Annotated in this window: 89 protein-coding genes, 1 pseudogene and 1 riboswitch (1 of these 91 running past the window's edge); of the genes and pseudogenes, 64 read left to right on the plus strand and 26 right to left on the minus strand. The window is 72.2% G+C overall.

From position 1 onward, the window contains the following. From dapF to hflX, 4 genes are all read left to right on the plus strand, one after another. Nucleotides 1-31, plus strand: partial view of a diaminopimelate epimerase gene (dapF, locus tag ACIPPS_RS30535; protein WP_401438740.1) — the final stretch only. Its footprint begins 845 nt before the window's first position; 31 of the gene's 876 nt are visible here — the last part of the coding sequence; its start codon lies off the left edge, out of view; its stop codon occupies nucleotides 29-31. A 375-nt stretch (nucleotides 32-406) separates the two neighbouring features. After that, nucleotides 407-2,545: a RelA/SpoT family protein gene (locus ACIPPS_RS30540; protein WP_401438743.1), complete on the plus strand. Its 2,139-nt coding sequence runs from the start codon at nucleotides 407-409 to the stop codon at nucleotides 2,543-2,545. A 259-nt stretch (nucleotides 2,546-2,804) separates the two neighbouring features. Further along, on the plus strand, nucleotides 2,805-4,313 hold the full coding sequence (locus ACIPPS_RS30545; RefSeq protein ID WP_401438746.1) for a M1 family metallopeptidase: 1,509 nt from the start codon (nucleotides 2,805-2,807) through the stop codon (nucleotides 4,311-4,313). A 118-nt stretch (nucleotides 4,314-4,431) separates the two neighbouring features. Continuing rightward, the gene (gene hflX, locus ACIPPS_RS30550) at nucleotides 4,432-5,925 is read left to right on the plus strand and encodes a GTPase HflX (protein ID WP_401438749.1); all 1,494 of its coding nucleotides are present in this window, start codon (nucleotides 4,432-4,434) and stop codon (nucleotides 5,923-5,925) included. Nucleotides 5,926-6,107: 182 nt separating this feature from the next. On the opposite strand, the gene ACIPPS_RS30555 is transcribed toward hflX, so the two are convergent. Next, nucleotides 6,108-7,277 carry a trypsin-like serine peptidase gene (locus ACIPPS_RS30555; RefSeq protein ID WP_401438752.1) on the minus strand — a complete coding sequence of 390 codons (1,170 nt, stop codon included), beginning with the start codon at nucleotides 7,275-7,277 and terminating at the stop codon, nucleotides 6,108-6,110. Nucleotides 7,278-7,467: 190 nt separating this feature from the next. Beyond that, nucleotides 7,468-8,643, minus strand: a complete 1,176-nt coding sequence (locus ACIPPS_RS30560; RefSeq protein ID WP_401438755.1) for a trypsin-like serine peptidase — start codon at nucleotides 8,641-8,643, stop codon at nucleotides 7,468-7,470. A 321-nt stretch (nucleotides 8,644-8,964) separates the two neighbouring features. Here ACIPPS_RS30560 and ACIPPS_RS30565 point away from each other — a divergent pair, with 321 nt between their 5' ends. The 5 genes from ACIPPS_RS30565 to ACIPPS_RS30585 all read left to right on the plus strand — a co-directional run bounded on the left by ACIPPS_RS30565 (nucleotide 8,965) and on the right by ACIPPS_RS30585 (nucleotide 17,057). Beyond that, entirely contained in the window at nucleotides 8,965-10,452 is a 1,488-nt protein-coding gene (locus tag ACIPPS_RS30565) for a diaminobutyrate--2-oxoglutarate transaminase family protein (RefSeq protein WP_401438758.1), read from the plus strand. A gap of 37 nt (nucleotides 10,453-10,489) precedes the next feature. Further along, nucleotides 10,490-12,364 carry an IucA/IucC family protein gene (locus ACIPPS_RS30570; RefSeq protein ID WP_401438761.1) on the plus strand — a complete coding sequence of 625 codons (1,875 nt, stop codon included), beginning with the start codon at nucleotides 10,490-10,492 and terminating at the stop codon, nucleotides 12,362-12,364. Nucleotides 12,365-12,435: 71 nt separating this feature from the next. Continuing rightward, on the plus strand, nucleotides 12,436-13,152 hold the full coding sequence (locus ACIPPS_RS30575; protein ID WP_401438763.1) for a GNAT family N-acetyltransferase: 717 nt from the start codon (nucleotides 12,436-12,438) through the stop codon (nucleotides 13,150-13,152). A 61-nt stretch (nucleotides 13,153-13,213) separates the two neighbouring features. Beyond that, nucleotides 13,214-15,046, plus strand: a complete 1,833-nt coding sequence (locus ACIPPS_RS30580; RefSeq protein ID WP_401438766.1) for an IucA/IucC family protein — start codon at nucleotides 13,214-13,216, stop codon at nucleotides 15,044-15,046. A 37-nt stretch (nucleotides 15,047-15,083) separates the two neighbouring features. Continuing rightward, entirely contained in the window at nucleotides 15,084-17,057 is a 1,974-nt protein-coding gene (locus ACIPPS_RS30585) for an ATP-dependent DNA helicase (RefSeq protein WP_401438769.1), read from the plus strand. 156 nt (nucleotides 17,058-17,213) lie between these two features. On the opposite strand, the gene lexA is transcribed toward ACIPPS_RS30585, so the two are convergent. After that, nucleotides 17,214-18,005: a transcriptional repressor LexA gene (gene lexA / locus ACIPPS_RS30590; RefSeq protein WP_329115078.1), complete on the minus strand. Its 792-nt coding sequence runs from the start codon at nucleotides 18,003-18,005 to the stop codon at nucleotides 17,214-17,216. A 479-nt stretch (nucleotides 18,006-18,484) separates the two neighbouring features. Here lexA and nrdR point away from each other — a divergent pair, with 479 nt between their 5' ends. Both nrdR and ACIPPS_RS30600 read left to right on the plus strand, forming a co-directional pair. After that, nucleotides 18,485-18,997 carry a transcriptional regulator NrdR gene (gene nrdR / locus ACIPPS_RS30595; protein ID WP_401438772.1) on the plus strand — a complete coding sequence of 171 codons (513 nt, stop codon included), beginning with the start codon at nucleotides 18,485-18,487 and terminating at the stop codon, nucleotides 18,995-18,997. Nucleotides 18,998-19,159: 162 nt separating this feature from the next. Beyond that, entirely contained in the window at nucleotides 19,160-22,048 is a 2,889-nt protein-coding gene (locus ACIPPS_RS30600) for a vitamin B12-dependent ribonucleotide reductase (RefSeq protein ID WP_401438775.1), read from the plus strand. 76 nt (nucleotides 22,049-22,124) lie between these two features. Here ACIPPS_RS30600 and ACIPPS_RS30605 read toward each other — a convergent pair whose 3' ends face one another. Next, nucleotides 22,125-22,655, minus strand: a complete 531-nt coding sequence (locus ACIPPS_RS30605; RefSeq protein WP_401438778.1) for a TerD family protein — start codon at nucleotides 22,653-22,655, stop codon at nucleotides 22,125-22,127. Between the two features lie 140 nt (nucleotides 22,656-22,795). Here ACIPPS_RS30605 and ACIPPS_RS30610 point away from each other — a divergent pair, with 140 nt between their 5' ends. From ACIPPS_RS30610 to ACIPPS_RS30635, 6 genes are all read left to right on the plus strand, one after another. Further along, the gene (locus ACIPPS_RS30610; RefSeq protein ID WP_401438781.1) at nucleotides 22,796-23,404 is read left to right on the plus strand and encodes a YdbC family protein; all 609 of its coding nucleotides are present in this window, start codon (nucleotides 22,796-22,798) and stop codon (nucleotides 23,402-23,404) included. 232 nt (nucleotides 23,405-23,636) lie between these two features. Further along, nucleotides 23,637-24,296: a histidine phosphatase family protein gene (locus ACIPPS_RS30615; protein ID WP_401438784.1), complete on the plus strand. Its 660-nt coding sequence runs from the start codon at nucleotides 23,637-23,639 to the stop codon at nucleotides 24,294-24,296. A gap of 12 nt (nucleotides 24,297-24,308) precedes the next feature. After that, nucleotides 24,309-25,220, plus strand: coding sequence for an ADP-ribosylglycohydrolase family protein (locus ACIPPS_RS30620; RefSeq protein WP_401438787.1), 912 nt, complete (start codon nucleotides 24,309-24,311; stop codon nucleotides 25,218-25,220). 291 nt (nucleotides 25,221-25,511) lie between these two features. Continuing rightward, nucleotides 25,512-27,341 carry a DUF4153 domain-containing protein gene (locus ACIPPS_RS30625; protein WP_401438789.1) on the plus strand — a complete coding sequence of 610 codons (1,830 nt, stop codon included), beginning with the start codon at nucleotides 25,512-25,514 and terminating at the stop codon, nucleotides 27,339-27,341. A 224-nt stretch (nucleotides 27,342-27,565) separates the two neighbouring features. Next, nucleotides 27,566-28,276: a ribonuclease HII gene (locus tag ACIPPS_RS30630; RefSeq protein ID WP_401438792.1), complete on the plus strand. Its 711-nt coding sequence runs from the start codon at nucleotides 27,566-27,568 to the stop codon at nucleotides 28,274-28,276. Nucleotides 28,277-28,367: 91 nt separating this feature from the next. Continuing rightward, nucleotides 28,368-28,997 (plus strand): hypothetical protein, encoded by a 630-nt coding sequence (locus tag ACIPPS_RS30635; protein ID WP_401438795.1) that lies wholly within the window; start codon nucleotides 28,368-28,370, stop codon nucleotides 28,995-28,997. A 189-nt stretch (nucleotides 28,998-29,186) separates the two neighbouring features. On the opposite strand, the gene ACIPPS_RS30640 is transcribed toward ACIPPS_RS30635, so the two are convergent. Next, entirely contained in the window at nucleotides 29,187-29,816 is a 630-nt protein-coding gene (locus ACIPPS_RS30640) for a hypothetical protein (RefSeq protein ID WP_401438798.1), read from the minus strand. 342 nt (nucleotides 29,817-30,158) lie between these two features. Between ACIPPS_RS30640 and ACIPPS_RS30645 the strand changes: the two genes are divergently transcribed. Then, on the plus strand, nucleotides 30,159-32,318 hold the full coding sequence (locus tag ACIPPS_RS30645) for a RecQ family ATP-dependent DNA helicase (protein WP_401438801.1): 2,160 nt from the start codon (nucleotides 30,159-30,161) through the stop codon (nucleotides 32,316-32,318). Between the two features lie 27 nt (nucleotides 32,319-32,345). Here ACIPPS_RS30645 and ACIPPS_RS30650 read toward each other — a convergent pair whose 3' ends face one another. Then, a complete protein-coding gene (locus ACIPPS_RS30650; RefSeq protein WP_401438804.1) occupies nucleotides 32,346-32,501 on the minus strand; it encodes a DUF6131 family protein in 156 nt (51 codons plus the stop codon). A gap of 463 nt (nucleotides 32,502-32,964) precedes the next feature. Between ACIPPS_RS30650 and ACIPPS_RS30655 the strand changes: the two genes are divergently transcribed. The 4 genes from ACIPPS_RS30655 to ACIPPS_RS30670 all read left to right on the plus strand — a co-directional run bounded on the left by ACIPPS_RS30655 (nucleotide 32,965) and on the right by ACIPPS_RS30670 (nucleotide 35,575). Continuing rightward, nucleotides 32,965-33,288: a plasmid stabilization protein gene (locus ACIPPS_RS30655; protein ID WP_401438807.1), complete on the plus strand. Its 324-nt coding sequence runs from the start codon at nucleotides 32,965-32,967 to the stop codon at nucleotides 33,286-33,288. A gap of 44 nt (nucleotides 33,289-33,332) precedes the next feature. Continuing rightward, the gene (locus ACIPPS_RS30660; protein ID WP_401438810.1) at nucleotides 33,333-34,289 is read left to right on the plus strand and encodes a TIGR03557 family F420-dependent LLM class oxidoreductase; all 957 of its coding nucleotides are present in this window, start codon (nucleotides 33,333-33,335) and stop codon (nucleotides 34,287-34,289) included. Between the two features lie 107 nt (nucleotides 34,290-34,396). Then, nucleotides 34,397-34,810 carry a hypothetical protein gene (locus ACIPPS_RS30665; RefSeq protein ID WP_401438813.1) on the plus strand — a complete coding sequence of 138 codons (414 nt, stop codon included), beginning with the start codon at nucleotides 34,397-34,399 and terminating at the stop codon, nucleotides 34,808-34,810. A gap of 81 nt (nucleotides 34,811-34,891) precedes the next feature. After that, nucleotides 34,892-35,575 (plus strand): DUF6766 family protein, encoded by a 684-nt coding sequence (locus ACIPPS_RS30670; RefSeq protein ID WP_401438816.1) that lies wholly within the window; start codon nucleotides 34,892-34,894, stop codon nucleotides 35,573-35,575. Nucleotides 35,576-35,702: 127 nt separating this feature from the next. Here ACIPPS_RS30670 and ACIPPS_RS30675 read toward each other — a convergent pair whose 3' ends face one another. The 3 genes and pseudogenes from ACIPPS_RS30675 to ACIPPS_RS30685 all read right to left on the minus strand — a co-directional run bounded on the left by ACIPPS_RS30675 (nucleotide 35,703) and on the right by ACIPPS_RS30685 (nucleotide 38,847). Further along, the gene (locus ACIPPS_RS30675) at nucleotides 35,703-37,427 is read right to left on the minus strand and encodes a PP2C family protein-serine/threonine phosphatase (protein WP_401438819.1); all 1,725 of its coding nucleotides are present in this window, start codon (nucleotides 37,425-37,427) and stop codon (nucleotides 35,703-35,705) included. Nucleotides 37,428-37,881: 454 nt separating this feature from the next. Next, nucleotides 37,882-38,534, minus strand: a pseudogene (locus ACIPPS_RS30680) (zinc-binding dehydrogenase); the annotation flags it as partial. Between the two features lie 139 nt (nucleotides 38,535-38,673). Continuing rightward, nucleotides 38,674-38,847: a CsbD family protein gene (locus tag ACIPPS_RS30685; RefSeq protein ID WP_401438821.1), complete on the minus strand. Its 174-nt coding sequence runs from the start codon at nucleotides 38,845-38,847 to the stop codon at nucleotides 38,674-38,676. A gap of 164 nt (nucleotides 38,848-39,011) precedes the next feature. Between ACIPPS_RS30685 and ACIPPS_RS30690 the strand changes: the two genes are divergently transcribed. The 6 genes from ACIPPS_RS30690 to ACIPPS_RS30715 all read left to right on the plus strand — a co-directional run bounded on the left by ACIPPS_RS30690 (nucleotide 39,012) and on the right by ACIPPS_RS30715 (nucleotide 47,645). Further along, nucleotides 39,012-40,094 carry a Ku protein gene (locus ACIPPS_RS30690; protein WP_401438824.1) on the plus strand — a complete coding sequence of 361 codons (1,083 nt, stop codon included), beginning with the start codon at nucleotides 39,012-39,014 and terminating at the stop codon, nucleotides 40,092-40,094. 202 nt (nucleotides 40,095-40,296) lie between these two features. Then, nucleotides 40,297-41,682 (plus strand): DUF4192 domain-containing protein, encoded by a 1,386-nt coding sequence (locus ACIPPS_RS30695; protein ID WP_401438827.1) that lies wholly within the window; start codon nucleotides 40,297-40,299, stop codon nucleotides 41,680-41,682. Nucleotides 41,683-41,797: 115 nt separating this feature from the next. After that, the gene (locus tag ACIPPS_RS30700) at nucleotides 41,798-43,861 is read left to right on the plus strand and encodes a glycogen debranching N-terminal domain-containing protein (protein ID WP_401438830.1); all 2,064 of its coding nucleotides are present in this window, start codon (nucleotides 41,798-41,800) and stop codon (nucleotides 43,859-43,861) included. A gap of 109 nt (nucleotides 43,862-43,970) precedes the next feature. Beyond that, complete coding sequence (locus tag ACIPPS_RS30705) at nucleotides 43,971-44,735, plus strand: NUDIX domain-containing protein (protein ID WP_401438833.1); 765 nt, start codon at nucleotides 43,971-43,973, stop codon at nucleotides 44,733-44,735. Nucleotides 44,736-44,854: 119 nt separating this feature from the next. After that, entirely contained in the window at nucleotides 44,855-46,597 is a 1,743-nt protein-coding gene (locus tag ACIPPS_RS30710; protein ID WP_401438836.1) for an ATP-binding cassette domain-containing protein, read from the plus strand. A gap of 160 nt (nucleotides 46,598-46,757) precedes the next feature. Continuing rightward, nucleotides 46,758-47,645 carry a FadR/GntR family transcriptional regulator gene (locus tag ACIPPS_RS30715; RefSeq protein WP_401438839.1) on the plus strand — a complete coding sequence of 296 codons (888 nt, stop codon included), beginning with the start codon at nucleotides 46,758-46,760 and terminating at the stop codon, nucleotides 47,643-47,645. 247 nt (nucleotides 47,646-47,892) lie between these two features. On the opposite strand, the gene ACIPPS_RS30720 is transcribed toward ACIPPS_RS30715, so the two are convergent. Next, nucleotides 47,893-48,084 (minus strand): hypothetical protein, encoded by a 192-nt coding sequence (locus tag ACIPPS_RS30720; RefSeq protein ID WP_401438979.1) that lies wholly within the window; start codon nucleotides 48,082-48,084, stop codon nucleotides 47,893-47,895. Here ACIPPS_RS30720 and ACIPPS_RS30725 point away from each other — a divergent pair. Further along, entirely contained in the window at nucleotides 48,017-49,564 is a 1,548-nt protein-coding gene (locus tag ACIPPS_RS30725; protein ID WP_401438842.1) for an RNA polymerase sigma factor, read from the plus strand. The two genes, ACIPPS_RS30720 and ACIPPS_RS30725, sit on opposite strands and share 68 nt — an antisense overlap. Nucleotides 49,565-49,695: 131 nt before the next feature. Next, nucleotides 49,696-50,514 (plus strand): serine protease, encoded by an 819-nt coding sequence (locus tag ACIPPS_RS30730; protein WP_401438845.1) that lies wholly within the window; start codon nucleotides 49,696-49,698, stop codon nucleotides 50,512-50,514. Between the two features lie 254 nt (nucleotides 50,515-50,768). Here the strand turns inward: ACIPPS_RS30730 and ACIPPS_RS30735 are convergent, their stop codons facing one another. Next, entirely contained in the window at nucleotides 50,769-50,999 is a 231-nt protein-coding gene (locus ACIPPS_RS30735; protein ID WP_137992866.1) for a hypothetical protein, read from the minus strand. Between the two features lie 433 nt (nucleotides 51,000-51,432). On the opposite strand from ACIPPS_RS30735, the gene ACIPPS_RS30740 reads away from it, so the two are divergent. The 3 genes from ACIPPS_RS30740 (at nucleotide 51,433) to ACIPPS_RS30750 (ending at nucleotide 56,014) form a co-directional block, all read left to right on the plus strand. After that, nucleotides 51,433-53,550, plus strand: a complete 2,118-nt coding sequence (locus ACIPPS_RS30740; protein ID WP_401438848.1) for a type IIA DNA topoisomerase subunit B — start codon at nucleotides 51,433-51,435, stop codon at nucleotides 53,548-53,550. Nucleotides 53,551-53,981: 431 nt separating this feature from the next. Continuing rightward, nucleotides 53,982-54,419 (plus strand): DUF485 domain-containing protein, encoded by a 438-nt coding sequence (locus tag ACIPPS_RS30745; RefSeq protein WP_401438973.1) that lies wholly within the window; start codon nucleotides 53,982-53,984, stop codon nucleotides 54,417-54,419. Beyond that, entirely contained in the window at nucleotides 54,416-56,014 is a 1,599-nt protein-coding gene (locus tag ACIPPS_RS30750) for a cation acetate symporter (protein WP_401438851.1), read from the plus strand. The genes ACIPPS_RS30745 and ACIPPS_RS30750 overlap by 4 nt, the downstream gene beginning before the upstream one ends. Nucleotides 56,015-56,237: 223 nt before the next feature. Here ACIPPS_RS30750 and ACIPPS_RS30755 read toward each other — a convergent pair whose 3' ends face one another. Then, on the minus strand, nucleotides 56,238-56,921 hold the full coding sequence (locus ACIPPS_RS30755) for a response regulator (RefSeq protein WP_401438853.1): 684 nt from the start codon (nucleotides 56,919-56,921) through the stop codon (nucleotides 56,238-56,240). Further along, nucleotides 56,918-58,588, minus strand: a complete 1,671-nt coding sequence (locus tag ACIPPS_RS30760; RefSeq protein ID WP_401438856.1) for an ATP-binding protein — start codon at nucleotides 58,586-58,588, stop codon at nucleotides 56,918-56,920. Before ACIPPS_RS30760 ends, ACIPPS_RS30755 begins: the two co-directional genes overlap by 4 nt. Nucleotides 58,589-58,766: 178 nt before the next feature. Here ACIPPS_RS30760 and ACIPPS_RS30765 point away from each other — a divergent pair, with 178 nt between their 5' ends. Further along, nucleotides 58,767-59,840: a CobW family GTP-binding protein gene (locus ACIPPS_RS30765; RefSeq protein WP_401438859.1), complete on the plus strand. Its 1,074-nt coding sequence runs from the start codon at nucleotides 58,767-58,769 to the stop codon at nucleotides 59,838-59,840. Here ACIPPS_RS30765 and ACIPPS_RS30770 read toward each other — a convergent pair. After that, on the minus strand, nucleotides 59,837-62,296 hold the full coding sequence (locus tag ACIPPS_RS30770; RefSeq protein ID WP_401438861.1) for a DNA topoisomerase (ATP-hydrolyzing) subunit A: 2,460 nt from the start codon (nucleotides 62,294-62,296) through the stop codon (nucleotides 59,837-59,839). The two genes, ACIPPS_RS30765 and ACIPPS_RS30770, sit on opposite strands and share 4 nt — an antisense overlap. Nucleotides 62,297-62,531: 235 nt before the next feature. Between ACIPPS_RS30770 and ACIPPS_RS30775 the strand changes: the two genes are divergently transcribed. From ACIPPS_RS30775 to ACIPPS_RS30790, 4 genes are all read left to right on the plus strand, one after another. Next, nucleotides 62,532-63,878 carry a M16 family metallopeptidase gene (locus tag ACIPPS_RS30775; protein ID WP_401438864.1) on the plus strand — a complete coding sequence of 449 codons (1,347 nt, stop codon included), beginning with the start codon at nucleotides 62,532-62,534 and terminating at the stop codon, nucleotides 63,876-63,878. Continuing rightward, nucleotides 63,875-65,272 carry a M16 family metallopeptidase gene (locus tag ACIPPS_RS30780; protein WP_401438867.1) on the plus strand — a complete coding sequence of 466 codons (1,398 nt, stop codon included), beginning with the start codon at nucleotides 63,875-63,877 and terminating at the stop codon, nucleotides 65,270-65,272. The genes ACIPPS_RS30775 and ACIPPS_RS30780 overlap by 4 nt, the downstream gene beginning before the upstream one ends. Before the next feature lie 225 nt (nucleotides 65,273-65,497). After that, a riboswitch (cyclic di-AMP (ydaO/yuaA leader) is annotated at nucleotides 65,498-65,664 on the plus strand. A gap of 12 nt (nucleotides 65,665-65,676) precedes the next feature. Continuing rightward, nucleotides 65,677-66,462 (plus strand): M23 family metallopeptidase, encoded by a 786-nt coding sequence (locus ACIPPS_RS30785; RefSeq protein ID WP_401438869.1) that lies wholly within the window; start codon nucleotides 65,677-65,679, stop codon nucleotides 66,460-66,462. A 191-nt stretch (nucleotides 66,463-66,653) separates the two neighbouring features. Further along, nucleotides 66,654-67,358 (plus strand): GntR family transcriptional regulator, encoded by a 705-nt coding sequence (locus ACIPPS_RS30790; protein ID WP_401438872.1) that lies wholly within the window; start codon nucleotides 66,654-66,656, stop codon nucleotides 67,356-67,358. Between the two features lie 204 nt (nucleotides 67,359-67,562). On the opposite strand, the gene ACIPPS_RS30795 is transcribed toward ACIPPS_RS30790, so the two are convergent. Beyond that, nucleotides 67,563-67,844: an HPr family phosphocarrier protein gene (locus ACIPPS_RS30795; RefSeq protein ID WP_362109135.1), complete on the minus strand. Its 282-nt coding sequence runs from the start codon at nucleotides 67,842-67,844 to the stop codon at nucleotides 67,563-67,565. 176 nt (nucleotides 67,845-68,020) lie between these two features. On the opposite strand from ACIPPS_RS30795, the gene ACIPPS_RS30800 reads away from it, so the two are divergent. The 4 genes from ACIPPS_RS30800 to ACIPPS_RS30815 all read left to right on the plus strand — a co-directional run bounded on the left by ACIPPS_RS30800 (nucleotide 68,021) and on the right by ACIPPS_RS30815 (nucleotide 73,603). Then, nucleotides 68,021-71,005 (plus strand): GNAT family N-acetyltransferase, encoded by a 2,985-nt coding sequence (locus ACIPPS_RS30800; RefSeq protein WP_401438875.1) that lies wholly within the window; start codon nucleotides 68,021-68,023, stop codon nucleotides 71,003-71,005. 55 nt (nucleotides 71,006-71,060) lie between these two features. Further along, nucleotides 71,061-71,645 carry a DUF5998 family protein gene (locus ACIPPS_RS30805; RefSeq protein ID WP_355106181.1) on the plus strand — a complete coding sequence of 195 codons (585 nt, stop codon included), beginning with the start codon at nucleotides 71,061-71,063 and terminating at the stop codon, nucleotides 71,643-71,645. Further along, nucleotides 71,645-72,850 (plus strand): alkaline phosphatase family protein, encoded by a 1,206-nt coding sequence (locus tag ACIPPS_RS30810; protein WP_401438879.1) that lies wholly within the window; start codon nucleotides 71,645-71,647, stop codon nucleotides 72,848-72,850. Before ACIPPS_RS30805 ends, ACIPPS_RS30810 begins: the two co-directional genes overlap by 1 nt. A gap of 102 nt (nucleotides 72,851-72,952) precedes the next feature. Continuing rightward, a complete protein-coding gene (locus ACIPPS_RS30815) occupies nucleotides 72,953-73,603 on the plus strand; it encodes a thymidine kinase (RefSeq protein ID WP_401438882.1) in 651 nt (216 codons plus the stop codon). Between the two features lie 28 nt (nucleotides 73,604-73,631). On the opposite strand, the gene ACIPPS_RS30820 is transcribed toward ACIPPS_RS30815, so the two are convergent. Beyond that, nucleotides 73,632-74,252, minus strand: a complete 621-nt coding sequence (locus ACIPPS_RS30820) for a TetR/AcrR family transcriptional regulator (protein ID WP_401438885.1) — start codon at nucleotides 74,250-74,252, stop codon at nucleotides 73,632-73,634. An 87-nt stretch (nucleotides 74,253-74,339) separates the two neighbouring features. On the opposite strand from ACIPPS_RS30820, the gene ACIPPS_RS30825 reads away from it, so the two are divergent. Next, nucleotides 74,340-74,777, plus strand: coding sequence for a DUF4345 domain-containing protein (locus ACIPPS_RS30825; protein ID WP_401438888.1), 438 nt, complete (start codon nucleotides 74,340-74,342; stop codon nucleotides 74,775-74,777). A 102-nt stretch (nucleotides 74,778-74,879) separates the two neighbouring features. On the opposite strand, the gene ACIPPS_RS30830 is transcribed toward ACIPPS_RS30825, so the two are convergent. Next, entirely contained in the window at nucleotides 74,880-75,377 is a 498-nt protein-coding gene (locus tag ACIPPS_RS30830) for a heme-binding protein (RefSeq protein ID WP_401438890.1), read from the minus strand. A 133-nt stretch (nucleotides 75,378-75,510) separates the two neighbouring features. Further along, the gene (locus ACIPPS_RS30835) at nucleotides 75,511-76,776 is read right to left on the minus strand and encodes an MFS transporter (protein WP_401438893.1); all 1,266 of its coding nucleotides are present in this window, start codon (nucleotides 76,774-76,776) and stop codon (nucleotides 75,511-75,513) included. Nucleotides 76,777-77,100: 324 nt separating this feature from the next. Here ACIPPS_RS30835 and ACIPPS_RS30840 point away from each other — a divergent pair, with 324 nt between their 5' ends. From ACIPPS_RS30840 to ACIPPS_RS30855, 4 genes are read left to right on the plus strand one after another with little or no spacing between them, the layout of a single operon-like run. Then, on the plus strand, nucleotides 77,101-79,797 hold the full coding sequence (locus tag ACIPPS_RS30840; RefSeq protein WP_401438896.1) for a YfhO family protein: 2,697 nt from the start codon (nucleotides 77,101-77,103) through the stop codon (nucleotides 79,795-79,797). Then, nucleotides 79,794-79,946: a hypothetical protein gene (locus tag ACIPPS_RS30845; RefSeq protein WP_401438899.1), complete on the plus strand. Its 153-nt coding sequence runs from the start codon at nucleotides 79,794-79,796 to the stop codon at nucleotides 79,944-79,946. Before ACIPPS_RS30840 ends, ACIPPS_RS30845 begins: the two co-directional genes overlap by 4 nt. Before the next feature lie 16 nt (nucleotides 79,947-79,962). Next, a complete protein-coding gene (locus tag ACIPPS_RS30850) occupies nucleotides 79,963-80,928 on the plus strand; it encodes a glycosyltransferase family 2 protein (protein ID WP_401438901.1) in 966 nt (321 codons plus the stop codon). 2 nt (nucleotides 80,929-80,930) lie between these two features. Next, complete coding sequence (locus ACIPPS_RS30855) at nucleotides 80,931-82,301, plus strand: polysialyltransferase family glycosyltransferase (protein ID WP_401438904.1); 1,371 nt, start codon at nucleotides 80,931-80,933, stop codon at nucleotides 82,299-82,301. Between the two features lie 53 nt (nucleotides 82,302-82,354). On the opposite strand, the gene ACIPPS_RS30860 is transcribed toward ACIPPS_RS30855, so the two are convergent. Next, complete coding sequence (locus ACIPPS_RS30860) at nucleotides 82,355-83,128, minus strand: VOC family protein (RefSeq protein WP_401438907.1); 774 nt, start codon at nucleotides 83,126-83,128, stop codon at nucleotides 82,355-82,357. A gap of 256 nt (nucleotides 83,129-83,384) precedes the next feature. Here ACIPPS_RS30860 and ACIPPS_RS30865 point away from each other — a divergent pair, with 256 nt between their 5' ends. Next, nucleotides 83,385-84,221: a sulfurtransferase gene (locus ACIPPS_RS30865; RefSeq protein ID WP_401438910.1), complete on the plus strand. Its 837-nt coding sequence runs from the start codon at nucleotides 83,385-83,387 to the stop codon at nucleotides 84,219-84,221. Between the two features lie 252 nt (nucleotides 84,222-84,473). On the opposite strand, the gene sepH is transcribed toward ACIPPS_RS30865, so the two are convergent. Continuing rightward, entirely contained in the window at nucleotides 84,474-85,538 is a 1,065-nt protein-coding gene (gene sepH / locus ACIPPS_RS30870; RefSeq protein WP_401438913.1) for a septation protein SepH, read from the minus strand. 417 nt (nucleotides 85,539-85,955) lie between these two features. Here sepH and ACIPPS_RS30875 point away from each other — a divergent pair, with 417 nt between their 5' ends. Next, nucleotides 85,956-86,804, plus strand: a complete 849-nt coding sequence (locus ACIPPS_RS30875) for a hypothetical protein (protein ID WP_401438916.1) — start codon at nucleotides 85,956-85,958, stop codon at nucleotides 86,802-86,804. A 111-nt stretch (nucleotides 86,805-86,915) separates the two neighbouring features. Here the strand turns inward: ACIPPS_RS30875 and ACIPPS_RS30880 are convergent, their stop codons facing one another. Together ACIPPS_RS30880 and ACIPPS_RS30885 are read right to left on the minus strand one after the other, a co-directional pair. Next, nucleotides 86,916-88,256: a D-arabinono-1,4-lactone oxidase gene (locus ACIPPS_RS30880; RefSeq protein WP_401438919.1), complete on the minus strand. Its 1,341-nt coding sequence runs from the start codon at nucleotides 88,254-88,256 to the stop codon at nucleotides 86,916-86,918. Then, a complete protein-coding gene (locus ACIPPS_RS30885) occupies nucleotides 88,195-89,457 on the minus strand; it encodes an MFS transporter (protein ID WP_401438921.1) in 1,263 nt (420 codons plus the stop codon). The genes ACIPPS_RS30880 and ACIPPS_RS30885 overlap by 62 nt, the downstream gene beginning before the upstream one ends. Before the next feature lie 244 nt (nucleotides 89,458-89,701). Here ACIPPS_RS30885 and ACIPPS_RS30890 point away from each other — a divergent pair, with 244 nt between their 5' ends. Both ACIPPS_RS30890 and ACIPPS_RS30895 read left to right on the plus strand, forming a co-directional pair. Further along, complete coding sequence (locus ACIPPS_RS30890; protein WP_401438924.1) at nucleotides 89,702-90,829, plus strand: ferrochelatase; 1,128 nt, start codon at nucleotides 89,702-89,704, stop codon at nucleotides 90,827-90,829. Between the two features lie 105 nt (nucleotides 90,830-90,934). Next, nucleotides 90,935-91,735: an inositol monophosphatase family protein gene (locus ACIPPS_RS30895; RefSeq protein ID WP_401438976.1), complete on the plus strand. Its 801-nt coding sequence runs from the start codon at nucleotides 90,935-90,937 to the stop codon at nucleotides 91,733-91,735. 100 nt (nucleotides 91,736-91,835) lie between these two features. On the opposite strand, the gene ACIPPS_RS30900 is transcribed toward ACIPPS_RS30895, so the two are convergent. Next, nucleotides 91,836-92,009 carry a hypothetical protein gene (locus ACIPPS_RS30900; RefSeq protein WP_401438927.1) on the minus strand — a complete coding sequence of 58 codons (174 nt, stop codon included), beginning with the start codon at nucleotides 92,007-92,009 and terminating at the stop codon, nucleotides 91,836-91,838. Nucleotides 92,010-92,403: 394 nt separating this feature from the next. On the opposite strand from ACIPPS_RS30900, the gene ACIPPS_RS30905 reads away from it, so the two are divergent. The 4 genes from ACIPPS_RS30905 to ACIPPS_RS30920 all read left to right on the plus strand — a co-directional run bounded on the left by ACIPPS_RS30905 (nucleotide 92,404) and on the right by ACIPPS_RS30920 (nucleotide 95,986). Then, on the plus strand, nucleotides 92,404-93,057 hold the full coding sequence (locus ACIPPS_RS30905) for a response regulator transcription factor (RefSeq protein ID WP_158991339.1): 654 nt from the start codon (nucleotides 92,404-92,406) through the stop codon (nucleotides 93,055-93,057). 4 nt (nucleotides 93,058-93,061) lie between these two features. Further along, a complete protein-coding gene (locus tag ACIPPS_RS30910) occupies nucleotides 93,062-94,297 on the plus strand; it encodes a sensor histidine kinase (protein WP_401438931.1) in 1,236 nt (411 codons plus the stop codon). Between the two features lie 393 nt (nucleotides 94,298-94,690). After that, nucleotides 94,691-94,987 (plus strand): DUF4193 domain-containing protein, encoded by a 297-nt coding sequence (locus ACIPPS_RS30915; RefSeq protein WP_003955561.1) that lies wholly within the window; start codon nucleotides 94,691-94,693, stop codon nucleotides 94,985-94,987. Nucleotides 94,988-94,999: 12 nt separating this feature from the next. Continuing rightward, nucleotides 95,000-95,986, plus strand: coding sequence for a hypothetical protein (locus ACIPPS_RS30920; RefSeq protein WP_401438933.1), 987 nt, complete (start codon nucleotides 95,000-95,002; stop codon nucleotides 95,984-95,986). Here ACIPPS_RS30920 and ACIPPS_RS30925 read toward each other — a convergent pair. Further along, nucleotides 95,983-96,480, minus strand: coding sequence for a DUF3093 domain-containing protein (locus ACIPPS_RS30925; RefSeq protein WP_401438936.1), 498 nt, complete (start codon nucleotides 96,478-96,480; stop codon nucleotides 95,983-95,985). The two genes, ACIPPS_RS30920 and ACIPPS_RS30925, sit on opposite strands and share 4 nt — an antisense overlap. 58 nt (nucleotides 96,481-96,538) lie before the next feature. Between ACIPPS_RS30925 and ACIPPS_RS30930 the strand changes: the two genes are divergently transcribed. The 8 genes from ACIPPS_RS30930 to ACIPPS_RS30965 all read left to right on the plus strand — a co-directional run bounded on the left by ACIPPS_RS30930 (nucleotide 96,539) and on the right by ACIPPS_RS30965 (nucleotide 104,507). Further along, nucleotides 96,539-97,123, plus strand: coding sequence for a PaaI family thioesterase (locus ACIPPS_RS30930; RefSeq protein ID WP_401438939.1), 585 nt, complete (start codon nucleotides 96,539-96,541; stop codon nucleotides 97,121-97,123). Continuing rightward, complete coding sequence (gene dut / locus ACIPPS_RS30935; protein WP_401438941.1) at nucleotides 97,123-97,638, plus strand: dUTP diphosphatase; 516 nt, start codon at nucleotides 97,123-97,125, stop codon at nucleotides 97,636-97,638. Before ACIPPS_RS30930 ends, dut begins: the two co-directional genes overlap by 1 nt. Before the next feature lies 1 nt (nucleotide 97,639). After that, nucleotides 97,640-98,401, plus strand: coding sequence for a DUF3710 domain-containing protein (locus ACIPPS_RS30940; protein ID WP_401438944.1), 762 nt, complete (start codon nucleotides 97,640-97,642; stop codon nucleotides 98,399-98,401). Between the two features lie 154 nt (nucleotides 98,402-98,555). Beyond that, entirely contained in the window at nucleotides 98,556-99,284 is a 729-nt protein-coding gene (locus ACIPPS_RS30945; protein ID WP_401438947.1) for an ABC transporter ATP-binding protein, read from the plus strand. A gap of 219 nt (nucleotides 99,285-99,503) precedes the next feature. Beyond that, complete coding sequence (locus ACIPPS_RS30950) at nucleotides 99,504-102,071, plus strand: ATP-binding protein (protein ID WP_401438950.1); 2,568 nt, start codon at nucleotides 99,504-99,506, stop codon at nucleotides 102,069-102,071. 259 nt (nucleotides 102,072-102,330) lie between these two features. Further along, complete coding sequence (locus tag ACIPPS_RS30955; protein WP_401438953.1) at nucleotides 102,331-103,017, plus strand: response regulator; 687 nt, start codon at nucleotides 102,331-102,333, stop codon at nucleotides 103,015-103,017. A gap of 284 nt (nucleotides 103,018-103,301) precedes the next feature. Continuing rightward, the gene (locus ACIPPS_RS30960; protein ID WP_401438956.1) at nucleotides 103,302-103,700 is read left to right on the plus strand and encodes an OB-fold nucleic acid binding domain-containing protein; all 399 of its coding nucleotides are present in this window, start codon (nucleotides 103,302-103,304) and stop codon (nucleotides 103,698-103,700) included. A 3-nt stretch (nucleotides 103,701-103,703) separates the two neighbouring features. Beyond that, nucleotides 103,704-104,507 carry a DUF3159 domain-containing protein gene (locus ACIPPS_RS30965; RefSeq protein ID WP_401438959.1) on the plus strand — a complete coding sequence of 268 codons (804 nt, stop codon included), beginning with the start codon at nucleotides 103,704-103,706 and terminating at the stop codon, nucleotides 104,505-104,507. 114 nt (nucleotides 104,508-104,621) lie between these two features. Here ACIPPS_RS30965 and ACIPPS_RS30970 read toward each other — a convergent pair whose 3' ends face one another. Next, nucleotides 104,622-105,305 (minus strand): potassium channel family protein, encoded by a 684-nt coding sequence (locus tag ACIPPS_RS30970; RefSeq protein ID WP_401438961.1) that lies wholly within the window; start codon nucleotides 105,303-105,305, stop codon nucleotides 104,622-104,624. Then, nucleotides 105,305-105,973 (minus strand): TrkA family potassium uptake protein, encoded by a 669-nt coding sequence (locus ACIPPS_RS30975; protein ID WP_315893327.1) that lies wholly within the window; start codon nucleotides 105,971-105,973, stop codon nucleotides 105,305-105,307. The genes ACIPPS_RS30970 and ACIPPS_RS30975 overlap by 1 nt, the downstream gene beginning before the upstream one ends. A gap of 233 nt (nucleotides 105,974-106,206) precedes the next feature. On the opposite strand from ACIPPS_RS30975, the gene ACIPPS_RS30980 reads away from it, so the two are divergent. Beyond that, entirely contained in the window at nucleotides 106,207-108,258 is a 2,052-nt protein-coding gene (locus ACIPPS_RS30980; RefSeq protein ID WP_401438964.1) for an APC family permease, read from the plus strand. Nucleotides 108,259-108,375 lie beyond the last annotated feature (117 nt).

The following is a 108,375-nucleotide window of genomic DNA, read 5'->3' on the forward strand; positions in this document are numbered from 1 at the left end:
GATCGACCCGTCCTGGCTCGCGGACGCCTGAGCCCGCCTGCCGAGCGGCCTGCTGCCGGACCGCCTTCTGCCCGACCGCCTGCTGCCCCGACGGCCTGCCGCCCGGCCCCGTGTCGACGACCCGTGTCGACGACCCGCGTCGACGACCCGCGTCGACCACCCGCGTCGACCACCCGCGTCGACCACCCGCGTCGACAAGGCCGGACGAACGCAGTGGTGAGCACCGAAAGCGCGTGACGGACACAATCGAAACTGTCAACGACTGACCGTTCGCTCGAATGGGTGATCCGCTTCACGCTGGGCGAGAGCGGGACTGCGCCGCGTGGTGGGGTCGGTAGCATCAAGCACCGGCCCCGCGGGCACGCCTTGCCCGTCCACCGCCGGTCGACGCCGCCGGAGGTGCCCCATGAGTGCAGAGGCCACCAACCCCCTGAGCGCAGCGGAGGCCACCGGCCCCGACGCTCCCAGCCGCAGGCGCGCCCGTCCGAGGATCGACCTCCGCAGGCTGGGCCGTGCCGCACTGCTCGGTCCCACCACCAGAGGCAGGCTGCCGGACGCCATCGGGCACGTCGCGGAGGCCCACCGCGCGCACCACCCCGACGCCGACCTGGCCGTGCTGCGCCGCGCGTACGTGCTGGCCGAGTCCTCGCACCGGGGGCAGTTCCGCAAGAGCGGTGAGCCGTACATCACCCACCCCCTCGCGGTCACCCTCATCCTCGCCGAACTCGGCGCCGAGACCACGACGTTGACCGCCGCCCTCCTCCACGACACCGTCGAGGACACCGAGGTGACGCTCGATCAGGTACGGCGGGAGTTCGGCGCGGAGGTCGCCTACCTGGTCGACGGCGTGACCAAGCTGGAGAAGGTCGACTACGGCGCCGCCGCCGAACCCGAGACCTTCCGCAAGATGCTCGTCGCCACCGGCGACGACGTGCGCGTCATGTCGATCAAACTCGCCGACCGGCTCCACAACATGCGCACCCTCGGCGTGATGCGGCTGGAGAAACAGGTCCGGATCGCCAAGGTCACCCGGGACGTCCTGATCCCGCTGGCCGAACGGCTCGGCGTCCAGGCCCTCAAGACCGAGCTGGAAGACCTCGTCTTCGCGATCCTCCACCCCGAGGAGTACGAGCGGACCCGCGCCCTCATCGCCGACAACACCGGCGCGGGCGACGCGCTGGCCGCCATCGCCGAGAGCGTCTCCGCCGTCCTGCGCGAGGCCGGTATCGCCGCCGAGGTCCTCGTCCGGCCGCGGCACTTCGTCTCCGTCCACCGCGTCCACCTCAAACGCGGCGACCTGCGCGGCAGCGACTTCGGACGGCTCCTCGTCCTGGTCGCCGAGGACGCCGACTGTTACGCCGTCCTGGGTGAACTCCACACCTGTTTCACCCCGGTGATCTCCGAGTTCAAGGACTTCATCGCGGCGCCCAAGTTCAATCTGTACCAGTCGCTGCACACCGCCGTCGCCGCCCCCGACGGCGCCGTCGCCGAAGTCCTCATCCGTACGCACCAGATGCACAAGGTCGCCGAGGCTGGCGTCGTCGCGCTGGGCAATCCCTACACGCCGCCTGCGAGCGGCGACGGCGTCGACACCCTCGAGGAGGGCGAGCGCGCCGACCCCACCCGGCCCGGCTGGCTCTCCCGGCTCCTCGACTGGCAGCAGTCGACCCCCGACCCCGACACCTTCTGGACCTCGCTGCGCGCCGACCTCGCCGAGGACCAGGAGATCACCGTCTTCCGCGCCGACGGCGGGGCCCCCGGCCAGCTCAGCCTGCCCGCCGGGGCGAGCTGCGTGGACGCCGCCTACGCCCAGCACGGCGCCGCGGCCCACAGATGTCTCGGCGCCCGCGTCAACGGCCGTCTGGCGACGCTCAGTACGGTCCTGAACGACGGCGACACCGTCCAACTGCTCCTCGCCCAGGACACCACCTCCGGCCCGTCCCCCGAGTGGCTGGAGCACGCCCGTACGCCCGCCGCGCGGATCGCGATCACCGCCTGGCTCGAGGCGCACCCGGAGACCGCGGGGGCGCCGGAGGCCGACCCCAGGCCCCCCGTCTCCGTCCTGGCCGACCGGCGCTCGGGAACCAAGCTCCACGCCGACCTGCCCGGCGCCCGCGCCACGGCCGTACGCCCGGCCGGCTGCTGCACACCCGTACCCCCCGACGAGATCACCGGCTTCCAGGTGCGGGGCGGCGCCGTCACCGTCCACCGCAGCGGTTGCGCGTCCGTCGAGACGATGCGGAGCCTCGGGCGTGCGCCTGTCACGGTCCACTGGGGCGAGACCGCCGAGTGCCGCGTCACGCTCGTCGCCGAGGCCTTCGGCAGGCCCCGCCTCCTCGCCGACCTCACCGAGGCCATCGCCGCCGCCGGCGTCGCCGTCGTCTCGGCGACCGTCGAGCCCCCGAACGAGCAGCGGGTCCGTCACACGTACACCCTGCAACTCCCGGACGCGACCGGACTGCCCGCCCTCATGCGCGCCATGCGCGACGTGGCCGGGGTGTACGACGTCGGCCGCGCCCAGCACCCCGCCACCCCGGAAGGCTGACGCCCCAGCCCCCCCGCAAGCCCCGCGCGCCCGCCCGCCCCGTACACCTCGTCCGGCGTCGCGGACGTTCCGCCCGTCCGACCCGCTCTCCCTGCCCGCCGTCAGACGCACGCCCGCCCCGCCGCCCTGCCCGCCGTCAGACGCCCGCCCCGCCCACCCGCCTACGGGACCGAGCCGCGTCAGCACCTGCGTGACCCCTTCGGGTGGCCGGTGCGCGCGCCGCTCGGGGGAGTGACCGCGGCACTGGTAGCCGTAGCGCATGCCGCTCACACCACCCCGGAACCCCTCCCCACGCGCGCGGTGGCTGCGCTCCGCCGTCCTGGTCGCCGCGTCGGCCGGTCTCGTCGCCGCAGCCCTTCCCGCGCCCGCGCCGCTGGGCATCGGAGACCCCCTCTTCCCGCACCTCGGCAACCCCGGCTACGACGTCGTCTCGTACGACATCGACCTCACCTACCCGGGCCGCAACACCGAACCGCTCGCCGCCGTGACCCGCATCGAGGCGCTGGTCACCGCGGACCTGGAGCGGATCAACCTGGACTTCACGCACGGGACGGTCTCCTCCGTCACCGTCGACGGAGAGCCGGCGGCCTTCGAGACCAGCGGCGAGGACCTGGTGATCACGCCCGCCGGGGCGACCGAGCGCGGCGACGCGCTGTCCATCGCGGTCACCCACACCAGCGACCCCCGCGGCCCCGCCGACGCGGGCGGCTGGGTCCGCACCGGCGACGGTCTCGCCCTGGCCAACCAGGCCGACGCCGCCCACCGGGTCTTCCCCTCCAACGACCACCCCGCCGACAAGGCGTACTTCACCTTCCGGATCACCGCGCCCAGCTCGCTGACGGCCGTGGCCAACGGCCTCCCCGCGGGCCGCACCACCGAAGGCTCCACCACCACCTGGACCTACCGCACGACCCACCCCATGGCCACCGAGCTGGCCCAGGTCTCCATCGGCCGTACCACCGTCGTCCACCGGACCGGGCCGCACGACCTGCCGCTGCGGGACGTGGTCCGCACCGCCGACCGTGACCTCCTGGAGCCCTGGCTCAAGCGCACCCCTGCCCACGTGGAGTGGATGGAGCGCCAGGTCGGCCCGTACCCCTTCGAGACCTACGGGCTGCTGATCGCCGACGTCGAAACCGGCTTCGAGCTGGAGACGCAGACCCTCTCTCTCTTCGAGAGAAGACTGTTCACCGAGCCCGGCTTCCCCGAGTGGTACGTCGACTCGGTCATGGTCCACGAGCTCGCGCACCACTGGTTCGGCAACAGCGTCTCTCCCCGTACCTGGTCCGACCTGTGGCTCAACGAGGGACACGCGAGCTGGTACGAGGCCCTGTACGCGGAGGAGACCGCCGGGCAGTCCCTGGAGCGCCGGATGAAGGCCGCGTACGCCGCCTCCGACGCCTGGCGCGCGGACGGCGGGCCGCCCGCCGCTCCCGAGCCGCCCACGCCCGGCCAGAAGATCAGCCTCTTCCGGCCCGTCGTCTACGACGGCAGCGCCCTGGTCCTCTACGCGCTGCGGAAGGAGATCGGCAAGGAGGCCTTCCAGCAGCTGCAGCGCCGGTGGGTGAGCGAGCACCGGGACGGCACGGCCTCCACCGCCGACTTCACCGCCCTCGCCGCCGAGATCGCGGGCCGTGACCTCACGTCCTTCTTCGCCGGCTGGCTCCACGCCGCGAAGACCCCGCCGATGCCCGGGCACCCGGACTGGCGCTCCCGGCCCGCGGGCCCGCCGCGGGGGGCCGTGAAGGGCGCGGTGAAACCGGGATGACGCGCCCGGGTCGCCCGTGTCACCATCGTCAGGTCGACGACACGGCCGGCCCGGGAATCTTTCCCCGCGGTCACGCGTTGTGATCGACGTAACGACTTTCCATCGACGTAAGGATCAAATGACCTCCTCTTCATCCCCTTCCCAGGACGAGCAGAGCTTCGCGGATTCGCGCCGCACCGAGAGCCTTCGGGCCGATGCCCTGATGGAAGAGGACGTCGCCTGGAGCCACGAGATCGACGGAGAGCGGGACGGCGATCAGTTCGACCGCTCCGAGCGCGCGGCTTTGCGGCGCGTGGCGGGCCTCTCCACCGAACTCGAGGACGTCACCGAGGTCGAGTACCGGCAGCTGCGCCTGGAGCGCGTCGTGCTGGTCGGCGTATGGACCTCGGGGACCGTTCAGGACGCGGAGAACTCCCTCGCGGAGCTCGCGGCCCTCGCCGAGACGGCGGGAGCCCTGGTGCTCGACGGCGTGATCCAGCGCCGTGACAAGCCGGACCCGGCCACGTTCATCGGCTCGGGCAAGGCACGCGAGCTGCGGGACATCGTGCTCGAGACCGGTGCCGACACCGTCGTCTGCGACGGCGAGCTCAGCCCCGGCCAGCTCATCGCCCTCGAAGACGTCGTCAAGGTCAAGGTGGTCGACCGGACCGCCCTGATCCTCGACATCTTCGCCCAGCACGCCAAGTCCAGAGAGGGCAAGGCGCAGGTCGCACTCGCGCAGATGCAGTACATGCTGCCGCGGCTGCGAGGCTGGGGTCAGTCGCTCTCCCGTCAGATGGGTGGCGGCGGCGGTGGCGGCATGGCCACCCGTGGTCCCGGTGAGACCAAGATCGAGACCGACCGGCGTCGGATCCGCGAGAAGATGGCGAAGATGCGCCGGGAGATCGCGGAGATGAAGACCGGCCGCGACATCAAGCGGCAGGAGCGGCGCCGTCACAAGGTGCCGTCGGTCGCCATCGCCGGATACACCAACGCCGGCAAGTCCTCCCTGCTCAACCGGCTGACCGGCGCGGGCGTGCTGGTGGAGAACGCACTGTTCGCCACCCTCGACCCGACCGTCCGCCGGGCCGAGACGCCGGGCGGCCGGGTGTACACCCTGGCCGACACCGTCGGGTTCGTACGGCACCTGCCGCACCACCTGGTCGAGGCGTTCCGCTCCACCATGGAGGAGGTCGGCGACTCCGACCTCATCCTGCACGTGGTGGACGGCTCGCACCCGGCACCGGAGGAGCAGCTGGCCGCCGTGCGCGAGGTGTTCCGCGACGTCGGCGCGGTGAACGTGCCGGAGGTCGTGGTCGTCAACAAGGCGGACGCGGCCGACCCGCTCGTCCTCCAGCGACTGATGCGCGCCGAGCGGCACGCCATCGCGGTCTCCGCCCGCACGGGCGAGGGCATCGCGGAGCTGCTCGCGCTCATCGACGCCGAGCTGCCGCGCCCGAAGGTCGAGATCGAGGCCCTCGTGCCGTACACGGAAGGCGGTCTCGTCTCCCGGGTGCACGCCGAGGGTGAGCTGCTCTCCGAGGAGCACACGCCGGAGGGCACGCTGCTCAAGGCACTCGTGCACGAAGAGCTCGCGGCGTTCCTCACGCCGTTCGTCCCGGCCGCGCACTGACCGGACCGTACGATCCGCCGGCCGCCCCACGGGGCGGCCGGCGACCGGCGAACAGCGGAAGGCCCCGCCCCTTCATCGGGGGCGGGGCCTTCCGCGTTGTCCGCGTCTCACATCCGGTCGGTGATCAGCGAGTCCGTACGGTGATCAGGAGGTCCGCACAGTCATCACCGGGCGCACGGTCATCACCGGGCGAACTTCTTGCTCACCATCTCGTGCGCGTCCTTCGCGCCCTTGCCCAGCTGCGGTCCCGCCAGCCAGCCGTTCCCGCCGGCCGGGCCGATCGAGGTGTTCGACACCAGCGCCGGCTTGCCGTTCGGCATGGTCCGGATCCAGCCGCCGCCCGAGGAGCCACCGGTCATGGTGCAGCCGATGCGGTACATGGTGGGCGTCGCGGGCGCTGTGGTCAGCCGGGTCGGCCGGTCGACGCACTTGTGCATGATCAGACCGTTGTACGGCGCCGCCGCCGGGTAGCCCCAGGCGCCCATGTAGCCCGCCCGGGAGTGGGCCGGGGCCGAGAAGTCGATCGGCAGCGCGACGCCGACGGTCTCCTCCAGGGACTTCTTGCCCTGCTGCGGCTTCACGTGCAGCACGGCGTAGTCGTACGGCCAGGCCGCGTTCGTACCGCCGCGGTTGATCCAGTCGCCCGAGGTCACGGCCCAGTCCGCCCAGTACTGACCGTACGGCGCGACCTCGTGCGGCTTCGCGTTGCGCAGCGCCGACGGCGACTTGCCGAGGTCGTTGTAGGCCGGCACGAAGGTGATGTTGCGGTACCAGCCGCCCCGCTGACCGGCGTGGACGCAGTGGCCGGCGGTCCACACCATGTTGGACTTCCCGGGACGGCGCGGGTCCTTCACGACCGTGCCGGAGCAGACCATGCTGCCCTGGGGCGAGTCGAAGAAGATCTTGCCGACCGGCGCCGCGTTGCGGTGGTACGGGGTCTTCTCCCGCTGCGCCTGGACGGGACGCGGCACGGGGTCGCTGCCCCCGGAGCCCGCCGCGGTCGTCATCGTCTGGTCCGGGCTCTTCGCGGTCTGCATGCGCTCGGCGTCCCAGAGGCCGTCGATCACGGGGTTGACGAAGTCCTCGGCCTCACGGAGCCAGGTGTCCTTGTCCCAGTTCCTCCACTCGCCCTCCTTCCACTTGTCCACGTCGACGCCGCGCTTCTTCAGCTTGTCGGCGAGGTCCTGGGGAAGGGCGGTGTCCGCGCCGCCGCCCGTGGCGGAAGCGCCGGCGCTGGGCGCCGCGGCGGGCTTGTCGGCCGCCGGAGTCTCGGTCGGACCGCAGGCCGTGGCCGTCAGCGCGAGCGCCGAGACCAGGCCGACGGTGGCCGACAGCAGTCGTATGGAACGCATGGTGTGGGGATCCCCCTGATGAAGTGCGGTGCGGTGGCGCGCGGTGAGCGGTCCGCGCGCCACACGCGGTGATGTCGTGGGAAGGGGCGGGACCTCGCAGGGTCCCGCCCCGGGCAGTCGCGGCCCAGGTCGTGTCCGGAAGGCCGGCCCGCGCGCCGTCGGGCGGGCGGCCGTCCTCACCGGACACTCCCTAGCGGCCGGCGAACTTCTTGCTGACCTCGTCGTAGACGCCCTTCGCCTCGGTTCCCAGCCGCGGACCGGCCAGCCAGCCGGCCGTCACCGGGCCGATCGAGGTGTTGGACACCAGCGCCGGCCGGCCGTCCCGGCCCTCGGCGACCCAGCCGCCACCGGACGAACCACCGGTCATGGTGCAGCCGATGCGGTACATCGTCGGCTGCTCCGCCTTGACCGAGAGACGGCCCGGCTTGTCCTGGCACTGGTACATCTTCTGGCCGTCGAACGGCGGACCCGCCGGGTAGCCGATCGCCGTCATGTCCGCGATCTTCGCCGCCGTCGGAGCGTTGAACTCGACGGGCAGCGCCGAACCGACCGTCTCCTCCAGCGACTTGCTCGTGCCACCCTTCTCGGGGGTCACATGGATGACGGCGAAGTCGTACGGCGCGCCCTGGCCGCCGGTCGCGGCACCCTCCGAGATCCACTGCTCGGAGGTCTGCGCCCAGTCGCCCCACCACACGCCGTACGGCGCGACCTGCTCACGTGTCGCGTTCTGCAACTGCGCGGTCGGCAGGGACTTGTCGTTGTACGAGGGGACGAAGGCGATGTTGCGGTACCAGCCGCCCTTCTTGCCCGCGTGCACGCAATGGCCCGCCGTCCAGACCATGTTGGACTTGCCGGGGTTGGCCGGGTCCTGCACGACGGTGGCCGAGCAGACCATCGATCCCTCGGGCCCGTCGAAGAACACCTTGCCCGCCTCGGGGGCGTTGGAGTGGTACGGCGCCGGCACACCCTTCGCGCGGACCGGCACGGGCGTCGGGTCGGTGACCCCCTTGTCGCCCTGGAGGTCCTCCTCCTCGACCGGCTTGTCGGGTCGCTGGGCGTCGCGCATCCGATCCGGGTCCCAGAGGTCCTCGATGATCGGGTTGACGTAGTCCTTGGCCTCACGCAGCCACTTGTCGCGGTCCCAGTTCTTCCACTCGCCGTCCCTCCACTTGTCCAGGTCGATCCCGTGCTCCTTGAGCCGGTCCTTCAGATCGTCCGGAATCGTGATCTTGTCGGCGGTGGACGGACTCGTGGGCGCGGCGGGCTTGTCGCCCGCGTTCTCCTCGCTCGGACCGCAGGCCGTCGCCGTCAGCGTCAAGGCCGCGACGGCTGCGGCCGCGGCCAGCAGCGGACGAATCGATCGCATCTCGTGATCCCCCTGGGACTACGTCAACTTGTGCATGAGTGAACTGTGGTGGCGCCGTCGCCGACGCCGAAAGTGCGGCCCCCACTATGCCGGTGCCGGAGGGGACGGTACGCGACAGGTCCACGGTTCCGGCTTGGGCAGGACGTTGCCGGGTCGTGATCCCCGTCGCATCAAGGTTCTTGGGATTCTCCCGTGATCCTTGGCAGTTCCCGTCGTTGGTACGTACGGGGGACGCAGAGGGAGCGTTCAGTCATGCCGTTCGCGGCGGGCAGCAACGTACCGATGTGCAACGCAACTGTTACAGCGGGAGGACACCGAGCCGTGGCCGTGACCGAACCAGCTCCGGCCGTACCGTCGGCCGCGCCGACCCCTCACGCGGAGCGCCGGGCCGCCGAGGGAGCCGCCCTCGAAGGCATCCTGCGGCGCCAGTCGCTGCGCGAATCCGCCGCGCGCACCTACGCGCGCTCGCTGCCGATCGTCCCCGTCCGGGCCAGAGGCCTGACCATCGAGGGCGCGGACGGGCGGCGTTATCTGGACTGCCTCTCCGGCGCCGGGACCCTGGCGCTCGGACACAACCACCCGGTGGTCCTCGAAGCCATCAAGAAGGTCCTCGACTCCGGAGCCCCCCTCCATGTCCTCGACCTCGCGACCCCGGTCAAGGACGCCTTCACCACCGAGCTGTTCGCGACGCTGCCCGCCGGACTCGCCGAGAACGCGCGCATCCAGTTCTGCGGGCCCGCCGGGACGGACGCCGTCGAGGCCGCGCTGAAACTCGTCCGCACGGCCACCGGCCGCAACGGGCTGCTCAGCTTCACCGGCGCCTACCACGGCATGACGGCCGGCGCCCTGGACGCCTCCGGGGGCGCCACGGACGTACGGGTCGCCCGGCTGCCCTACCCGCAGGACTACCGCTGCCCCTTCGGCGTCGGCGGCGCACGCGGCGCCGAACTGGCCGCGCGCTGGACGGAGAACCTCCTCGACGACCCCAAGAGCGGGGTGCCGAGGCCGGCCGCGATGATCCTGGAACCGGTGCAGGGGGAAGGCGGTGTCATCCCCGCCCCCGACGAGTGGATGCGCCGCATGCGGGAGATCACCGCCGCCCGCTCCATCCCGCTCATCGCCGACGAGGTCCAGACGGGCGTCGGCCGCACCGGAGCCTTCTGGGCCGTCGAGCACAGCGGTGTCGTCCCCGACGTCATGGTCCTCTCCAAGGCCATCGGCGGCTCCCTGCCGCTCGCGGTCGTCGTCTACCGCGCGGAGCTCGACGCCTGGGAGCCCGGGGCCCACGCGGGCACGTTCCGCGGCAATCAACTCGCCATGGCCGCCGGCGCCGCCACCCTCGCGTACGTACGGGAGAACCGGCTCGCCGACCGTGCGGCCACGCTCGGCGCCCGGATGCTCGCCCGCCTCCAGGGCCTCGCCGCCGTCCACCCCTGCATCGGCGACGTGCGCGGCAGAGGCCTCATGATCGGCGTCGAACTGGTGGACCCGGACAGCGCCGACACCGGCGCCTCCGTCCCCCCGGTCGACACGGCGCTGGCCGTGGCCGTCCAGCAGGAATGCCTGGACCGAGGGCTCATCGTCGAACTCGGCGGCCGCCACGCGGGTGTCGTACGGCTCCTGCCCCCGCTCACCCTCACCGACGAGCAGGCCGAAGCCGTCCTCGACCGCTTCGCCGACGCCCTGGCCGCCGCCGAGCGCGCCCACCGGGCGCGACCGGCCGCGCCCGACGCGCGCCCGCGGTACGCCGTCGGAGCCACCGGACCTGCCGCCGTCGGACCCACCGGACCCGCCGGACCGTCCCACTGATCCCGGACCGCCCCCGGAACCCTCACAAGGAACCCCCGTGAACGCCAGCCCCGCCTCCGAAGCGTCCGCCACCGGCAGCGCCGCCCCCGGCCCCCTCGCCGTCGAGCAGGCCACCGTCCCGCGCCAGCACTCCGGTCCGTACGACACCCGGCCCACGCCCGCCCGGACGGTCGCGGGCGCCACCGCCGCCCCGCAGGACCATCTCGACGACCCCGACCCGCAGCGCGCCGCCGACGCGGCGACCATCGAGAACCTGCTGCGTTGCTGGGTACGGGAGAAGAACCTGCCCGCCCCGGGCTCGGCCACCCTGCGCATCCCGCTCGAAGCCAGCGGCGCCGCCCTTCTCGTCCCGGTCATCTACTGGTCCGCCACCGGATGGCACCGCTTCGGCCCTCCCGCCCTCGAAGGCCTGCACGCCACCGCCCCCCTCGTCGACGCGGTCACCGTCGCCGCCCTGATCAGCCGCGAGACCGGCCGCCCCGAAGGCACCGAACTCGTCGGCCGCGTCGCCGACTCGGCCCGGCGCACCACCGACTTCATCACCGAGCGGCGGCGCCGGCCGAGCCCCGGCCCGGAGGCGGACCTCTTCCTCACCGCCGAGCAGTCCCTGCTCCTCGGCCACCCGCTGCACCCGACCCCCAAGAGCCGCGAAGGCCTCTCCGACGCCGAGGCCCGGCTCTACTCACCCGAGCTGTACGGCTCCTTCCCACTCCACTGGATGGCCGTCGACCGCTCGGTGCTCGCCTCCGACTCCGCCTGGACCGAACAGGGCCGCCCGGTCAGCGCCGCCCAGCTCGCCACCGGTCTCGCCGACGGCCTCCACCTGCCCACCGGTACCGTCCCGTTGCCCCTGCACCCCTGGCAGGCCCGCGAACTGACCCACCGGCCCGCCGTCGCCGCCCTGCTCGACACCGGGCTGCTCCGCGACCTCGGGCCGTCCGGCGCCGCCTGGCACCCGACCTCCTCCGTCCGCACGGTGCACCGGCCCGGCGCGCGCACGATGCTGAAGCTCTCGCTCGGCGTCCGCATCACCAACTCCCGCCGTGAGAACCTCCGCAAGGAGCTGCACCGCGGCGTCGAGGTCCACCGCCTCCTGCGCACGGGCCTCGTCGACCAGTGGCAGGCCGCCCACCCCGGCTTCGACATCGTCCGCGACCCCGCCTGGCTCGCCGTCGACGCCCCGGACGGCGCGCCCGTCCCCGGCCTCGACGTCATGATCCGGCACAACCCCTTCGCCGCCGGCGACGACGCCGTCTGCGTCGCCGCCCTCACCGCGCCCCGCCCCTGGCCCGGCACCACGCGGATGCGCTCCCGGCTCACCGACCTCGTCACCCGGCTCGCCGCCCGCACCGGCCGCCCGACCACGGCCGTCGCCGCGGAGTGGTTCCTGCGCTACCTCGACCAGGTCGTCCGCCCCGTCCTCTGGCTCGACGGCGTCGCCGGAGTGGCCCTGGAGGCCCACCAGCAGAACACCCTGGTGCTCCTCGACCCGGACGGCTGGCCGATCGGCGGGCGGTACCGCGACAACCAGGGCTACTACTTCCGCGAGTCCCGGCGCGACGAGCTGGAGAGCCGGCTCCCCGGCATCGGCGCCACCAGCGACACCTTCGTCTCCGACCAGGTCACCGACGAACGCTTCGCGTACTACCTCGGCATCAACAACGTCCTCGGGCTCATCGGGGCCTTCGGCTCCCAGCACCTCGCCGACGAGCGGGTCCTGCTCGCCGGGTTCCGCCAGTTCCTCACCTCCGCCATCAGCCTCGGCTCGCCGCTGCCGCACCGACTCCTGGAGGCCGCCACCCTGCGCTGCAAGGCCAACCTCCTCACCCGTCTGCACGGCCTCGACGAACTGGTCGGCCCCGTCGACACCCAGTCCGTGTACGTCGCCATCACCAACCCCCTGCGTTCCTGAGGCCCCGCCCGGCCGTGCCGCACCGGGCCACCGTCCGACCGAACCGGAACCGCCGAGAGGAGAGCCCCACCGTGCCTCCCGCCGACGCGCGCCCCGCCACCGACACGGGCGGCGACGACACCCTGGACCTGCACCTCCCGGACGAACTCCTCGCCCTGATCGCGGCCGGCGAAGTTGCGCCCGCCACGGCCGGCGAAGGTCCGCCCGCCACGGACGGCGACCTGCTCGACGCGGTCGCCTCCTGGGGACCGGTCGCCACCGCCGTCGGCTCGTTCCACCTCGTACCGGTCCGGCTCGATCGCGACCTCGCCCTCATCGCCCGGTGGATGAACGACCCGGCCGTCGCGGCCTTCTGGGAGCTCGCCGGGCCGGAGTCCGTCACGGCCGCCCACATCCGCGCCCAACTCGACGGCGACGGCCGCAGTGTGCCCTGTCTCGGGCTCCTCGACTCCACGCCCATGAGCTACTTCGAGATCTACCGCGCCGACCTCGACCCGCTCGCCCGGCACTACCCGGCCCGCCCGCACGACACCGGCCTCCACCTCCTCCTCGGCGGCGTCACCGACCGAGGCCGGGGAGTCGGCACCGCGCTGCTCCGCGCCGTCGCCGATCTCGCGCTCGACCACCGTCCCCGGTGCACCCGCGTCCTCGCCGAACCCGATCTGCGCAACACGCCGTCCGTAGCAGCCTTCCTGAGCGCGGGCTTCCGCCTCTCCTGCGAAGTCGACCTGCCCGACAAGCGAGCCGCCCTCATGGTCCGCGACCGCGCCCTCCGTCACGTCCTGTGAACGTCTCCCCGCCTTGCACAGAACGCTCGACCCACAGTGGTTCCCACCCAGAGGAGTCCCCGTGCCGATGTCCCCTGCCACCCACGACTCCGTACTGCTCGCACCGCCCGAGCTGACCCCCGAGGCCTGGAACCGGGCCGCCGCCCGTCTGCTCACCAAGACCATCGCCGAGTTCGCGTACGAAGAGATCATCGAGCCGCTCCCGACCGACGAGTCCGCGGCCGACAGTGCCTCCGAAGCCACGGACCAGGGCCCCACCGGCCCCCGCCCCTACGCGCTCCGCCTCGACGACGGCTCGTCCCTGACCTTCACCGCCCGCCGGGGTTCCTACGGGAGCTGGCGGCTCACCCCCGACTCGCTGGCGCTCGACGGGCGGCCGCTGACCGACCCCCTCGACTTCCTCGTCCGCGCCCGCCGCCTCCTGAACCTCGACGGCGCCACACTCGGCCACCTGATCCGCGAGCTCACCACCACCCTCGCCGCCGACGCCCGCCTCGACCAGGCGGCGCTCACCGCCGACCGGCTCGCCGACCTCGGATACGCCGAACTCGAAGGTCACCAGACCGGCCACCCCTGGCTCGTCCTCAACAAGGGCCGGATCGGGTTCTCCGCCACCGACGCCGCCCACTGGGCCCCCGAAGCCCGCCGCCCCGCGCGCCTCCCCTGGATCGCCGTCAGCACCGACCTCGCCTCCTACCGCGGAGTCCCCGGCCTCGACACCCCGGACCGGCTCTACGACCGCGAACTCGACGACGAGGTCCGCGCGACCTACCGCGCCACGCTGCGGGCCCGCGGCCTCGACCCCGACCGGTACCTCCTCCTGCCCGTCCACCCCTGGCAGTGGGACGAGATCGTCCTGCCGCTCTACGCCCCCGCCGTCGCGGCCGGCGCGATCGTCGCGCTGCCCGCCGACGGCGACCTGCGGGTGCCGCAGCAGTCCATCCGCACCTTCCTCAACACCAGCAGGCCCGACCGCCACACCGTGAAACTGCCGCTGTCCGTGCTCAACACCCTCGTCTGGCGCGGACTCCCCACGGAGCGGACCCTCGCCGCCCCCGCCGTCACCGCCTGGGTCCACGGGCTCCGCGACGCGGACCCCTTCCTGCGCGACGAGTGCGGGGTGGTCCTGCTCGGCGAAGTCGCCTCGGTCACCGTCGAGCACCCCCTCTACGACCGACTGCCCGAGGTCCCGTACCAGTACAAGGAACTCCTCGGCGCGATCTGGCGCGAACCCCTCAGGCTCCCGCCCGGCGAACGCGCCCGGACCCTGGCCTCCCTGCTGCACACGGATCCGCACGGCCGCTCCTTCGTCGCCGAGCTCGTCGAGCGGTCCGGGCTCGCCCCCACCGCCTGGCTCCAGCGGCTCTTCGCCGCCCTGCTCCCCCCGCTGCTGCACTTCCTCTACCAGTACGGAACGGTCTTCTCCCCGCACGGCGAGAACGCCATCGTCGTCTTCGACGACAGTGACGTTCCCGTACGCCTGGCGATCAAGGACTTCGTCGACGACGTCAACATCAGCGCCCACCCGCTGCCCGAGCACGACCCCATGCCCGACGACGTCCGGGCCGTCCTGCTCACCGAGGAGCCCGGCTTCCTCACCCAGTTCATCCATTCAGGGCTGTTCGTCGGCGTCTTCCGCTACCTCTCGCCGCTCTGCGAGGACCAACTCGGCGTTCCGGAAGCAGACTTCTGGGCCCTCGTACGGGCCGAGATCGTCCGCCACCAGACGCGCTTCCCCGAGCTGAAGGAACGGTTCGAGCTCTTCGATCTCCTCGTCCCGCGGATCGAGCGGCTCTGTCTCAACCGGAACCGTCTCCACCTCGACGGCTACCGCGACCGCCCCCAGCGGCCGCACGCCGCCGTCCACGGAACGGTGCCGAACCCGCTCGCGTGATCCGACTGTCGGTGCCGCGCCGTAGGGTGGACGCGCTATGACGAAGCCATCCCTCCCCGATCTCCTGCACGCCGCCGTCTCCGCCGTCGGCGGGACGGAGCGCCCCGGCCAGGTCACCATGGCCGAGGCCGTTGCCGAGGCCATCGACGACAGCTCCCACCTGCTGGTCCAGGCCGGCACCGGCACCGGAAAGTCCCTCGGCTATCTGGTGCCGGCACTGGCACACGGCGAGCGCGTGGTGGTCGCCACGGCCACCCTGGCGCTCCAGCGCCAGCTGGTCGAGCGCGACCTTCCGCGCACGGTCGAGGCGCTGCACCCGCAGCTGCGCCGCCGGCCGGAGTTCGCGATGCTCAAGGGGCGGTCGAACTACCTCTGTCTCCACCGCCTCCACGAGGGCGTGCCCCAGGACGAGGAGGAGGGGCTCTTCGACCCCTTCGAGGCGGCGGCCCCCACCAGCAAGCTCGGGCAGGACCTGCTGCGGCTCCGCGACTGGTCGGACGAGACGGAGACGGGCGACCGGGACGCCCTGACCCCCGGTGTCTCGGACCGCGCCTGGGCCCAGGTCTCGGTCTCCTCCCGCGAGTGCCTGGGCGCGACCAAGTGCGCGTACGGGGCCGAGTGCTTCGCCGAGGCCGCCCGGGAGCGGGCCAAGCTGGCGGACGTCGTCGTCACCAACCACGCCCTGCTCGCCATCGACGCGATCGAGGGCGCGCCGGTGCTGCCGCAGCACGAGGTGCTGATCGTGGACGAGGCCCACGAGCTCGTCTCCCGGGTCACCGGCGTCGCCACCGGCGAGCTCACCCCCGGCCAGGTCAACCGCGCGGTCCGCCGGGCGGCGAAGCTGGTCGACGAGAAGGTCGCCGACCAGCTCCAGACGGCGGCGGAGGGCTTCGAGCGGCTGATGGAGCTGGCCCTCCCGGGCCGTCTCGAAGAGGTCCCCGAGGACCTCGGCTACGCGCTGATGGCGCTGCGGGACGCTTCACGCGCGGTGATCTCCGCGCTCGGCACCACCCGGGACAAGTCCGTCGGGGACGAGGACGCCGTCCGCAAGCAGGCCCTCGCTTTCGTGGAGAGCGTCCACTCCGTCGCCGAGCGCATCACCCAGGGCTCCGAGTGGGACGTCGTCTGGTACGAACGCCACGACCGTTTCGGCGCCTCCCTGAGGGTCGCCCCGCTCTCCGTGTCGGGGCTGCTGCGCGAGAAGCTCTTCGCGGACCGCTCCGTGGTCCTCACCTCGGCCACCCTGAAGCTGGGCGGCGACTTCAACGGGGTCGGCGCCTCCCTGGGGCTCGCTCCGGAGGGCACCCAGGGCGAGGACATCCCGGAGTGGAAGGGCGTCGACGTCGGCTCCCCCTTCGACTACCCCAGGCAGGGGATCCTCTACGTCGCCAAGCACCTGGCCCGCCCCGCGCGGGACGGCGACCGGACGGACATGCTGGACGAGCTCACGGAGCTGGTGCAGGCGGCGGGCGGCCGGACGCTCGGTCTGTTCTCCTCGATGCGCGCCGCCCAGCTCGCCGCCGAGGAGCTGCGCACCCGGATCCCGGAGTTCCCGATCCTCCTCCAGGGCGAGGACACGCTCGGTGAACTGATCAAGAACTTCGCCGCCGACCCGCAGACGTGCCTCTTCGGCACGCTCTCGCTCTGGCAGGGCGTGGACGTCCCGGGGGCCAGCTGCCAGCTGGTCGTCATGGACAAGATCCCCTTCCCGCGCCCCGACGACCCGCTGATGAGCGCCCGCCAGAAGGCGGTGGAGGACGCGGGCGGGAACGGCTTCATGGCCGTCGCCGCCACGCACGCGGCCCTGCTGATGGCCCAGGGCGCCGGACGTCTCGTACGGGCCACCGGAGACCGGGGCGTGGTCGCCGTACTCGATCCGAGGCTGGCCACGGCCCGGTACGGCAGCTATCTGAAGGCGTCACTGCCCGACTTCTGGTACACGACGGACCGTAACCAGGTGCGGAAGTCGTTGGCGGCGATCGACGCCGCTTCGAAGGCGGCGGAAGCCTGAGGGTCGGTACGCGGACCGGGTTCTGCCGTGGCACGGCAGAACCCGGCTGCCAGGACCCGAGTGAGCGGGACTCGGGAGACCTCGGCTGACGACAGAGCAGGGCCCCGGGACCGGCGCAGTGGGTCCCGGGGCCCGGTCAGAGCCGGCCAGGTGGGGTCACACCCGCCGCAGTACCGCCACGACCTTGCCGAGGATGGTGGCCTCGTCACCAGGGATCGGCTGGTACGCCGCGTTGTGCGGCAGCAGCCAGACGTGGCCGTCCTCGCGCTTGAAGCGCTTGACCGTGGCTTCGCCGTCGAGCATGGCGGCGACGATGTCTCCGTTCTCGGCGACCGGCTGGCGCCGGACGGTGACCCAGTCCCCGTCGCAGATCGCTGCCTCGATCATCGAGTCACCGACGACCTTCAGGACGAAGAGCTCGCCGTCACCCACGAGCTGCCGGGGGAGCGGGAAGACGTCCTCCACCGACTCCTCGGCGAGGATCGGGCCACCGGCGGCGATCCGGCCGACGAGCGGCACGTACGACGCGGCGGGCTTGCCGGTCGTGTCCGTCGGCTGCGTGCTCGGCTGGTCCGAGCCGCGCACCTCGTACGCCCGGGGGCGGTGCGGGTCGCGGCGCAGGAAGCCCTTGCGCTCCAGCGCCATCAGCTGATGCGCGACGGAGGACGTGCTGGAGAGGCCCACCGCCTGACCGATCTCACGCATCGACGGGGGGTATCCGCGGCGCTGGACCGAGTCCCGGATGACCTCGATGACCCTGCGCTGGCGGTCGGTGAGGCCGGAGCTGTCGGCCCTGATGCCTGGAGGTCGTCCGGGCAAGGAGCGCGTAGGTCGGCCAGGCTCGCCGTCCCCGTTCATGGCTGCGTCATTCATGGCATGCACCGGCTCGAGTCGGCCCTGGGAGCGGTCCTGGGCAGTGATGGTGGCACTGTCTGCGGTGGTGGTCACGTCGGCGGCCCCTCTCGAATGGTCTCCCTCGCTGGCACAACGGTAGTGGCTTTCGAAAGGTTGCGCCAAACACACGTTCGAGTGAAAAAACGCAGATTGCCTTACCTGTGTGTGCGGCTGGGTGTATATGCGGGCCCGGGCGCCGGTGCCAATTCGGGTCATGACGCTACCGTTCGGCGGTGCGCCGCACGCGGGCGGGGGTGCCGTCCCAGTCTCGCACCCGGCGGCCCCGAATCGGCGGCGGCGCGCGCTTCCCGTACCCTCGTGGCCGGTCGCGCATCCGGAGGCCGCGCGACACGCGCGAAGTGCCGGAAAACCGCCCCAACCCCAGATCTAGTGGTTGGATTGGATCAGCCGCCTACAAGTTGTGGTCCCCGGTCTTCCGGGGGTACCCGCATCGCCTATGCTGGTGGTCGCTTCGAGGGCCTTGACGGGCCCGGTGGGGCTTTTCAGTCGTGCCGTGAGGGAGGGTCGGAACCATGCATTGCCCCTTCTGCAGGCACCCCGACAGCCGTGTCGTCGACAGTCGCACCACCGACGACGGGACGTCGATCCGACGCCGCCGCCAGTGCCCCGACTGCTCCCGTCGTTTCACGACGGTGGAGACGTGCTCGCTCATGGTCGTGAAGCGCTCGGGCGTGACCGAACCCTTCAGCCGTACCAAGGTCATCTCCGGCGTCCGCAAGGCGTGCCAGGGGCGACCCGTGACCGAGGACGCCCTCGCCAAGCTCGGCCAGCGGGTCGAGGAGGCGGTGCGCGCCACCGGGAGCGCCGAGCTGACCACCCACGACGTGGGTCTGGCCATCCTCGGCCCGTTGCAGGAGCTCGACCTCGTCGCGTACCTGCGCTTCGCATCCGTGTACAAGGCTTTCGAGAGCCTCGACGACTTCGAGGCCGCCGTCGCGGAACTCCGCGAGCGACGGCCCTCCGGGGAGAACAGCGGGACCGGAGCGACCCCCGAGGTCCCCGTTCCCGCCACCGCCGCCGACTGACCGGCGGACCGGGCCGAGGGCCCGGTCGTGGCCGGTCGCGTCGCGGCCGAGAAAGACGTGTCACGAGCGCTCCGACGAGGGCTCGCGGCAGCAGACAAAGAAGACAGTGCCCTGGGATTAACTGGGCATTTAAGTGTGTTTTGCCCGTATATGGGAGGCGGCATGACAGAGACGGCGAGCGGTCCGGCACGAGGTTCCCGCGCCAAGGGAGCCAAGGCGAGCAAGGGCCTGCGCATCGAGCGCATCCACACCACCCCCGGCGTGCACCCGTACGACGAGGTGGTCTGGGAGCGCCGTGACGTCGTCATGACCAACTGGCGCGACGGCTCGGTCAACTTCGAGCAGCGTGGCGTCGAGTTCCCCGACTTCTGGTCGGTGAACGCGGTCAACATCGTCACCAGCAAGTACTTCCGGGGGGCCGTCGGCACCCCGCAGCGCGAGACCGGTCTCAAGCAGCTCATCGACCGGATCGTGAAGACCTACACGAAGGCCGGCGAGGAGTACGGCTACTTCGCCTCGCCCGCCGACGCCGAGATCTTCGAGCACGAGCTGGCCTACGCCCTCCTGCACCAGATCTTCAGCTTCAACTCCCCGGTGTGGTTCAACGTGGGCACGCCGCAGCCCCAGCAGGTCTCCGCCTGCTTCATCCTGTCCGTCGACGACTCCATGGAGTCGATCCTCGACTGGTACAAGGAAGAGGGCATGATCTTCAAGGGCGGCTCCGGCGCCGGCCTGAACCTCTCCCGCATCCGCTCCTCCAAGGAGCTGCTCTCCTCCGGCGGCAACGCCTCCGGCCCGGTCTCCTTCATGCGAGGCGCCGACGCCTCCGCGGGAACGATCAAGTCGGGCGGCGCCACGCGCCGTGCGGCCAAGATGGTCATCCTCGACGTCGACCACCCCGACATCGAGGACTTCATCGAGACCAAGGTCAAGGAGGAGGAGAAGATCCGCGCCCTGCGCGACGCGGGCTTCGACATGGACCTGGGCGGCGACGACATCACGTCCGTCCAGTACCAGAACGCCAACAACTCGGTCCGCGTGAACGACACGTTCATGAAGGCGGTCGAGGAGGGCGGGAAGTTCGGCCTGACGTCCCGCATGACCGGTGAGGTCATCGAGGAGGTCGACGCCAAGTCGCTCTTCCGCAAGATGGCCGAGGCCGCGTGGGCCTGCGCCGACCCGGGCATCCAGTACGACGACACGATCAACCGCTGGCACACCTGCCCCGAGTCCGGCCGGATCAACGGCTCGAACCCGTGCAGCGAGTACATGCACCTGGACAACACGTCCTGCAACCTCGCCTCGCTGAACCTGATGAAGTTCCTCAAGGACGACGGCAAGGGCAACCAGTCGTTCGACGTCGAGCGCTTCGCCAAGGTCGTCGAGCTGGTCATCACCGCGATGGACATCTCCATCTGCTTCGCCGACTTCCCCACGCAGAAGATCGGCGAGAACACCCGCGCCTTCCGCCAGCTGGGCATCGGCTACGCCAACCTCGGTGCCCTGCTCATGGCCACCGGCCACGCGTACGACTCCGACGGCGGCCGCGCCCTGGCCGGTGCCATCACCTCGCTGATGACCGGCACCTCGTACAAGCGCTCCGCCGAGCTCGCCGCGGTGGTCGGTCCGTACGACGGCTACGCCCGCAACGCCGAGCCGCACCAGCGCGTCATGAAGCAGCACGCCGACGCGAACACCGTGGCCGTCCGCATGGACGACCTGGACTCGCCGATCTGGGCCGCCGCCACGGAGGCCTGGCAGGACGTGGTCCGCCTCGGCGCCAAGAACGGCTTCCGCAACGCGCAGGCCTCGGTCATCGCGCCGACCGGCACCATCGGTCTCGCGATGTCCTGCGACACCACCGGCCTCGAGCCCGACCTCGCCCTGGTCAAGTTCAAGAAGCTGGTCGGCGGCGGCTCGATGCAGATCGTCAACGGCACCGTCCCGCAGGCCCTGCGCCGCCTGGGTTACCAGGAGGAGCAGATCGAGGCGATCGTCGCCCACATCGCCGAGCACGGCAACGTGATCGACGCTCCCAGCCTGAAGACCGAGCACTACGAGGTCTTCGACTGCGCCATGGGCGAGCGTTCCATCTCCGCGATGGGTCACGTCCGCATGATGGCGGCCATCCAGCCGTGGATCTCCGGCGCCCTCTCCAAGACCGTGAACCTGCCGGAGACGGCCACGGTCGAGGACGTCGAGGAGGTCTACTTCGAGGCCTGGAAGATGGGCGTCAAGGCGCTCGCCATCTACCGCGACAACTGCAAGGTCGGCCAGCCGCTCTCCGCCAAGACCAAGGACAAGGAGAAGGCCGAGGTCACCGCGAAGGCGGAGGAGACGATCCGCGAGGCCGTCGAGAAGGTCGTCGAGTACCGCCCGGTCCGCAAGCGTCTGCCCAAGGGCCGTCCGGGGATCACCACCTCCTTCACGGTCGGCGGGGCCGAGGGCTACATGACCGCCAACTCCTACCCGGACGACGGTCTCGGCGAGGTCTTCCTGAAGATGTCGAAGCAGGGCTCGACCCTCGCCGGCATGATGGACGCCTTCTCCATCGCCGTCTCCGTCGGTCTGCAGTACGGCGTCCCCCTGGAGACGTACGTCTCGAAGTTCACCAACATGCGCTTCGAGCCGGCCGGCATGACGGACGACCCGGACGTGCGGATGGCGCAGTCGATCGTCGACTACATCTTCCGCCGCCTGGCGTTGGACTTCCTGCCCTTCGAGACCCGCTCCGCGCTCGGCATCCACTCGGCCGAGGAGCGCCAGCGGCACCTGGAGACGGGCTCGTACGAGGCCACCGACGACGAGGTGGACGTCGAGGGCCTGGCCCAGTCCGCCCCGCGTCAGACGGAGACCCTGAAGGCCGTCTCGACCCCGCCGAAGGCGGAGGTCCCGGCCCCGCAGCAGGCGCACACCTCGGCGGAGCTCGTCGAGATGCAGCTGGGCATCAGCGCGGACGCGCCGCTCTGCTTCTCCTGCGGGACGAAGATGCAGCGGGCCGGCTCCTGCTACATCTGCGAGGGCTGCGGCTCGACCAGCGGCTGCAGCTGATCCGTCGGCTGAACGGTGAATGAGAAGGGGACCGGCCGTGGGCCGGTCCCCTTCCTCGTTCGTGCCCGGTCCGGGGTCAGGCCGGGCGGGCGCCCATCAGGGCCGTGAAGGACTGCGGGTCCGTGTCGAAGCCGCGCAGCACGGACCGGTAGGACCAGCCGTCCGTCCCCTCGCGGGTGAACTCCACCACCGTCGCCGCCGTGGCTCCGGCGACGTCGTCGAAGCTGTGGGCGGCGAGCTCGGTGTAGCCCTCGCGCACCCGCACACCGGTGTTGGAGATGTCGCCGAACGTCCGCCGTCCGGTGCCCTGCTGTATGGCCACTCCCACCACCACGCGCGCGTAGAGCGGCGCCAGCCGGTCCAACTCCAGGACCATGGCCTCGTCGTAGCCGAAGCCCTGGCCCGTTCGGCTGTCCCGGGTCAGTGTGATCGTGCCGTCGGGGGAGCGGCTGTCGAAGTGCACCAGATAGGCGGGCGCACCGTACGGTTCGTCCGCCGTGTAGACCCCGGCGATGATGTCCAGATCGTGCGCCGCCGCGCCGATCGGACTGGGGTCCCACTTGAGCGTCACCTCGACCTTGCCGACCCCCTTGTTGAGTCCGCTCACCGTGAATTCCCTCTCTCCGTACGACTGGTACCGCGGGCCCGGTCAACTGCCCATGGTCTGAGACCGGTTGTTCATGGTGTCATGCGCACTCGGCGCGAGAAGCGGGGTGGCGGAGGGTGAATGCCCCGTACGATGGCGCCGTGCTGGTCAAGTGGACTCGCTGCACCGTGGTGGACCGTCGGGGGTTCGAGCGGGGACAGCGGAAATGGGCGGGGTTGCTGGGCGAGCCGGGATTCCGGGGCCAGGGCGGCGGGTGGAGCCGGGCACGGCCCGGTGTCGTCGCCCACGTCTTCTCGTTCTGGGAGAGCCGCGCCTTCTACGACTCGTTCATGGCGCGCTCCCACGACCGGCTCGCGGCCACGCAGTCGGGCTCGTACAAGGATCTCCAGGTCAAGCTCTTCGACCACCGCTTCGACGTGAAGACGGGCTTCGAGCCGCGGTTCACGGACGCCGACGTCGCGCGCGTGGCGCACTGCCGCGTCCACGAGGACCGCGTCGAGCACTTCGCGCTGATGCAGGAGAAGGTGTGGAACCCGGCGATGGCCGGTTCCCCCGGGATGCTGCGCGGGGTGTTCGGGGAGGCGCCGGGGAACGAGTTCGTGGTGCTCTCGATGTGGCGGTCCGCCGCCGAGCACGGGAAGTACCGCGTGGAGCGCGTCGAACGCCTCGGGCTGCGGGCCCAGACGGACGCCGACGTGGCCGCGCTGAGCGGGGACGTGGTGCAGCTCGAGTCGACCTGGACGGTGTGATCGCCCCTCGGCGGGATCCGCGGTGGCACGAGGGCTCCGAGATCCGTCGGCGTGAGGGCTCCGAGCCACGGCGACACGAGGTTCCGGGACTCGCGCGGGCACGAGGGCTCCGAGCCACGGCGACACGAGGGCTCCGAAGCCCCGCGCCGCCGGTTCCGCCCGCGTACGCCGGATGGGCGCCGGACACCTCCTCGGTCGAGCCCGGCCGGAGCGGGCGATCTAGGGTCGTGGCATGGCACGACCGCGGCGCATAGTCCTCGTACGGCACGGAGAGTCCGAAGGCAATGCCGACGACACGGTGTACGAAAGGGAGCCCGACCATGCGCTCAGGCTCACCGAGACCGGTCTGCGGCAGGCCCGGGAGACGGGGGAGCGGCTGCGGGAGCTGTTCGGGGAGGAACAGGTCAGCGTGTACGTCTCGCCCTACCGCCGCACGCACGAGACGCTCCGGGAGTTCCGGCTCGACCCCGAGCGGGTCCGGGTGCGCGAGGAGCCGCGGCTGCGGGAGCAGGACTGGGGGAACTGGCAGGACCGGGAGGACGTACGGCTCCAGAAGGCGTACCGGGACGCTTACGGGCACTTCTTCTACCGCTTCGCGCAGGGGGAGTCAGGGGCCGACGTGTACGACCGGGTCGGGGCGTTCCTGGAGAGCCTGTACCGCAGCTTCGAGGCACCGGACCACCCGGAGAACGTCCTGCTGGTGACCCACGGGCTGACCATGCGGCTGTTCTGCATGCGGTGGTTCCACTGGACCGTGGCCGACTTCGAGTCGCTCTCCAACCCCGGCAACGGCGAGACGCGGACGCTGCTGCTCGGCGCGGACGGCAGATACGGCCTGGACCGGCCGTTCGAGCGCTGGCGCACCCCGGAACCGTACGGCCACACCGGATAGAGTGGTGGAGCGATGACCGCTGACTCCTCTCTCGACCGGCGCTTCGAACGCGCCCTGGCCAGCCTCCGAGGTCTGGCCGTGGGAGACGCCCTGGGCTCCCAGTTCTTCGTCCCCGTCAACTATCCGCTGCTCAAGCGACGCGAGCTGCCGCCGGGCCCCTGGCAGTGGACCGACGACACCGAGATGGCCGGCTCGGTCCTCGACGTGCTCGTGCGGCACGCGCGGATCGACCAGGACGCGCTCGCGCAGGCGTTCGCCGACCACCACGACTTCGACCGGGGCTACGGCCCCGCGGTCAACCGGATGCTCCGGCTCATCCGGGAGGGCGGCGACTGGCGCGAGCTGGCGTCCGCGCTCTTCAACGGGCAGGGCTCGTGGGGCAACGGCGCCGCGATGCGCATCGCCCCGCTCGGTGCCTGGTACGCCGACGACCCCGAGCAGGCGACCCATCAGGCCGAGATCTCCGCGTACACCACGCACCAGCACCGCGAGGCCGTCGTGGGCGCCATGGCCGTGGCGGCCGCGGCCGCGTTCGCCGCGGATCCGGCGGGCCCGCCCACACCCACGGACCTCCTGGACGGGGTGATCGCCCTCGTCCCGCGCAGCGCCGTCGGCGCGGGGCTGCGCCGGGCCCGCGACATGCTCGACTACGGCGACGCCGGCACGGTCGCGGCGGTGCTGGGCAGTGGGCGCCGCACCAGCGCCCACGACACCGTGCCGTTCGCGCTCTGGTCGGCGGCCCGTGCGCTCGGCGACTACGAGCAGGTGTTCTGGACGACCGCCCAGGTCGGCGGCGACGTCGACACCACCTGCGCGATCGCCGGCGGTGTCGTGGCCTCCGGTACGGCCGGCGCGCCGCCCGCGGCCTGGCTGGAGCGCACGGAGGAACTCCCGGCCTGGCTGCCGACGACCGTCCGGCCCTGAGCGGGCGGGTCGTCCCGAGGAGCCGACCGTCCCGGGGAGCCGGTGCGCCGACCGTCCGTCCCAGAGCGGGCGGGCCGTCGTCGAGCCGCCGCGCCGCCGTACCCACGGGCCGGGTCGATGAGTGTCACGGTCCTGCCACAGCGGTGTCCAGCCGGGTTTCGAGGGCCGGACCGCCGTTAGAGTCGGCCACTCCGCAGCGCTGATCATGACGAGAGCGCGCCGACGCGACACCCGGACCGCAGCCCTCCGCCGTCATGGCACCGCGCGCGAGCCGGGTCGGGAGGGGGTCCCGTGTCCGACATACCGTCCGATCCACCACCGCAGGACAGAGCTCGGCCCGTCAGCGAGCCCACGGCCGCGCCGTCCGGGGGTACGCCTGCGCCCGGTGCCGTACCGCCTGGTGCCGCGCCGTCCGGGGGTACGCCTCCGCCCGGTGCCGTACCGCCTGGCGCCGTGCCGCCCGGGCCGAACCAGTCACCGCACTGGCCGCCCCGCCCGCGGGCCGCAGCGGCCACCGGGGGGAAGGGTGGCCCGCCGCCGTACCCGTGGGCGCCGCCGCCCGCACCCCCCGGCGACACCTGGCTCACCCGGCTGCGCCCGGCCGCGCCGGCCCGGGCGACCGTCCCGACGCTCGGCGCCGTCGCGGCGACCGCCGTGCTCTGCGCCCTGCTCCTCGGCGAGGGCCTCGGCGTCAACCTGGTGATCGTGGCCGTTCCGGCGGTCCTCGCCGCCGCCTTCGCCGCGCGGGCGGCCGGCCGCCGACTGCGTCCCTGGACGCTGGTCTGGGCGATCGGCGGCCTCGCGCTCCTCACCGTTCCGGCTCTGCGCGACGCCGGCTGGCCGATCTTCCTCGCCCTCGTCACCGCGCTCGGCGTGACCGCCCTCGCCCTGCACGGCGGCCGGGGCTGGCCGAGCGTGCTCCTCGCGCCCCTCGGCCTCTTCGACTCCCTCGGCTCCGGCACGGCCTGGGTCTGGCACGGCGTCCGCGACCGGGCGGCAGGCTCCCGCGGCCGGTGGGGTCCGGTCGTGCGGACCGTCGGGGTGGCCGTCGCGCTGCTCGTCGTCTTCGGCGCGCTGTTCGCCGGCGCCGACGCCGCCTTCGCCGACCTGCTCGGCTCCCTGATGCCCGACATCTCGCTGGAGCAGGCGCCCTGGCGACTCTCGCTCTTCCTGCTCGGGCTCTTCGGCGCCGTCGCCCTCGCCCGTACCGCCGCCGCGCCCCTGCGCTGGGACAAGATGGCGATCCGTCCCGGCCGGGCCCGCGCCCGACTGGAGTGGGCCCTTCCGCTCATCGTCCTCAACGTGCTCTTCGCGGCCTTCAACGCGGTCCAACTCGCCGTTCTCTTCGGCGGGTACGACAAGGTCCTCAGCGAGACCGGTCTCACCTACGCCGCGTACGCCCGGCAGGGCTTCTGGCAGCTGCTGACGGCCACTCTGCTCACCCTCGTGGTGATCGGTCTGGCCCTGCGCTGGGCTCCGCGCGCGGACGCCCGCGACCGCACGCTCGTCCGAGCCGTCCTCGGCATCCTGTGCGCCCTCACGCTCGTCGTGGTCGCCTCCGCGCTGCGCAGGATGGACCTGTACGTGGACGCGTACGGGCTCACCCGGCTGCGCGTCTCGGTGGCCGCCATGGAGATCTGGCTGGGCCTGGTCATTCTGCTGATCATGGCCGCCGGGATCTTCGGCGCCCGGCTGCTCCCCCGCGCCGTGGCCGTGAGCGCCGCCGCGGGCGTCCTCGCCTTCGGCCTTGCCTCGCCCGACGCCCTCGTCGCCGAACGCAACGTCGAGCGGTTCAGCAGCTCCGAGAAGATCGACATTCCGTACCTCGCCGGGCTGTCCGCGGACGCCGTGCCCGCACTCGACCGGCTGCCGGAGCCGCAGCGCTCGTGCGCCCTTCTGAGCATCGAGGCGCGTCTGCGCGCCGACGACGACGGAGGCTGGTACGCCACCAGTTGGTCGAAGGAGCGGGCCCGCAGGCTCCTGGAGGTGCGGGGGATCGACCGGACCCCGGCCGAGTGCGGAGCGGCGAGCAGGGACGACGACTACGACCCGTACGGCAACGGAGATCCGTACGGCGATCCGTACGACGACCCGTATGCCGATCCGTACGAGACCCCGTGACATCCGGACGTCCGTCACGCACGCCGCCGCGTCGCCGTGCATCCCGGTTCCGTAACCCCTGACCTGTGCGTTCGGTCGCGGACGGGGCCGGGGTGCGGGCGTCCCGGGCGCCCGTGACCGATCAGATCGAGCCGCCGCGGACCGGCTTCGCGGGGCCTGTTCGGGCATCCGAGGGGGATGCGGGTATCGCGGGCGGGTCCGACCGGCGTAATCTGTCTGGCGCCATGCCCTACGAACCACCCACTCACACCGTCGAGCGCTCGCTCCGAGCCACCACCGGCGCCAGGATCATCGCCGGGGTCGACGAGGTCGGACGCGGGGCATGGGCGGGCCCCGTCACGGTCTGCGCGGCCGTCACCGGCCTCCGCAGGGCCCCCGAGGGGCTCACCGACTCCAAGCTGATCACTCCCAAGCGCCGTACCGCCCTGGCGACGGAGCTGGAGAAGTGGGTCACCGCCTACGCCCTCGGCCACGCCTCCCCCGAGGAGATCGACGAGCTGGGCATGACCGCGGCGCTCCGGCTGGCCGCCGTCCGCGCGCTGGACGCCCTTCCGGTCCGCCCCGACGCGGTGATCCTCGACGGCAAGCACGACTACCTGGGCAGCCCCTGGCAGGTCCGTACGGTGATCAAGGGCGACCAGTCCTGCATCGCCGTGGCGGCGGCCTCGGTCATCGCCAAGGTCCGGCGTGACGCGATGATGGCCGAGTTGGAGAGCGAGTGGGAGGGCTGCGCGGCGTACGGCTTCGGCGCCAACGCGGGCTACCCCTCCCCGATCCACAAGGCCGCACTCGAAGAGCGCGGGCCCACTCCGTACCACCGTCTCTCCTGGGCCTATCTCGACGGGCTGCCCCAGTGGCGGCACCTGAAGAAGGTCCGCATCTCCGCCGAGGCGGTCGCACTCGAAAGCGGGGGCCAGCTCGGCTTCGACTTCTGAACTTCCCGGCAGGCGTTCGCCGACAGCCGGGTCGCACGATTGTGCCCACCCGCCGGAGCCCCGCGCACCGGCGTTTGATAGACATCCACCCATGCCTCTCTTCCCCGAGGAGCCTCAGATTCACGAGAGTGCCCAGGGTCCCCGCGGCACGGCCGCAGGCCACCCCGCGCCGACCCCCCGTCCCGTACCCGGTCCGCGTTCCGCGGCCTCGCCGCGTCCCGGGCGTCCCGGCCCCGGGCCGGCCCGGCCCGGACCACCGGTACCGCGCCCGCACCCCGGTGCCGGGCAGTCCCCGTCGGCCCGCCCGGAGAATCGTTCCGAGCAGCCGACCGGCCCGCAGATCCAGCTGATCCCGGCCCCTATCGACGGCGCGCTCGACGCCGCCGAAGAGGCTGTCGATCTGCTCCTGGAGACCGGCCGTACCCCCGGCGACATCCTGGTGCTCACCACCGGTGAGCAGCACCCGTGGACGGCGCACGAGCTGTCCTTCGGCGAGAGCGCGTACTGGGCCCAGCAGGACGCCCGCGACGACGTGTTCTTCGCCGACGCCGCCGCCGTGGAGCGGGCGTCCGCCCGGCCCGTGGTCGTGGTGGCCGTCAACGGCGGTACCGAGGAGGCAACCGCGCGGGCGCTGCCCCTGGCGAGGGGACGCGCGACCGCGCTGCTCATCGTCTGCGGCGACCCGCAGCGCGTCGACGCCGTGCTCGGCGCGGGTGTCTGAGCGGCATCACCGCACGCGGTCCCGGCCCGGCTGCCCCTCGGGGCGGCCGGGCCGTGGCCTTCCCGCCACGGCCGAGGGCTGGGCGCGGTCGTTTCGGCGGGCGGACTCTGAGTGCCAGCCGACCGCGTCTCAGCAGTCCACGCCTCAGCAGTCCACGCCTTGGCAGTCCACGCCTCGGCAGTCCCCGTCTCAGCGGGCCGCTGTGCGGCGGAGTGGCTCGGCGGCGCCACCGGCCGTACGCGGCGTCAGGAGGCCCAGCTCGGACGGGACTTCGCCGAGCGGTGCGGGGCGCGAACCAGAGCCGGGGTACCGGCCGCCGCGTCCCTCGCCCAGTACCTGCCAGCCGCCGCGCGTCAGGGTGATGTACGCGCCACAGCGCAGCCCGTGGAGCGTGCAGGCGTCCCGCAGGCCCCACATCCAGGCGCCGTCCTCCTCCGTCCACCGCTCGTCGCCGTCACGGCAGTAGAGCAGCACCGCCGTCCGTACCGGCGTCCGGCGGCGCAGGTCGTGCGGGATGACGCGGCGCAGATGGGCGAGGAGCGCGTTGCGGAACTCCCAGCCGTCCGCCGGGATCGGACGACGTGCGAACGAGGCGCTGGCGGTGAGCCGTTCCTCGTGGTCGAGCACGGCGACGACCGCCGTCGACGGTGTCGGCCGATGCCGGGAGTGCAGACCGCTGACGACCTCACGCGGGCTGCGGAGCAGCGGAATTCCGGCCGCCGCCCACTCCGAGGGCTCCAGCATCCGACCGAGGCGGCTGGCGGACTCGGACGACGAGTTGATCGAAGCGGCTGATGACGGAGCGAATCCGAAGGTCACGGTCCTCCCTTCGGATACGCGCCCGCAAGGCGGGCAGAGTCGAGTGAGGGCGCACCACGGCACAGCCTTCCGGACCCCATACGGGGCCGTGCCGGGCGGATTCCCAATTCTTCCTGGCTCGCGAGCGAGCGGCAACGAGCAATTGACGCCGCTGACTGGAATGGGACGGAATGCCACTGATATCCCTGCCCAGACACCCACTGTTCACTCCCCGTTTCCTGTCCGGACGGCCATCACCAGGGGGAACACCGCCTTCCGCGTCCGGGCCGCTCCCCCTTCGCGAGCGACGTGTCGCGGTGAGTGAATTGGCCGATTGTCAGTCCCATCCGGTTGCATGGGGGTATGGACAATCTGGAGCTCCGTACCGAAGCCGACGCCATCCTCGCTGAGCTCGTGGGAGCGCCCGGTGGTTCCGCGCGGCTGCGGGAGGACCAGTGGCAGGCGGTGGCGGCGCTGGTGGAGGAGCGCCGACGGGCGCTGGTGGTGCAGCGCACGGGCTGGGGCAAGTCGGCGGTGTACTTCGTGGCCACCGCTCTGCTGCGCCGGCGGGGGTCCGGCCCTACGGTGATCATCTCGCCGCTGCTGGCGCTGATGCGCAACCAGGTGGAGGCGGCGGAGCGCGCCGGCATCCGGGCGCGCACCATCAACTCGGCCAACCCGGAGGAGTGGGACGCCATCTACGGAGAGGTGGAGCGCGGCGAGACCGACGTTCTCCTCGTGAGCCCGGAACGGCTCAACTCCGTGGACTTCCGCGACCAGGTGCTTCCCAAGCTCGCGTCCACGACCGGTCTGCTCGTCGTCGACGAGGCGCACTGCATCTCCGACTGGGGCCACGACTTCCGTCCTGACTACCGCCGGCTGCGGGCCATGCTCGGCGAGCTCGCCCCCGGGGTGCCGGTCCTGGCCACCACCGCGACGGCCAACGCGCGGGTCACCGCGGACGTGGCCGAGCAACTGGGCACCGGCGCGGGCGAGGCCCTGGTACTGCGCGGCTCGCTGGAGAGGGAGAGCCTCCGGCTGGGAGTCGTCCAGCTGCCGGACGCCGCGCATCGCCTGGCCTGGCTCGCCGAGCACCTGGACGAGCTGCCGGGCTCCGGGATCATCTACACCCTGACCGTGGCCGCGGCCGAGGAGGCCACGGCGTTCCTGCGGCAGCGCGGCTTCGCGGTGGACTCCTACACGGGTCGTACGGAGAACGCCGACCGGCTCCAGGCCGAGACCGATCTGCAGCAGAACCGCGTGAAGGCCCTGGTGGCGACGTCGGCGCTGGGCATGGGCTTCGACAAGCCCGACCTCGGCTTCGTGATCCACCTCGGTTCGCCGTCCTCGCCGATCGCGTACTACCAGCAGGTCGGCCGCGCCGGGCGCGGGGTGGAGCACGCGGAGGTGCTGATGCTCCCGGGCAAGGAGGACGAGGCGATCTGGCGCTACTTCGCCGACACCGCCTTCCCTCCCGAGGCTCAGGTCCGCCAGACGCTGACGGTCCTCGCCGACGCGGGACGGCCGCTGTCCGTGCCCGCTCTGGAGGCCGCGGTGGACCTGCGGCGCACCCGGCTGGAGACGATGCTCAAGGTCCTCGACGTGGACGGGACCGTCAAGCGCGTGAAGGGCGGCTGGGAGAGCACCGGACAGCCGTGGGTGTACGACACGGAGCGGTACGCGTGGGTGGCGCGGCAGCGGCAGGCCGAGCAACAGGCCATGCGGGACTACGTGAGCACGGACCGGTGCCGCATGGAGTTCCTCCGCCGGCAGCTGGACGACGAGGGCGCGGCCCCGTGCGGCCGGTGCGACAACTGCGCGGGGGCCTGGATCGGCTCCGAGGTCTCGGCCGAGGCGCTGACGGGCGCCACACGGGAACTGGACCGGCCGGGAGTGGAGGTCGATCCGCGCCGGATGTGGCCGACCGGTATGCCCGCCCTGGGAATCGACCTCAAGGGACGTATCCCCGCGGGCGAGCAGAGTTCCACCGGTCGCGCCCTCGGCCGCCTCTCGGACATCGGCTGGGGCAACCGACTCCGCCCCCTGCTGGCCGAGAACGCCCCGGACGGGGCGGTCCCCGACGACGTCCTGAAGGCGGCGGTGGCCGTCCTCGCGGACTGGGCGCGCTCGCCGGGCGGGTGGGCGCCGAACGTGGCCGAGGCCTCCGCTCGTCCCGTAGGCGTGGTCGCCGTGCCGTCACTGCGTCGGCCGCAGCTCGTCGGCTCCCTCGCCGAGGGGATCGCGTCCATCGGTCGCCTTCCCTATCTCGGGACGTTGACCTACGCCGGACCGGCCGGCGCCGAAGCGGCCCGCCGCAGCAACTCCGCCCAGCGGCTCCGGGGCCTCTTCGGCGCCTTCACCGTCTCCGACGAGCTGACGGCCGCCGTGGCGGGGGCCGCCGGTCCCGTGCTGTTGGTGGACGACTACGCCGACTCGGGCTGGACCCTGGCCGTCGCGTCCCGTCTGCTCCGGCGGGCCGGCAGCGGGCCGGTCCTTCCGCTGGTCCTCGCGGCATCCGGGTGAGGCGCGCGTGAGCGGGTGGTCGACGGGCTACCAGTAGTGGCGTCGGCCTCCCACCGCGTGTCCGACGGCTCCGAGGATCCACAGGACGGCGCCCAGGACGAGCAGGACGATTCCGATGGTCCACAGGATGGAGATGCCGGTGGCGAATCCGATGATGAGGAGCACGACTCCGAGGATGATCATGGTGTGCCTCGGTCTCTGTGAGTGGACCCGCCGTGCGGCGAGGTCGCGGAGCATACGGCGGGGCGATGAGGTCGCCGTATCCGCCATCCGTGAGACGCGTATGCCCCCATCCAGCCGCTGTATGGGTGCCCGGACGTATTTTTCGCCCGACCGGCGACCGGCGACCGGCGACCGGCGACCGGCGACCGGCGACCGGCGACCGGCGACCGGCGACCGGCGACCGGCGACCGGCGATCGGCCACCGGCGACTGGTCACCGGCGTCCGGTGGTCCGGCGATTCGGCGACCGGCGTCCGGCGATCGGCGACCGGCGATCGGCCACCGGCGTCCGGTGGCCCGGCGCTCGGGTCTCGGCGAACGGTGGCCGCGAATGTGGCCGTCCTCTCCGGGTAGCAGCAAGGCGTGTCCGGACCGGGCACCCACTCTTCGTCCCCGACACATCCCACACGAGCCAAGGAGTCACCATGCCTCGCGGTTCCAGCCCCAAGCGTGAACGCCAGTACGAGCACATCAAGGACAGCGCCGAAGACCGCGGCGAGAGCACCAAGCGGGCCAAGGAGATCGCCGCTCGTACGGTGAACAAGGAACGCGCCCGCTCGGGGGAGTCGAAGAGCGCGAGCCGTTCGTCGACCCAGGACATGTCGTCCTCCAAGCGCGGCGGACAGCGCTCCCACAGCGGCTCGCAGGGGCCCACGAAGGAGCAGCTCTACAACGAGGCCAAGCAGCGCAACATCGAGGGCCGCTCGAAGATGGACAAGGCGGAACTCAAGCGCGCTCTCGGCCGCTGAAGCCGACCGGCGAACTCGACCACTCTGGAGGGATGGAGGGTGCCATGACGTCATTCGGCTACTTCCTCGCCTGCGAGGAGTTCACCCCGCGGCAGCTGATCGACCAGGCGAGACAGGCCGCCGACGCGGGATTCACCCGGCTCGCCATCTCCGACCACTTCCATCCGTGGAACGACGAGCAGGGCAACAGCGCGTTCGTGTGGTCGATGATCGGCGCCCTCTCCCAGGCGACGGAACTGCCGGTGACCACACTCGTCACCTGTCCGGTCATGCGTCTGCACCCCGCGGTGACGGCGCAGGCGGCGGCCACCTCCAGCGTGCTGCTCGGGGGACGGTTCGCGCTGGGCGTGGGGACCGGAGAAGCGCTCAACGAGCACGTCCACGGCGACCGGTGGCCCTCGTTCGACGAGCGCGCCGACATGCTGGAAGAGGCGGTCGAGGTGATGCGGAGGCTGTTCACCGGACGGCAGGTCAGCCATCGCGGCCGGCACTACACCGTCGACAACGCCCGCCTCTACACCGCCCCCGAAGGCCCGCTGCCCATCCTCGTCTCCGCCTTCGGACCGAAGGCGGCCGAGTTGGCCGGACGCATCGGCGACGGCTTCGTCACCATGGCCCCCGACGAGGACGCGATCGCCCGCTTCAGGGACGCGGGCGGCGCGGGCAAGCCGGTGGTCGGCGGGCTGAAGGTGTGCTGGGGCGCCGACCGGGACGCGGCGGTCGCCACCGCCCACCGGCTCTGGCCGACGGAGCAGTTGCCGGGCGAGCTGAACCAGATCCTCCCCACACCCGCCCACTTCGAGCAGGCGAGCGGGCTCGTCACCCGGGACCAGGTGTCCGAGTCCGTCCCCTGCGGTGACGACCCGGACGAGCACGTGTCCGCAGTCCGCGCCTACGTCGACGCGGGCTTCGACGAGGTCTACGTCGGGCAGATCGGCCCGGACCAGGAGGCGTTCTTCTCGGCCTACCGGGACAAGATCCTTCCCGCGTGCTCGGGCTGACCGGCCAGGCCCACCGCCTGACCGGGCAGGGTGGGGCGGCGCCCAGGAGCGGCGTGTCGCGGTGCCAATCGCCGTGCCGGGGCGAGGCGGCGGGTCATGCTCTGCCCATGCGTGCTCTGGCCATGCGCCGGTTCGTGGCCCCTGTGCTGGTGGGTGTCGTCCTGGCCGTCTCCGGGTGCGCCACGACCCACGGGCGCTCGGCCGCCGTGGCGGACGCGGCGGCCCGGTTCGAGGCCGCGCTGCGCGACCACGACACCGGGAGGGCCTGCGCCGCCCTGGCACCCGCCACGCGGGAGGAAGTCGAACGAGACGGCCCCTGTGCCACGGCCCTGGAGTCGCTCCACCTCGCCGCCGCCGAGGGGCGCGCCCGCCGGGTGGACGTCTACGGTTCGCAGGCCCGTGCGGTGTTCACCGCCGACACCCTGTTCCTCGCCGCCTTCCCCGACGGCTGGCGCGTGACCGCCGCCGGGTGCACGCCGCGCCCTCCGCGCCCGTACCTCTGCGAGGTGGAAGGTGACTGACGTACGCGTGGTGTTCCTGGTCTGCCTGGCCGTGATCTTCGGCGGCCTCGCGTACGCCTTCGTCGTAGGGCTGTCGCAACGGTGACGGGCGTACGACGCTTCCTCCGCGACAACGGCTTGACCCTGGCCTTCCTCGCCGGCTTCCTGCTCGCCCTGGCCGGTCAGGCGGTCGCCGGCCACGCCGAACTCGCCGCCGTCACGACGGCACAGGGACTCCACCCGCCCACCTTCACCGCCTACCTGTTCACCTCGGACTTCATGGTGGACGTCATGGAGAACTGGCAGTCGGAGTTCCTCCAGTTCTCGCTGTACATCATCGGCACGGTGTGGCTGCTGCAACGAGGGTCGCCGGAGTCCAAACAGCTCGACAGGGCCGGCAAGGAGTCGGACCGGCGGCAGCGGGTCGGCGCAGAGGCGCGCCCCGACTCGCCGCGCTGGGCGGGCGCCGGGGGCGTACGCCTGGCCGTCTACTCCCGGTCCCTCGGGCTCGTCATGCTCACGGTCTTCGCGCTGTCCTGGCTGGCCCAGTCCGTCACCGGACGCATCGCCTACAACGAGGAGCAGCTGCGGCAGCGGCAGGACCCGGTCAGCTGGCTCACGTACATCAGCTCGCCCGAGTTCTGGAACCGGACGCTCCAGAACTGGCAGTCCGAATTCCTCGCGGTGGCCGCCATGGCGATCCTGTCCGTCTACCTTCGGCAGCGCGGCTCACCCGAGTCCAAGCCGGTCGGCGCTCCCCACGGCGCCACCGGTGTGGAGGGCTGACGGCGGCTCGGCCCGGCGTGCCGCCGACATGGGCGCGTAAGCCGTGTTCGCGCGCGTCGTCGACCCACGCGGATCGCCAGGACGCCCGCGTCGTCAGTCCTCGCGGATCGCCAGGACGCCCGCGCCGTCAGCCCACGCGGATCGCCAGGACGCACGCGTCGTCCTCGTGGCCCGCGATCTCGGGGTCGGCGACCAGGGCGTCGATCAGTTTCTGGGGCTCGCGGGTGGACGAGGCCGCCACCGCGTGGGCCAGACGGTCGATTCCGACGGTCAGGTCCTCGTCCCGGCGCTCGACCATGCCGTCGGTGTACAGCACCAGCAGGTCCCCCTGGCGGAGCGCGGTCGACGAGGTCTCGTACGCGTACCCCGGCAGCGCCCCGAGGAGGGGGCCGCGCTGGTCGGTCCCCAGCGGTTCCACGGTGCCGTCGCGCAGCAGCAGCGGGGCGGGGTGTCCGGCGTCTGCCCAGTGCAGGACCTTGTCCTCGCCGATGTGCCCGGCCACCACCGTGGCCGTCTGGCCCGCCGGATCGCTGCACACCAGCTCGTTCAGCCAGGTCGTGATCTCGCCGGCGGACGCGCCCGTCTGCGCCAGGCCGGCCAGGGCGTGCCGCTGTTGCGCCATACGGGCCACGGCCTCCAGGCCGTGCCCCGAGGCGTCGCCGATCGCCACCAGCACCCGGCCGTCCGGCAGCAGCCGGCACTTGTACCAGTCACCGCCGACCGCCGCGTCCGGCTCGGCCGGGCGGTAGGAGGCAGCCACCGTGAGCCCGACCGCCGCCAGTGCCTCCGAGTGCGTGGGCAGGATCGCCTCGCGGAGCGTGTCCGCGACCTTCCGTTCCGCCTCCGTCTGCCGCCGCAGCCAGTCCGACTCCCGCTCCGTCTCCGCCAGCCGCCGCCGGCTGCGGATCTGTGGCGTGAGGTCGCGGGCCACCAGGTTGACCGCCCACGGCCTGCCGTCCGTCCCGGCGACCGGCCGTCCCAGCAGGTCGAGGGTGCGGAGCTCGCCGAGCACGAGGAAGCGGATTCGGGTCCAGGCGGGCTCCTCGCCCGCCAGTACGGAGGTGATGAACTCGGAGAACGCCGTCAGGTCGTCCGCCAGCAGGGCGTCGCAGAGCTGGTCCAGCGTCCAGGGCATGCGCACATCGGCGTGGAAGATCCGGCTGAGCCCCTCCGACCAGGTGACCTTGCCCGAGAGCAGGTCCCAGTTCCCCCAGCCCATCGACGCCAGGTACTGCGCGTCGATGGTGAGCAGTTCCGCCTGGCTCTGCACCGGTCGCCACGTCGCGAGAACCTGGAGACCGCACCGGGCGGCGGAGTACAGCAGCGGGGCCCGGTGGATGCGTCCGAGCCGCTCCTCGGTGTAGTCGACCACCCGCCCGTCCAGGGGCCTGCCGGTGTTCACGACTTCGGCCAGGGCGGCGAGCAGACCGGAGTTGGCGGCGCCCGGGCGGGCCTCCAGGAACCGCTGCCCGACCTGTCGGTCCGGAATCTCCAGCCACTCCGCCGACCGGACGCGGTTTCCCGCCACGATGCGGAAGTCGCGTACGGCCCCGGCGTCGTCCGTCACCGGTTCGAGCAGCACCGCCGAGGCCGGGATCGCGGCCAGCAGGGAGCAGACCCCGCTGTCGCCCGGCTCGTGGGTACTGCACAGACACCGCGAGGTCCCGTCCGTCTCGGCCGTCACCGGCAGCACCGACAGGGACTGGAGCGGCGACGCCACATCCATACCGCCGGATCCGGGTCCCGGCGCCGGACGTTCCGTCGTGCGGCGCACCGCCTCGCGCAAGGAGGTGATCTCACGGCCGATCATGCCCTTGAGGGCGTCGACGGTGTCGGGCAGGGGAAAGCTCATCGTTCGCCTCCGCGAACCACGCGGCGCGTCGGTCTGCCGTCCGAGGCCGGCAACGCGTCGCTCGTCGGCTCCAACCACTCGACTCGCGGCCACCGGCTCGGCCACAGGGCCACCGGCTCGCACGAGCGCACGTGCCCCAGCCTGATCGATTCATGCGCCGATGGCACGCCGGGCGGTCGTAGCGTCTGCACAGATGCCGTGCCCGGTGCCGTGCCCGGGCCTCGTGCGGGTGCCCGACCGGGCCCCATCCTCGGGGCGGGGCACGTGCAGGGGCACGAGCCTGGGCGTCGGCCTGCGCCTGGGCGTCGGCCCGCGCCGCGCTTCCGTGCACCTGCCCGCGCCCGCGCCCGTGCCCGTGCCCGCACCCGCGCCCGTGCACCTGCCCGCGCCCGCGCTTCCGTGCGACTGCCCGCGCCCGTGCGACTGCCCGCGCCCGTGCGCCTGCACGTGTGCGTCACGGCGTGAGCAGTGTCTTGATCATTCCGTCCTCCTCGGCGAGGAACATGTCGTAGGCCTTCGGCGCCTCCTCCAACGGCATCGTGTGGGTGGCGAAGCCCTCCACGCCCAAGGGATCTCCGTCGTCCAGGAGCGGCAGGATGTCGTCCGTCCAGGCCCGTACGTTCGCCTGCCCCATGCGCAGCTGGATCTGCTTGTCGAACATGGTCAGCAGGGGCATCGGATCGGCGGCCCCGCCGTAGACGCCCGACACCGAGATGGTGCCGCCGCGCCGTACCAGGTCGATCGCGGTGTGCAGAGCGCTCAGGCTGTCGACACCGGCCCGCTCCATCAGCGGCCTGGCCAGGGCGTCGGGCAACCGCGCCGTCACGCGTTGGGCCGCCGAGGCCAGGGACGCGCCGTGGGCCTCCATCCCCACCGCGTCGATGACGGCGTCCGTGCCGCGGTCCGTCAGCTGCCGGACCGCGTCGGCCAGCCCCTTGTCGTGCTCGGCGAGGTCCAGGGTGTGTACGCCACGGGAACGAGCCCGTTCCAGCCGGGCCGGTACCAGGTCGACGCCCACCACGAGCGCGCCCCGCGGTGGAGGGCGATCCGTGCGGCCATCTCGCCGATCGGCCCAAGGCCGAGGACGGTCACCGTCCCGCCCGGCGGTGCCCCGCGCGTGCCCGTGCTGTGCCGGACCGGACTATGCGGCCGACCGGCCGCCCGTCGTCGTCGGACGGGCCAAGGGCGCGTCCGGGGGCCGGGACGATGCCCGGTTCCGAACGCGCCCTGCTGAAGGGGCCGGTGGTCAGTCCTTCAGCGTGTCCTTCACCTTCTCCTTGGCCTGCCGAGCGTCTCCCTTGGCCTGCTCGGCGCGGCCTTTCGCGGTGAGACCCTCGTTACCGACGGTCCGGCCCGCGGCTTCCTTGGCCTTGCCCTTGGCCTGTTCCTTCTTGGCGCGCATCTTCTCCTCACCCGACACGGTGACTCCTCTCGGGTGTGTGGTGCTGTCTGTCGCGAGTAGCCGATTCGGGGCCCCGTAAACGTCGCTACGGCGCCCCGGGCGGGGCGAGCCGATGTCCGCTGACCTGGTTGGGCTGATTGACGGCTAGATCCCGAATCGTGGGGAAGTGGCGGAACGTCCTGATGAGCTCCGCGAGGCAGGTGATGGTCATGGCGCGGCCGGTGTGGTCGGGGACTTTGACGTTCGGGCTGGTCAGCGTGCCGGTCGGGCTCTATACGGCCACTGACAGTCACACCATCCACTTCCATCAGCTGCAACGCGGCACGTCGGACCGTGTGCGCAACCGCCGGGTCAACGAGCGGACCGGCGAGGAGGTCGACCTCGACGACATCGTCAAGGGCTTCGACACCGGCGACGAGTACGTTCTCGTGGAGCCGCGGGAGCTGGAGGAGATCGCGCCCGGCCGCTCGAAGACGCTGGAGATCACCGGATTCGTCGACCTGGACGAGGTCGACCCGATCTTCTTCGACAGGACGTACTACCTCGGGCCGCGCGGCAAGGAGCACGGCAAGGTCTACCGCCTGCTCGAACAGACGATGTCCCGGGCGAACCGGGCAGGAATCGCCACCTTCGTGATGCGCCAGCGCGAGTATCTCGTCGCGGTGAAGGCCGAGAAGGGGTTGCTGACGTGCCACACCCTGCACTGGGCCGACGAGATCCGCGACCCCCACCAGGAGATCGACACCCTGCCGGGGCGACTGAAGACCTCGGACAAGGAACGCGAGATGGCCGAGCAGCTCATCGAGGCCCTGGCGACCGACTGGGACCCCGAGGAGTACCACGACACCTTCCAGGAGAAGGTCGCCGCGCTCATCGACGCCAAGCAGGCGGGGGAGACCGTGGAGAAGGCCGAACCGGCGGCCGAGTCCACGAACGTCGTTGACCTGATGGAGGTGCTGCGACGCAGCGTGGACCACGCCCACGACACCCGGAGGGCCCACGGCACGGGGAAGACGGGTCGCACGGGGAAGACGGGCCGAAACGCGGACTCGGGTCGCACCGGGAAGACGGGCCGCACCGGGAAGGCGGGTCGCACCGGGAAGGCGGGTCATGCGGGGAAGTCCGACGGGGCGCGGTCGAGCAGCGGCGGTGGTGACCTCGACGGCCTCAGCAAGTCCGAGCTCTACGACCTGGCCACCGACGCGCACGTACGCGGCCGTTCCACCATGACGCGCGACGAACTGGTCAAGGCCCTCGCGGCCTGAGCGCAGGCGGGCTGCCGGTCGGGGCGGGTCCGGCCGTGCGGTCGAAGAAGTGATCTGCGGGCGTCATGCGTCCATGCAACACGACGCCTCGGACATCGCGCGAGCGCGTCACTCCGAGGCTGTGGATAACTCGGTCCGGGCCGCAGCGGGAGTTATCCACAGGGCTTTCGGAGTCGGCGGTCGTCGCGAGACCGTCGTGACCATGAACACGAACCCGCACGAATTCCGTGGAACGACCGAAACCCAGCAGATCACGCTGCGCGGCCCCGCCGAACTGGCCGACGCCCTCCCGTTCATGCTCGGCTTCCACCCGAGCGACTCCGTCGTCCTCGTCGCGCTCCACGGCGAACACGGACGCTTCGGCGGCCGGGTCAGGCTCGGCATCCCGCGTTCCACCAACGAGTGGCCCTCGACCGCGGAACACCTCGCCGAGTGCCTCGTCGACGGATGCACCCGGCGCGGCACCAGGCCGGACGGCATCGTCGTCTTCCTCTGCCAGGACCCGGCGCCCGGCGAGACGGGCCGGCATGTGATGGAGCGGCTGCGCCCCTTCGCCCAGCGCCTGCGCACCGCCTGCGGCGCGCTCGACATTCCCGTCTACGAAGCGCTGTGCATCTCCGACGGCCTGTACTTCTCCTACTGCTGCCCCGACACCCGCTGCTGCCCGCCCGACGGCACCCCCCTCGCCCTGACCGGCACCTCCGTCATGGCCGCCTCGGCCGCCTACGCCGGAATCCAGGTCCGGGGATCACTGCGGGAGATGGAGGCCCGACTCACGCCCCGCGCGACGCCGTCGTCCGCGGACGAACGGCAGCGCGAGGCGTTGCACAAGGCGTCGGCCGTGATCATCCCCAAGGTCTTCGACGGCCCGCCCGGCGCGGGCCGGGCCGAGGTCAGGGAGACCACGCTCACGCTCGCCCGGAAGATCCTCGGACGGTTCGACACCGCCGCGTCAGGGACGCCCGTCCCGGCCGCCGTGGGTGGTTCCGGAACGGCGGAGCAGGACGCGGCGGACGACGCGACGATCGACGCCGACGAGGCCGCCGCCCTGATCCTCGGGCTTCAGGACCGGGAGACGCGGGACCGGGCCGCCGAATGGATGGAGGGAGGTGAGGGCGCCGCCGCGTTGCGCCTGTGGCGCGTGCTGGCCCGCCGCTGTGTGGCGCCGTTCGGCGAGCACGCGGCGGCGCCGCTCACGCTCGCCGGCTGGGTGGCCTGGTCCACCGGCGACGAACCGGCCGCCCGGGTGGCCCTGGGGCTCGCCCTGGACGCCGACCCCGAGTACGTCTTCGCCCGGCTGCTGCACCAGGCCTGCAACGAGGGGCTCGACCCCGAATCCCTGCGGAGCTGCCTGCGCGAGGAACGTGCGTCGAGGCAGGCTGCCCCGGAGACGCGGGCCGAACCGCGTCCGGCCCTGCCTCGGAGCCCTCGCCCGTCGGCGCTCAGGAAGGCCGCGAGGGTGGCCAGGGCGGGCGGCGCGACCGCCGGCACACGCCCCGGCAAGGGCTCGCCCCAGCGGTCGCGGGGTGTCGCGGCCCGGCACGGCGGAGCGCGCGGTGGACAGCGTGGGACCAGGAGCGGGCGATGACGCCCGTGACCAGGCCACCCGCAGCGGCGTTCACGTCTGTGGCGGAGCCCGACGACCCGTGCCGCCGACGCCTCACCGGCAGCCCGGACCGCACAGAGAGCACCGCACACCAGCCATGGCATCCCGTCCCGCCCCAGCCTCAGGTCTCCCGGCCGGACAGGCGCCCGCCGGCGGCCCTCCGCCCCCTGGCACCGCCAGACCGGGCGAACCGCCCTCGGTGCACCACGCGCTCTTCTGCGTGGCCCTGCCCGCCCTCGCGATCTCTCCCGACCACGGCCAGCTCACCGGCCACGGCCTCGAAGGGGTCTACGCCTCCGGGCGTCGCCTCCTCGCCCGCTCCGTGCTGCGCGTGGCCGGCCGGGAGCCCCTCGCCCTGCAAGGGCGCCAGGCCACGGCGGACCGCGCGGTCTTCCTCTCGGCCGTCCGCACGGCCGGAGACCTCGGGCCCGACCCTGGTCTCACCGTCGAGCGTTCACGCGACGCCGACGGAACCGAGCGGATCACGCTGCGCAGCTCCGTCGGCAGGCACCTCCGGCTTCCGGTGGAAATCGCTCTGGGCACGGATCTCGCGGACCTGGGCGCCGTGGCGGCCGGGAGGGCCGGGCCGGAGATCCCCGCGAGCGTCCACGGCACGGGCATGCGCTGGAGCACGGCCGACGGACGGTACGCCTCCGTCAGCGCCGACCCGCCCCCGACGGACGCGCTGGCCGCGGCCGGGCTCCTGCGCTGGGAGGTCGAACTGCCCCCCGGAGCTGTCCGGACCATCGAGCTCAGGGTGCGCGCCGACCGCGCCCCGCGAACCGTCGGCGCCGGAACCCCCGGTGCGGGTGGCGGTTCGGGCCGGCCCGGCGGGGCCGTCCTCGCGGAAGCCCGCGCGGAGGGGGACGATCCCCGGATCGGCGAGCTCCTGCGGGTGGCCGTCGACGACCTGCGAGCCCTCCTCCAGCGCGACCCGGAGCGCCCGACCGACGTCCACCTCGCCGCCGGAGTGCCCTGGCGCTGCGGGCCCGTCACCGCCGAGGCGCTCTGGGCGGCGCGGATGGCCCTCCCGCTGGGCACCCGGCTCGCCGTCGCGACGCTCCGGGCTCTGGCCCGCACCCAGCTCGACGGCCCCGGCACGGCGGCCGGGCGCATCCCGGGCCCGCTCAGAGACGCCGGCCCCTTCCTCCCTCCTCGCTGCACGGGCATCGAGGCCACCCTCGCCTTCCCCGCCGTCCTCGCCGAGGCACGGCGTTGGGGGCTCCCCGAGCAGGACCTCGCGGAGCTCCTCCCCGCGGCGGAACGGTGCCTCCAGTGGCTCCGGGCCGCGGCCGACCCGCAGGGATTCGTCCCGGACCCGGGGCCCACCGGGCCGTGGCGGGCCGAGACCCAGGCCCACGCCCACCGCGCGGCGCTGCTCGGCGCCGACCTCCTCGACGGCTGCGGCCAGCCCGGCGGCGACGAATGGCGCGCGTGGGCACGCGGCCTTCGTGAGCGGTTCCGGGCGGTGTTCTGGCTCGACGACAGGTCCGGCGGCAGGCCGGCAGTCGCCGTGGCCGCCGGCGGCCGACCGTGGACGCAGTTGGGCGGCTGGGCCGCGCACCTCCTCGACACCGGGCTCCTGGGCGGCGGGCAGCACGCGCCCGGACTGCTGGACAAGGCCCCCACCGAACAGCTGGCCCGCCTGCTGGGCACGCCCGCGCTCGACTCCGGCTGGGGGCTGCGCAGCCTCGGCGCCAAGGAACCCGGGCACAACCCCCTGGGACACCGCGCCGGGGCGGTGCGGGTCCATGAGACGGCCGTGGCCGTCGCGGGTCTCGCCGCGGCGGGCTACGAGAAGGAGGCGGGGTCCTTGCTGAAGGGGGTCGTCGACGCGGCGGAGGCGTTCGGCTACCGGCTGCCCGAGATGTACGGCGGGGGTCTGCGGACGGGCGGGACGGCCCCGGTGCCCCATCCGACGGCCTGCCGGCCCGCGGCGGTGGCCGCGGCCGGTGCGGTCCACCTCGTGGCGGCCCTCGTGGGGATCCGCCCGGACGCCCCGGGCGGGACGGTCGCCCTGCACCCCGTCCGGTCGGCTCCCCTCGGAGCCGTACGGCTGTCGGGTGTCCGGGTCGCCGGGGAGGGCTTCGCCGCGCGGGTGAGCCGGCTGGGCCTCGGGATGGTCGAGGAGGCCGCCGAAGGCCTCCAGCTGGGGGGTTGACCGGATGCCGGCCGACAGTAGGGGCGACGTCCTGGGGGAGCGAGAAGAAGTCGACGTCGATGCACGGGAGGGGCGTGTTTATCGTCAGGAAGACGACTATGATCACGGCATGCCTCCCTACGACCCGTCGGCCTTTCCGCCCTTCGCCGTCACCGTCGATCTGGTCGTGCTCACCGTGCGGCGCCACGCCTTGTGCGCCCTGGTGGTCCGACGGGGAGAAGCACCGTTCCAGGGCAGGTGGGCGCTGCCCGGCGGCTTCGTCCGGGCCGACGAGGACCTGGGCGCCGCCGCCGCGCGGGAGCTGGTGGAGGAGACCGGTCTCTGCGTCCACGAGCCCGGCGCCCCGGCGCCGATGCCCGCCAACGGCGCGCACCTGGAGCAGCTGGCCACCTACGGAGACCCGGAGCGCGACCCCCGGATGCGGGTGGTCAGCGTCGCGCACCTGGCGCTCTCCCCGGATCTGCCCGCACCCCGCGCGGGCGGCGACGCGAACAGCGCTCGCTGGGCCCCGGTGGAGGAGCTGCTCGGCAAGGACGGTTCCGCCGACGACGGGGCGCCCGAGCCGCTCGCCTTCGACCACGCGCGGATCCTCGGCGACGGGGTGGAGCGGGCCCGCTCGAAGATCGAGTACTCCTCGTTGGCAACGGCCTTCTGCCCGCCGGAGTTCACGGTCGGCGAGCTCCGCAGGGTGTACGAGGCCGTGTGGGGGGTCGCGCTCGACCCGCGCAACTTCCACCGGAAGGTGACCGGTACGCCCGGCTTCCTCGTCCCGGCGGGCGGCACCACGACCCGTCAGGGCGGTCGCCCCGCGCAGCTCTTCCGGGCAGGCGGAGCGACGCTGCTCAACCCACCGATGCTCCGCCCCGAGGTCTGAGCGTTCCGTCCCTGGGCGACCCGTGGCCCCAACCCTGCGCAGAAAGTCCGAAATGTAGCGTTATCTTGCTTCGACAGCCGCCCTGCCGCGGAGCGGTCTCACCTACCGCGAGAGAAGCGATGCTCCAGGCCATCGGACTCACCAGCAACCCCCGCCGCGACCTCCCGCCCGCCGTGGACGATCTCACCTTCGACGCGCGACCGGGCCAGGTCACCGCGCTTCTCGGCCCCGCCGGAGCCGGGAAGACCACCGCCCTGCGGCTGATGCTCGAACTCGAGCCCGGCCGGGGCGTCACCTACTTCCGGGGCCGCCCCCTCCAGCGCGTCGCCCATCCCGCCGGGGAGGTGGGGGTGCTCTTCGGCGACGTGCCCGGCCACCCTTCGCGGACGCTGCGCAGCCAGTTGCGGATGCTGAGCGCGGCGGCGGGGGTGCCCGCGTCCAGGGCCGACGAGATGCTGGAGTTCGTGGGGCTCGCCGGACTGCACGACCAGCGCATCGGCCGGCTGTCCCGGGGCATGGACCGCCGACTCGGCCTCGCCTCCGCACTGTTGGGTGATCCGCACACACTGCTGCTCGACGAGCCGGGCGCCGGGCTCTCCGCGCGCGAACGTGCCTGGCTGCACGAACTGCTGCGCGCCCACGCCACCGGGGGCGGCACCGTCCTCTACACCACCGAGGACCCCAAGGACGCGGCCCGCCACGCCGACCGGGTCGTCACCGTCGACAAGGGGCGACTCGTCGCGACACAGGCCGCCGCCGACTTCGCCCACACCCGGCTGCGGCCGCGGGTGGCCGTACGCACCCCGCACGCCGCGCGGCTCGCCGCCGCCGTCACCCAGGAGGCGCGCGCCGCGCGCCGCACCGTCGAAGTGGTCACCGAGCGGGGCAACCGCCTCTCCGTCTACGGCAGCGACTGCGCCGCCATCGGTGAGACCGCCTTCCGGCACGGCGTCCTCATCCACCGGCTCACCGACGAGGTGGGCGACACCGGCCCCGTCGGCGCCGACGCCCGGGACGCGGCCGCCTCGGAGCCCGCGCGCCCCCAGCCGGTTCGGCAGGTCCCCGAGCCGTCCGGTACTCGGCGGCCCGCCCGTTCGCCGCTCCGCCCGCTGAGGTACGAGATCCGCAGGCTGCTCGGCGTGCCGGCGACACCGCTCGTCGTGGCGGCGGTCCTCGCCGCCTCCGTGCTGATCTCGCTGCTCCTCGCACGCGGGGGCGGCACTCCCCTCCCGACCCTCCTCGCGGGCTGGCCCGCGCTCTCGCCCCTGCCTCCCGCCGCCCTCGGGGCAGGGCTGCTCGGTGCCTTCTCCTTCGGCGACGAGTACCGCTACCCGGCGCTCACGACCGGCCGCGGCGCCGTCCCCCGCAGGTTGGGGCTGCTGCTGGCCAAGCTCGCCGTCGCGGCCGCCGTGGGCCTGGTCCTCGCCGTGCTCGTCGTCGTGGCCGACCTGGAGGCGCTGCGCCTCGTCTACGGCGGCGAGTTGATTCCCGTACCGGAGAACTGGCCTTCGCTGTGTGCCAGTTGGTTCGGACTGATCGTCGGCTGCGCCTGGGCGGGGGTGCTCGGGGCGGGCGTCTTCCGGGTGGCGGCGGCGGGGGTCGCCGCGGTGCTCGCGGTGCCCGTCGTCGTCGCTCCGCTACTGGGTCAGGTCACCTCGGGCCCCGCCGGCCGGTCGATCACCGGGCTCCCCGGGCGGCTGAGGGACTTCGTCGTCATGGAGTGGCCGACGGCGGCCGACCGATGGCTGCTGGGCGCGCTGCGGGTGGTCGCCCAGCCCGTGGGAGTGGCGCTGGCGCTGGCGTTGACCGCGCTGCTCTGCGCGTATGTGATCACCGGCCTTCACCGAAAGGCGCGTTGGTGATCAAGTCCGGATCGGATCGCTCCGGTTCCCTGGCAACTCACTTGAGAATGCCCGGTTATGTCCGAATAATCGTCAATTGTGTAGGGGGTGCCGATCACCCTTTCGTGTGCTTTTCACCAAAGACCTCAAGGGTCACGAGAGCGACGCCGACAAAGGATGCGTGAGTACCCTTGCGCACACCATGATGACCGCCGCCCGCCCCGTCGACTCCGGCCTCGGCGCCCCGGGCGATCTCGATCGATACCCGTACACGGAGACGCCCGTCGCCGAGCGCGTGGGTCCGCCCTCCTGGGAAGGGGTGGAGACGGACCTCGGCCGGGTCGGTCGTCGCAGCACCGGCAGTCGTGGCCGCGGACTGCACGGCCAGCTCGTCCAGCAGCTGGGTCAGATGATCGTCTCCGGTGACCTCGGCGCCGACCGCCCGCTCGTCCCGGAGGAGATCGGCCAGCGCTTCGAGGTCTCCCGCACCGTCGTGCGCGAGTCGCTGCGCGTGCTGGAGGCCAAGGGCCTGGTCAGCGCCCGCCCCAACGTCGGCACCCGGGTCAGGCCGGTCTGCGACTGGAACCTCCTCGACCCCGACATCATCGAGTGGCGCGCCTTCGGCCCGCAGCGCGACGACCAGCGCCGTGAGCTGAACGAGTTGCGCTGGGTGATCGAGCCCCTCGCCGCCCGCCTCGCCGCGGGCCACGGTCGTGAGGACGTCCAGCAGAGGCTCTCCGACATGGTCGAGATCATGGGCCACGCCTATGCCCAGGGTGACGGGATCACGTTCTCCCGAGCCGACGCCGAGTTCCACTCCCTGCTGATCCAGCTCGCCGGGAACCGCATGCTGGAGCACCTCTCCGGCATCGTCGCCGCCGCGCTCCACGTCTCCGGAGGCCCGGTCACCGGTTGTGACCGACCGGGTGAGTCCTGCCTGGCGCACCACGCGCGCATCGCCGACTGCCTCGCGGCCGGCGACGCGCAGGGGGCCGAAGCGGCGATGCGGCAGCTGCTCACGGCCCACCCCGAGGTCGAGCGCGTCGTGCCCGCCCCGCGCGAGCACTGACCCGCGAGCCGTGGCCGGGCGCGCGAGGCGTACGCGCCACGTGCCGCCGGGGCCGTACAGAAGCCCGGAGCACGGCGAGCCCCCGGGGTTGCGGGGGTTCGGTGGTGCGAATGTGCGACGAACGCCCGTTCTGGCCGTTTCGTCCCGCATGGGGTGTGACTCGGGCCACGCGGATTGGGCGTAACACTCCTCGAAGCCGTGCGATGACCTAAGAGGTGACGGCCGAGGAAGGAATACAGCCGCCGATTCAGGCGCTGTGCAGTTCCCCGGTCCAGCCCGCGCCGTCGGCACATTCCCCGTCGACGGTCGTCGGCTCCGGCCCGATCATGGGCGGGGCCGGAAGCCGTTTCCATCGTTCCGAGAGGTTGTTCGTGTCGGCCAGCACATCCCGTACGCTCCCGCCGGAGATCGCCGAGTCCGAGTCTGTGATGGCGCTCATCGAGCGGGGAAAGGCTGATGGGCAGATCGCCGGCGATGACGTGCGTCGGGCCTTCGAGGCTGACCAGATTCCGCCAACCCAGTGGAAGAATGTTCTGCGCAGCCTCAACCAGATCCTCGAGGAAGAGGGTGTGACGCTGATGGTCAGTGCAGCGGAGTCGCCGAAGCGCGCCCGCAAGAGCGTCGCAGCGAAGAGCCCGGCCAAGCGCACCGCCACCAAGACCGTCACCGCCAAGACGACCGTGACGAAGACCGTCGCGGCCGCCGCGGCGGCTCAGGCGGACGAGAGCGCGGACCCGGCCGACGAGGCCGGAGCGCCGGCCAAGAAGGCGGCCGCGAAGAAGACCGCGGCCAAGAAGACGGTGGCCAAGAAGGCCGTCGCCAAGAAGACGGCGGCCAAGAAGACCGCCGCGAAGAAGGACTCCGACGAGGTCGCCGAGGGCGAGGAGCTGCTCGACGACGTCGCGCCCGGCAAGGGCGAGGACGAAGAGGCCGAGGGCGAGAACAAGGGCTTCGTCCTGTCCGACGACGACGAGGACGACGCTCCGGCGCAGCAGGTCGCCGTCGCCGGTGCCACCGCCGACCCGGTCAAGGACTACCTCAAGCAGATCGGCAAGGTCCCGCTGCTCAACGCCGAGCAGGAGGTCGAGCTCGCCAAGCGCATCGAGGCCGGTCTGTTCGCCGAGGACAAGCTGGCCAACTCCGACAAGCTGGCGCCCAAGCTCAAGCGTGAGCTGGAGATCATCGCCGAGGACGGCCGCCGCGCCAAGAACCACCTCCTGGAGGCCAACCTCCGTCTGGTGGTCTCGCTGGCCAAGCGCTACACCGGCCGCGGCATGCTCTTCCTGGACCTGATCCAGGAGGGCAACCTGGGTCTGATCCGCGCTGTCGAGAAGTTCGACTACACCAAGGGCTACAAGTTCTCCACGTACGCCACCTGGTGGATCCGGCAGGCGATCACCCGCGCCATGGCCGACCAGGCCCGCACCATCCGTATCCCGGTGCACATGGTCGAGGTCATCAACAAGCTGGCGCGCGTCCAGCGCCAGATGCTCCAGGACCTGGGCCGCGAGCCCACCCCGGAGGAGCTGGCCAAGGAACTCGACATGACCCCGGAGAAGGTCATCGAGGTCCAGAAGTACGGCCGCGAGCCGATCTCCCTCCACACCCCTCTGGGTGAGGACGGCGACAGCGAGTTCGGTGACCTCATCGAGGACTCCGAGGCGGTCGTCCCGGCCGACGCGGTCAGCTTCACGCTCCTCCAGGAGCAGCTGCACTCCGTCCTCGACACGCTCTCCGAGCGTGAGGCCGGCGTGGTCTCCATGCGCTTCGGTCTCACCGACGGTCAGCCGAAGACCCTGGACGAGATCGGCAAGGTCTACGGCGTGACGCGTGAGCGCATCCGTCAGATCGAGTCGAAGACCATGTCGAAGCTGCGCCACCCGTCCCGTTCGCAGGTGCTGCGCGACTACCTCGACTAGTCCACGAGCGTTCGAGCCGAAGGGCCCGGTTCCCCGAAAGGGACCGGGCCCTTCGGCATTGCGCGGGTGCACGGTGGCGAGGCCTGGACGACGCTGGGTGAACCGACATCACCGGAGAGTCAGGAGGCTCTATGCGTCGCCCCATCGCCCGAGCAGTAACCGCTGCCGTGGGCCTGATCTCGGCGGCGGCCGGACCGTTCGCCGCCGCCGCTCCGGCGGCAGCCGACAGCGTCGTGGTGGGCGGACAGCCCGCGGAGGCCCTGGAGGCCCCCTGGGCCGTGGCGCTCTCCAGCCGTGACCGGTTCGGGGGTACGCGAGCGGGTCAGTTCTGCGGGGGCGTGGTGGTGGCTCCCACGCGGGTGCTGACCGCGGCCCACTGCATGGGCAGGGAGGTCCTGGGAGGGGCCCCCGCGGAGCTGCCCGACCTCAAGGTGATCGCCGGCCGGAGCGTCCTGGTCGGCCAGGACGGACACGAGGTCCGGGTCTCGGGGACGTGGGTCAGCCCGGACTACGACCCGACGGCCAACACCAACGACCTCGCCGTCCTGACGCTGGAGAGCCCGCTGCCGCAGTCGTACGTGATCAGGACCGCCGTGCGCGGGGACACGGCCGAGGCACCGGGCACCGCGGCGGACGTCTACGGCTGGGGGGACACCACCGGGAACGGGAGCTACGCCTCGGCCCTGCGCTCCGCGCGCGTCCAGGTGCTGTCCGACGCCTCGTGCCGCCGGGCCTACCCGGGCGGCTTCGGCGCCGCGTACAGCGCCGGCACGATGCTGTGCGCGGGCGACCCGCGGGGCGGCAGGGATGCCTGCCAGGGGGACAGCGGGGGGCCGCTGGTGGCCCAGGGGCGGCTCATCGGCCTGGTCTCCTGGGGCAGCGGCTGCGGAGAGCCCGAGAGTCCGGGTGTCTACACCCGCGTCTCGACGGTGCTGCCGGAGAACTTCTGAGCCCTCGGCCGAGAGGGCCGCTGGAGGAGGGCGTCTGAGCCCTCAGCCGCGAGGACCGCCGCCGAGGAGCCTCTGAGCCTTCGGTCCGCGAGAACCGCTGCTGAGGGCCTTCTGGGCCCCGGGCGCCGCCGGAGCCGCTCCCAGGGAGTCTCTGAGCCGCGGCTGCGAGAACGGGCGGCCACCCCCCTGGCTGCGGGGGTGGCCGCCCGTCGTCCGGTCAGCGACCGGCCATGGCTCGTCGTGGATGCGAGGTGTCAGCGGTCCTCGTCTACTGCCTTGGCCGGCACGTCGGTGAGCCGGTCAGTCTCATCCTGTATTTCCGCGGCGATCTTCTTGAGTTCCGGCTCGAACTTGCGACCGTGGTGGGCGCAGAAGAGCAAGTCACCACCGCTGGTCAGGACGACGCGCAGGTACGCCTGGGCGCCGCAGCGGTCGCAGCGGTCAGCGGCCGTCAGGGGGCTCGCGGGGGTCAGAACAGTAGTCACGTCGCCTCTTCTCTAGCTCGACGAGCTGTCGTACCAGGGTCAACATCCAACCAGGCCGAAAACGTTCCCGCTCGTGGCTTTTCCTCGAAACTTCTTCCCGAGGTGGCTGTCTGCTGCCGGTTGGCGGCGAATGAGCCGTATTGCTTCGCTCTACGGATTTCGCATTGCTTGTCTCGGTTTCGTCCTCCCGGCTGGGTTGCCGGTTGTGAAGGAGGACGTGCCCGGAGCCTAAATGGTTCATGCGCGGAAGGGAACGTGATGTTCACGTCACCCCTTCGAGGGATCGAACACCCATGCGACCCTGCACTAGCATGAGAAATCGGGAGGGTGGCGTGACAACCGCTCTACCAGGCATCGGTACCCTCTGACCGGTGACCGACGCCGGGCCTTACCCCACCGGGCCAGTTTTCAAATTCAGCGAGGAGCGAACCGCGTGACCGCCGAGACGTCCGTGCCGTCCAGTGCGCTGCTGACCGCAGACCGTGACGGTTCCAACTACACCGCGCGGCACCTGCTCGTACTCGAAGGGCTCGAAGCGGTCCGCAAGCGCCCCGGTATGTACATCGGGTCCACCGACAGCCGCGGCCTGATGCACTGCCTCTGGGAGATCATCGACAACTCGGTCGACGAAGCTCTCGGTGGCTACTGCGACCACATCGACGTGATCCTCCATGACGACGGCTCCGTCGAGGTGCGCGACAACGGCCGGGGCATCCCGGTCGACGTCGAGCCCAAGACCGGGCTCTCCGGCATCGAGGTCGTCATGACCAAGCTGCACGCGGGCGGAAAGTTCGGCGGCGGCTCGTACGCGGCCTCCGGCGGCCTGCACGGTGTCGGCGCGTCCGTGGTGAACGCGCTCTCGGCCCGCCTCGACGTCGAGGTCGACCGGAACGGCGCCACGCACGCGATCAGCTTCCGCCGCGGCGTCCCGGGCATGTTCACCGAGCAGGGCCCCGACAGTCCCTTCGACCCCTCCAGCGGCCTGCTGAAGGGCAAGCGCGTCCCGAAGACCCGCACCGGTACCCGGGTGCGGTACTGGGCGGACCGCCAGATCTTCCTCAAGGACGCCAAGCTCGCCCTGGAGAACCTGCACCAGCGCGCCCGGCAGACCGCCTTCCTGGTCCCCGGCCTGACCATCGTCGTCCGCGACGAGCGCGACCTGGAGGGCGTGGGCAAGAGCGAGGAGACGTTCCGCTTCGACGGCGGCATCAGCGAGTTCTGCGAGTACCTCGCCCAGGACAAGGCCGTCTGCGACGTGCTGCGGCTGACCGGCCAGGGCACCTTCAAGGAGACCGTCCCGGTCCTCGACGACCGGGGGCACATGACGCCCACCGAGGTCACCCGTGAGCTGGGCGTCGACGTGGCCCTGCGCTGGGGCACCGGCTACGACACCACGGTCAAGTCGTTCGTCAACATCATCGCCACGCCCAAGGGCGGCACCCACGTCTCGGGCTTCGACCAGGCCATCACGAAGACGGTCAACGAGGTCCTGCGCTCCGCGAAGATGCTGCGCGTCGCAGAGGACGACATCGTCAAGGACGACGCCCTGGAGGGCCTCACGGCCGTCGTGACCGTCCGGCTGGCCGAGCCGCAGTTCGAGGGGCAGACCAAGGAGGTGCTCGGCACCTCGGCGGCCCGCAGGATCGTCGCCACCGTGGTCGCCAAGGAGCTGAAGGCCTTCCTGACGTCCACCAAGCGCGATGCCAAGGCCCAGGCCCGGGCCGTCCTGGACAAGGCCGTGGCGGCCGCCAGGACCCGTATCGCGGCCCGCCAGCACAAGGACGCGCAGCGCAGGAAGACCGCGCTGGAGTCCTCCTCCCTGCCGGCCAAGCTCGCCGACTGCCGCAGCGACGACGTCGAGCGCAGCGAGCTCTTCATCGTCGAGGGTGACTCCGCGCTCGGCACCGCCAAGCTCGCCCGGAACAGCGAGTTCCAGGCCCTGCTGCCGATCCGCGGCAAGATCCTCAACGTCCAGAAGTCGTCCGTGTCGGACATGCTCAAGAACGCCGAGTGCGGAGCGATCATCCAGGTCATAGGGGCCGGCTCGGGCCGGACCTTCGACCTCGACGCGGCCCGCTACGGCAAGATCGTGCTCCTCGTCGACGCCGACGTCGACGGCGCGCACATCCGCTGCCTGCTGCTGACCCTGTTCCAGCGCTACATGCGCCCCATGGTCGAGGCGGGCCGGGTCTTCGCCGCCGTGCCGCCGCTGCACCGGATCGAGCTGGTCCAGCCCAAGAAGGGCCAGGACAAGTACGTCTACACGTACTCGGACAACGAGCTGCGCCAGACCCTGCTCGAGTACCAGCGCAAGGGGATCCGCTACAAGGACTCCATCCAGCGCTACAAGGGCCTCGGTGAGATGGACGCCGACCAGCTGGCCGAGACCACCATGGACCCGCGCCACCGGACCCTGCGCCGGATCAACATCGGGGACCTGGACTCGGCCGAGACGGTCTTCGACCTGCTCATGGGCAACGACGTGGCGCCCCGCAAGGAGTTCATCACCAGCTCCGCGGCGACGCTCGACCGGTCGCGTATCGACGCCTAGCCGCCCCCTCCGCCCCTGCGGGAGCCCGGTCCGGGTACGTGCCGTCCGGTACGCATATCGGCCCGGGCTCGTCGCATCACCTGGGCAAACCATCACCTGATGGGGTGAAGTGGGGGAGGAGAAGAGTCCGGGATCTTCCCGCTCTGTCCATCCTTGGCACGCGGCCGAAACGGTTCGCTGACAAGGAGAGTTCAGCGGTGGAGAAGCACGAAGGGCCGGGCGTCCCCGCGGCGCGGATCGACGACCCCTGGTACGACGCACTCGCCTCCGGCTGGGGCGAGTCGGTCGACGCGGAGGCGACGGCCGTGGAGGCCGGGTCCGGGGCCGCGTCGGCGAGCGGAGCGGTACCGCGACAGCAGCCGGAGCATGGCTGGGAGCGGGGCCCGGAGGACGGGGCCGATCGTGGGACCGACCGCGGAGCCGATCCTGGCATCGACAGCCGGGTCGCCGAGGGCGTCGACAGCCGGGTCGCCGGTGGCGCCGACCGCGGAGCCGACAGTCGGGGCGCTCGTGGCGCCGATCGTGGGGCCGCCGCCATCTATCTGGAGGTCCAGCGCAGCCCTGCCTTCCAGGAAGTGCGCAGCCGCTACCGGCGGTTCGTGATCCCGGCTGCCCTGGCGTTCCTCCTCTGGTACCTGGCTTATGTCGTGGCCGCGACGACCGCGCCCGGCCTGATGGCCCGGCCTGTCATCGGGATGGTGAACGTGGCGATGCTGGCCGGGCTCGGCCAGTTCCTCACCACCTTCCTGCTGACCTGGGCCTATGCCCGGCACGCCCGGCTGAGGCGGGACCGGGCGGCCCTGGAGCTGCGCTGGACCGTCTTCGACGAGACGCGGGCGCGGCAGATGACGAGGGGAGTGCAGCGGTGACCAACGACCATCAGATGCTCGCGCTGCTGCTGTTCAGCGTCTTCGTCGCCGTGACCTTGGGTATCACCACCTGGGTGAGCCGGAACCGGCACGGCTCGGCCGAGGAGTTCTACGCCGGAGGGCGCCTCTTCTCGCCCTTGGAGAACGGTTTCGCCATCGCAGGCGACTACATGTCCGCCGCCTCCTTCCTGGGCATCTCCGGCCTGATCGCGCTCTTCGGCTACGACGGCATGCTCTACTCCGTCGGATTCCTCGTCGCCTGGCTGGTCGTCCTCCTCCTGGTCGCCGAACTCGTCCGCAACTGCGGCCGGTTCACGCTCGCCGACGTCGTCGCGGCCCGCATGGCGGAGCGCCCCGTCCGGATCGCCGCGGGAACCTCCTCCGTCACCGTCTCCGTGCTCTATCTCGTGGCCCAGATGGTCGGCGCGGGCAGCCTGGTCGCCCTTCTCCTCGGCGGCACCAGCGAGGCCGCCCGCTCCTGGACCGTGATCGGCGTCGGTGCCCTGATGGTGATCTACGTGTCGTTCGGCGGGATGCGCGCCACCACCTGGATCCAGATCGTCAAGGCCGTGCTGCTCATGGCCGGCACGATCGCCCTCACCGTGCTCGTCCTGCTCCGCTTCCACGGAGACTTCAACCAGCTCCTCGCCACGGCCGCGGAACGCAGCGGACACGGACGGGACTTCCTGGCGCCGGGGCTGCGCTACGGCGGCGAGTGGACCGCCCGACTGGACTTCATCAGCCTCGGACTCGCACTCGTCCTCGGCACCGCGGGCCTGCCGCACATCCTGTCCCGCTTCTACACCGTGCCGACCGCCCGGGCCGCCCGCCGCTCGGTCGTCTGGTCCATCGGGCTCATCGGCGGCTTCTACCTCATGACGATCGTCCTCGGCTTCGGCGCCGCCGCCATCATCGGGCCCGACGCCGTCCGCGCCTCCAACGCCGCGGGGAACACCGCCGTACCCCTGCTCGCGCTCGACCTCGGTGGCGGAGCCGGGTCGACCGGTGGCACGGTCCTGTTCGCGATCGTCGCCGCCATCGCCTTCGCCACCATCCTGGCCGTCGTCGCCGGCATCACGCTCGCCTCGTCCGCCTCCGTCGCCCACGACCTGTACGCCTCACTGCGCCGCCGTCGCGCACGGGCCAAGCAGTACAGCGAGGTGACCGTGGCGCGGATCGCCGCGGCCGGGATCGGCGCGGCCGCGATCGGGCTCGGTCTGCTCGCCCGCGACCTCAACGTGGCGTTCCTGGTGGGCCTCGCGTTCGCGGTCGCCGCCTCGGCGAACCTGCCGGTGCTGCTCTACTCGCTGTTCTGGCGGAACTTCACCACGCGCGGCGCCGTCTGGTCCGTCTACGGAGGACTTGTCCCGGCGATGCTGCTCGTGGTGTTCTCGCCCGTCGTCTCCGGCAGCCCCGAGGCGCTCTTCCCGGGCGTGGACTTCCACGTCTTCCCGCTGCAGAACCCGGGTCTCGTCTCCATTCCGCTCGGCTTCCTGGCGGGGTGGGTCGGGACCGTCACCTCGGCCGAGCCGCCGGACGCCGCCAAGCACGCGGAGACCGAGGTCAGGGCGCTGACGGGGGCCGGGGCGGTGTGACTAGGTCAGGGCGCTGACGGGGGTCGGGGCGGTGTGACGAGGAGGTCAGGGCGCTGGCGGGGGCGGGGCGACGGGGGCTGAGCGGCGTCGCGGGCCGGGCGGTGTGACGGGGGCTGACCGGCGTCGCTGGGCGGGGCGGTGTGACGGGGGCTGGGAAGGCCTGACGGGGGGCTGGGGCGGTGTGGCGGGGGAGGGTCGGTAGGACGCGTGGGGCGGCCGGGGCTCAGCCGGTGGACCTCACCCAGACGTACCGGTGCTCGGGGCGGCCCGTCTCGCCGTACTTCAGGGACAGCCGCACCCGTCCGGCCCGTTCGAGCAGCTTGAGGTAGCGCTGGGCGGTCTGCCGGCTCACCCCCGCCCGCTCGGCGATCTCCTGCGCGGACAGGGCCCCGTCGGCGGCCAGCAGCACCTGGCGCAGCAGCTCGGCGGTGGTGGGGGAGTGGCCCTTGGGCAGGTCCGGCTCCACCGCGCTCGCCGAGAGCGCGCCGAAGATGCGGTCGACCTCGGCCTGCTCCGCCTCGCCGCCGCCCTCCAGGGTGTGGCGCAGGGCCGCGTACGCCTCCAGCTTGGCGCGCAGCCCGGCGAAGGCGAAGGGCTTCACCAGGTACTGCAGGGCGCCGTGGCGCATCGCCGCCTGGACGGTCGCCACGTCGCGGGCGGCCGTCACCATGATCACGTCGGTCTGATGGCCGAGGCGGCGCAACTCCCGTACGACCGCGAGCCCGTTCTCGTCCGGCAGGTAGTGGTCCAGCAGGATGAGGTCGACCGGCACCTCGCTCAGCCGGGCCAGCGCCTCCGCCGTGGAGTGGGCGGTCGCGACGACCCGGAAGCCGGGCACCTTCGTCACGTAGGCCGCGTTGATCCGCGCGACGCGGATGTCGTCGTCGACGACCAGGACATCGATCATCGCGGCTCTCCCACGGCCACCGCGGGCTCCACCGGCTCCGGCTCACCGAGCGCCTCCGGGAGGACGACGGTGAACTCGGCGCCGCCGCCGTCCGGATCCGTGCCGACGCGGGCGCTGCCGCCCCGGCGTTCGGCGAGCCGGCGCACCAGGGCGAGGCCCAGGCCCCGCCGGCCGTGGGAGGGCAGTTCCTTCGTGGTCCAGCCCTCGGTGAAGATGAGCTCCCGCCGCTCGTCGGGGACGCCCGGCCCACTGTCGGTGACCCGCAGGACGGCCGTGCGGCCCTCGGCCCGTAGGGCGATCTCGACCCGCGCGTAGACGGTGCCCGCGGCGGCGTCCAGGGCGTTGTCGACGAGGTTGCCGACGACCGTGACCAGTTCGCGGGGGTCGACCAGCCGGTCGGGGAGGAGCGAGTCGGCCGAGATCCGCAAGGACACGCCCCGCTCGGCGGCGACCGTCGCCTTGCCGACCAGGAGGGCGGCGAGCAGCGGGTCGTGGATCTTCTCGGTGACCTGCTCGGCGGTGGCCCGGTGGACACCGACGACCTCGATGACGAACTCGACCGCCTCGTCGTGCATCTCCAGCTCCAGCAGGCCCAGGAGGGTGTGCAGCCGGTTGGCGTGTTCGTGGTCCTGGGCGCGGAGTGCGTCGATCAGCCCCCGGGTGGAGTCCAGCTCACGGCCGAGCCGCTCCAGCTCGGTGCGGTCACGGAGCGTGGCGACGGCGCCGCCGTCGTCCGTCGGCATCCGGTTGGCGATCAGCACGCGGTTGCCCCGGACGGTCACCAGGTCCTCGCCCGTGACCCGGCCGGCCAGCACATCGGCCGTACGGCCCTCCCCGAGCGCCGCCTCCAGCGGTCGCCCGGTCGCTTCCGGGCCGATGCCGAGCAACCGCTGCGCCTCGTCGTTGATCAGCCGGACGCGTCCGGTGCGGTCGAGGGCGACGACGCCTTCGCGGATGCCGTGGAGCATGGCCTCGCGCTCGGCCAGGAGCGCGGAGATGTCCGAGAACGCCAGGTCGTGGGTCTGCCGCTGGAGCCTGCGGGAGATCAGGTACGCGGCCAGGGCGCCGGCCGCCAGCGCGCCACCCGCGTACGCGAGGAGGCCGGGGATCGCCCCGAGGAGCCGGTCGTGGACGCTGTCGTACTCGATGCCGACCGACACCGCGCCGACGATGGCCCCGTCGGCGTCCCGCAGCGGTGCCTTGCCCCGGGCCGAGCGGCCGAGCGTGCCGTTGTCGATCTCCATGACCTCCCGCCCCGAGAGCGCGGCGCTGGGGTCCGTGGAGACGACCTTGCCGATCTGGGCCCGGTCGGTGTGCGACCAGCGGACGCCCCGGGTGTCCATGACCACGACGTACTCGGCGCCGGTGGCCTGCCGGATCCGTTCGGCCTCCCGCTGCACCGGGCCCTCGACGGACGGCCGGGAGGCCCCCAGCGCGGTCGCGACCTCGGGGGAGGCCGTGGTCTCGGCGATCGCGAGGGCGCGCCGCATGGCCTGGTCGTCGAGCTGGTCGCTCAGCGGCGCGAGGAAGAGGCCGGTGGCCAGCACCGTGACGCCGGCGGCGATGGCCAGCTGCATGAGGAGGACCTGGGCGAAGACCCGCCGCGGCCAGCCGAACCGCCGGCGTCGCGCGGGGGGCGGCGTGGGGGTGGGCGGTGCGGGACTCATGGCAGGAACGGTACGGGGGCGGGGGCGGGGACCGGAAATGCCCGGGCCCCGGCGGTCCCGCGCCGTCGGCCGACCGGGGCTCGGCCGCCCGGCCGCCGCGCGGCGCGGGCAGCTGTGGGGATCCTCGGGGACGCGCCTATTCTGGGGGCTTTGTGGTGTCGAGTCTTCGGAGGGTTCCTTGACCACGCAGCAGATTCCCGTCGTCGTCCTCTCCGGGTTCCTCGGGTCGGGCAAGACGACGTTGCTCAACCATCTGCTGCGCAGCGCCCGCGGGACCCGGATCGGTGTGATGGTCAACGACTTCGGTGACATCGGGATCGACGCCATGACCGTCGCCGGGCAGGTCGGCTCCACCGTCTCGCTCGGCAACGGCTGCCTGTGCTGCGCGGTCGACGCGAGCGAGCTCGACGAGTACCTGGAGGTGCTCACCCGCCCCGAGTCCCGGCTCGACGTGATCGTCATCGAGGCGAGCGGTCTTGCCGAGCCCCAGGAGCTGGTGCGGATGGTGCTCGCCAGCGAGAACGAGCGGGTCGTGTACGGCGGCCTGGTGCAGGTCGTCGACGCCGCCGAGTTCACACGGACGCGGGTCACGCACCCGGAGACCGACCGGCACCTCGCCCTCGCCGACCTCGTCGTCGTCAACAAGGCGGACCGGGTGGGCGGGGAGGAGCTGGACGCCGTGCACGAGGCCGTCACCCGGCTCGCGGGGCCCGCCGCCGTCGTCCGCGCCGCGCACGGCCGGGTCGACCCTGAGCTCCTCTTCGACCGGGTCGTGCCCGAGGGCGAGATCGAGGGGCAGATGTCGATCGAGGACCTGCTCCACGGGGACGACGACGCGCACGACCATCCGCACGCCGCCTACGAGACCCTCTCCCTGACCTCCGACACCGCGCTCCACCCGCGCAGGCTCATGGAGTTCCTCGACTCCCGGCCCGAGGGCCTCTACCGGATCAAGGGCTTTGTCGACTTCGGCGCCGCCGACCCGGGCAACCGCTACACCGTGCACGCCGTCGGCAGGTTCCTGCGGTTCTACCCCGAGCCGTGGGCGGCCGGGCAGGAGCGGCTCACCCAACTCGTCCTCATCGGCTCCGGCGTCGACGGCGACGCGCTCCGCAAGGAGCTCGACGGCTGCCGGGTGAACGGCCCGCAGGACGCCCCCGACGAGCACAGCATGTGGGGCGTCCTGCGGTACGTACAGCAGCCGGATCCGGAGGAACCGGCCGACGCGGAGGAACCGGCCGACGTGTTCTAGGTCGCCGGGCCCGCCACCACCGTGACCGGCTTCGGCAGCGGGGTGCCCGAGCCGTCCCGGCGCGGGTCGACCTCGGGCAGTTCCACCGGCGTGCCGTTCTCCTGCGCGGCGAACGCCGGGGTCGCACCCGCCCAGGCCAGGATGAGCGTGTCCTCGCCCTTCAGGAACCGCTGGCAGCGCACCCCGCCGGTCGCACGGCCCTTGCGGGGGTACTGGTCGAACGGCGTCAGCTTCGCCGACGTACCGGCGCCGTCGTCCAGCGTGCCCGTGGAGCCCGCGACCGTGAAGACCGCCGCGTCCGCCGCCGGGTCCACCGCCGAGAACGAGAGCACCTCGGCGCCGTCCGCCAGCTTGATGCCCGCCATACCGCCCGCCGGCCGGCCCTGCGGCCGGACCTGCGAGGCCTGGTAGCGCAGGAGTTGGGCGTCGGAGGTGATGAAGACCAGGTCCTCCTCGCCCGTCCGCAGCTCGGACCCGCCGACGATCCGGTCACCCTCCTTGAGGGTGATGACCTCCAGCTCGTCCTTGTTCGCCGGATAGTCCGGGACCACGCGCTTCACCACGCCCTGGAGCGTGCCGAGCGCCAGACCCGGCGAGGACTCGTCGAGCGTGGTCAGGCAGACCACCGTCTCGTCGTCCTCCAGGGTCAGGAACTCCGCCAGCGGCGCCCCGCCCGCCAGGTTCGGCGCGGTGGCGGTGTCCGGCAGCTGGGGCAGGTCGATCACCGCGACCCGCAGCAGCCGGCCGGACGAGGTGACCGCCCCGATGTCGCCGCGCTGCGTGGCCGGCACCGCCGACACGATCACGTCGTGCTTCGACCGCTTGCCGTCCTCGGCCGGAGCCGGGACCTCCGCCGTCGCCGTACGCGCCAGCAGGCCCGTCGAGGACAGCAGCACCCGGCACGGGTCGTCCGCGACCTCCAGGGAGACGGCGGTGACGGGAGCGCCGGCCGACTCCAGCAGGACCGTGCGCCGGTCGGTGCCGAACTTCTTCGCCACCGCCGCCAGTTCGGCGGAGACCAGCTTGCGCAGCTCGTTGTCGGAGTCCAGGATCCCGGTCAGCTCGTCGATCTCGCCGTTGAGCCGGTCGCGCTCGGACTCCAGCTCGATCCGGTCGAACCTGGTGAGCCGGCGCAGCGGGGTGTCCAGGATGTACTGCGTCTGGATCTCGCTCAGCGAGAAGCGCTCGATCAGCCGCTCCTTGGCCTGCGCCGAGTTGTCGCTGGAGCGGATGAGGCGGATGACCTCGTCGATGTCGAGCAGCGCGACGAGCAGGCCCTCGACCAGGTGCAGCCGGTCGCGCTTCTTGCCCCGGCGGAACTCGGAGCGGCGGCGCACCACGTCGAAGCGGTGGTCGAGATAGACCTCCAGGAGCTCCTTGAGGCCCAGCGTGAGCGGCTGGCCGTCGACCAGCGCCACGTTGTTGATGCCGAAGGACTCCTCCATCGGCGTCAGCTTGTAGAGCTGCTCCAGGACCGCCTCCGGCACGAAGCCGTTCTTGACCTCGATGACCAGGCGCAGACCGTGGCTGCGGTCGGTGAGGTCCTTGACGTCAGCGATGCCCTGGAGCTTCTTGGAGCCGACCAGGTCCTTGATCTTGGAGATGACCTTCTCCGGGCCGACCGTGAAGGGCAGCTCGGTGACGACGATGCCCTTGCGGCGGGCCGTCACGTTCTCCACGGTCGCGGTGGCGCGGATCTTGAACGTGCCGCGGCCGCTCTCGTACGCGTCCTTGATGCCGGACAGGCCGACGATCCGGCCGCCGGTCGGCAGGTCGGGGCCGGGCACGAAGCGCATGAGCGCCTCGAGGTCCGCGTTCGGGTGGCGGATCAGGTGCCGGGCGGCGGCGATGACCTCGCCCAGGTTGTGCGGGGGCATGTTGGTCGCCATGCCGACCGCGATCCCGGAGGCGCCGTTGACCAGCAGGTTCGGATACGCGGCGGGCAGCGCGACCGGCTCCTGCTCCTGGCCGTCGTAGTTCGGCGTGAAGTCGACGGTGTCCTCGTCGATCGACTCCGTCATCATCAGCGCCGCGGCGGCCATCTTGGACTCGGTGTACCGCATGGCGGCGGGCGGGTCGTCGTTGCCCAGGGAGCCGAAGTTGCCGTGGCCGTCGACCAGCGGGAGGCGCATGGAGAACGGCTGGGCCATGCGCACCATCGCGTCGTAGATCGACGCGTCGCCGTGCGGGTGCAGCTTGCCCATGACCTCGCCGACGACGCGGGCGCACTTCACATAGCCGCGGTCGGGGCGCAGCCCCATCTCGTTCATCTGGTACACGATGCGGCGCTGCACCGGCTTCATGCCGTCGCGGGCGTCCGGCAGCGCGCGGGAGTAGATCACCGAGTACGCGTACTCGAGGAAGGAGCCCTGCATCTCGTCGACGACGTCGATGTCGAGGATTCGCTCCTCGAACGCGTCGTCCGGCGGCGGTGTCTTCGTGCTGCGGCGGGCCATCGCGGCTGCGGCTCCTTCACCAACAAGGTTGATCTGACGCGGACCATTGTGGACCGTCCCACCGACAACGCCGACCGCGACCCGGGTCTGGCCCGTCCGGAGCGGCGTCCGGCCGGTGCGCGAGGCACGTGCGACCCGGAAGAGGGAAGCCGGGAAGCTGTGGGAACTTCGCCAGGTGTCCGTGCGCTTGCATAGGGTGGGAGGACTTTTCCATATCGCGATCGAAGGGACGTACATGCCCATGGGTCACACGGCCACGGCAGAGGCCGGCTCCGGCGGCCTGACAGCGACCGAGCACCGGCTGGCCAACGGTCTGCGCGTGGTGCTCTCCGAGGACCACCTGACCCCGGTCGCCGCGGTGTGCCTCTGGTACGACGTCGGCTCCCGCCACGAGGTCGCCGGTCGCACGGGTCTCGCCCACCTCTTCGAGCACCTGATGTTCCAGGGCTCGAAGCAGGTCCACGGCAACGGCCACTTCGAGCTGGTGCAGGGCGCGGGCGGTTCGCTCAACGGCACGACGAGCTTCGAGCGCACGAACTACTTCGAGACCATGCCGACCCACCAGCTGGAGCTCGCGCTCTGGCTGGAGGCGGACCGCATGGGCTCCCTGCTCGCCGCCCTGGACGACGAGTCCATGGAGAACCAGCGGGACGTCGTCAAGAACGAGCGCCGCCAGCGCTACGACAACGTGCCCTACGGCACGGCCTTCGAGAAGCTGACCGCCCTCGCGTACCCCGAGGGCCATCCCTACCACCACACGCCGATCGGCTCCATGGCCGACCTGGACGCGGCGACGCTGGAGGACGCGCGAGCCTTCTTCCGTACGTACTACGCGCCGAACAACGCGGTCCTCTCGGTCGTCGGCGACATCGACCCGGAGCAGACGCTCGCCTGGATCGAGAAGTACTTCGGCTCCATCGCGTCCCACGACGGCAAGCTGCCCCCGCGCGACGGCGCGCTGCCCGACACCATCGGGAAGCAGCTGCGCGAGGTCGTCGAGGAGGAGGTCCCGGCCCGCGCGCTGATGGCCGCCTACCGGCTCCCGCACGACGGCACGCGCGAGTGCGACGCCGCCGACCTCGCCCTGACCGTCCTCGGCGGCGGCGAGTCCTCCCGGCTCCACAACCGGCTGGTGCGCCGCGACCGCACGGCGGTCGCCGCGGGCTTCGGCCTGCTGCGCCTGGCCGGAGCGCCCTCCCTCGGCTGGCTGGACGTCAAGACCTCCGGCGGCGTCGAGGTGCCCGAGATCGAGACCGCCGTCGACGAGGAGCTGGCCCGGTTCGCCGCCGAGGGCCCGACGCCCGAGGAGATGGAGCGCGCCCAGGCCCAGTTGGAGCGCGAGTGGCTGGACCGGCTCGGCACGGTCGCCGGCCGCGCCGACGAACTCTGCCGCTACGCCGTCCTGTTCGGCGACCCGCAGCTCGCCCTGACCGCCGTCAACCGCGTCCTGGACGTCACCGCCGAGGAGGTCCGGGCGGTCGCCGCGGCCCAGCTGCGCCCGGACAACCGCGCGGTGCTGGTCTACGAACCCATCGGTACGGAACAGAGCGACAGCGACGAGGAAGAGGGAGCGGACCAGTGACCGACGCTGCCGTGTCTTTGACGAACATGACCTTCCACCCGCAGCCGGAGCCGGGCACGGCAAGGCCCTGGGCCTTCCCCGCCCCGGACCGCGGAGCGCTGGACAACGGCCTGACGGTGCTGCGCTGCCACCGCCCGGGCCAGCAGGTCGTGGCCGTCGAGATCTTCCTCGACGCGCCCCTGGAGGCCGAGCCCGCCGGTCTCGACGGTGTCGCCACGATCATGGCCCGCGCCCTCTCCGAGGGCACCGACCAGCACACCGCCGAGGAGTTCGCCGCCGAGCTGGAGCGCTGCGGCGCCACCCTCGACGCGCACGCCGACCACCCGGGCGTACGGGTCTCCCTCGAGGTCCCCGTATCCCGGCTGCCCAAGGCGCTCGGGCTGCTCTCCGAGGCCCTCGTCGCGCCGGCGTTCCTCGACACCGAGATCGAACGCCTGGTGCGCAACCGGCTCGACGAGATCCCGCACGAGACGGCCAACCCCGCCCGCCGGGCGGCCAAGCAGCTCTCCAAGGAGCTCTTCCCGGCCGACTCCCGCATGTCCCGGCCACGCCAGGGCACCGAGGAGACGGTGAAGGCGATCGACGCCGCAGCCGTCCGCGCCTTCTTCCAGACGCACATGCGCCCGTCCACGGCCACCGCGGTCGTCGTCGGCGACCTGACCGACGTGGACCTCGACAAGGTCCTCGCCGAGTCGCTGGGCACCTGGACGGGGAACACCGCCGAGGCCCGCCCCATGCCGCCGATCACGGCCGACGACACCGGCCGCGTGGTCATCGTCGACCGCCCGGGCGCCGTCCAGACCCAGCTGCTGATCGGCCGCGTGGGCGCCGACCGGCACGACCGCGTCTGGCCCGCCCAGGTCCTCGGCACGTACTGCCTCGGCGGCACCCTCACCTCGCGCCTGGACCGCGTCCTGCGCGAGGAGAAGGGCTACACCTACGGCGTCCGCGCCTTCGGCCAGGTCGTGCGCTCCGACGGCAAGGGCAACGGCGCCTCGATGCTCGCCATCAGCGGCTCCGTCGACACCCCCAACACCGGCCCGGCACTTGACGACCTGTGGAAGGTGCTGCGCACCCTCGCCGCCGAGGGCCTGACGGACGCCGAGCGCGACGTGGCCGTGCAGAACCTGGTGGGCGTGGCGCCGCTCAAGTACGAGACCGCCGCCTCCGTCGCCGCGACGCTCGCCGACCAGGTCGAGCAGCACCTGCCGGACGACTTCCAGGCGCAGTTGTACGCACGCCTGGCCGAGACCGGCACGGTCGAGGCGACGGCGGCCGTCGTCAACGCCTTCCCGGTGGACCGGCTCGTCACCGTTCTCGTGGGTGACGCGGCGGAGATCGAGGAGCCGGTGCGCGCCCTCGGTATCGGTGAAGTGACCGTCGTCAGCGGCTGATTGAGCCCACCGCCGCCGTGCCGCGCCGGCGCGACCCGGCGGCGCACGAGGACCCCGACGTCACGGTACGTCGGGGTCCTCCTCTTTGTCCGTATTGCTGAGCGGTGTACTCGTATGCCCTGTGGCATGTCTTACAAACAGGCGTGTCTGTTTGGTGATTGAAAGATGATCCGCATACCGTCGGTCCGGCTGTTCGCCAGTTGCACCCGCCGCACCCGTGGCATCGGACAGTCATCGCCGAGTCCCCGTCAGGCGCGAGCCTGGGGAGCCGGGGACCCATACGAAGTCCCTGGGGTGAATCGGACGCCTTCGCACTCGTGCGGAGGGGCCCGTAGGAGACCTTCCTGCTCCGAACCCGTCAGCTAACCCGGTAGGCGAGAAGGAAGGAAAGGATCAGCCCCTACATGGCGTTCACCCGTGCCACCGGGAAGCATCGTGGTCCGAGCCGACTGGCGCGCCGTGGCGCCGGCTTCGCCGGCATCGCGACCCTCGCCACCACCGGCGTCATCGGCACCCTCGCTTCCCCGGCGCTCGCCGTCGACACGGACGCCCCCTCCCCGGAGGACACCGGTCTGACCCAGGTCGTCGTCGCCGACAACGCCCTCGCCGACACGATCGTCGCCCAGGCCGCGGCCCAGGAGCGCGAGGCCGCCGAGGCCGAGGCGAAGCGCGTGGCCGAGGCCCGCGCCCAGGCGGAGGCCAAGCGCAAGGCGGAGGCCCGCGCCAAGGAGATCCGCGAGGCCAAGGAGCGCGCCGCCCGCGAGGCCGAGCGCAAGCGCCTGAACGCCTTCCAGCTCCCCGTGGCCGGCTCGTACGTCTCCACCGGCTACAAGACCGGCGGCTCCCTCTGGTCCTCCGGCAGCCACTCCGGCGTCGACTTCCACGCCGCCTCCGGCACCAAGGTCGTCTCCGTCGGCTCCGGCACCGTCGTCGAGGCCGGCTGGGGCGGCGCGTACGGCAACAACGTCGTCATTCGGATGCACGACGGCACGTACACCCAGTACGGGCACCTCTCGGCCATCAGTGTCTCGGTCGGCCAGTCCGTCACTCCGGGCGAGCAGATAGGCATCTCGGGCTCGACGGGCAACTCGACCGGCCCGCACCTCCACTTCGAGGCCCGCACCAGCGCCGAGTACGGCTCGGACATCAACCCGGTCGCGTATCTGCGTGCCCGCGGCGTGACCGTCTGACCCTCGCCGTCACCCCCGTCCGGATCGCGTACCGGACGCGCACGTCAGAAAAGCCCCGGCTCGTACTGAGCCGGGGCTTTTCGTCGGCCAAAAGATATCCATGGTTCGTGAGGAGCCGTCGGAAATACCGCCCCGCTGCAATAGAGTCGCCGAACAACCGGTTTCGCGCGTATTCGAGGCGGAGGTCGATCATGCGCATTCCCGCGCAGTCGGTGTGCACGGCGATCCGGGACGACATCGTCCATGGCGTCTTCGAGCGCGGCGGCCGGCTCACCGAGGAGCAGTTGGCCCGCCGCTACGGAGTCTCCCGCGTCCCGGTCCGCGAGGCGCTGCGCACCCTGGAGTCCGAGGGTTTCGTGATCACCCGGCGCCACGCCGGCGCCCAGGTCGCCGAGCCCACCGAGCAGGAGGCGGCGGACCTCCTGGACATGCGGTCGCTCCTCGAGCCGCTCGGCGCGGCCCGCGCCGCCCAGCGCCGTACCGAGGCGCACCTCAAGGTGCTGCGCGGCCTGGTCAGGCTGGGGCAGGAGCGGGCCAGGCACGGCCAGGGGGACGACCTGCGCTCGCTCGGCGGTTGGTTCCACGAGACCTTGGCCCAGGCGTCGGGCAGCCCCGCGCTCACCGCCCTGCTCACCCAGCTGCGGCACAAGATCGCCTGGATGTACGCGGTGGAGGCTCCCGCCCAGCCCGTGGAGGCCTGGGCGGAGCACGGGGCGATCGTGGACGCGGTGGCGCGCGGCGACGCCGAACGGGCCCGGGCCCTGACCGCGCTGCACGCGGAGCGCTCCCTGCTGCTGCACCGGCTGAAGCGGCCCGGCCGGGGGGAGCGCGCGGGGCGGGCCGGGACTGTGAGGGGTTCGCAACACGTCGTCAACACGGCGAGCCTCCGGAATTAACGAGCAGGCCGTATACAAAGAGTGGGAATTGCGGACGGCTTTCTTCGTGCGGCCCCGGGATCGGGCTGCCCCGATCTCCGTGGAAATGCTTCGGGAATAGAAAGAAGCCGCACCCGCCGTTATGTCGGCGTGTGCGGCTTCTCGCGAATTCGTCCCGGAAGCCTCTCCGGAATTCGGCCCGGACGTCCGTCCGGCCGAGACGCGTCAGACGGTCTCGGGGAGCTCCTCGAGCCCCTCGGCAACCAGCTTCGCCAGACGGTCGAGCGCGGCCTCGGAGCCCTCGGCGTCCGAAGCGAGCACGATCTCCTCGCCGCCCTGCGCGCCCAGACCGAGCACCGCGAGCATCGACGCGGCGTTCACCGGGTTGCCATCGGCCTTGGCGATCGTCACGGGGACGCCGGAGGCCGTGGCGGCACGGACGAAGATGGAGGCGGGGCGGGCGTGCAGGCCCTCGGCCCAACCGACGTTGACGCGGCGCTCAGCCATGGTGTTGCCCTTCAAGTCTCAAGCGGGTTGTCTAGACCAGTCTCTCACGGGTCGCGGGATGCTCGTCGCCGACCTTCGGCCCCTACCGCGAGGCCGATCGGTCCTCCCTACCTTGCATGGTGCACACGCGCCGCGCGACCGGTGCCCATGTCGGACCCCGGCCGTACGCTTGGCCCATGCAGAGCGCGTCGGAACGTCCGGAGCAGGCGGAACACGAGTACCCCGACCACTGGGAAGCGGACGTCGTCCTCCGCGACGGCGGCACCGCGCGCATCCGGCCCATCACCGCCGACGACGCCGAACGGCTGGTCAGCTTCTACGAGCAGGTCTCGGACGAGTCGAAGTACTACCGCTTCTTCGCGCCGTACCCCCGGCTCTCCGCCAAGGACGTGCACCGCTTCACCCATCACGACTTCGTCGACCGGGTGGGCCTGGCGGCGACGGTCGGCGACGAGTTCATCGCCACCGTCCGGTACGACCGCATCGACGACCGGGGGATGCCCGCCCCCGCACCCGCCGACGAGGCCGAGGTCGCCTTCCTGGTCCAGGACGCCCACCAGGGGCGCGGCGTGGCCTCCGCGCTGCTCGAACACATCGCGGCGGTGGCACGCGAGCGGGACATCCGGCGGTTCGCCGCCGAGGTGCTGCCCTCGAACACCAAGATGATCAAGGTCTTCACGGACGCCGGATACACCCAGAAGCGCAGCTTCGAGGACGGCGCCGTCCGGCTCCACCTCGACCTGGAGCCCACCGACCGCTCGCTCGCCGTGCAGCGCGCCCGGGAGCAGCGAGCCGAGGCCCGTTCGGTGCAGCGGCTCCTCACCCCCGGCTCGGTGGCCGTCGTCGGAGCGGGCCGCACGCCGGGCGGGGTCGGCCGGACGGTCCTGCGCAACCTCCTGGTCGGCGGCTTCACCGGACGTACGTACGCGGTCAACCGCGCGCTCCCCGAGGCGGGCGACGCGCTCGACGGGGTGCCGGCCTTCCGCTCCGTCGGGGACATCGGCGAACCGGTGGACCTCGCGATCGTGGCCGTACCCGCCGAGCGGGTGCCCGAGGCGGTCGCCGACTGCGGGGAGCACGGGGTGCGGGGGCTCGTCGTGCTCTCCGCGGGGTACGCCGAGACGGGGTCGGAGGACGGGCGGGAGCGGCAGCGGGAACTGGTGCGGCAGGCGCGTTCGTACGGCATGCGGATCATCGGGCCCAACGCCTTCGGGATCCTCAACACCTCGGTCGGCGCGTCGCTGAACGCCTCGCTCGCACCGCAGCTCCCGGCCGCCGGGCGGATCGGCCTCTTCACCCAGTCCGGGGCGATCGGGATCGCGCTCCTCGCCGGGCTGCACCGGCACGGCGCCGGGATCTCCTCCTTCATCTCGGCGGGCAACCGCGCGGACGTCTCGGGCAACGACTTCCTCCAGTACTGGTACGACGACCCGGAGACGGACGTCGTCCTGCTGTACCTGGAGTCCATCGGCAACCCGCGGAAGTTCACCCGGCTCGCCCGGCGCACCGCGGCGGTGAAGCCCGTCGTGGTGGTCAAGGGCGCGCGGCACAGCGGGAGCCTGCCGCCGGGCCACCGGGTGCCGGTCACCCGGATCCCGCACGCCACGGTCTCCGCGCTGCTCCGGCAGGCCGGGGTCATCCGCGTCGACACGGTGACCGAGCTCGTCGACGCGGGGCTGCTCCTCGCGGGCCAGCCGCTGCCGGCCGGGCCGCGCGTCGCGATCCTCGGCAACTCCGAGTCGCTCGGGCTGCTCGCCTACGACGCGTGCCTGACGGAGGGGCTCCGCCCGCTGCGCCCGCTGGACCTGACGACGGCCGCGAGCCCCGCGGACTTCCGCGCGGCCCTGGCGGCGGCGCTCGCGGACGACACCAGCGACGCGGTCGTCGTGACCGCGATCCCCTGGGTCGGCGAGAACGGCGCGGTGGAGTCCGGCGACGGCGAGGTGCTTGCGGCCCACCTTCGCGAGGCGGTCGCCTCCGCCCCGCTCCCGGCGAAGCCGGTGGTGGTCGTCCACGTCGAGATGGGCGGCCTGGCGGAGGCCCTCTCGGCGGCCACCAGCACGAGGACGTCGACCCGGCGGACACTCCGGGACACGCCGACGGCGACGCAGACGACCGAGCCGCCGGTCGAGCGGACGACCGAGCGGGCGCCCACGCCCGCCCCGTCCACCGCGCCCGCACCCCCCACCACCGCGCCCCCCACCACCGCGCCCGCCCCGTCCACCGCGCCCGCACCCCCCACCTCCGCGCCCGCACCCCCCGCCCCCGCACCCTCCACCCCCGCACCCCCCGGTCCGATCCCCGCCTACCCCGCTGCCGAGCGGGCCGTGCGGGCGTTGGCCGAGGCCGTGCGGTACGGGCAGTGGCGGCGGCAGGCCGCCGAACCCGGGCGGGTGCCCGAGTTCGAGGAGATCGACGAGACCGGGACCGCCACGCAGATCGAGAGCGCGCTCGCGGCGGACGTGGACGCCCGAGGCGTCACCCTCGACGCCGACGCGTCGCGCGAGCTGCTCGGGCGGTACGGGATCGAGGTGCTCCCCGCCCTGCCCGCACCCACCCCCGACGCCGCCGTCCAGGCCGCCGCCCGGCTCGGCTACCCGGTCGCCCTCAAGACGACCGCTCCCCACCTGCGCCACCGCCCCGATCTCGGAGGCGTGCGCCTCGACCTGGCCGGCGAGGAGCAACTCCGTACCGCGTACGCCGAATTGACCGATGCCCTCGGCAAGCCGGCCGAGCTGCTGCCGGTCGTCCAGGCCATGGTGCCGCGCGGTGTCGACACCGTGGTGCGCTCGGCCATCGACCCGGCCGTCGGCGCCGTGCTCTCCTTCGGCCTCGCCGGCGCCGCCTCCGAACTGCTCGGCGACATGTCCCACCGGCTCGTCCCCGCCACCGACCGCGACGCCGCCGACCTCGTCCGTTCCATCCGCACCGCCCCCCTCCTCTTCGGCTGGCGCGGCTCCGCCCCCGTCGACACCCCCGCCCTGGAGGAGCTGCTGCTGCGCGTCTCCCGGCTCGTGGACGATCATCCCGAGGTCGTCGCGATCGCCCTGGAGCCCGTCGTCGTCGCCTCGCAGGGCCTGTCCGTGCTGGGCGCGACGGTCCGGCTCGCTCCGCCACCACCGCGTACGGACCTCGGTCCGCGCAGCCTGCCGAGCTACTAGACGAGACGGCCGTACCGTCCCGGAGTGCACCTTCCGACGGATTAGGATGGAGTCCATGGCGAAGACCGGTACGACGACCCAGGGGCTGCGCGCGGCGATCGAGCGCAGCGGCTATTACCCGGCCCTCGTGGCCGAGGCGGTGGAGGCCGCCGTCGGCGGCGAGCCGATCGCGTCGTACCTGGTGCACCAGGAGACCACCTTCGACTCCAACGAGGTCCGGCGCCACGTCACCGTCCTCGTCCTCACGGCCAACCGTTTCATCGTCAGCCACACCGACGAGCAGGCCGCCGACAGCAGCTCCCCGACGCCGTACGCCACGACCTCCACCGAGTCGGTCAAGCTCGACCGGATCTCCTCCGTCGTCGTCAGCCGGGTCGTCGCCAACCCGGAGTCGTACACCCCCGGCACCCTGCCCCGCGAGGTCGTCCTCACCATCGGCTGGGGCGCCGTCTCGCGGATCGACCTGGAGCCCGCCGCCTGCGGCGACCCCAACTGCGACGCCGACCACGGCTACACCGGCAACGCCACCGCCGACGACCTCAGCCTGCGCGTCAGCGACGCCGGTGACGGCCCGGACACCGTCCGTCAGACCCTCGCCTTCGCCCAGTCGCTCTCCGAAGCCACAGCGGCGACCCGCTGATGGTCCAGCCCACCGCAGTCACCTCCGGCTGGCCGGACGACCCCGCCCCGCTCGACCTCGCGACGGCGCCCGTCCCCGAGTACGGCACCGGTTCGCTGGCCGATGTCCTGCCCACGCTCGTCGCCGGCCAGGGCGCCCCGGGGTTCGCGCCGCGGATCGCCGAGCTCGGCCCGGCCGACCGCAACTGCGTCTTCCTGATCGACGGGCTCGGCTGGGAGCAGATCAGGAGCCATCCGGACGAGGCCCCGTACCTCACCTCGCTGCTCGGCTCCTCGCGCGGCGGCACGGGCCGCCCGATCACCGCGGGCTTCCCCGCCACCACCGCGACCTCGCTCGCCTCGGTCGGTACGGGACGGGTCCCCGGCGCGCACGGGCTGCCCGGCTACACCGTCCGCAACCCCGAGACCGGCGAGCTGATGAACCAGCTCCGCTGGAAGCCGTGGACCTCGCCCAAGGTCTGGCAGCCGTACCCCACGGTCTTCCAGCGCGCCCACGAGGCCGGTATCCACACCGCCCAGGTCTCCTCGCCGATCTTCCAGGACACCCCGCTCACCAAGATCGCGCTGAGCGGCGGAACGTTTCACGGCCGGCTCACCGGCGAGGAGCGGATGGACTACGCCGCCGAGCAGCTCGCCTGCGGCGACCGCGCGCTGGTGTACACGTACTACAGCGAACTCGACGGGGCCGGACACCGCTTCGGCATCGACTCCGACGCCTGGCGCGGTCAGTTGATGTTCGTCGACCGGCTGGTCCAGCGGCTCGCGGAGCAACTCCCGCCCCGCTCGGCGCTCTACGTCACGGCCGACCACGGCATGGTCGACATCCCCTTCGACGACCAGCACCGGATCGACTTCGACGAGGACTGGGAGCTCCGCGCCGGTGTCGCCCTCCTCGGCGGCGAGGGCCGCGCCCGGCACGTGTACGCGGTGCGGGGGGCCGCGGCCGATGTGCTCACGTGCTGGCGGGAGGTGCTCGGCGAGCAGTTCTGGGTGGCGAGCCGTGACGAGGCCATCGCGCTCGGCTGGTTCGGCGACGAGGTCGACGAGCGCGTGTACGGCAGGATCGGCGATGTGGTCGCGGCGGCGCACGACGACGTCATCATCACCGCCTCCGTCAACGAGCCGCACGAGTCGGCGATGGTCGGCGTGCACGGATCGATGACGCCCGCGGAGCAGCTGGTGCCGCTCCTCGAAGTCCGTTCCTGACCCGTCCTCGCAGCCGTGCCACCCGCCCCACCAGCACCACCCGTACGCCCTCACGCCCGTCCTCCGCTCACCCACCCCGACCTGAAAGGCCCCCGACCTCCCATGCCCGAGCTGGTGTTCTTCTCCGGAACGATGGACTGCGGAAAGAGCACTCTGGCTCTGCAAATCACCCACAACCGCTCGGCGCGGGGACTGCAGGGCGTGATCTTCACGCGTGACGACCGCGCGGGCGAGGGCAAGCTCTCCTCCCGCCTGGGCCTGGTGACGGAGGCGGTCGAGGCAGGCGAGGGCATGGACCTGTACGCGTACCTGGTCGCCGAGCTCTCGGCGGGCGGCAGGGCGGACTATGTGATCGTGGACGAGGCCCAGTTCCTCGCCCCCGACCAGATCGACCAACTGGCCCGGATCGTCGACGACCTGGACATGGACGTCTTCGCCTTCGGCATCACGACGGACTTCCGCACCAAGCTCTTCCCCGGCTCGCAGCGCCTGATCGAACTGGCGGACCGCCTGGAACAGCTCCAGGTCGAGGCCCTGTGCTGGTGCGGGGCCCGCGCCACCCACAACGCCCGTACGGTGGGCGGGGATATGGTCGTCGAGGGCGCCCAGGTCGTGGTCGGTGACGTGAACCGCCCGGCGGAGGAGATCGGGTACGAGGTCCTCTGCCGCCGCCACCACCGCAGGCGCATGACCTCGGCCGCCGCTCACGCCGGCGCCCTCTCCCCGGACGTCCTCCCGGTCAACCGCGGCTGATACCCCGTTCGTGACCGAGCCGGCCGGGTCAGTGGGGGAGGGCGGCCGGCCAGTCCGGGGCGGGGTCCTCGGAGAGCAGGGGGCGCAGCGCGCCGATCGCCGCGCCGACGCAGGTGTTCCGCAGCTCGGTGCGGGTGCAGGTCTCGCGCGTGAGCCAGTCCACGCACAGCACCTGGACGAACACGAGCCAGGCCTTGAGCGCCGCGGAGACGGCGGCGTGCGTGCGTGCGTCGGCGAGCGGAAGCACACCGAGCAGGCGGGAGCGCAGCGCGTCGAGTTCGTCCGTCATGATCGTCTGGATCACGGGGTCGCCGGCCAGGACCCGGTTCGCGGCCAGGACGGCGTGGCGGTGGGCGATGAAGTAGTCGAGGTGGGCGTCCAGGCCCTGGGTGAGCTGCTCGACGAGCGTGGCGCCGGGAGCGAAGGTGGTCGCCTCGAGGAGCCGGTCGGCGGCCTGTTGGTAGACCGCGGCGAAGAGGGCGTGCTTGCTCGGGAAGTGCTGGTAGAGCAGGGCGCGGGATACGCCGGCCTCCCGGGCGACGTCCTCCATCAGCACGTCGTCGTAGGGGGCGGCGGAGAACAACCGGGCCCCGACGGAGAGCAGTTGGGTACGGCGCTCGGCGGGGGGCAGGCGTCGGCGGGGCGGCATGCGCCCCAGATTACTACTTGACATGTGTCTACTTGCAGGGCCTACCGTGGACTAAGTAGACACACGTCAACTAGCAGGGGTGGAGTCATGGCCAAGGCGCTCAGGGTGTCCGCATGGGTGATGGGCCTCGCCTGCGTGGCGATCGGGCTGTTGCACGTGGTCGGTGGCAATGCCGCGGTTCCGGGCGAGGCCGATGCCGGCCCCACCCTGGACAGTCTGGGCCGGTTCTTCGGCGCGATCTTCGCCGGATACGGGCTGGCCTGGCTGTGGGCGGCCCGGCAGGACCCCGTTCCGGCGACGGTGGTGCGGTGGCTCGCGGCGGTGTTCCTGCTGGGCGGCGTGGGGCGGCTGCTGTCCCTGGCGGTGCACGGGTGGCCGCACGGGTTCCAGGTGGTGCTGGCTGCGATCGAGCTGGTCTTCCCGCTCGTCTGGTTCTGGCTGGCTGACGCCGACGAGCGGGCGTCCCGGGAGCGGCGGCCTTCGGATGCGCGGACCGGCAGGCCGACTTCTCCGGATCCCGCCTGATCCGCGCCGCCCCGGTGCCGCACCCCGCTGGGCGAGGGACGGCGCCACCACCACCGCTGCGGGCGGTGGTGGTGGCGGCTCTCTCCCTGGACGTGCTGCCGGTCAGTTCGCCCTGACGGCGGCCGTCCGCGCACCGAGGGTCTCGACGGCCGTCGTGGCGAAGCCGTGGTCCTGCTCGGGCGCGCCGCCGCCGACGCCGACGGCGCCGATGAGGCGGCCGTCGCGGTGGACCGGCACGCCGCCCGCGATGAAGAGCAGCGGACGGTCGAGGGCCGTGGTGAGGCTGTGGAACGGCCCGTCGGGCTTCACCAGGTCGACCAGGTCGGCTGTGGGGGCGTTCAGCTGCAGGGCCGTGTACGCCTTGCGGGTGCTGGTCTCCCCGGAGATCAGCACGGCGCGGTCGTCGCGGCGGAAGGCCAGCAGATGGCCGCCCGCGTCCAGGACGGTGACGCTGACGGTGACCCCGGCGTCCTCGGCGGCCCGCCGGGCGGCGGCGAGCAGGATCTCGGCGTCCTCCGTGGCCAGCGGGGTGACCGTGGCGGCGGGCGCGGTGGGCGCGGCGGGCGCGGTGGAGGCGGTGGAGGCGGTGGTGGTGCTCATGGTGCTGTCTTCCTTCGGGGTGGAGATGCGGGTGGGCGTACGGGGGGGGTGGGGGTACGGGAATGGGTGGGCCGTCAGCGCGGCCCGGCCGCTACCGGAGCGGCTGCCCGGGGCCGGCCGGACCGGTGGGGCGTCAGCGCGGCCCGGCCGCTACCGGAGCGGCTGCCCGGGGCCGGCCGGACTCGGGGCCTGAGCCCGGCTCCGTGCCCGCTTCGGCGGCGGCGGAGGCGATCTCGACCGAGGCGGCCGCGGCCCGGCCGCGCCGGTCCAGGAAGGCGGCCAGGAAGGCCAGGAGCAGGGCGGTGCCCGAGAGAAGCGCGCCGACCCAGTTCGGGGCGGTGAGGTCGAGGCCCGAGGCGATGACGACCCCGCCGAGCCAGGCGGCCAGCGCGTTGCCGAGGTTGAAGGCGCCGATGTTGGCGGCCGAGGCGAGCGTCGGGGCCTGCTTGGCCTGGTCCAGGACCCACTTCTGCAGCGGAGGCACGGTGGCGAAGCCGAGGGCGCCGATCAGGGTGAGGGTGATCGCGGCGAGGACCTTGTTGTGGGCGGTGGCCGTGAAGGTCAGCAGGGCCAGGGAGAGCGCGCCGAGCGACACGAACAGCATGGGCATCAGGGCGCGGTCGGCGAACTTCCCGCCCAGCAGGTTGCCGAGGAACATGCCGATGCCGAAGAGGACGAGCAGCCAGGTCACGGCGCCCTCGGTGTAGCCGGCGACCTCGGTCATCATCGGCGTGATGTACGTGACGGCCGCGAAGACACCGCCGTACCCGAGGACGGTCATCGCCATGGCGAGCCAGACCTGCACGTTCTTGAAGGCGGCGAACTCGGTGCGGACGGTGTCCGTCTTCGGTCGGCCCGCCTCGGGGATGAGCCTGGCCACGCCGAGGAAGCCGATCACGCCCAGCGCGGCGACGAGGGTGAAGGTGACGCGCCAGCCGGCGGCCTGGCCGATGTACGTGCCGAGCGGGACGCCGACGATGTTGGCGACGGTCAGGCCCATGAACATCAGGGAGATCGCGGACGCCTTCTTCTCGGGGGCCACGAGGTCCGCGGCGACGACCGAGCCGATGCCGAAGAACGCGCCGTGGGCCAGCGAGGCCACGACCCGGCCGAGCAGCATCAGGGAGAACGACGGGGCGACGGCGGAGAGCAGGTTGCCGACGACGAACAGGCCCATCAGGAAGAGGAGCATCTTCTTCCGGGACACCTTCGTGCCGAGCACCGTCAGGAGCGGGGCGCCGAAGACGACACCGAGGGCGTAGCCGGTCACCAGCCAGCCGGCCGTGGGGATGGACACACCGAAGTCGCCCGCGACCTGGGGCAGCACACCCATGATCACGAACTCGGTGGTGCCGATCCCGAAGGCCCCGATGGCGAGGGCCAGGAGCGCGAGAGGCATGGCGAAGCACCTTCCAGAATGTTTGCAGGGGGGTTTTGCGTGCTTCGACAATAATTGCAGACGCTGGCTAAATGCAAGCGGAGGGTATTGCGCCTGACGGTTACCTCCGCGTGCATGAGGGTCCGGGAGCACCCCTTCGCGCACGAGTGGCGGTGCGACCCGGTCGTAGCACCTCGTGTTCACCTCCGGTGTGCCCGCAGACCTCTTGCTGATCGGATGCGAGTCGCCCGGCTCGGCGGTAATGGCGGTCGGCCCGTGACGTCGACGTGAACACCGGGCCGCCTACGCGCAACCGCGCACCGCGCGAGACACCCCGGAGGACGTGTGCCTGCTGCCGAGACCGTGCCCGATCGGGGCGAGAGCGCGCGCGTCGACGGCGAGCGACCGGCAGCGGCGGACACCGCGCGTGATCACCCGCGCGAGCAGCGGCTCCTCACCCGGACCTGGCGATCCCTCCCCACCAGGAGCTGGCGCTCCCTCCCCACCAGGGCCTGGCGCTCCTTCCGCGCCCGGGCCGCCGTCACGGCCGCCCTGCTGACCTGCCTCGCCCTCTGCCTCGGCAGCCTCATCGCCGGCGCCCACCCGTTCGGGTCCACCACCCGCAACACCGTCGACCTCGGCCAGCAGTACCTGCCCTTCCACGCCCACTGGCGGAAGGTCCTGCTCGGCCAGTCCGACGGCGACCTGTTCCTCAACTGGAACGCGGGCTTCGGCACGAACTTCCTCGGCGACTACGGCACGTACCTCAGCAGTCCGTTCGACCTGCTGGTCGTCGTCTTCCCGGCCGACCGGATCGAACTCGCCCTGTACGTGATCACCGCGGCCAAGATCACCGCCGCCGGCGCCGCCATGGCGGTCCTGCTCCTCCGGCTCCGCCGAGGCCCCTGGCAGGTCGCCGCCGTCCTGGGCGCGGCGTACGCGCTGTGCGGCTGGACCCTCAACTACGGCACCACCGTGCCCATGTGGCTCGACGGACTGCTCGCCTTCCCCCTTCTCTGCCTGGTGGGGGAGTGGGCCAGGACCGGGCGACGGCCCGTCCTCGGGCCGCTCGTCGTCGGCCTGGCCTGGTTCGCCAACTTCTACACCGCGTACATGGCGACCCTCGGCGCCGCCATCGTCCTGACCGTCCGCCTGCTGACCGCCGACGATCCGGCCCGCCGACGGCTGGCCGGGCTGCTGCGCGCCGCCCGGTCCGTGCTGCTCGGCATCGGCCTCGCGGCCCCGCTCGTCCTGGTGATCTACCTCGCCACCAAGGTCGCCGACCCGACCCCCGAGGTGACGTTCGCCCCCGTCGCGTGGACCGAGGTGTTCGCCCGGCTGCTCCCCGCCACGGGCAGCGTCGCCAGCCCCGCCCTCTTCATCGGCACCCCGGCGCTCGCGCTCGCGCTCACCCTGCCGTTCAACAGCGCTGTGGCGGCCCGGACCCGGATCGCCTGGACGGCCGCGATCGTCCTGGTCACGCTCTCCCTCCAGTGGGGCCCCACCCATCTGCTCTGGCACGCCGGCGCCTCCCCGAACGGCATCCCCTACCGGCAGACCTTCGTGCTCTGCGGACTGCTGCTGATCGCGGCCTGGCTCTCCACCGCCCGCGGTCTGCCGCCGCTGCCCGCCCTCCTCGGCGGCCTGACCGTGCTCGCCGCCCTCGCCCTCGCCGCCCGGGGCAGCCTCGTCGTCGACCGCTGGACCTACCCGGCCTTCGCCGCCGCACTGGTCCTCGCGGCCCTCGCCGCCCTGGCCGTCCTGCTCGCCCGGCGGTACGCGGTCGGGGCCAAGGTCCTGCCCGCTCTCGCCGTCGTTCTCCTCGTGGTCGCCCAGGCGGGCGAGGCGGCCGTCACCGGCGGCAGGATCGCCGAACAGGACCTGGCCAAGGTCCACTGGTCCCCGCGCGTCGGACCCTGGCAGGAGGAGATGGCGCGCCGTGTCGCCGAGAAGGACGCCTGGCCGCGCCACCGTACGGACCCCGGCGAACTGCCGGGCGGCAACGACCCCCTGCTCGTCGGCGGCCAGGGCGCCGAGTACTACTCCAGCCTCACGGCGGAGACGTACAACCGCACCCTCTCCGCCCTCGGCTTCGGCTACTGGGCGAAGGGCCGCCACCCGGTCACACTCGACAACCCGGTGACCGACGCGATCTTCTCCGTCTCCACCCGGATGCGGTCCACCCCCGCTGCGCCGGTGACGACCGACACCCTCCCCGAGGGGGACATCACCGTCACCGACACACCCGTGCCGCCGCTCGTCACCGTCCGCCCGGACGTCCGGCTCCCGGCGCGCGGCACCGCCTTCGGCGATTCCCCGTTCGCCAACCAGGAGTTGCTGCTCGGCTCGACGGTGTACACCGTGCCCGAGCGGCTCGACCGCACGGACGGCCCCGGCGGTGTCGCCACCCTGACGGCCTCCTGCCCGGCGGGCTCGGGCCTCTGGCTCTGGGCGCCCGAGTTCAAGGGCACCGCCGCTCTGGACGGCGAGCAGCCCGTCCCGTTCGCCGGCAAGGCACCGTCCGTGCAGGCCCCGATGCAGACTCTCGGGGCCGTGCCGGCCTCCGGCGCGGTACGGGTGGAGCTGCGTGGCGACGGCGGCAAGCGGCCGGCCCTGCCCCGGCGGCCCGTCGGGTGCCTGGACCAGAAGCGTCTCGACACCGCCGTACGGCAGTTGACGGCGAACGGCGCCACCGACGTGCGCGTCTCCGGCCACACCCTGACCGCCGAACTCCCGGCCGGAAGCACGGGAACCGCCGTCATCGCCGTACCGCGCATCTCCGGCTGGCGGTGCGCCGCGGGTGACGCCGCTCCGGCGCCGGCCCAGCGCTACCTCGGGCTCCTCGCCGTCCCGCTCGACTCCACGACGACGTCGGTCAGTTGCACCTTCCGGCCGCCAGGCCTGCGCGTCGGCGGGGCGATCGGCGCCCTCGCGCTTCTCGTCCTGCTCGCCCTGCTCGTGCTGGGGCTCCGGGCCCGGTTCGCCAGGAGGCCGGCAAGAGTTCACCTGGAGTCCGATTCGGGCTCGTCCGGTGGGACATGACGGTGGATACGCTGCCCGTCCGACCGGCGTTCGCCCATGTGAACGCCGCCGCGCGCTCGCGAGCCGAGCCGCCGCCCGTCCGCTTCACCTGGTTCACCTGCTTCACCTGCTCCGTCCGCTTCACCTGCTTCGTCTGTTCGTCCGGTTGAGTCTGGGGATGTCCGAGTGCCCAAGTTGTCCGTCATCGTGCCGTTCCACAACGTGGGGCTCTACGCCTCCGACACCATGCGCAGCCTCGCGAGCAACGCGGACCCGGACGTCGAACTCCTGCTGATCGACGACTGCTCGACGGACGAGACGCCCCACATCCTGGACCGCTGGCAGAGCCGGATCCCGAACGCCACCGTGATCCGCCACGAGACCAACCTCGGTGTGGCCCAGGCGCGCAACACCGGACTGGACGCGGCCACCGGCGACTACGTCACCTTCCTCGACGGCGACGACTGGTACGCCCCCGGCCACCTGCGCGCCATGGTCGACGGCATCGAGGCCCTCGGCTGCGACTTCGCCCGCACCGACCACGTCCTGTCGACCGGCACCAAGCGCGCCATCCGCTACGCGCCCGCCAAGCAGCGCGACACCGTGATGGACCCGCGCGACGGCATCGCGCCCGCCAGCATGATCACGATGGTCGACTACCCCTTCGTCCCCTTCGGCATCTACAGCGGCCGGCTCTTCGAGAACGGCGCCTCGCGCTTCGAGACGAAGCTGCGCACCGCCGAGGACCGGCTCTGGATCTGGCGCCTCCACCTGAAGGCCACCACCTACGCCTCGCTCAGCATCCACGGCGTCTTCTACCGGCGCGGGGTCACGACCTCGCTCACCCAGATCACCGACAACCGCCAGCTCGACTTCATCCCGTCGTACGACCTCCTCCTGGAGGAGGTCTCCGCGGACCGCGACGCCGACCGCTTCCTGCCGAAGGCCGTCCGTACGTACTGCGCCATGATCGCCTTCCACATGGGCAAGGCCGACCAGTACGAACCGGCCGTGACCAAGCGGCTCAAGCAGAACGTGACCGACGCCCTGCGCCGCATGCCGCAGCAGGTGCTCGACGAGACCCTCGCGACGATGGACACCGCGCGCGCCACCCTGCTGCGCCGCCTGCGCGCCACCGGAAGGACCGCCTGACCATGACCGCGACGCCCGCGAACCCCCGTACGACGACGGCGAAGCCGCGCATCCAGATCTTCGAGGTGTCCACGCTCTACGGCGCGGCCACCCTCGCCGCGGCGATCGACGCCGGTCGGTTCGGCGCCCCCGACGACACCCGCCGGATCCTGCTGGTCTCCCACAACGCCGCGATCCCGGAGACCTCGCTGCGTCTGGAGACGATGACCGGCTACGACCGGATCGTCACCCGCTTCGACGAGGTCATCGACTGGAACGAGGCGATCCAGCCGCACCACCCCGCCACCTGGTCGCCGCGCACCGAGGAGGCCCCGCTCTGGCAGCGGGTCTTCCGCACGGCGTGGGGCCTCGGCACCGACCCGGTCGAGCTGATCGTGGAGTCCATCCAGGTCAACCCGGCCAAGGCGCTCGCCTTCGTCTTCGCCGAGAGCGCCGTCCAGGTCTACGCCGACGGCCTGATGAGCTACGGCCCGACGCGCGAGGAGCTGCCGCAGTCGATCGCCTGCCGGATCGGGCGGCTGCTCCACCTCGACCTGGTCCCCGGCCTTCGCCCGCTGCTGCTCTCGGAGTACGGCGTCCAGCCCGAGCTCGTCCCCGACGACGCCTTCCACGCGGTCCTCGCGGAGATCGCCGAGGCGGCCGAGGGCGACCCGCTGGTGACCGAGGCGGTCGAGGCCGAGCCCACCGCCCTCCTCCTCGGCCAGTACCTCGCCTCGCTCGGCATCCTCACCGCCGACGAGGAGGAGGAGCTGCACATCCGGATGATGCGCGGGGCCGCGGCGGCCGGCCACACCTCCGTGATCTTCAAGCCGCACCCGACCGCGCCCGCCCGCTACTCGACGGCGCTCCACGAGGCGGCCGAGGAGGCCGGCGTACGGCTGACGGTCCTGGACGGCCCGCTGCTCGCCGAGACCTTCTACGAGCGGTGCCGGCCGAGCCTGGTCGTCGGCTGCTTCTCGACCGCGATGGTCACCGCTTCCGTCTACTACGGCGTGCCGATCGCCCGCGTGGGCACCGCCACCGTCCTGGAGCGACTGACCCCGTACGAGAACAGCAACCGGGTGCCGCTGACCGTCGTGGACCACATCGTGCCCGACCTGGAGACCGGCACCGGCCCGGCGGTCCCGGGCGCGGGACCGGAGACGCTCACTCCGCTCGTCCGCGCCGTGGGCTTCTGCATGCAGCCCCGGCTCCATCCGCTGCTGCGGGACGAGACGGTCCGCTTCCTCGAAGCCCATGGCGGTGACGCGGACATGGCCCGCTACTTCGACGGCGAGCGGCTGACGAAGCTCGCCCTGCCCGGCGGCGCCCCGGCCCCCCGCGGCGGCGCGTCCCGACTGCGGCGGAGCCTGGTCCGCAGCGGCAAGAGCTGATCGCCGAGCCCGGACTGGCGAGGCCTGACCGGTCACCCCCGCACGCGGGATCGTCAGGCCGTCGCCGAGTGGACGATCGTGAAGACCGCCCCCTCCGGGTCCGCCACCAGCGCGATCCGGCCCGTCGCGTCCTCTCTGGGCGGCCGCAGGACCTGTCCGCCCAGCTCGGTGACCAGGCGGGCGGCCGCGTCGGTGTCGGCGACCTCGAAGTACGTCATCCAGTGCGCGCCCCGGTCCCGGGGCAGCGCCGTGCCGAGGCCGTGCAGGGCCGCCACCGGGCGCCCGTCCAGATGAAGGGTCAGATAGTCGAAGTCGGCGGAGACGACCGGCTCGGCCTCGTAGCGGAAGACGGTCCGGTAGAACTTGGCGACCGCCGAGGTCTCGTACGTCAGGAGCTCGTTCCAGACCGGTGTCCCGGGCGGCCCTGCGGTCGCCGTGCCCCGGTGCAGCTCGCCCTGCCAGATGCCGAAGACGGCGCCGACCGGGTCCGAGCAGATCGCCAGCCGGCCGGCGTCCTCCGCGTCGAGCGGGCCGACCGCCACCGTGCCGCCGCAGCAGCGGATCGCCTCCGCGGCCTCGTCGGCGTCGTCGGTGGCCAGATAGGTGGTCCAGGCGACCGGCAGGTGCCGGTCGGGCGGCAGCTGGCCGATGCCCGCCACTTCCTCGCCGTCGAGCAGGGCGCGGACGTACGGCCCGAGCTGCTGCGGACCGGGGGCGAACTCCCAGCCGAAGAGCGCGCCGTAGAACTCCTGCGTCGCGTCAAGTCCATGCACCATCAAGCTCACCCAAGAGGGTGTACCGGGTGTGCGCCGAGTCGCCTCGGTCATCGTCACTCTCTCCTCGGACCATGGTTGTGGCCGTGCGGGGGGACCCGGGCGCACGGGGTCTCGTGCGGGCGGGTGGGAGCGGGGCCCTCGGCTTCCGCAGCGGGTTACTGCCCGCCGCCCACGTGCCGTACACGCGCTTCGGGCGCGCCCGTGCACGATGCTCGCACCAACAGCCTCGGCGCGCGCCGGGGCCGCGCCGACTTTCCGTCACCAGGGCGTGGTCCGGTCCGGCGCGCGCTGCGCGAGGATGGCACCCATGAAGCCCATCATCTCCGCGAGCGATCTCGCGAGCGACCTGGCCGGGCCGCGGCGCCCGGTCCTCCTGGACGTCCGTTGGCAGCTCGGCGGCCCGCCCGGACGACCCGCGTACGAGGCGGGGCACATCCCCGGCGCGGTCTACGTCGACCTGGACGCGGAACTGGCCGGTCCGCCCGGTCCGGGTGGTCGGCACCCGCTGCCGGACCTGGAGGTCTTCGGCGCCGCGATGCGCCGGGCGGGTGTCTCGGCGTCCACGCCGGTCGTCGTCCACGACGGCGGCCTCGGCTGGGGCGCGGCCCGGGCCTGGTGGCTGCTGCGCTGGACCGGCCATCCGGACGTACGGGTTCTCGACGGGGGCCTCGCGGCGTGGACGGCGGCCGGGCAGGAGCTGTCGAAGGAGACGCCGGCCCCGGAGCCGGGCGACTTCGTGCCGCACCCCAGCGACGTCGGGCTGCTCGACGCGGACGGCGCCGCCGCCCTGGCCCGCTCGGGCCTGCTGCTCGACGCACGCGCGGCGGAGCGCTACCGGGGCGACGTGGAGCCGATCGACCCGGTCGGCGGCCACATTCCGGGCGCGGTCTCGGCCCCGACGACCGAGAACGTGGACGAGGACGGTCGCTTCCTGCCCGCGCGCGCCCTCGCGTCCCGCTTCGCGGGCCTGGGCGCCCGGGAGGAGAGCGCGGTCGGCGTCTACTGCGGCTCGGGTGTCTCGGGCGCGCACCAGGTCCTCGCCCTGGCGATCGCGGGCATCCCGTCCGCCCTCTACGCCGGCTCCTGGTCGGAGTGGTCCCACGACCCCGCCCGCCCCGTGGCCAAGGGCCCGGACCCGCAGTAGCCCGGCTCTGCCCCGTGGCCGAGGGGGCCCGGACCCGCAGTAGCCCGGCGTTCCCAAGCGAAGGGCCCGGCGCTTCCACGGGAAGGGCCCAGCGTTCCCACGGGAAGGGGCCGCGCTTCCACGGGAGGGGCCCAGCGTTCCCACGGGAAGGGGCCGCGCTTCCACGGGAAGGGGCCCGCACCGGTCCCGGTGCGGGCCCCTTCCGTCACGCCCTCTTGCTCGTAGCCCGCGTCTTCGTATGCCGTACGGGCGTCAGTCCTGCTTCTTCCGCCGGGTGCCGAAGACGATCTCGTCCCAGCTCGGGACCGCCGCGCGGCGGCCCGGTCGGACGCCGTCCGCCTCGGCCTGGCGGTCCGTGGTGCCCGTCAGACGGTCGCGGTGGCCCGAGACGGCGCGGGGCATCAGAACGTCGGCGTAGGCCGAGCCCGCACCTGCCGAGGCCGCGGGAGCCGGGGGCTCCTCCGCCTCGGGCTCGTCGCCGGGATCGGTCGAGGCCGGCTCGGCGGTCCTGTCCGGGACGACCATGTCTCCGCGGAAGCTGGGCACCGCTTCCAGCAGGCTGGTCAGCGAGTCCCGCTCGTCCTCCGGTTCGGGAACCGGAGCCGGGCGCTCCATCTGCCGGTCGAGCGCACGGTCCAGCGGCCGGTCGCGCGGCAGCCGGGCGATCCGGGGCACGAACGGGAAGCTCGGCTCCGGAGCGGTGGCGATGGTGTCGTCCGTCTCGCCGATCAGCGCGCGCGCCTCGTCGTCCACGGCCTGGACGAGCCGCCGGGGCGGGTCGTACGTCCAGCTCGCCGTGTGCACCTCGCCCGCGACGCGATAGACGAGCAGCACCTCCCACGTGCCGTCGTCACGGCGCCAGGAGTCCCACTGCACGGTGTCCTTCTCGGCGCCGCGCAGCAGCAGCCGCTCCTGCACCGCCTCGCCGAGCTGTGGTCCGGTGTTCTCGCCGGGCCGGCGCACGGGCGTCTTGCGGGCCCGCTCGGCCATGAACGCCCGCTCCGCGAGCACGGGGCCCTCGAAGCGCCGTACGCGGTCCACGGGGATGCCGGCGAGCTGGGCGACCTCCTCGGCGGAGGCACCGGCACGTATCCGCGCCTGGATGTCTCGCGGGCGGAGGTGGCTCTCCACCTCGATCTCGATCTGACCGAGGCGCGCGCGGTCGTTGCGCACGGCGGCGCGCAGCCGCTCGTCGATCGGAAGCGTGTACTCCGTGCTGTCAGCAGCCTTCAGCACCAGTCGTGTGCCGTCGTTGGAGACGGCCACGACACGCAGTTCGGGCATGGGGACCTCCCGGGTGGTGCCTGCCGACGTCACGTGCGTCGCTGCTTCCGCTAGTCGAGTGTGGCCTGCCCGGGTGCAGCCTGCCACAACCTTGCCGAGTTGCCCGGCGTGTCGGGCCTGGACCCTGGAACGCCGTTATGGCACGGTTACCCATCTGCGACGCAGAGTGACCGATGGTCACGCTCCGCATCGGGCGACCGTGCGGTGCCGCGACGCCGCCGGTTCGAGTGCCGCGTTCGGCCCCCTCCCCGTGACCCGGCACCCATGAGGGAGCCCGGACCCAGGGATCGCCACAGTACTCCATTCGGGCCACCTGGGTGGACCGGCGCGCCGCTCAACTTCACCGGGGGTACGGGAGTTGAGTCTCCGTGATCTCTCTCCGCACGTGTCGCTCTTCACAGAAACCCCGGAAACGGAACTATTCACTTCGCCCATTTGTCCCTTGTGGGTATGGAGCAGGAGAAGAACGGTGAGAAGGAGAAGCTCGACCTGAGCGTCGCTCAGGTCTCGGGCTCCGCGATCGCCGCGGTGGTGGCGGCCAAGTTCGCCTCCACGCTCGGCGTGTACGGCACGATCCTGGGCGCCGGTGTGATCAGTGTCATCGCGACCTGTGGCGGCTCGATCTTCCACCACCTCTTCAAGCGCACCGGCGAGCAGATCCGGGTGGTCACCGTCCACCCCGAGCCGTCGAAGGTCCCGGCCGCAGGCCGGGCGGCGCCGGACCGCACCCAGGTGGTCACGACGGTCGGCGGGCCCGCGACGCCCCCGTTCCACGAGGGGTTCGACGAGGAGTTCGGCGAGGCGACCACGCACGGCACGCGCGTCCGGGGCTGGAAGCGCTCCGCCGTCGGCGCCGCGCTCGTCTTCCTGGTCGCCATGGGAGGCATCACCAGCTACGAACTGATCTCCGATCAGGACCTCAGCGGCACGAAGGGGAGCACGACGTTCGGCTCGGTCGTCGGACACGGCGGCGCGTCGGGGAACGAGCGGCCGTCCGACGACTCGCCCTCCCAGCGGGAGCGGCAGGATCAGCAGCAACAACAGCAGCAGCAGAGGCAGCAGGAGGGCGACGACGGCGGCACCCCCACCGACAACGGGACGCCCGGCACCGGGGAGGCCACCCCCGAGCCGACGCCGACCCCCTCGGGTTCGGGCGGCGGCGACCCGACGCCCACGCCGACCGCGCCGGTGACGCCCACGCCGACTCCGACACCCACCGACCCCACGCCGACACCGCCCCCGACGAGCACCCCGTCCCCCGGCGCGGGCGCGCCGGACGCCGGGACGCCCGCCGAGTGACCGTCAGACGCCCGCACCCCGCACGTCCGCACGCCCGCCCGGGACGCCGGCCGAGTGACCGTCAGACGCCCGCACCCCGCACGCCCGCCCGGGACGCCCGCCGAGTGACCGTCAGGCGCCCAGGACCCGGCGCAGGTAGTCGTTGGCGAACCGTCGCTCGGGGTCGAGCCGGTCGCGGAGCTCCGTGAACTCGGCGAAGCGCGGGTAGACCTCGGAGAAGTACGCCGCGTCCCGGGTGTGCAGCTTGCCCCAGTGCGGCCGGCCGCCGTGGCCGGTCATGATGCGCTCCACCGCGGTGAAGTACGCGCGGTGGGGCGTGCCCTTGTAGAGGTGCACCGCGATGTACGCCGTCTCACGCCCCGAGGCCGTGGAGAGCGCGATGTCGTCGGCGGGCGCCGTCCGCACCTCCACCGGGAAGCTCACCTTCAGCGGCGAGCGCTCGATCATCGCCCGCACCTCGCGCAGCGCCGCGACGGCCGCCTCGCGCGGCAGGGCGTACTCCATCTCCATGAAGCGCACCCGGCGCGGGGAGGTGAAGACCTTGTACGCGATGTCCGTGTACGTACGGGCCGACAGGGCGCGGCTGGAGACCTTGGCGAGCGACGGGATCACCGGCGGGACCGCGCGGCCGACGGAACAGGCCAGCTGGAAGACGCCGTTGGAGAGCAGCTCGTCGTCGATCCAGGCGCTGACCCGCCCGGGCGGGGCAGCGGGACCCGCGCTGCGGTTGTTGCGCTTGGTGTTGCAGTTGTCCGTGTGCGGGAACCAGTAGAACTCGAAGTGCTCGTTCTCCGCGTGCAGCGCGTCGAACTCCGCGGCGACCCGGTCGAAGGTCATCGGCTCCTCGCGCGCGGTGAGCAGGAAGACCGGCTCCACGGCGAAGGTGATCGCCGTGACCACGCCCAGCGCGCCGAGCCCGATCCGGGCGGCCGCGAAGACCTCCGGATTCTCCTTCTCCGAACAGGTCAACAGCTGCCCGTCGGCGGTGACCAGTTCCAGTTCCCGGATCTGCGCGGCGATCGAGGCGGAGTCGCGTCCGGTGCCGTGTGTTCCGGTGGAGGTGGCCCCGGCGACCGTCTGCTCCATGATGTCGCCCATGTTCGTGAGCGACAGGCCTTCCCGGGCCAGGGCCACGTTGAGCCGCTTGAGCGGGGTGCCGGACTCCACGGTCACGGTCATCGCCTCGCGGTCGATCCGCCGGATGCCCGTCAGGAGGTCCGGGCGGATCAACACGCCGTCCGTGGCGGCGATCGCGGTGAAGGAGTGGCCCGTGCCGACCGTCTTGACCCGCAGCCCCTCGGCGGCCGCCGCCCTGATGGCGTCGGCCAGCTCCTCGACCGATGCCGGGCGGACCTCCCGCGCGGGACGGGAGGTCACGTTCCCGGCCCAGTTACGCCACGGGCTGTTCGCCGCCCTCGTGCTCGTCCACCGCTGTGTCGGCGTCCTGCTCACGCTGCCCCTCCCGCGTCGGCACCGGCCTGCCCAGCCGGCGATACCCCAGGAGACCCACCGCCACCGCGACGGCGCCCGAGACGACGGGCACCACGTACCCCGCGTCCGCACCCGACGCGTCGACGACCCAGCCCGCGGCCGAGGAGCCGAGCGCCACACCGACGGCGAGACCGGTCGATGTCCAGGTCATGCCCTCGGTCAGCTTGGTGCGCGGTACGTGCGCTTCGACGAGGGCCATCGTGGTCACCATCGTCGGTGCGATGGAGAGGCCCGCGACAAAGAGCGCCACGGCCAGCAACGGAAGGTTCCCGGCCAGTAGGAGGGGGATCATACTCACGGCCGTCGTACAGACACCCAGCAGCCACCGGCGCGACGGCTCGCCCTTGAGGTGGAGCAGCCCGAAGACGGCGCCTGCCAGGCAGGAGCCCAGCGCGTAGACCGCGAGGACCAGGCTGGCGGCGGCCTTGTGGCCCTGCTCCTCCGCGTAGGCCACGGTGACGACGTCGATCGAGCCGAAGATCGCGCCGGTGGCGACGAAGGCGAGCGTGAGGACCTGGAGGCCGGGGGAGCGGAGCGCCGAACCACCGGAGGAGCCGTCGTGCGGGTGCGGTGCGGGCTCGGTGGCGCGCAGCGAGGTCAGCCAGAAGACGCCGATCGCGAGAAAGACTGCGGCGAAGAGCGGCCCCGCCTCGGGGAACCAGATCGTCGACAGACCGATGGAGATGATCGGGCCGAAGATGAAGCACACCTCGTCGATGATCGACTCCCAGGAGTACGCGGTGTGCAGCCGCCGCGACTCCCCTCGGTAGATCGCCGCCCAGCGGGCCCGCGTCATGGCGCCGAGACTCGGCACGCAGCCGATCGCGGCGGTGAAGACGAAGAGCGTCCAGTCCGGGGCCTTCTGCTGGACGCAGAGCAGCAGCCCGGCCGCCGCGACGAGCGCGACGAGGGTGACCGGGCGCAGCACCCGGCGCTGGCCGTACCGGTCGACCAGCCGGGAGACCTGCGGGCCGAGGACGGCCGCCGCCATGGCCATGGTGGCGGAGAGCGCGCCCGCGAGGCCGTACCGCCCGGTGACCTGGGAGATCATCGTGACGATGCCGATGCCCATCATGGACAGCGGCATCCGGCCGATGAATCCGGCGACCGAGAAGGATCTGGTGCCGGGCGCCGCGAAGATCGCGCGGTAGGGACTGGGCAAGGGGATCTCCGGGCATCAACTCAACACGTGTAATTAATAGCTAAAGCCTACGGTGTTGAACTGGATGCCGCAGCCAGTTTTTCGGCCGCCCCGGTCCGCGCTCGTCGGCCCCCGGCGCAGGGCTCGTCCGGACCGGGGACCGGGCTCGTCGGGACCGGGGACCGGGCTCGTCGGGACCAGGGACCGCGCTCGTCGGGAGGGGCCTCCCCGCCGTGGGCAGGGGAGGGGTGGGAAGATCGGTGCCATGTCCGATCAGCACGATCCCGCCCCGTACGACGCCCTTCTGCTGCTGTCCTTCGGCGGCCCCGAGGGCCCGGACGACGTGGTCCCGTTCCTGGAGAACGTGACACGCGGCCGAGGCATCCCCAAGGAGCGGCTGAAGGAGGTGGGACAGCACTACTTCCTGTTCGGCGGCGTCAGCCCGATCAACGACCAGAACCGCGCGCTGCTCGAGGCGCTGCGCGAGGACTTCGCGCGGGCCGGCCTCGACCTGCCGGTCTACTGGGGCAACCGGAACTGGGCGCCGTACCTCACCGACACCCTGCGGGAGATGGTCACCGACGGCCGGCGCCACATCGCCGTCCTCACCACCAGCGCGTACGCCTCGTACTCCGGCTGCCGGCAGTACCGCGAGAACCTCGCCGACGCACTCTCGGAGCTGGAGGCGGAAGGGCTGCCGCTGCCCCGGGTCGACAAGCTCCGGCACTACTTCAACCACCCCGGCTTCGTCCGCCCCATGGTCGAGGGCGTCCTCGCCTCCCTCGCCGAGCTGGACGAGTCCGTACGGGCCGAGGCGCACCTCGCCTTCACCACGCACTCCATCCCGGACTCGGCCGCCGACACCTCCGGCCCCGTCGGCGACCACGGCGACGGCGGCGCCTACGTGCGGCAGCACCTGGACGTGGCCCAGGTGATCGTGGACACCGTCCGCGAGGAGACCGGTGTCGCCCACCCCTGGAAGCTCGTCTACCAGTCCCGTAGCGGCGCCCCGCACATCCCGTGGCTGGAACCCGACATCTGCGACCACCTGGAGGCGCTGCACGTCGACGGTGTGCCGGCCGCCGTGATGGTCCCGATCGGCTTCGTCTCGGACCACATGGAGGTCCTCTACGACCTCGACACCGAGGCCACCGCCAAGGCCGCCGAGCTGGGCCTGCCGGTGCGGCGCTCGGCGACCGTCGGGGCCGACCCCCGGTTCGCCGCGGCCGTACGGGACCTCGTCCTGGAGCGAGCGGCGAGCGAGCGCGGGGTGCGGGCCGAGCGCTGCGCGCTGGGCGCTCTCGGCGCCTCCCACGACCTCTGCCCGATCGGCTGCTGCCCCGCCCGGGCGGAGCGGCCCGCGGCGGCCGGCGCCGACAGCCCGTACGCCTGAGGAGCCAAGGTGACCGATCCCGTGAACCCCGCACCGACCGACCCCGCATCGACCGGCCCCGGACCGACCGGCCCCGCACCGACGGGCGCCGCGTCGTCCGACCCCCTGCTCGCCGAGCTGCTCGGCCTCGCGCTGGAGGCCGGGCGCCGGGCCGGCGCGCTGCTGCGCGACGGCCGGCCCGACGACCTCGCGGTCGCCAGGACCAAGTCCAGCCCCATCGACGTCGTCACGGAGATGGACATCGCGGCGGAGAAGCTGATCACCGGCTTCCTCGCCGAACACCGCCCCGAGGACGGCTTCCTCGGCGAGGAGGGCGCCGCCAGCCCCGGCACCAGCGGTGTCCGCTGGGTGATCGACCCGCTCGACGGGACGGTGAACTACCTCTACGGACTGCCGACCTGGGCCGTCTCCATCGCGGCCGAGCGGGACGGAGAGACCCTCGTCGGCGTCGTCGAGGCGCCGATGCGGAACGAGACGTACCGGGCGGTGCTCGGCGGTGGCGCGTACGCCGACACCGCGGTCGGTGAGCGCCGCCTCGCGGTCCGCCCCGCGCCGCCGATGGACCAGGCGCTGATCTCCACCGGCTTCGCCTACGTCCAGACCCGCCGTGCCCACCAGGCCGACGTCGCCCAGCGGATGATCCCCGTCCTGCGCGACATCCGGCGGGGCGGCTCCGCCGCCATCGACCTCTGCGACGTGGCCGCGGGCCGGCTCGACGGCTACTACGAGCGGGGCCTCAACCCCTGGGACCTCGCCGCCGGAGACCTGATCGCCCGCGAGGCGGGCGCCCTGACCGGCGGACGGCCCGGGGAGCGCCCGTCGGGCGAGCTGACGATCGCGGCCCCACCCGGCGTCTTCAAACCCCTCCAGCAGCTCCTGGACGAGCTCGGGGCCTGGCACGACTGAGGCAGGACCGGGGCGGCTCAGGCACGGCCCGGCCCGGGTACGGCCCCGGGTACGCGAAGAGGCCCCGGTGTCGGCGACACCGAGGCCTCTTCGGCCGGGGTCAGACGCTGGCGGCGCCGACCTCCACGCCGTGCTCGGCGGCCAGTCGGTGCAGGTCCTCGAGCTCGGCCTGCTCGACCTCCGCGAGGAAGTCGTCGCCCGTCTCGCGTGCCATTGTGAGGTCGGTCTGCGCGGCCCTTATGCGCTGCAGCAGTCCCGCGGTGAAAGCGTCCATGGTGCGCCCCCTCGTCATGGGTCGATGGCACGGGGGTGTGCCGAGGGTGGGTGGATCACACGCTGCAACCTCTGGGGGACAGAGCGGCCTGTGGCTGCCACAAACGTGTGCCACAAGCAGGGCGTGATCACGGGGTGTGCAGTCGTCCTCCCCACCAGCCTCCGCCCAGAAACCTCAACTGGCCCGGCAACCCGGCGAATTCTTCGCACGCCCCCGTCCGACCCCGGCCGTGCTTCCACACGCCCCCCATCCGTCGCGGCGCCCCGTCCCGGCCTCCCGCACGCCGTCTTACAGCCGGTTTACGCGCGTACGGGGCAGGATGGACGCGCACAGTCAGTGCTCAGACCGCCCGGCCCGCGTTGAGGGCAGGGGCCCAGAGGAAGGAACGACCGACGTGCGCGTACTCGTCGTCGAGGACGAGCAGCTGCTCGCCGATGCGGTGGCCACCGGACTGCGCCGGGAGGCCATGGCCGTCGACGTCGTGTACGACGGCGCCGCCGCCCTGGAGCGGGTCGGGGTGAACGACTACGACGTGGTCGTCCTCGACCGCGACCTTCCGCTGGTCCACGGTGACGACGTCTGCCGCAAGATCGTCGAGCTCGGCATGCCCACCCGCGTCCTGATGCTCACCGCCTCCGGCGACGTCAGCGACCGCGTGGAGGGCCTCGAGCTGGGCGCCGACGACTATCTGCCGAAGCCCTTCGCCTTCACCGAGCTCACCGCACGCGTGCGTGCCCTGGGCCGCCGTACGACCGTGCCGCTGCCGCCCGTCCTGGAGCGCGCCGGCATCAAGCTCGACCCGAACCGCCGCGAGGTCTTCCGCGACGGCAAGGAGGTCCAGCTCGCGCCGAAGGAGTTCGCCGTCCTGGAGGTCCTCATGCGCAGCGAGGGCGCCGTCGTCTCGGCCGAGCAGCTCCTGGAGAAGGCCTGGGACGAGAACACCGACCCGTTCACCAACGTCGTACGGGTCACGGTGATGACCCTCCGCCGGAAGCTGGGCGAGCCCCCGGTCATCGTCACCGTGCCCGGCTCCGGCTATCGGATCTGACCCGGTGGCCGCGACCCCGGCGCACCCTCAGGCGCCCCCGAAGCCGACCTGGGACCCCCGAGACCCGGTGAGGCCCCTGCTCCGCCCGACCATCCGGATACGGCTCACGCTGCTGTACGGCGGGATGTTCCTGATCGCCGGCATCCTGCTGCTGTCGATCATCTATCTCTTCACCGCCCAGGCGTTGGGTGACAGCGGCTCCGAGCTGCCCTTCAAGGTGGTCGAGGGCAAGGTCCAGCCGACCACCTCCTGGTGCCAACTGCCCGCCACGGGCACCGGGGAGCAGCTCAACGAAGCCGTCTCGGCCTGTCTCCAGCACCAGCGGGAAATGGCCCTCGACGACCTGCTGCGCCGCTCCCTGTTCGCCCTGCTCGGCCTGAGCATCATCGCCTTCGCCTTCGGCTACGCCATGGCCGGCCGGGTGCTCTCCCCGCTGGGGCGGATCACCCGGACCGCCCGCCAGGTGGCCGGCTCCGACCTCGCGCGCCGGATCGAGCTGGACGGCCCGGACGACGAGCTGAAGGAGCTCGCGGACACCTTCGACGAGATGCTGGAGCGGCTGGAGCGGGCCTTCACCGCCCAGCAGCGCTTCGTCGCCAACGCCTCGCACGAGCTGCGCACGCCCCTGGCGATCAACCGCACGCTCCTGGAGGTCCACCTCTCCGACCCCGGCGCGCCCGTCGAGCTCCAGCAGCTCGGCAAGACCCTGCTCGCCACCAACGAGCGCAGCGAGCAGCTGGTCGAGGGCCTGCTGCTGCTCGCGCGCAGCGACAACCAGATCATCGAGCGCAAGCCCGTCGACCTGGCGGAGGTCGCCTCGCGCGCCGTCGACCAGGTGCACGCCGAGGCCCAGGCCAAGGGCGTGGAGATCCGCGGCGAGCGCGCCCTCGCCGTCGTCCAGGGCAATGGCGTGCTCCTGGAGCGGATCGCGCTGAACCTGGTCCAGAACGCCGTGCGGTACAACGCGGCCGACGAGGGCTGGGTGGAGGTCACCACCGGAACCGAGAACGGTCAGGCCGTCCTCGTCGTCTCGAACACGGGTCCCGTGGTTCCCGCGTACGAGATCGACAACCTCTTCGAGCCGTTCAGGCGGCTGCGGCAGGAGCGGACAGGGAGCGACAAGGGGGTCGGACTCGGCCTGTCGATCGCCCGTTCCGTCGCGCGGGCACACGGTGGCCGTATCATCGCGGAGCCCCGCGAAGGCGGCGGTCTCGTGATGCGTGTCACTCTGCCGATCTGACACACTTCGAGTACCAGCCGGTTCTGTTCGCTTTGCGCGGAATTTCCGGGTCCCATCCCTGAGACGCACGTGTGTGATCGATCACAGGGACGCGCATCCGGCTCTCTACTCTCCGTGATCGAGAACTCGTGGGAAATCCCGGAAAAGTCCGGGTTTCCAGGGCCCTGGATCACGGGAAGTACACGGGGTGGCGCCCGTGAAGGACGGCAGGAGGACCGTGTACGGTCCGGTTCGCCACCCAAAGCCGATCACTCGCGAGAGGGCCGGTTGGGTGTCGATTGAGTAACAGACCTTGATGTGAGGCAAAATCTCCGCCTCAGGTCGGGCACAAGTCCGGCCTCTCACGCGTTACGTGCGCTGAGACACCGCAACCACCCAGAGGGGGAGAGCGACATGGCAACGGATTACGACACCCCACGCAAGACCGATGACGACGTCGATTCGGACAGCCTTGAGGAACTGAAGGCCCGCCGGAACGACAAGTCCACCTCGACGGTCGACGTCGACGAGTTCGAGGCCGCCGAAGGCCTGGAGCTTCCCGGCGCGGACCTCTCGAACGAAGAGCTCGCCGTACGGGTCCTGCCGAAGCAGGCCGACGAGTTCACCTGCATGAGCTGCTTCCTCGTGCACCACCGCAGCCAGCTGGCTCGGGAGAAGAACGGTCAGCCGATCTGCCGCGACTGCGACTGAGATCGGTCGACCGTGGCAGGCGACACACCGTCTCGGAAGCGACGCTTCCGGCTTCCCGGGAAGCCGGAGGCGGATCAGGGCGGCTCGAACCCGGCGGACGTGGCCCAGGAGGCCACCGAGGCCGAGCAGAACGCCCTCCTGCCCTCCCTCGGCGCACGTGACGACGAGCGAGGCCCCTCGGCCTCGCTCGAAGCTGCCACCACGCAGGAACCGGAGGAACAGGACGCCTCCAGCGGCGGGCGCCGCCCGGGCGTCGTCAAACGCGTCACCGACCCGGCGCGCGCCCAGTTGGACCGTATGAAGCTCGACCGCGCGCGGATCGACGCCGTCAAACGCGGCGTGAAGCGTGGCGGCGAGAGCGCCAGAGCGGGCATCGGCTACCTCGCCGACCGGATCATCGAGATCGCCCCCCGCGTCCCCGTACGGGACCTGGCGACCCTGCGCAAGCACTTCCCCGGGCTCGGCCCCGAGCAGATCGCCGACAAACTCGTCGCGGGCGCCTGCAACGCCAGCTCGACCGTCGGCGCCGGCGTCGGCGCGGCCGCGATGCTGCCCGTGCCCCCGGCCATGCCCGCCGAACTCGCAGCCGAGATCACCGGCGTCGCCGCGATCGAGCTCAAGCTCATCGCCGAACTCCACGAGGTCTACGGCATCCGGCCCCCCGGCACGCTCACCCAGCGGTCGACGGCCTACCTGACCTCCTGGACCGAGGAGCGGGGCATCGACCCCACCAAGCCGACCACCGTCAACGCGGCGCTCGGCGGCCAGCTCAAGCGCGAGCTGCGCCAGCAGATCATGAAGCGCATGGTGCGCAACCTGCCGAACCTGATGCCGTTCATGGTCGGCGCCGCCGTCGGTGCCGTGATGAACCGGCGGGACACCAGGAAGCTCGCCGAGCACGTCCGCAAGGACCTGCGCAAGCGCCAGGTGCCCTGGAGCGCCCTGGAGGGGCTGCCCCCGCTGGAGCAGCCCGAGAACCCCAAGGAGATCGGCTTCTAACCCTCGGCGCGGGCCGCCTCGATCGCGGCGGCCAGGCCCTCGGGGTCACGGCTGGAGAGATACACGTACGGCGTCGGGTCCTGCGGGTCCGTGACCTCGATCCGGACCGCGCGCGGCACATAGCCGCGCAGTACCATGAAGGCCCGCGGATCGGCCTTGAACGTGCGCCAGGCGCGTGCCTCCTCCTCGTCCAGCACCTCCGGCGTCCCCAGCGCCGAGGCGGGGATCCGCGCGTCACCCGCGACCAGCGAACCGGACACCACCCGGATCCGCGCCGAGCCGTACGAGGACACGGCCACGGCCGCCAGCGCACCCGCGACGAGCACACCGCCCAGCGTCGGGACCGTACCCAGCGGGAACATGACCAGGCCGCCGCTGAGGCCCAGCAGAGCGGCGATCACCCACCAGGAGCCGGGAGCGGTCAGCCGCTCGTCGAAACGCGGCACCGCGGCCGCCGAAGCGGCCGGAACGGGGGAGGAGGCGGAAGGCTGCATGCGTCCAAGCTTGGCACGGCGCGACCCGCGCCTGGCCTCGCGGGTAAGGTCTGCGCCTGTGACCGCAACATCTCCCGCACTCACCCCGCCGGCCGACGCCATACCGCCGGTACGCCACCCCGACGCGCCCGCCCCGGGCGAGCCGCTCGGCGCGCACTACGCGCACTGTTTCGGGTGCGGCGGCGGGCAGCCCCACGGACTCCACCTGGAGGCCCGGGCCGGCGAGGGCGTGACCGTCACCGCCGAGTTCACGGTGACCGCCGACCACCAGGGCGCCCCCGGCCTCGCGCACGGCGGCGTCCTCGCCACCGCGCTCGACGAGACCCTCGGCTCCCTGAACTGGCTGCTGCGGGTCATCGCCGTCACCGGACGCCTGGAGACCGACTTCGCCCGGCCCGTCCCCGTCGGCACCGTCCTGCACCTGCAGGCCGAGGTCACCGCCGTGCACGGCCGCAAGATCTACTCGACCGCCGTCGGCCGGATCGGCGGGCCCGAGGGCCCCGTCGCGGTCCGCGCCGACGCCCTCTTCATCGAGGTCAAGGTCGACCACTTCATCGACAACGGCCGCCCGGAGGAGATCCAGGCCGCCATGTCCGACCCCGACCAGGTCCGGCGCGCCCGCGCCTTCGAGGTGAACCCCTGATGACCAACCCCCCTCTCGACGTCCTGATCCGCCGCGTCGACCCCGACGTACCGATCCCCGCCTACGGCCACCCCGGCGACGCCGGCGCCGATCTCGTGACCACCGAGGCGGCCGTCCTGGCCCCCGGTGAGCGGGCCGTGCTGCCCACCGGCGTCTCCATCGCGCTCCCCGACGGCTACGCCGCCTTCGTGCACCCGCGCTCCGGCCTGGCCGCGCGCTGCGGAGTCGCCCTGGTGAATGCCCCAGGGACCGTGGATGCCGGGTACCGTGGAGAGATCAAGGTGATCGTGGTCAATCTGGACCCGCGCGAGAGCGTGCGGTTCGAACGGTTCGACCGGATTGCCCAACTGGTCGTCCAGCAGGTCGAGAAGGTGCGCTTCCACGAGGTGGCGGAGCTTCCCGGCTCGGCGCGGGCCGAGGGGGGCTTCGGGTCCACCGGCGGTCATGCCGACGTGGACGGCACCACGGGTGGGAATCGATACGCTTCGGTCGTATCCGACCGGGAAGGACAGTGACGTGTTCGGACGTCGCAAGAAGAGCGGTACCGCTGAGGACGCGGCGGGCGAGGCCGAGCAGGTCGTCGACGAGGTCGACACCGACGACACGGCCGGCGCGTCGCGTCGGATGAACCTTCCGCCGGCGCCCCGGCCCGACGGACCGTGGGACGTCTCCGAGGTCTCCAAGCCGGAGGACGGCCGCGTGGACCTCGGTGGCATCTTCGTGCCCGGGGTCGAGGGCATGGAGCTGCGGGTCGAGGTGGCGGGCGACGCGATCGTCGCGGCCACCGTCGTGCTGCAGAACAGCGCCGTGCAGCTGCAGGCCTTCGCCGCGCCGAAGAAGGAAGGCATCTGGGGCGAGGTCCGCGAGGAGATCGCTTCCGGCATCACCCAGCAGGGCGGTGTCATCGACGAGGTCGAGGGCCCGCTGGGCTGGGAGCTGCGGGCGCAGGTCCCGGTGCAGCTGCCCGACGGCACCGGCGGTGTGCAGCTGGTGCGCTTCGTGGGTGTCGACGGACCCCGCTGGTTCCTGCGCGGAGTCATCTCCGGCCAGGGCGCCGTGCAGCCGGAGGCCGCCGGCCTGCTGGAGCAGATCGTCCGGGACACCGTGGTGGTCCGGGGCGACGCACCGATGGCCCCGCGCGACCCCATCGTCCTCAAGCTCCCCAACGACGCGCAGATGGTGCCGGACGGCGTGCAGCAGGACGAGCAGGAGGGCTCCCGCTTCTCCGGAGGCATGGGCCAGCTCCAGCGCGGACCGGAGATCACCGAGGTCCGCTGACCCGGTTCTCCCCGCGCTCCGATCGAGGCCGGTGGGCCGCATTCCGAACAGCTTGTCCGGAATGCGGCCCACCGGTGCGTTCGGGCTCTGGCCGGGCGGACCCTCGTCGGCCCATACTGACGGGCGCACATGGTCGACGAGGGGGAGCACCGCGATGAGTGAGAGCAGCGCCAGGTCCGGCACGGCGGTCGCCGAGGACCCGACCGGCGGGCCGATGGTCCGCGTCGAGGGCCTGCGCCGCTCGTACGGTACGGGTGAGGCCGCGGTCCACGCGCTGCGCGGGGTCTCCTTCGACATCCCGCGCGGGGAGCTCGTCGCGCTGAAGGGCCGCTCGGGCTCCGGCAAGACCACCCTGCTCAACCTGGTCGGCGGCCTGGACAGCCCCGACGGCGGCCGGATCACCATCGACGGGACGGACCTCGCGCGGCTCGGCGAGGACGGACTCCTGGAGCTGCGCCGGGACAGCATCGGCTTCATCTTCCAGTCCTTCGGGCTCATCCCGATCCTGACCGCCGCCGAGAACGTGGGCGTACCGCTGCGGCTGCGCAAGGCCGACCCCGCGGAGCGCGAGGAGCGGGTCGCTCTCCTTCTCGCCCTGGTCGGCCTCGCCGACCACGCGGCCCAGCGGCCCGGCGAACTCTCCGGCGGCCAGCAGCAGCGCGTCGCCATCGCCCGGGCCCTCGCCAACAAGCCGGCCCTGCTGATCGCCGACGAGCCGACCGGCCAGCTCGACGCGGAGACCGGTCTCGCGGTGATGCACCTGCTGCGCGCGGTCGTCCGCAGCGAGGGCGTCACGGCCCTGGTGGCCACCCACGACGCCCAGCTCCTCGGCCTCGCGGACCGGGTGCTCGAACTGAACGACGGCGAGATCGTCGAGCACTGACCGGCCCGGCGCAGCGAGATCGTCGAGCACTGAGGACGGGGTGCCGCCCCGGACCGCGCGCTGCACGCGGGCCGGCGGTTCTTTGACGCGGGCCGTCCCCGTCCCTCGCGCGGGCCGGTCGTCGCCCCTCGGCGGCGTCTCGTCAGAATCGCGTCAATACGGCTGGTCACGTGTGCCACTGGTGCGGAATGTCCGATTCGCTGGACGTAAGGTCGTGCCATGGGACGCGGCAAACTACGGATCTACCTCGGCGCGGCACCGGGCGTCGGCAAGACGTACGCGATGCTCTCCGAGGGGCACCGCCGCGTCGAGCGCGGTACGGACTGTGTCGTCGCCCTCGTGGAGCACCACGGCCGCCCCCGTACGGAAGTGATGCTGCACGGCCTGGAGCAGGTCCCGCGCCGGACGCTGCAGTACCGGGACGCGAGCTTCACCGAGATGGACGTCGACGCGGTCCTGGCCAGGAGACCGGCGGTCGCGCTCGTCGACGAGCTGGCGCACACCAACGTCCCCGGCTCCCGGAACTCCAAGCGCTGGCAGGACGTCGAGGAGCTGCTCGCCGCCGGGATCGACGTCATATCCACGGTCAACATCCAGCACCTCGAATCGCTGGGCGACGTCGTCGAGTCGATCACCGGCGTCCGCCAGCAGGAGGCCGTCCCCGACGAGGTCGTACGCCGGGCGGACCAGATCGAGCTGGTCGACATGTCGCCCCAGGCGCTGCGCCGCCGCATGGCCCACGGCAACATCTACAAGCCCGACCGGATCGACGCCTCGCTCGCCAACTACTTCCGCCCCGGCAACCTCACGGCCCTGCGCGAGCTGGCCCTGCTCTGGACCGCCGACCGGGTCGACGAGTACCTCCAGCAGTACCGGGGCGAGCACGGCATCCGCTCCACCTGGCAGGCCCGCGAGCGCATCGTCGTCGGCCTCACCGGCGGCCCCGAGGGCCGCACCCTCATCCGGCGCGCGTCGCGCCTGGCGGAGAAGGGCGCGGGCGGCGAGGTGCTCGCCGTCTACATCGCCCGCAGCGACGGGCTCACGGCCGCCTCACCGAAGGAACTCGCCGTCCAACGGACCCTGGTCGAGGACCTCGGCGGAACGTTCCACCACGTCATAGGCGACGACATCCCCTCCGGCCTGCTCGAATTCGCGCGCGGCGTCAACGCCACCCAGATCGTCCTCGGCTCCAGCCGCCGCAAGACCTGGCAGTACATCTTCGGACCCGGCGTCGGCCAGACCGTCGCCCGCGAATCGGGCCCCGACCTCGATGTCCACATCGTCACCCACGAAGAGGTCGCCAAGGGCCGCGGACTTCCCGTCGCCCGCAGCGCCCGGCTCGGCCGCTCCCGGATCATCTGGGGCTGGCTGACCGGCATCGCCGGTCCGGCCCTGCTCACCCTGCTCCTCACCCACATCGACGCCGACCTCGGCCTCGCCAACGACATGCTGCTGTTCCTGGCGCTGACCGTCGCCGCGGCGCTGCTCGGCGGGCTCCTGCCGGCCCTCGCGTCGGCCGCCTTCGGATCGTTCCTGCTCAACTGGTTCTTCACCCCGCCGCTGCACCGCGTGACCATCGCCGACCCCAAGAACATCGTCGCGATCGCCGTCTTCTTCGGTGTCGCCGTGGCCGTCGCCTCGGTGGTCGACCTGGCCGCCCGGCGCACCCACCAGGCCGCCCGGCTGCGCGCCGAGTCCGAGGTGCTCTCGTATCTGGCGGGCAGCGTGCTGCGCGGCGAGTCCAGCCTGGACGCCCTGCTCGAACGGGTCCGGGAGACCTTCTCCATGGAGTCCGTCGCCCTCCTCGAACGCGAGAGCGACGTCGAGCCGTGGACCCGGGCGGCGAGCGTCGGCCAGCACCCCGCCGCCCGACCGGAGGACGCGGACGTCGACATGCCCGTCGGCGAGCACCTGGCGCTCGCCCTCACCGGCCGCGTCCTGCCCGCCGAGGACCGGCGCGTACTCGGCGCCTTCGCCGCGCAGGCCGTCGTCGTCCTGGACCGGCAGCGCCTCGTCGACGAGGCTGAACAGGCCCGCAAGCAGGCCGAGGGAAACAAGATCCGCACCTCGCTCCTCGCGGCCGTCAGCCATGACCTGCGTACCCCCCTCGCCGGCATCAAGGCGGCCGTCTCCTCCCTGCGCTCCGACGACGTCGACTGGTCCGAGGAGGACCGGGCGGAACTCCTCGCGGGCATCGAGAACGGCGCCGACCGGCTCGACCACCTGGTCGGTAACCTCCTCGACATGTCCCGGCTCCAGACCGGTACGGTCACCCCGCTCATCCGCCCCATCGACCTGGACGAGGTCGTCCCCATGGCGCTCGGCGGCGTGCCCGACGGGAGCGCCGAGCTGGACATCCCCGAGACCCTGCCGATGGTCGAGGTCGACAAGGGACTCCTGGAGCGGGTCGTCGCCAACGTCGTGGAGAACGCCGTCAAGTACAGCCCCGACGGCACACCGGTGAACGTCTCCGCCAGCGCCCTGGGCGACCGGGTCGAGCTGCGCGTCGTGGACCAGGGGCCGGGAGTGCCGGACGAGAGCAAGGAACGCATATTCGAGCCGTTCCAGCGGTACGGAGACGCCCCGCGCGGCTCCGGCGTCGGCCTCGGCCTGGCGGTCGCCCGAGGCTTCGTCGAGGCCATGGGCGGCACCATCGCGGCGGAGGACACCCCCGGCGGCGGCCTGACGATGACGCTCACCCTGAAGGCCGTGACGCGCCGGTCCCCGCAGTCCCCGCAGCCGCTGCCGTCGACCGACCCCGACCTGTCCGCCCGGGTCGGCACATGAGCGCACGGTCCCCCGGCCGCCCGCAGGCGCCACCCGGCCCTCCGGGTCCTCCCGACCCTCCCGGTCCTCTCGCATCCCTCGGCCCTCCGGCATCTCCGGGTCCTCCCGTACCTCCCGGTTCTCCCGCGTCCCTCGGCCCTCCGGCACCACCCGGTCCTCCCGTACCTCCCGCACCACCCGGTCCTCCGGCACCTCCTGGGCCTCCCGCACCACCGTCCCGTTCCTCCCGACGTACGCAGCAGAGAGAAGGAAGCCCTCGATGACCCGGGTTCTCGTCGTCGACGACGAGCCGCAGATCGTCCGCGCGCTGGTGATCAACCTCAAGGCGCGCAAGTACGAGGTGGACGCGGCCCCCGACGGCGCCACCGCCCTCCGGCTCGCCGCCGAGCGCCACCCCGACGTGGTCGTCCTCGACCTCGGCCTGCCGGACATCGACGGCGTCGAGGTCATCAAGGGGCTGCGGGGCTGGACCCGGGTGCCGATCCTGGTGCTCTCGGCGCGCCAGACCTCCGACGAGAAGGTCGAGGCACTCGACGCCGGCGCCGACGACTACGTCACCAAGCCCTTCGGCATGGACGAGCTGCTCGCCCGGCTGCGCGCCGCCGTACGCCGGGCCGAGCCGGTCGGCGGCGGGGACGACGGCGTCGTGACGGTCGAGACGGAGGACTTCACGGTCGACCTGGCCGCCAAGAAGGTCCACCGGGACGGGCGGGACGTCCGCCTGACGCCGACCGAGTGGCACCTGCTGGAGGTGCTCGTCCGCAACAGCGGCCGCCTGGTGAGCCAGAAGCAGCTGCTCCAGGAGGTCTGGGGCCCGTCGTACGGCACCGAGACGAACTACCTGCGGGTCTACATGGCCCAGCTGCGGCGCAAGCTGGAGGCCGACCCGTCGCACCCGCGGCACTTCGTCACGGAGCCGGGAATGGGCTACCGCTTCGAGCACTGATACGGGACGCGCGGGCCCGGCGGCCCGGCGACCCGGCTCACGGTCCGGCCGGCGGGCGTGTCGACGGACGTGCCGACGGGCGTGTCGCCGGATGTGCGGCCGGCCATGTCGCCGTACGTGCCTACGGACGTGTCACCGGACGTGCCTACGGACGTGCCTACGGACGTGTCACCGGACGTGCCGACGGGCCTGCCGACGGACGTGTCGGTGCAAAGGCCGATACCTGATTCTTCGGGGCGATCCGGGCCGGTTCGGCTGTCGGCGGGGGCCGGTACGCTTTCTGTATGAGTGCCGCACCCCGTACGGAGAAGCCGGCCGGACGCTTCCGCCGGATGCTCGACCGGCTGTCCACCTCGCAGGAGGACCTGGAGTCGGAAGAGCTTCAGGAGGACGCCGAGGCGTCGGGCTGCACGCGCATCTGCGACTGCTCCGACCGCCAGATAGTCAAGGTGACTGGTACGTTGCGCACGGTCACGCTGCGCCCCCGGGCCGGCGTGCCCGCCCTCGAGGCCGAGCTGTTCGACGGCACGGCCCCCTTGGACGTGGTGTGGCTGGGCCGGCGGTCCATCGTGGGCATAGAGCCGGGCCGCAAGCTGATCGCCTCCGGCCGGATCTCCATGAGCCACGGCCGGCGGGTCCTCTTCAACCCCAAATACGAGCTCCGACCGCTCGGACAGGAGTAGCCGGTGACGTCGCTCGACAAGCCGACGACGGATCAGGACGGCCAGGACGGCCAGGACGGCCTGGGCGGTCAGCCCTCCCCGACGTCCCAGGACGCCGCTCAGGACGCGTCCCAGGAACGGCAGGCGGCGAAGGAGGTCACCGAAGCCGCGCTCTTCGAGGCCTTCGGAGGCCTGCGCGGCATGATCGAGACGGTCGTGCCCGGTCTGCTCTTCGTCACGATCTTCACGATCAACAAGGACCTGCACATCTCGGCGATCGCGGCGCTCGGGGTCTCCCTGGCGCTCGTCGCCGTCCGGCTGATCCGCCGGGACACCGTCAAGCACGCCTTCAGCGGCGTCTTCGGCGTGGCGTTCGGCGTGGTCTTCGCGATGATGACCGGCAACGCCAAGGACTTCTACCTGCCGGGCATGCTGTACACGCTGGGCCTCGCCCTGGCGTACATCATCACGACGATCGCGGGCGTGCCGCTGATCGGCCTCATCCTGGGCCCGGTCTTCAAGGAGAACCTGTCCTGGCGGACCCGTAACCCCGGCCGGAAGAAGGCGTACGCCAAGGCCAGCTGGGCCTGGGGCCTGATCCTGCTCGCCAAGTGCGCGATCCTCTTCCCGCTGTACTGGTGGGCCGACACCACGCAGTTCGGCTGGGTCCTGGTCGCGCTGAAGATCCCGCCGTTCCTGCTCGCGGTGTACCTGACGTGGGTCTTCCTGGCGAAGGCCCCGCCGCCGATCGACGTCTTCGCCGAGATGGAGGCGGAGGAGGAGGCCGAGAAGGCCCGCAAGGCGGCCGCGGCACGGCAGCCGGAGTAGTACGCAGCGCTGCTGCGGCACGGCAGCCGAGTAGTACGAAGCGCTACGGAGAAGGGCCCGGGACCTCGCGAGGTCCCGGGCCCTTCTCCGTACGCACGTAGGGCGCCGTCGCCGTCAGTTCTTCGGCGCGCCCTCTTCGCGGCGGACCGAGAGCAGGTCCTCCAGCTGCTCCTCGCGGGCCTGCGCGGCCACGAAGAGGAGCTCGTCGCCGGCCTCCAGCGTCTCCTCCGGGCTCGGGGTCAGGACCCGGGAGCCGCGGATGATCGTCACCAGGGAGGTGTCCTGCGGCCAGGCCACGTCGCCCACGGCCGTGCCCGCGATCGCCGACTCCGGCGGCAGCGTCAGCTCCACCAGGTTCGCGTCGCCGTGGCTGAAGCGGAGCAGCCGGACCAGGTCGCCCACGCTCACCGCCTCCTCCACCAGGGCCGACATCAGACGCGGCGTCGAGACGGCGACGTCCACGCCCCACGACTCGTTGAAGAGCCACTCGTTCTTCGGGTTGTTCACCCGGGCGACGACGCGCGGCACGCCGTACTCGGTCTTCGCGAGCAGCGAGACGACCAGGTTGACCTTGTCGTCGCCGGTGGCCGCGATGACCACGTTGCAGCGCTGCAGCGCCGCCTCGTCCAGCGAGGTGATCTCGCAGGCGTCGGCCAGCAGCCACTCCGCCTGCGGCACCCGCTCCACCGAGATGGCGGTGGGCGCCTTGTCGATCAGCAGGACCTCGTGGCCGTTCTCCAGGAGCTCGCCCGCGATGGAGCGGCCCACCGCACCCGCGCCCGCGATTGCGACACGCATCAGTGACCGCCCTCCTCAGGACCCTCGGCGAACGCCGCCTCGACCTTGCCGATCTCGTCGATCCGCATCATCACGTGCACGAGATCGCCCTCCTGCAGGACCGTCTGCGAGGAGGGGATGACCGCCTCGCCCAGCCGGGTGAGGAACGCCACGCGCACACCCGTCTCGTCCTGCAGCTTGCTGATCTTGTGGCCGATCCACGCCGCGGAGGTGTGCACCTCCGCCAGCTGCACCCCACCGCTGGGGTCGCTCCACAGCGGCTCCGCGCCGGACGGCAGCAGGCGCCGCAGCATCTGGTCGGCGGTCCAACGGACCGTGGCGACCGTCGGGATGCCCAGTCGCTGGTAGACCTCGGCGCGCCGGGGGTCGTAGATCCGGGCCGCCACGTTCTCGATGCCGAACATCTCGCGCGCGACCCGCGCGGCGATGATGTTGGAGTTGTCACCGCTGCTCACGGCGGCGAAGGCACCGGCCTCCTCGATCCCCGCCTCACGCAGGGTGTCCTGGTCGAAGCCGACGCCGGTGACACGGCGCCCGCCGAAACCGGAGCCCAGGCGGCGGAAAGCCGTCGGGTCCTGGTCCACGACCGCGACGGTGTGGCCCTGCTGCTCCAGGGTCTGCGCGAGAGCGGCTCCCACTCGCCCGCAGCCCATGATGACGATGTGCACGTCCCCTTACCCCGCACTCCTGATCGCCCTGCTGACCTGCGAAAACACCCTGCTCACAACTTTCCTCACCCGACTGGCCCGGGCCGTGGCGGACAGCGCCCTGCCGTGCTGCCCGATCCGAGCTTATGCGGCAACCCCGGACGGGACCGCATCCGAGGTCCCGCCAGGGAGATTCCGTGCGGATTGGGGGTCGCGGTGAGCATGGCCGTTTTCGAACGCTTACGATCCTCTCCGTGTCCAAACTGACCGACCTGCCCAAACGGATCCTGATCGGACGGGCTCTGCGGAGCGACAAGCTCGGAGAGACCCTGCTCCCCAAGCGCATCGCCCTCCCCGTCTTCGCCTCCGACCCGCTGTCCTCGGTGGCGTACGCACCCGGCGAGGTGCTGCTCGTCCTGTCGATCGCGGGTCTGTCGGCCTACCACTTCAGTCCGTGGATCGCGCTGGCGGTCGTCGTCCTGATGTTCACGGTCGTCGCCTCCTACCGGCAGAACGTGCACGCCTACCCGAGCGGCGGCGGCGACTACGAGGTCGCCAACACCAACCTCGGGCCCAAGGCCGGCCTCACCGTCGCCAGCGCCCTGCTCGTCGACTACGTCCTGACGGTCGCCGTCTCGATCTCCTCAGGGATCGAGAACCTGGGCTCGGCCATCCCGTTCGTGGTCGAGCACAAGGTCCTCTGCGCGGTCGGCGTCATCCTGCTGCTGACCCTGATGAACCTGCGCGGGGTGAAGGAGTCGGGCAGCCTCTTCGCCATCCCGACGTACGTCTTCGTCGCCGGCGTCTTCATCATGATCGCCTGGGGCGCGTACAAGGGGCTGGTCCTCGACGACACCATGAAGGCGCCCACCGCCGACTTCGAGATCAAGCCCGAGCACGAGGGGCTGGCCGGCTTCGCGCTCGTCTTCCTGCTGCTCCGCGCCTTCTCCTCCGGCTGTGCCGCCCTCACCGGCGTCGAGGCGATCTCCAACGGCGTCCCCGCCTTCCGCAAGCCGAAGTCGAAGAACGCCGCCACCACGCTCGCCCTGATGGGCGGCCTGGCCGTCACCATGTTCTGCGGCATCATCTTCCTGGCGATGGCCACCGACGTGCGGATGGCCGAGAACCCGGCGCACGATCTGCTCCGCAACGGTCAGCCGGTCGGCGAGAGCTACGTCCAGGACCCGGTCATCTCCCAGGTCGCGGCCGCCGTCTTCGGCGACGGAACGTTCTTCTTCGTCCTCCTCGCCGCCGCCACGGCGCTCGTCCTCTTCCTGGCCGCCAACACGGCGTACAACGGCTTCCCGCTTCTCGGCTCGATCCTCGCCCAGGACCGGTACCTGCCGCGCCAGCTGCACACCCGCGGCGACCGGCTCACCTTCTCCAACGGCATCGTGCTCCTCGCCGGCGCCGCCATGCTGCTGGTCTGGGTCTACGGGGCCGACTCGACGAAGCTGATCCAGCTCTACATCGTCGGTGTCTTCGTCTCCTTCACCCTCAGCCAGACCGGCATGGTCCGGCACTGGAACCGGCACCTGAGGACCGAGAAGGACCCCGCCAAGCGCCGCCACATGGTCCGCTCCCGCGCGATCAACGCCTTCGGTGCCTTCTTCACCGGCCTCGTCCTCGTCGTCGTCCTCGCCACCAAGTTCACGCACGGCGCCTGGGTGGCCCTGCTCGGCATGGTCATCTTCTACGGCACGATGTCGGCGATCCGGCGCCACTACGACTCGGTCGCGGAGGAGATCGCGGCGGCCGAGGAGCGCCCCGACGAGTACATCCGCCCGTCCCGCGTCCGCTCCGTCGTCCTCGTCTCCAAGCTGCACAAGCCGACCCTGCGCGCCCTCGCCTACGCCAAGCTGCTGCACGCCAGCGAGCTGGAGGCGCTGAGCGTCAACGTCGACCCGGCCGAGACCAAGGCGCTGCGGGAGGAGTGGGACCGGCGCGGGATCAACGTCCCGCTCAAGATCCTCGACTCGCCGTACCGCGAGATCACCCGGCCGGTCATCGAGTACGTGAAGAACATCCGCCGCGAGAGCCCGCGGGACGCCGTCTCGGTCTACATCCCCGAGTACGTCGTCGGCCACTGGTACGAGCACCTGCTGCACAACCAGAGCGCCCTGCGCCTCAAGGGCCGTCTGCTCTTCACGCCGGGCGTGATGGTCACCTCGGTCCCGTACCAGCTCCAGTCCTCCGAGGCCGCGCGCAAGCGGGCCCGGAAGCGGCAGGACTGGAGCGCGCCCGGATCGGTGCGGCGCGGCCCGGTCGAGAAGCGGGCGAAGGAACCGACCGGAAAGGGCACGTAGACTGGTGGGGGGGGGGGGGGGGGCGGCCCCCCGCCCAATATTTATTGGGGAGGCCCGCACGAGGTAAAACACCCTTTATTTGTTTTTTGGGGGTGGTTTAGGGTGTGGTTGTTGGGC

Origin of the sequence: Streptomyces sp. NPDC090127 (assembly GCF_044746945.1) — a bacterium.
GTDB lineage: Bacteria > Actinomycetota > Actinomycetes > Streptomycetales > Streptomycetaceae > Streptomyces.

Excerpts from the sequence above, each read along its gene's own strand:
- ACIPPS_RS30540 (WP_401438743.1), top strand. The coding sequence starts at position 407 with ATGAGTGCAGAGGCCACCAACCCCCTGAGCGCAGCGGAGGCCACCGGC.
- ACIPPS_RS30545 (WP_401438746.1), top strand. The coding sequence starts at position 2,805 with ATGCCGCTCACACCACCCCGGAACCCCTCCCCACGCGCGCGGTGGCTG.
- hflX (WP_401438749.1), top strand. The coding sequence starts at position 4,432 with ATGACCTCCTCTTCATCCCCTTCCCAGGACGAGCAGAGCTTCGCGGAT.
- ACIPPS_RS30555 (WP_401438752.1), bottom strand. The coding sequence starts at position 7,277 with ATGCGTTCCATACGACTGCTGTCGGCCACCGTCGGCCTGGTCTCGGCG.
- ACIPPS_RS30560 (WP_401438755.1), bottom strand. The coding sequence starts at position 8,643 with ATGCGATCGATTCGTCCGCTGCTGGCCGCGGCCGCAGCCGTCGCGGCC.
- ACIPPS_RS30585 (WP_401438769.1), top strand. The coding sequence starts at position 15,084 with ATGACGAAGCCATCCCTCCCCGATCTCCTGCACGCCGCCGTCTCCGCC.
- nrdR (WP_401438772.1), top strand. The coding sequence starts at position 18,485 with ATGCATTGCCCCTTCTGCAGGCACCCCGACAGCCGTGTCGTCGACAGT.
- ACIPPS_RS30600 (WP_401438775.1), top strand. The coding sequence starts at position 19,160 with ATGACAGAGACGGCGAGCGGTCCGGCACGAGGTTCCCGCGCCAAGGGA.
- ACIPPS_RS30615 (WP_401438784.1), top strand. The coding sequence starts at position 23,637 with ATGGCACGACCGCGGCGCATAGTCCTCGTACGGCACGGAGAGTCCGAA.
- ACIPPS_RS30620 (WP_401438787.1), top strand. The coding sequence starts at position 24,309 with ATGACCGCTGACTCCTCTCTCGACCGGCGCTTCGAACGCGCCCTGGCC.
- ACIPPS_RS30630 (WP_401438792.1), top strand. The coding sequence starts at position 27,566 with ATGCCCTACGAACCACCCACTCACACCGTCGAGCGCTCGCTCCGAGCC.
- ACIPPS_RS30635 (WP_401438795.1), top strand. The coding sequence starts at position 28,368 with ATGCCTCTCTTCCCCGAGGAGCCTCAGATTCACGAGAGTGCCCAGGGT.
- ACIPPS_RS30645 (WP_401438801.1), top strand. The coding sequence starts at position 30,159 with ATGGACAATCTGGAGCTCCGTACCGAAGCCGACGCCATCCTCGCTGAG.
- ACIPPS_RS30650 (WP_401438804.1), bottom strand. The coding sequence starts at position 32,501 with ATGATCATCCTCGGAGTCGTGCTCCTCATCATCGGATTCGCCACCGGC.
- ACIPPS_RS30655 (WP_401438807.1), top strand. The coding sequence starts at position 32,965 with ATGCCTCGCGGTTCCAGCCCCAAGCGTGAACGCCAGTACGAGCACATC.
- ACIPPS_RS30660 (WP_401438810.1), top strand. The coding sequence starts at position 33,333 with ATGACGTCATTCGGCTACTTCCTCGCCTGCGAGGAGTTCACCCCGCGG.
- ACIPPS_RS30665 (WP_401438813.1), top strand. The coding sequence starts at position 34,397 with ATGCGTGCTCTGGCCATGCGCCGGTTCGTGGCCCCTGTGCTGGTGGGT.
- ACIPPS_RS30675 (WP_401438819.1), bottom strand. The coding sequence starts at position 37,427 with ATGAGCTTTCCCCTGCCCGACACCGTCGACGCCCTCAAGGGCATGATC.
- ACIPPS_RS30690 (WP_401438824.1), top strand. The coding sequence starts at position 39,012 with ATGAGCTCCGCGAGGCAGGTGATGGTCATGGCGCGGCCGGTGTGGTCG.
- ACIPPS_RS30695 (WP_401438827.1), top strand. The coding sequence starts at position 40,297 with ATGAACACGAACCCGCACGAATTCCGTGGAACGACCGAAACCCAGCAG.
- ACIPPS_RS30700 (WP_401438830.1), top strand. The coding sequence starts at position 41,798 with ATGGCATCCCGTCCCGCCCCAGCCTCAGGTCTCCCGGCCGGACAGGCG.
- ACIPPS_RS30705 (WP_401438833.1), top strand. The coding sequence starts at position 43,971 with ATGCCTCCCTACGACCCGTCGGCCTTTCCGCCCTTCGCCGTCACCGTC.
- ACIPPS_RS30710 (WP_401438836.1), top strand. The coding sequence starts at position 44,855 with ATGCTCCAGGCCATCGGACTCACCAGCAACCCCCGCCGCGACCTCCCG.
- ACIPPS_RS30720 (WP_401438979.1), bottom strand. The coding sequence starts at position 48,084 with ATGAGCGCCATCACAGACTCGGACTCGGCGATCTCCGGCGGGAGCGTA.
- ACIPPS_RS30730 (WP_401438845.1), top strand. The coding sequence starts at position 49,696 with ATGCGTCGCCCCATCGCCCGAGCAGTAACCGCTGCCGTGGGCCTGATC.
- ACIPPS_RS30755 (WP_401438853.1), bottom strand. The coding sequence starts at position 56,921 with ATGATCGATGTCCTGGTCGTCGACGACGACATCCGCGTCGCGCGGATC.
- ACIPPS_RS30760 (WP_401438856.1), bottom strand. The coding sequence starts at position 58,588 with ATGAGTCCCGCACCGCCCACCCCCACGCCGCCCCCCGCGCGACGCCGG.
- ACIPPS_RS30770 (WP_401438861.1), bottom strand. The coding sequence starts at position 62,296 with ATGGCCCGCCGCAGCACGAAGACACCGCCGCCGGACGACGCGTTCGAG.
- ACIPPS_RS30775 (WP_401438864.1), top strand. The coding sequence starts at position 62,532 with ATGCCCATGGGTCACACGGCCACGGCAGAGGCCGGCTCCGGCGGCCTG.
- ACIPPS_RS30785 (WP_401438869.1), top strand. The coding sequence starts at position 65,677 with ATGGCGTTCACCCGTGCCACCGGGAAGCATCGTGGTCCGAGCCGACTG.
- ACIPPS_RS30790 (WP_401438872.1), top strand. The coding sequence starts at position 66,654 with ATGCGCATTCCCGCGCAGTCGGTGTGCACGGCGATCCGGGACGACATC.
- ACIPPS_RS30795 (WP_362109135.1), bottom strand. The coding sequence starts at position 67,844 with ATGGCTGAGCGCCGCGTCAACGTCGGTTGGGCCGAGGGCCTGCACGCC.
- ACIPPS_RS30800 (WP_401438875.1), top strand. The coding sequence starts at position 68,021 with ATGCAGAGCGCGTCGGAACGTCCGGAGCAGGCGGAACACGAGTACCCC.
- ACIPPS_RS30805 (WP_355106181.1), top strand. The coding sequence starts at position 71,061 with ATGGCGAAGACCGGTACGACGACCCAGGGGCTGCGCGCGGCGATCGAG.
- ACIPPS_RS30810 (WP_401438879.1), top strand. The coding sequence starts at position 71,645 with ATGGTCCAGCCCACCGCAGTCACCTCCGGCTGGCCGGACGACCCCGCC.
- ACIPPS_RS30815 (WP_401438882.1), top strand. The coding sequence starts at position 72,953 with ATGCCCGAGCTGGTGTTCTTCTCCGGAACGATGGACTGCGGAAAGAGC.
- ACIPPS_RS30820 (WP_401438885.1), bottom strand. The coding sequence starts at position 74,252 with ATGCCGCCCCGCCGACGCCTGCCCCCCGCCGAGCGCCGTACCCAACTG.
- ACIPPS_RS30825 (WP_401438888.1), top strand. The coding sequence starts at position 74,340 with ATGGCCAAGGCGCTCAGGGTGTCCGCATGGGTGATGGGCCTCGCCTGC.
- ACIPPS_RS30830 (WP_401438890.1), bottom strand. The coding sequence starts at position 75,377 with ATGAGCACCACCACCGCCTCCACCGCCTCCACCGCGCCCGCCGCGCCC.
- ACIPPS_RS30835 (WP_401438893.1), bottom strand. The coding sequence starts at position 76,776 with ATGCCTCTCGCGCTCCTGGCCCTCGCCATCGGGGCCTTCGGGATCGGC.
- ACIPPS_RS30845 (WP_401438899.1), top strand. The coding sequence starts at position 79,794 with ATGACGGTGGATACGCTGCCCGTCCGACCGGCGTTCGCCCATGTGAAC.
- ACIPPS_RS30855 (WP_401438904.1), top strand. The coding sequence starts at position 80,931 with ATGACCGCGACGCCCGCGAACCCCCGTACGACGACGGCGAAGCCGCGC.
- ACIPPS_RS30860 (WP_401438907.1), bottom strand. The coding sequence starts at position 83,128 with ATGACCGAGGCGACTCGGCGCACACCCGGTACACCCTCTTGGGTGAGC.
- ACIPPS_RS30865 (WP_401438910.1), top strand. The coding sequence starts at position 83,385 with ATGAAGCCCATCATCTCCGCGAGCGATCTCGCGAGCGACCTGGCCGGG.
- ACIPPS_RS30875 (WP_401438916.1), top strand. The coding sequence starts at position 85,956 with ATGGAGCAGGAGAAGAACGGTGAGAAGGAGAAGCTCGACCTGAGCGTC.
- ACIPPS_RS30890 (WP_401438924.1), top strand. The coding sequence starts at position 89,702 with ATGTCCGATCAGCACGATCCCGCCCCGTACGACGCCCTTCTGCTGCTG.
- ACIPPS_RS30900 (WP_401438927.1), bottom strand. The coding sequence starts at position 92,009 with ATGGACGCTTTCACCGCGGGACTGCTGCAGCGCATAAGGGCCGCGCAG.
- ACIPPS_RS30915 (WP_003955561.1), top strand. The coding sequence starts at position 94,691 with ATGGCAACGGATTACGACACCCCACGCAAGACCGATGACGACGTCGAT.
- ACIPPS_RS30925 (WP_401438936.1), bottom strand. The coding sequence starts at position 96,480 with ATGCAGCCTTCCGCCTCCTCCCCCGTTCCGGCCGCTTCGGCGGCCGCG.
- dut (WP_401438941.1), top strand. The coding sequence starts at position 97,123 with ATGACCAACCCCCCTCTCGACGTCCTGATCCGCCGCGTCGACCCCGAC.
- ACIPPS_RS30945 (WP_401438947.1), top strand. The coding sequence starts at position 98,556 with ATGAGTGAGAGCAGCGCCAGGTCCGGCACGGCGGTCGCCGAGGACCCG.
- ACIPPS_RS30950 (WP_401438950.1), top strand. The coding sequence starts at position 99,504 with ATGGGACGCGGCAAACTACGGATCTACCTCGGCGCGGCACCGGGCGTC.
- ACIPPS_RS30955 (WP_401438953.1), top strand. The coding sequence starts at position 102,331 with ATGACCCGGGTTCTCGTCGTCGACGACGAGCCGCAGATCGTCCGCGCG.
- ACIPPS_RS30960 (WP_401438956.1), top strand. The coding sequence starts at position 103,302 with ATGAGTGCCGCACCCCGTACGGAGAAGCCGGCCGGACGCTTCCGCCGG.
- ACIPPS_RS30970 (WP_401438961.1), bottom strand. The coding sequence starts at position 105,305 with ATGCGTGTCGCAATCGCGGGCGCGGGTGCGGTGGGCCGCTCCATCGCG.